118 protein-coding genes, 1 tRNA gene and 3 pseudogenes are annotated in these 115,343 nt (G+C 36.0%); 84 read left to right on the top strand and 38 right to left on the bottom strand.

All coding sequences use genetic code 11. The annotated features are described in order from the left end of the window. Positions 1–111 precede the first annotated feature (111 nt). The 5 genes from ACTWQB_RS06135 to ACTWQB_RS06115 all read left to right on the top strand — a co-directional run bounded on the left by ACTWQB_RS06135 (position 112) and on the right by ACTWQB_RS06115 (position 3,003). Entirely contained in the window at positions 112–276 is a 165-nt protein-coding gene (locus ACTWQB_RS06135) for a hypothetical protein (protein WP_443138305.1), read from the top strand. Between the two features lie 4 nt (positions 277–280). Further along, positions 281–547 (top strand): cory-CC-star protein, encoded by a 267-nt coding sequence (locus ACTWQB_RS06130; RefSeq protein ID WP_443138304.1) that lies wholly within the window; start codon positions 281–283, stop codon positions 545–547. A gap of 15 nt (positions 548–562) precedes the next feature. Next, positions 563–1,516 carry an ArsA family ATPase gene (locus ACTWQB_RS06125; protein WP_443138303.1) on the top strand — a complete coding sequence of 318 codons (954 nt, stop codon included), beginning with the start codon at positions 563–565 and terminating at the stop codon, positions 1,514–1,516. Further along, the gene (locus ACTWQB_RS06120) at positions 1,513–2,505 is read left to right on the top strand and encodes a zinc-binding dehydrogenase (protein WP_443138302.1); all 993 of its coding nucleotides are present in this window, start codon (positions 1,513–1,515) and stop codon (positions 2,503–2,505) included. The genes ACTWQB_RS06125 and ACTWQB_RS06120 overlap by 4 nt, the downstream gene beginning before the upstream one ends. Before the next feature lie 246 nt (positions 2,506–2,751). After that, positions 2,752–3,003 (top strand): phage holin family protein, encoded by a 252-nt coding sequence (locus tag ACTWQB_RS06115; protein WP_443138301.1) that lies wholly within the window; start codon positions 2,752–2,754, stop codon positions 3,001–3,003. Positions 3,004–3,048: 45 nt separating this feature from the next. Here ACTWQB_RS06115 and ACTWQB_RS06110 read toward each other — a convergent pair whose 3' ends face one another. Genes ACTWQB_RS06110 through ligD form a run of 4 tightly spaced genes read right to left on the bottom strand, consistent with a single transcriptional unit; the run spans position 3,049 to position 8,582 of the window. Continuing rightward, positions 3,049–4,098 carry a Ger(x)C family spore germination protein gene (locus ACTWQB_RS06110; RefSeq protein WP_443138300.1) on the bottom strand — a complete coding sequence of 350 codons (1,050 nt, stop codon included), beginning with the start codon at positions 4,096–4,098 and terminating at the stop codon, positions 3,049–3,051. 17 nt (positions 4,099–4,115) lie between these two features. Beyond that, a complete protein-coding gene (locus tag ACTWQB_RS06105) occupies positions 4,116–5,216 on the bottom strand; it encodes a GerAB/ArcD/ProY family transporter (protein WP_443138299.1) in 1,101 nt (366 codons plus the stop codon). A gap of 8 nt (positions 5,217–5,224) precedes the next feature. Next, complete coding sequence (locus tag ACTWQB_RS06100; protein ID WP_443138298.1) at positions 5,225–6,745, bottom strand: spore germination protein; 1,521 nt, start codon at positions 6,743–6,745, stop codon at positions 5,225–5,227. 55 nt (positions 6,746–6,800) lie between these two features. Continuing rightward, positions 6,801–8,582 (bottom strand): DNA ligase D, encoded by a 1,782-nt coding sequence (gene ligD / locus ACTWQB_RS06095; protein WP_443138297.1) that lies wholly within the window; start codon positions 8,580–8,582, stop codon positions 6,801–6,803. Between the two features lie 90 nt (positions 8,583–8,672). Between ligD and ku the strand changes: the two genes are divergently transcribed. Next, on the top strand, positions 8,673–9,533 hold the full coding sequence (ku, locus tag ACTWQB_RS06090) for a non-homologous end joining protein Ku (protein WP_443138296.1): 861 nt from the start codon (positions 8,673–8,675) through the stop codon (positions 9,531–9,533). Between the two features lie 51 nt (positions 9,534–9,584). On the opposite strand, the gene ACTWQB_RS06085 is transcribed toward ku, so the two are convergent. From ACTWQB_RS06085 to ACTWQB_RS06075, 3 genes are all read right to left on the bottom strand, one after another. Further along, positions 9,585–10,211, bottom strand: a complete 627-nt coding sequence (locus ACTWQB_RS06085) for a hypothetical protein (RefSeq protein WP_443138295.1) — start codon at positions 10,209–10,211, stop codon at positions 9,585–9,587. 316 nt (positions 10,212–10,527) lie between these two features. Then, positions 10,528–10,929, bottom strand: coding sequence for a Mov34/MPN/PAD-1 family protein (locus ACTWQB_RS06080; RefSeq protein WP_443138294.1), 402 nt, complete (start codon positions 10,927–10,929; stop codon positions 10,528–10,530). 202 nt (positions 10,930–11,131) lie between these two features. Further along, positions 11,132–11,659, bottom strand: a complete 528-nt coding sequence (locus ACTWQB_RS06075; RefSeq protein WP_443138293.1) for a hypothetical protein — start codon at positions 11,657–11,659, stop codon at positions 11,132–11,134. Positions 11,660–11,747: 88 nt separating this feature from the next. Here ACTWQB_RS06075 and ACTWQB_RS06070 point away from each other — a divergent pair, with 88 nt between their 5' ends. The 3 genes from ACTWQB_RS06070 to ACTWQB_RS06060 all read left to right on the top strand — a co-directional run bounded on the left by ACTWQB_RS06070 (position 11,748) and on the right by ACTWQB_RS06060 (position 13,420). After that, on the top strand, positions 11,748–12,272 hold the full coding sequence (locus tag ACTWQB_RS06070) for a hypothetical protein (protein ID WP_443138292.1): 525 nt from the start codon (positions 11,748–11,750) through the stop codon (positions 12,270–12,272). Positions 12,273–12,289: 17 nt separating this feature from the next. After that, positions 12,290–12,571: a hypothetical protein gene (locus ACTWQB_RS06065; protein WP_443138291.1), complete on the top strand. Its 282-nt coding sequence runs from the start codon at positions 12,290–12,292 to the stop codon at positions 12,569–12,571. A gap of 72 nt (positions 12,572–12,643) precedes the next feature. Then, the gene (locus tag ACTWQB_RS06060) at positions 12,644–13,420 is read left to right on the top strand and encodes a hypothetical protein (RefSeq protein WP_443138290.1); all 777 of its coding nucleotides are present in this window, start codon (positions 12,644–12,646) and stop codon (positions 13,418–13,420) included. Between the two features lie 53 nt (positions 13,421–13,473). On the opposite strand, the gene ACTWQB_RS06055 is transcribed toward ACTWQB_RS06060, so the two are convergent. Together ACTWQB_RS06055 and ACTWQB_RS06050 are read right to left on the bottom strand one after the other, a co-directional pair. After that, positions 13,474–14,739 carry an amidohydrolase family protein gene (locus tag ACTWQB_RS06055; RefSeq protein ID WP_443138289.1) on the bottom strand — a complete coding sequence of 422 codons (1,266 nt, stop codon included), beginning with the start codon at positions 14,737–14,739 and terminating at the stop codon, positions 13,474–13,476. 15 nt (positions 14,740–14,754) lie between these two features. Next, positions 14,755–15,930 (bottom strand): hypothetical protein, encoded by a 1,176-nt coding sequence (locus ACTWQB_RS06050; RefSeq protein ID WP_443138288.1) that lies wholly within the window; start codon positions 15,928–15,930, stop codon positions 14,755–14,757. A 279-nt stretch (positions 15,931–16,209) separates the two neighbouring features. On the opposite strand from ACTWQB_RS06050, the gene ACTWQB_RS06045 reads away from it, so the two are divergent. The 7 genes from ACTWQB_RS06045 (at position 16,210) to ACTWQB_RS06015 (ending at position 21,299) form a co-directional block, all read left to right on the top strand. Beyond that, positions 16,210–16,515 carry a rhodanese-like domain-containing protein gene (locus ACTWQB_RS06045; RefSeq protein ID WP_443138287.1) on the top strand — a complete coding sequence of 102 codons (306 nt, stop codon included), beginning with the start codon at positions 16,210–16,212 and terminating at the stop codon, positions 16,513–16,515. 14 nt (positions 16,516–16,529) lie between these two features. Beyond that, positions 16,530–17,654 carry an MBL fold metallo-hydrolase gene (locus tag ACTWQB_RS06040; protein ID WP_443138286.1) on the top strand — a complete coding sequence of 375 codons (1,125 nt, stop codon included), beginning with the start codon at positions 16,530–16,532 and terminating at the stop codon, positions 17,652–17,654. 267 nt (positions 17,655–17,921) lie between these two features. Continuing rightward, on the top strand, positions 17,922–18,869 hold the full coding sequence (locus ACTWQB_RS06035) for an alpha/beta hydrolase (RefSeq protein WP_443138285.1): 948 nt from the start codon (positions 17,922–17,924) through the stop codon (positions 18,867–18,869). A 108-nt stretch (positions 18,870–18,977) separates the two neighbouring features. Next, entirely contained in the window at positions 18,978–19,199 is a 222-nt protein-coding gene (locus ACTWQB_RS06030) for a hypothetical protein (protein WP_443138284.1), read from the top strand. Positions 19,200–19,239: 40 nt separating this feature from the next. Then, entirely contained in the window at positions 19,240–20,193 is a 954-nt protein-coding gene (locus ACTWQB_RS06025; protein ID WP_443138283.1) for a P1 family peptidase, read from the top strand. Between the two features lie 67 nt (positions 20,194–20,260). Next, positions 20,261–20,506 (top strand): YkuS family protein, encoded by a 246-nt coding sequence (locus ACTWQB_RS06020; protein ID WP_443138282.1) that lies wholly within the window; start codon positions 20,261–20,263, stop codon positions 20,504–20,506. A gap of 112 nt (positions 20,507–20,618) precedes the next feature. Beyond that, positions 20,619–21,299: an RluA family pseudouridine synthase gene (locus ACTWQB_RS06015; RefSeq protein ID WP_443138281.1), complete on the top strand. Its 681-nt coding sequence runs from the start codon at positions 20,619–20,621 to the stop codon at positions 21,297–21,299. Here ACTWQB_RS06015 and ACTWQB_RS06010 read toward each other — a convergent pair. After that, positions 21,296–21,817 carry a metal-dependent hydrolase gene (locus tag ACTWQB_RS06010; RefSeq protein ID WP_443138280.1) on the bottom strand — a complete coding sequence of 174 codons (522 nt, stop codon included), beginning with the start codon at positions 21,815–21,817 and terminating at the stop codon, positions 21,296–21,298. The genes ACTWQB_RS06015 and ACTWQB_RS06010 overlap by 4 nt on opposite strands. 186 nt (positions 21,818–22,003) lie before the next feature. Between ACTWQB_RS06010 and ACTWQB_RS06005 the strand changes: the two genes are divergently transcribed. The 14 genes from ACTWQB_RS06005 (at position 22,004) to ACTWQB_RS05940 (ending at position 38,110) form a co-directional block, all read left to right on the top strand. Beyond that, positions 22,004–23,206 (top strand): iron-containing alcohol dehydrogenase family protein, encoded by a 1,203-nt coding sequence (locus ACTWQB_RS06005; RefSeq protein ID WP_443138279.1) that lies wholly within the window; start codon positions 22,004–22,006, stop codon positions 23,204–23,206. Positions 23,207–23,296: 90 nt separating this feature from the next. Next, positions 23,297–24,058: a beta-ketoacyl-ACP reductase gene (locus tag ACTWQB_RS06000; RefSeq protein WP_443138278.1), complete on the top strand. Its 762-nt coding sequence runs from the start codon at positions 23,297–23,299 to the stop codon at positions 24,056–24,058. A 15-nt stretch (positions 24,059–24,073) separates the two neighbouring features. Beyond that, positions 24,074–24,523, top strand: coding sequence for an FAS1-like dehydratase domain-containing protein (locus ACTWQB_RS05995; RefSeq protein WP_443138277.1), 450 nt, complete (start codon positions 24,074–24,076; stop codon positions 24,521–24,523). Next, positions 24,520–24,924, top strand: coding sequence for a MaoC/PaaZ C-terminal domain-containing protein (locus ACTWQB_RS05990; RefSeq protein ID WP_443138276.1), 405 nt, complete (start codon positions 24,520–24,522; stop codon positions 24,922–24,924). The genes ACTWQB_RS05995 and ACTWQB_RS05990 overlap by 4 nt, the downstream gene beginning before the upstream one ends. Before the next feature lie 59 nt (positions 24,925–24,983). Beyond that, positions 24,984–26,147 (top strand): acyl-CoA dehydrogenase family protein, encoded by a 1,164-nt coding sequence (locus ACTWQB_RS05985; RefSeq protein WP_443138275.1) that lies wholly within the window; start codon positions 24,984–24,986, stop codon positions 26,145–26,147. 68 nt (positions 26,148–26,215) lie between these two features. Next, a complete protein-coding gene (locus ACTWQB_RS05980; RefSeq protein WP_443138274.1) occupies positions 26,216–26,779 on the top strand; it encodes a TetR/AcrR family transcriptional regulator in 564 nt (187 codons plus the stop codon). Positions 26,780–26,836: 57 nt separating this feature from the next. Further along, positions 26,837–27,811, top strand: coding sequence for a quinone oxidoreductase family protein (locus ACTWQB_RS05975; RefSeq protein WP_443138273.1), 975 nt, complete (start codon positions 26,837–26,839; stop codon positions 27,809–27,811). A 213-nt stretch (positions 27,812–28,024) separates the two neighbouring features. Further along, positions 28,025–29,254, top strand: coding sequence for an acyl-CoA dehydrogenase (locus ACTWQB_RS05970; RefSeq protein ID WP_443138272.1), 1,230 nt, complete (start codon positions 28,025–28,027; stop codon positions 29,252–29,254). Then, entirely contained in the window at positions 29,244–30,017 is a 774-nt protein-coding gene (locus ACTWQB_RS05965) for an SDR family oxidoreductase (protein ID WP_443138271.1), read from the top strand. The genes ACTWQB_RS05970 and ACTWQB_RS05965 overlap by 11 nt, the downstream gene beginning before the upstream one ends. Positions 30,018–30,035: 18 nt before the next feature. Then, complete coding sequence (locus tag ACTWQB_RS05960; protein ID WP_443138270.1) at positions 30,036–31,205, top strand: thiolase family protein; 1,170 nt, start codon at positions 30,036–30,038, stop codon at positions 31,203–31,205. A gap of 18 nt (positions 31,206–31,223) precedes the next feature. After that, positions 31,224–32,291: a phosphotransferase family protein gene (locus ACTWQB_RS05955; RefSeq protein ID WP_443138269.1), complete on the top strand. Its 1,068-nt coding sequence runs from the start codon at positions 31,224–31,226 to the stop codon at positions 32,289–32,291. Positions 32,292–32,562: 271 nt separating this feature from the next. Further along, a complete protein-coding gene (locus ACTWQB_RS05950; protein WP_443138268.1) occupies positions 32,563–33,666 on the top strand; it encodes an ABC transporter substrate-binding protein in 1,104 nt (367 codons plus the stop codon). Positions 33,667–33,914: 248 nt separating this feature from the next. Further along, positions 33,915–36,899, top strand: a complete 2,985-nt coding sequence (locus ACTWQB_RS05945; protein ID WP_443138267.1) for a S8 family serine peptidase — start codon at positions 33,915–33,917, stop codon at positions 36,897–36,899. Between the two features lie 146 nt (positions 36,900–37,045). Then, complete coding sequence (locus ACTWQB_RS05940) at positions 37,046–38,110, top strand: NAD(P)/FAD-dependent oxidoreductase (protein ID WP_443138266.1); 1,065 nt, start codon at positions 37,046–37,048, stop codon at positions 38,108–38,110. Here ACTWQB_RS05940 and ACTWQB_RS05935 read toward each other — a convergent pair. Then, a complete protein-coding gene (locus tag ACTWQB_RS05935) occupies positions 38,107–38,901 on the bottom strand; it encodes an STAS domain-containing protein (protein ID WP_443138265.1) in 795 nt (264 codons plus the stop codon). The genes ACTWQB_RS05940 and ACTWQB_RS05935 overlap by 4 nt on opposite strands. A gap of 111 nt (positions 38,902–39,012) precedes the next feature. Here ACTWQB_RS05935 and ACTWQB_RS05930 point away from each other — a divergent pair, with 111 nt between their 5' ends. The 3 genes from ACTWQB_RS05930 to ACTWQB_RS05920 all read left to right on the top strand — a co-directional run bounded on the left by ACTWQB_RS05930 (position 39,013) and on the right by ACTWQB_RS05920 (position 42,815). Beyond that, positions 39,013–39,333, top strand: coding sequence for a winged helix-turn-helix transcriptional regulator (locus ACTWQB_RS05930; protein ID WP_443138264.1), 321 nt, complete (start codon positions 39,013–39,015; stop codon positions 39,331–39,333). 144 nt (positions 39,334–39,477) lie between these two features. Next, positions 39,478–41,061 (top strand): peptide chain release factor 3, encoded by a 1,584-nt coding sequence (locus ACTWQB_RS05925; protein WP_443138263.1) that lies wholly within the window; start codon positions 39,478–39,480, stop codon positions 41,059–41,061. 224 nt (positions 41,062–41,285) lie between these two features. Beyond that, positions 41,286–42,815, top strand: a complete 1,530-nt coding sequence (locus tag ACTWQB_RS05920) for an AbgT family transporter (RefSeq protein WP_443138262.1) — start codon at positions 41,286–41,288, stop codon at positions 42,813–42,815. A gap of 135 nt (positions 42,816–42,950) precedes the next feature. Here the strand turns inward: ACTWQB_RS05920 and ACTWQB_RS05915 are convergent, their stop codons facing one another. Next, entirely contained in the window at positions 42,951–43,562 is a 612-nt protein-coding gene (locus ACTWQB_RS05915; protein WP_443138261.1) for a hypothetical protein, read from the bottom strand. 205 nt (positions 43,563–43,767) lie between these two features. Between ACTWQB_RS05915 and ACTWQB_RS05910 the strand changes: the two genes are divergently transcribed. Continuing rightward, entirely contained in the window at positions 43,768–45,321 is a 1,554-nt protein-coding gene (locus ACTWQB_RS05910; protein ID WP_443138260.1) for a BCCT family transporter, read from the top strand. A gap of 59 nt (positions 45,322–45,380) precedes the next feature. Here the strand turns inward: ACTWQB_RS05910 and ACTWQB_RS05905 are convergent, their stop codons facing one another. Further along, positions 45,381–47,198 carry a YhgE/Pip domain-containing protein gene (locus ACTWQB_RS05905; RefSeq protein ID WP_443138259.1) on the bottom strand — a complete coding sequence of 606 codons (1,818 nt, stop codon included), beginning with the start codon at positions 47,196–47,198 and terminating at the stop codon, positions 45,381–45,383. Further along, entirely contained in the window at positions 47,198–49,198 is a 2,001-nt protein-coding gene (locus tag ACTWQB_RS05900) for an efflux RND transporter permease subunit (protein ID WP_443138258.1), read from the bottom strand. The genes ACTWQB_RS05905 and ACTWQB_RS05900 overlap by 1 nt, the downstream gene beginning before the upstream one ends. A gap of 217 nt (positions 49,199–49,415) precedes the next feature. Between ACTWQB_RS05900 and ACTWQB_RS05895 the strand changes: the two genes are divergently transcribed. The 6 genes from ACTWQB_RS05895 to ACTWQB_RS05870 all read left to right on the top strand — a co-directional run bounded on the left by ACTWQB_RS05895 (position 49,416) and on the right by ACTWQB_RS05870 (position 57,000). Further along, entirely contained in the window at positions 49,416–49,988 is a 573-nt protein-coding gene (locus tag ACTWQB_RS05895) for a TetR/AcrR family transcriptional regulator (RefSeq protein WP_443138257.1), read from the top strand. A gap of 221 nt (positions 49,989–50,209) precedes the next feature. Then, positions 50,210–50,731, top strand: coding sequence for a DUF421 domain-containing protein (locus tag ACTWQB_RS05890; protein ID WP_443138256.1), 522 nt, complete (start codon positions 50,210–50,212; stop codon positions 50,729–50,731). Positions 50,732–50,865: 134 nt separating this feature from the next. Then, positions 50,866–52,155, top strand: coding sequence for a protoglobin domain-containing protein (locus ACTWQB_RS05885; RefSeq protein WP_443138255.1), 1,290 nt, complete (start codon positions 50,866–50,868; stop codon positions 52,153–52,155). A 325-nt stretch (positions 52,156–52,480) separates the two neighbouring features. Beyond that, entirely contained in the window at positions 52,481–54,379 is a 1,899-nt protein-coding gene (locus ACTWQB_RS05880; RefSeq protein ID WP_443138254.1) for a PrkA family serine protein kinase, read from the top strand. 29 nt (positions 54,380–54,408) lie between these two features. Beyond that, on the top strand, positions 54,409–55,569 hold the full coding sequence (gene yhbH, locus ACTWQB_RS05875) for a sporulation protein YhbH (RefSeq protein ID WP_443138253.1): 1,161 nt from the start codon (positions 54,409–54,411) through the stop codon (positions 55,567–55,569). Positions 55,570–55,581: 12 nt separating this feature from the next. Continuing rightward, entirely contained in the window at positions 55,582–57,000 is a 1,419-nt protein-coding gene (locus tag ACTWQB_RS05870; protein WP_443138252.1) for a SpoVR family protein, read from the top strand. Positions 57,001–57,378: 378 nt separating this feature from the next. On the opposite strand, the gene ACTWQB_RS05865 is transcribed toward ACTWQB_RS05870, so the two are convergent. Together ACTWQB_RS05865 and ACTWQB_RS05860 are read right to left on the bottom strand one after the other, a co-directional pair. Continuing rightward, positions 57,379–57,867 (bottom strand): small multi-drug export protein, encoded by a 489-nt coding sequence (locus ACTWQB_RS05865; protein ID WP_443138251.1) that lies wholly within the window; start codon positions 57,865–57,867, stop codon positions 57,379–57,381. Positions 57,868–57,949: 82 nt separating this feature from the next. After that, positions 57,950–59,170 carry a hemolysin family protein gene (locus ACTWQB_RS05860; RefSeq protein WP_443138250.1) on the bottom strand — a complete coding sequence of 407 codons (1,221 nt, stop codon included), beginning with the start codon at positions 59,168–59,170 and terminating at the stop codon, positions 57,950–57,952. 141 nt (positions 59,171–59,311) lie between these two features. Between ACTWQB_RS05860 and rbsK the strand changes: the two are divergent. Continuing rightward, a pseudogene (gene rbsK / locus ACTWQB_RS05855) lies at positions 59,312–60,181 on the top strand (ribokinase). A 203-nt stretch (positions 60,182–60,384) separates the two neighbouring features. Here rbsK and ACTWQB_RS05850 read toward each other — a convergent pair. Next, complete coding sequence (locus ACTWQB_RS05850) at positions 60,385–60,690, bottom strand: nucleotide pyrophosphohydrolase (protein WP_443138249.1); 306 nt, start codon at positions 60,688–60,690, stop codon at positions 60,385–60,387. A 133-nt stretch (positions 60,691–60,823) separates the two neighbouring features. Here ACTWQB_RS05850 and ACTWQB_RS05845 point away from each other — a divergent pair, with 133 nt between their 5' ends. From ACTWQB_RS05845 to ACTWQB_RS05810, 8 genes and pseudogenes are all read left to right on the top strand, one after another. Continuing rightward, complete coding sequence (locus ACTWQB_RS05845) at positions 60,824–60,976, top strand: DUF6508 domain-containing protein (protein WP_443138248.1); 153 nt, start codon at positions 60,824–60,826, stop codon at positions 60,974–60,976. Positions 60,977–61,013: 37 nt separating this feature from the next. After that, positions 61,014–61,214, top strand: coding sequence for a DUF6508 domain-containing protein (locus tag ACTWQB_RS05840; RefSeq protein ID WP_443138247.1), 201 nt, complete (start codon positions 61,014–61,016; stop codon positions 61,212–61,214). Continuing rightward, positions 61,215–61,746 (top strand): annotated as a pseudogene (locus ACTWQB_RS05835) (GNAT family N-acetyltransferase). It begins immediately after the preceding gene. 125 nt (positions 61,747–61,871) lie between these two features. Beyond that, a complete protein-coding gene (locus ACTWQB_RS05830) occupies positions 61,872–62,894 on the top strand; it encodes an acyltransferase family protein (RefSeq protein WP_443138246.1) in 1,023 nt (340 codons plus the stop codon). 113 nt (positions 62,895–63,007) lie between these two features. Next, positions 63,008–63,610: a hypothetical protein gene (locus ACTWQB_RS05825; RefSeq protein ID WP_443138245.1), complete on the top strand. Its 603-nt coding sequence runs from the start codon at positions 63,008–63,010 to the stop codon at positions 63,608–63,610. A 23-nt stretch (positions 63,611–63,633) separates the two neighbouring features. Continuing rightward, complete coding sequence (locus tag ACTWQB_RS05820) at positions 63,634–64,254, top strand: FMN-binding negative transcriptional regulator (RefSeq protein ID WP_443138244.1); 621 nt, start codon at positions 63,634–63,636, stop codon at positions 64,252–64,254. A 13-nt stretch (positions 64,255–64,267) separates the two neighbouring features. Beyond that, positions 64,268–64,669 (top strand): NUDIX hydrolase, encoded by a 402-nt coding sequence (locus ACTWQB_RS05815; protein ID WP_443138243.1) that lies wholly within the window; start codon positions 64,268–64,270, stop codon positions 64,667–64,669. 21 nt (positions 64,670–64,690) lie between these two features. Next, positions 64,691–65,239 (top strand): lysozyme inhibitor LprI family protein, encoded by a 549-nt coding sequence (locus ACTWQB_RS05810; protein WP_443138242.1) that lies wholly within the window; start codon positions 64,691–64,693, stop codon positions 65,237–65,239. 46 nt (positions 65,240–65,285) lie between these two features. On the opposite strand, the gene ACTWQB_RS05805 is transcribed toward ACTWQB_RS05810, so the two are convergent. Then, positions 65,286–65,714: a DinB family protein gene (locus tag ACTWQB_RS05805; RefSeq protein ID WP_443138241.1), complete on the bottom strand. Its 429-nt coding sequence runs from the start codon at positions 65,712–65,714 to the stop codon at positions 65,286–65,288. A 441-nt stretch (positions 65,715–66,155) separates the two neighbouring features. Between ACTWQB_RS05805 and ACTWQB_RS05800 the strand changes: the two genes are divergently transcribed. Then, a complete protein-coding gene (locus ACTWQB_RS05800; RefSeq protein ID WP_443138240.1) occupies positions 66,156–66,584 on the top strand; it encodes a hypothetical protein in 429 nt (142 codons plus the stop codon). A 511-nt stretch (positions 66,585–67,095) separates the two neighbouring features. On the opposite strand, the gene ACTWQB_RS05795 is transcribed toward ACTWQB_RS05800, so the two are convergent. Further along, positions 67,096–67,168: transfer RNA gene (locus tag ACTWQB_RS05795), tRNA-Val, on the bottom strand. Between the two features lie 100 nt (positions 67,169–67,268). On the opposite strand from ACTWQB_RS05795, the gene ACTWQB_RS05790 reads away from it, so the two are divergent. Then, positions 67,269–67,460 (top strand): hypothetical protein, encoded by a 192-nt coding sequence (locus ACTWQB_RS05790; protein WP_443138239.1) that lies wholly within the window; start codon positions 67,269–67,271, stop codon positions 67,458–67,460. Between the two features lie 39 nt (positions 67,461–67,499). Here ACTWQB_RS05790 and ACTWQB_RS05785 read toward each other — a convergent pair whose 3' ends face one another. Next, positions 67,500–67,850, bottom strand: a complete 351-nt coding sequence (locus tag ACTWQB_RS05785; protein WP_443138238.1) for a DUF2200 domain-containing protein — start codon at positions 67,848–67,850, stop codon at positions 67,500–67,502. Between the two features lie 154 nt (positions 67,851–68,004). Between ACTWQB_RS05785 and ACTWQB_RS05780 the strand changes: the two genes are divergently transcribed. From ACTWQB_RS05780 to ACTWQB_RS05755, 6 genes are all read left to right on the top strand, one after another. Further along, positions 68,005–68,457 (top strand): GNAT family N-acetyltransferase, encoded by a 453-nt coding sequence (locus tag ACTWQB_RS05780; protein WP_443138237.1) that lies wholly within the window; start codon positions 68,005–68,007, stop codon positions 68,455–68,457. A 13-nt stretch (positions 68,458–68,470) separates the two neighbouring features. Beyond that, entirely contained in the window at positions 68,471–69,040 is a 570-nt protein-coding gene (locus ACTWQB_RS05775; RefSeq protein ID WP_443138236.1) for a hypothetical protein, read from the top strand. A gap of 22 nt (positions 69,041–69,062) precedes the next feature. Further along, positions 69,063–70,238: a substrate-binding domain-containing protein gene (locus ACTWQB_RS05770; RefSeq protein ID WP_443138235.1), complete on the top strand. Its 1,176-nt coding sequence runs from the start codon at positions 69,063–69,065 to the stop codon at positions 70,236–70,238. Positions 70,239–70,248: 10 nt separating this feature from the next. Further along, positions 70,249–70,860 carry a hypothetical protein gene (locus ACTWQB_RS05765; protein ID WP_443138234.1) on the top strand — a complete coding sequence of 204 codons (612 nt, stop codon included), beginning with the start codon at positions 70,249–70,251 and terminating at the stop codon, positions 70,858–70,860. Positions 70,861–70,963: 103 nt separating this feature from the next. Further along, positions 70,964–71,128: a hypothetical protein gene (locus ACTWQB_RS05760; RefSeq protein WP_443138233.1), complete on the top strand. Its 165-nt coding sequence runs from the start codon at positions 70,964–70,966 to the stop codon at positions 71,126–71,128. A gap of 111 nt (positions 71,129–71,239) precedes the next feature. After that, entirely contained in the window at positions 71,240–71,725 is a 486-nt protein-coding gene (locus ACTWQB_RS05755; RefSeq protein WP_443138232.1) for a hypothetical protein, read from the top strand. Positions 71,726–71,766: 41 nt separating this feature from the next. Here ACTWQB_RS05755 and ACTWQB_RS05750 read toward each other — a convergent pair whose 3' ends face one another. From ACTWQB_RS05750 to ACTWQB_RS05705, 10 genes are all read right to left on the bottom strand, one after another. Beyond that, positions 71,767–72,309 (bottom strand): hypothetical protein, encoded by a 543-nt coding sequence (locus tag ACTWQB_RS05750; RefSeq protein WP_443138231.1) that lies wholly within the window; start codon positions 72,307–72,309, stop codon positions 71,767–71,769. A 21-nt stretch (positions 72,310–72,330) separates the two neighbouring features. Continuing rightward, positions 72,331–72,756: a hypothetical protein gene (locus ACTWQB_RS05745; protein WP_443138230.1), complete on the bottom strand. Its 426-nt coding sequence runs from the start codon at positions 72,754–72,756 to the stop codon at positions 72,331–72,333. Positions 72,757–72,766: 10 nt separating this feature from the next. Next, entirely contained in the window at positions 72,767–73,426 is a 660-nt protein-coding gene (locus tag ACTWQB_RS05740) for a hypothetical protein (RefSeq protein ID WP_443138229.1), read from the bottom strand. Next, entirely contained in the window at positions 73,423–74,592 is a 1,170-nt protein-coding gene (locus ACTWQB_RS05735; RefSeq protein WP_443138228.1) for a hypothetical protein, read from the bottom strand. Before ACTWQB_RS05735 ends, ACTWQB_RS05740 begins: the two co-directional genes overlap by 4 nt. A gap of 17 nt (positions 74,593–74,609) precedes the next feature. Continuing rightward, positions 74,610–75,785 carry a hypothetical protein gene (locus ACTWQB_RS05730; RefSeq protein ID WP_443138227.1) on the bottom strand — a complete coding sequence of 392 codons (1,176 nt, stop codon included), beginning with the start codon at positions 75,783–75,785 and terminating at the stop codon, positions 74,610–74,612. A 72-nt stretch (positions 75,786–75,857) separates the two neighbouring features. Then, positions 75,858–76,202 carry a DUF6176 family protein gene (locus ACTWQB_RS05725; protein ID WP_443138226.1) on the bottom strand — a complete coding sequence of 115 codons (345 nt, stop codon included), beginning with the start codon at positions 76,200–76,202 and terminating at the stop codon, positions 75,858–75,860. 23 nt (positions 76,203–76,225) lie between these two features. Continuing rightward, positions 76,226–76,903 (bottom strand): hypothetical protein, encoded by a 678-nt coding sequence (locus ACTWQB_RS05720; RefSeq protein WP_443138225.1) that lies wholly within the window; start codon positions 76,901–76,903, stop codon positions 76,226–76,228. 5 nt (positions 76,904–76,908) lie between these two features. Then, the gene (locus tag ACTWQB_RS05715; protein ID WP_443138224.1) at positions 76,909–77,823 is read right to left on the bottom strand and encodes an ATP-binding cassette domain-containing protein; all 915 of its coding nucleotides are present in this window, start codon (positions 77,821–77,823) and stop codon (positions 76,909–76,911) included. Positions 77,824–77,835: 12 nt separating this feature from the next. Further along, a complete protein-coding gene (locus tag ACTWQB_RS05710; protein WP_443138223.1) occupies positions 77,836–78,996 on the bottom strand; it encodes a hypothetical protein in 1,161 nt (386 codons plus the stop codon). Between the two features lie 22 nt (positions 78,997–79,018). Next, the gene (locus ACTWQB_RS05705) at positions 79,019–80,224 is read right to left on the bottom strand and encodes a hypothetical protein (protein ID WP_443138222.1); all 1,206 of its coding nucleotides are present in this window, start codon (positions 80,222–80,224) and stop codon (positions 79,019–79,021) included. A 499-nt stretch (positions 80,225–80,723) separates the two neighbouring features. On the opposite strand from ACTWQB_RS05705, the gene ACTWQB_RS05700 reads away from it, so the two are divergent. The 7 genes from ACTWQB_RS05700 to ACTWQB_RS05670 all read left to right on the top strand — a co-directional run bounded on the left by ACTWQB_RS05700 (position 80,724) and on the right by ACTWQB_RS05670 (position 86,622). Further along, positions 80,724–82,067 carry a cytochrome ubiquinol oxidase subunit I gene (locus ACTWQB_RS05700; RefSeq protein ID WP_443138221.1) on the top strand — a complete coding sequence of 448 codons (1,344 nt, stop codon included), beginning with the start codon at positions 80,724–80,726 and terminating at the stop codon, positions 82,065–82,067. Then, positions 82,067–83,092 (top strand): cytochrome d ubiquinol oxidase subunit II, encoded by a 1,026-nt coding sequence (locus ACTWQB_RS05695; protein WP_443138220.1) that lies wholly within the window; start codon positions 82,067–82,069, stop codon positions 83,090–83,092. The genes ACTWQB_RS05700 and ACTWQB_RS05695 overlap by 1 nt, the downstream gene beginning before the upstream one ends. 2 nt (positions 83,093–83,094) lie before the next feature. After that, on the top strand, positions 83,095–83,193 hold the full coding sequence (gene cydS / locus ACTWQB_RS05690) for a cytochrome bd oxidase small subunit CydS (RefSeq protein ID WP_377330150.1): 99 nt from the start codon (positions 83,095–83,097) through the stop codon (positions 83,191–83,193). A 256-nt stretch (positions 83,194–83,449) separates the two neighbouring features. Next, positions 83,450–83,995, top strand: coding sequence for a CPBP family intramembrane glutamic endopeptidase (locus ACTWQB_RS05685; protein ID WP_443138219.1), 546 nt, complete (start codon positions 83,450–83,452; stop codon positions 83,993–83,995). A gap of 15 nt (positions 83,996–84,010) precedes the next feature. After that, complete coding sequence (locus tag ACTWQB_RS05680; RefSeq protein ID WP_443138218.1) at positions 84,011–84,856, top strand: gamma-glutamylcyclotransferase; 846 nt, start codon at positions 84,011–84,013, stop codon at positions 84,854–84,856. A 15-nt stretch (positions 84,857–84,871) separates the two neighbouring features. Then, positions 84,872–85,117: a GIY-YIG nuclease family protein gene (locus tag ACTWQB_RS05675; protein ID WP_443138327.1), complete on the top strand. Its 246-nt coding sequence runs from the start codon at positions 84,872–84,874 to the stop codon at positions 85,115–85,117. Positions 85,118–85,209: 92 nt separating this feature from the next. Then, the gene (locus ACTWQB_RS05670) at positions 85,210–86,622 is read left to right on the top strand and encodes an alanine/glycine:cation symporter family protein (RefSeq protein WP_443138217.1); all 1,413 of its coding nucleotides are present in this window, start codon (positions 85,210–85,212) and stop codon (positions 86,620–86,622) included. 547 nt (positions 86,623–87,169) lie between these two features. Here the strand turns inward: ACTWQB_RS05670 and ACTWQB_RS05665 are convergent. After that, positions 87,170–87,499, bottom strand: a complete 330-nt coding sequence (locus ACTWQB_RS05665) for a winged helix-turn-helix transcriptional regulator (RefSeq protein ID WP_443138216.1) — start codon at positions 87,497–87,499, stop codon at positions 87,170–87,172. A 134-nt stretch (positions 87,500–87,633) separates the two neighbouring features. Here ACTWQB_RS05665 and ACTWQB_RS05660 point away from each other — a divergent pair, with 134 nt between their 5' ends. Further along, entirely contained in the window at positions 87,634–88,164 is a 531-nt protein-coding gene (locus tag ACTWQB_RS05660) for a YceI family protein (protein WP_443138215.1), read from the top strand. A gap of 60 nt (positions 88,165–88,224) precedes the next feature. On the opposite strand, the gene ACTWQB_RS05655 is transcribed toward ACTWQB_RS05660, so the two are convergent. Next, positions 88,225–89,142 carry a glycerophosphodiester phosphodiesterase gene (locus ACTWQB_RS05655; RefSeq protein ID WP_443138214.1) on the bottom strand — a complete coding sequence of 306 codons (918 nt, stop codon included), beginning with the start codon at positions 89,140–89,142 and terminating at the stop codon, positions 88,225–88,227. Positions 89,143–89,323: 181 nt separating this feature from the next. On the opposite strand from ACTWQB_RS05655, the gene ACTWQB_RS05650 reads away from it, so the two are divergent. The 3 genes from ACTWQB_RS05650 (at position 89,324) to ACTWQB_RS05640 (ending at position 91,843) form a co-directional block, all read left to right on the top strand. Then, positions 89,324–90,697, top strand: a complete 1,374-nt coding sequence (locus ACTWQB_RS05650; protein ID WP_443138213.1) for a dipeptidase — start codon at positions 89,324–89,326, stop codon at positions 90,695–90,697. 74 nt (positions 90,698–90,771) lie between these two features. Next, on the top strand, positions 90,772–91,458 hold the full coding sequence (locus ACTWQB_RS05645; protein WP_443138212.1) for a hypothetical protein: 687 nt from the start codon (positions 90,772–90,774) through the stop codon (positions 91,456–91,458). A gap of 22 nt (positions 91,459–91,480) precedes the next feature. After that, positions 91,481–91,843 carry a DUF805 domain-containing protein gene (locus ACTWQB_RS05640; protein WP_443138211.1) on the top strand — a complete coding sequence of 121 codons (363 nt, stop codon included), beginning with the start codon at positions 91,481–91,483 and terminating at the stop codon, positions 91,841–91,843. A 48-nt stretch (positions 91,844–91,891) separates the two neighbouring features. Here the strand turns inward: ACTWQB_RS05640 and ACTWQB_RS05635 are convergent, their stop codons facing one another. Next, on the bottom strand, positions 91,892–92,503 hold the full coding sequence (locus ACTWQB_RS05635) for a hypothetical protein (protein WP_443138210.1): 612 nt from the start codon (positions 92,501–92,503) through the stop codon (positions 91,892–91,894). Between the two features lie 413 nt (positions 92,504–92,916). Here ACTWQB_RS05635 and ACTWQB_RS05630 point away from each other — a divergent pair, with 413 nt between their 5' ends. The 9 genes and pseudogenes from ACTWQB_RS05630 (at position 92,917) to ACTWQB_RS05590 (ending at position 102,823) form a co-directional block, all read left to right on the top strand. Then, entirely contained in the window at positions 92,917–94,590 is a 1,674-nt protein-coding gene (locus ACTWQB_RS05630) for a PucR family transcriptional regulator (RefSeq protein WP_443138209.1), read from the top strand. A gap of 194 nt (positions 94,591–94,784) precedes the next feature. Continuing rightward, positions 94,785–95,999, top strand: coding sequence for a M24 family metallopeptidase (locus ACTWQB_RS05625; RefSeq protein ID WP_443138208.1), 1,215 nt, complete (start codon positions 94,785–94,787; stop codon positions 95,997–95,999). Positions 96,000–96,014: 15 nt separating this feature from the next. Further along, positions 96,015–97,211: a cystathionine gamma-synthase family protein gene (locus ACTWQB_RS05620; protein WP_443138326.1), complete on the top strand. Its 1,197-nt coding sequence runs from the start codon at positions 96,015–96,017 to the stop codon at positions 97,209–97,211. Positions 97,212–97,223: 12 nt separating this feature from the next. Beyond that, positions 97,224–98,273: a homoserine dehydrogenase gene (locus tag ACTWQB_RS05615; protein ID WP_443138207.1), complete on the top strand. Its 1,050-nt coding sequence runs from the start codon at positions 97,224–97,226 to the stop codon at positions 98,271–98,273. 4 nt (positions 98,274–98,277) lie between these two features. Continuing rightward, positions 98,278–99,714, top strand: coding sequence for an aldehyde dehydrogenase family protein (locus tag ACTWQB_RS05610; protein ID WP_443138206.1), 1,437 nt, complete (start codon positions 98,278–98,280; stop codon positions 99,712–99,714). Between the two features lie 107 nt (positions 99,715–99,821). Beyond that, positions 99,822–100,112, top strand: coding sequence for a Gfo/Idh/MocA family protein (locus ACTWQB_RS05605; protein WP_443138205.1), 291 nt, complete (start codon positions 99,822–99,824; stop codon positions 100,110–100,112). Between the two features lie 33 nt (positions 100,113–100,145). Continuing rightward, the gene (locus ACTWQB_RS05600) at positions 100,146–100,772 is read left to right on the top strand and encodes a Gfo/Idh/MocA family protein (RefSeq protein ID WP_443138204.1); all 627 of its coding nucleotides are present in this window, start codon (positions 100,146–100,148) and stop codon (positions 100,770–100,772) included. A 201-nt stretch (positions 100,773–100,973) separates the two neighbouring features. Then, positions 100,974–101,729, top strand: a pseudogene (locus ACTWQB_RS05595) (IS110 family transposase); the annotation flags it as partial. A 311-nt stretch (positions 101,730–102,040) separates the two neighbouring features. Then, positions 102,041–102,823, top strand: a complete 783-nt coding sequence (locus ACTWQB_RS05590; RefSeq protein ID WP_443138203.1) for a CAP domain-containing protein — start codon at positions 102,041–102,043, stop codon at positions 102,821–102,823. A gap of 38 nt (positions 102,824–102,861) precedes the next feature. Here ACTWQB_RS05590 and ACTWQB_RS05585 read toward each other — a convergent pair whose 3' ends face one another. Both ACTWQB_RS05585 and ACTWQB_RS05580 read right to left on the bottom strand, forming a co-directional pair. Beyond that, entirely contained in the window at positions 102,862–103,263 is a 402-nt protein-coding gene (locus ACTWQB_RS05585) for a thiol-disulfide oxidoreductase DCC family protein (RefSeq protein WP_443138202.1), read from the bottom strand. Then, positions 103,257–103,556 carry a TIGR04104 family putative zinc finger protein gene (locus tag ACTWQB_RS05580; protein WP_443138201.1) on the bottom strand — a complete coding sequence of 100 codons (300 nt, stop codon included), beginning with the start codon at positions 103,554–103,556 and terminating at the stop codon, positions 103,257–103,259. Before ACTWQB_RS05580 ends, ACTWQB_RS05585 begins: the two co-directional genes overlap by 7 nt. Positions 103,557–103,634: 78 nt before the next feature. Here ACTWQB_RS05580 and ACTWQB_RS05575 point away from each other — a divergent pair, with 78 nt between their 5' ends. The 4 genes from ACTWQB_RS05575 to ACTWQB_RS05560 all read left to right on the top strand — a co-directional run bounded on the left by ACTWQB_RS05575 (position 103,635) and on the right by ACTWQB_RS05560 (position 107,399). Beyond that, positions 103,635–104,342: a response regulator transcription factor gene (locus tag ACTWQB_RS05575; RefSeq protein WP_443138200.1), complete on the top strand. Its 708-nt coding sequence runs from the start codon at positions 103,635–103,637 to the stop codon at positions 104,340–104,342. Continuing rightward, positions 104,326–105,681 (top strand): ATP-binding protein, encoded by a 1,356-nt coding sequence (locus ACTWQB_RS05570; RefSeq protein ID WP_443138199.1) that lies wholly within the window; start codon positions 104,326–104,328, stop codon positions 105,679–105,681. The genes ACTWQB_RS05575 and ACTWQB_RS05570 overlap by 17 nt, the downstream gene beginning before the upstream one ends. A 57-nt stretch (positions 105,682–105,738) precedes the next feature. Continuing rightward, on the top strand, positions 105,739–106,548 hold the full coding sequence (locus ACTWQB_RS05565) for a PepSY domain-containing protein (RefSeq protein ID WP_443138198.1): 810 nt from the start codon (positions 105,739–105,741) through the stop codon (positions 106,546–106,548). A 224-nt stretch (positions 106,549–106,772) separates the two neighbouring features. Further along, positions 106,773–107,399 carry a PepSY domain-containing protein gene (locus ACTWQB_RS05560; RefSeq protein WP_443138197.1) on the top strand — a complete coding sequence of 209 codons (627 nt, stop codon included), beginning with the start codon at positions 106,773–106,775 and terminating at the stop codon, positions 107,397–107,399. Between the two features lie 137 nt (positions 107,400–107,536). Here ACTWQB_RS05560 and ACTWQB_RS05555 read toward each other — a convergent pair whose 3' ends face one another. Beyond that, complete coding sequence (locus tag ACTWQB_RS05555; RefSeq protein ID WP_443138196.1) at positions 107,537–107,680, bottom strand: hypothetical protein; 144 nt, start codon at positions 107,678–107,680, stop codon at positions 107,537–107,539. A gap of 255 nt (positions 107,681–107,935) precedes the next feature. Here ACTWQB_RS05555 and ACTWQB_RS05550 point away from each other — a divergent pair, with 255 nt between their 5' ends. Beyond that, complete coding sequence (locus ACTWQB_RS05550; RefSeq protein ID WP_443138195.1) at positions 107,936–108,409, top strand: glutathione peroxidase; 474 nt, start codon at positions 107,936–107,938, stop codon at positions 108,407–108,409. A 137-nt stretch (positions 108,410–108,546) separates the two neighbouring features. On the opposite strand, the gene ACTWQB_RS05545 is transcribed toward ACTWQB_RS05550, so the two are convergent. Further along, positions 108,547–109,200, bottom strand: coding sequence for a hypothetical protein (locus ACTWQB_RS05545; protein WP_443138194.1), 654 nt, complete (start codon positions 109,198–109,200; stop codon positions 108,547–108,549). Positions 109,201–109,372: 172 nt separating this feature from the next. On the opposite strand from ACTWQB_RS05545, the gene ACTWQB_RS05540 reads away from it, so the two are divergent. Together ACTWQB_RS05540 and ACTWQB_RS05535 are read left to right on the top strand one after the other, a co-directional pair. Beyond that, positions 109,373–111,781 (top strand): penicillin acylase family protein, encoded by a 2,409-nt coding sequence (locus tag ACTWQB_RS05540; protein WP_443138193.1) that lies wholly within the window; start codon positions 109,373–109,375, stop codon positions 111,779–111,781. 113 nt (positions 111,782–111,894) lie between these two features. Further along, positions 111,895–113,535, top strand: coding sequence for a BCCT family transporter (locus ACTWQB_RS05535; RefSeq protein WP_443138192.1), 1,641 nt, complete (start codon positions 111,895–111,897; stop codon positions 113,533–113,535). Between the two features lie 119 nt (positions 113,536–113,654). Here the strand turns inward: ACTWQB_RS05535 and ACTWQB_RS05530 are convergent, their stop codons facing one another. After that, a complete protein-coding gene (locus ACTWQB_RS05530) occupies positions 113,655–115,124 on the bottom strand; it encodes a methyl-accepting chemotaxis protein (protein ID WP_443138191.1) in 1,470 nt (489 codons plus the stop codon). Between the last annotated feature and the right edge of the window lie 219 nt (positions 115,125–115,343).

Raw genomic sequence — 115,343 nt, 5'->3', positions numbered from 1 at the left:
GGAGATAGAAATAAGTTTGGTGAATGTTATAGAGATTGGAAAGATTATTATGGATTAGAAATCGAAATCAATTTTGTTGACCCTAAAAATACAGGAAGCATCTTTACCTATTTGTTAAAGCAATACAGGAATGGTTATATCTCATTAATAGTTGTGTTAAAGCATTTCTTTACTAAAATTAAGCTAAATACAATCTTTGTGAATGGTTATTATTTAGAAGATACTGAGGATTTTGATAAAATAGTAAAACAAGTACGAACAGAATTGGGTGTTTAACTTGATGGATATGAAGAAACTGTCTTTTAAAAGGTTTATAGAACTGTATGAAGAAATGTTAAGTGTTCCACATCGTACAGAGATTGCTAGGGAGTTAAGAGATGAGGATGATTTGTTTTTACTTTTAGTTTATTCAGATCTCTTAGGAATCCCTAACCCTGCATTTTATTATACGTTGGAACTATATCCGCATATTATAGAGAAATTCCATGATTGGCACTTAAGAATGGGGATGGAAAAGTCACCACTAGATGGAATTCGTTGCTGCTAAAAAGGACGTGTTATCATGAATGAATTAGTAAACCAAAAAGTTATTTTTGTCGGAGGTAAGGGTGGAGTTGGAAAATCTACTTCTTCAGCGGCACTAGCTCTAGCTTGTGCTAAAGAAGGGTTGAAGACATTAGTTGTCTCAACAGACCCTGCTCATAATTTAGGAGATATTTTTCACAAACCTTTAACACATGAAAAAACACAATTAGATGATCATTTGTGGGGGATTGAGATTAATTCAACTAAAGAAACGGAACGATATATGGATCAAGTGAAAAGTAATTTACAGGGTCTAGTTAAAACGAAATTGGTTGATGAAGTCAATCGTCAAATTGACTTGGCTGCAGCATCGCCTGGAGCAGAAGAAGCCGCATTATTTGATCGATTAATTTCAATTATTTTAGAAGAACAAGATAGTTTTGATAAAATTATTTTTGATACAGCTCCAACAGGTCATACGATTAGATTATTATCATTACCTGAGTTAATGAGTGTATGGATAGACGGTATGTTACAGAAACGGCAAAAAATCAATGAAAACTACACTCAATTACTAAATGATGGGGAACCAGTAGATGATCCAATTTATGAAATTTTACAAAAGAGAAAGGAAAAGTTCTCTGCTGTACGAGATGTGATCCTTGATGAAGGTAAGACGGGCTTTATTTTTGTGTTAATTCCTGAACGTTTGCCAATTCTTGAAACAAAACAGGCTATTAAACAATTACATCAGTACCATTTACATGTTAGAACATTAATTGTTAATAAAGTATTACCTGAAACTGCTGATGGGGCCTTCTTAGAGAAACGAAGACAAATTGAAAAACAATATTTAATACAAATGGATAAAGAGTTTAAAAACCAAGAAATAGTCAAGATTCCATTGTATGAAGAAGATATATCAGACTTAGATAAGTTAGACATATTCTCAAAACATTTGCAGAGTAAAGTAAAGGAGGAAGTTAAATGAAAGCAGTTGTACATCAAAAGATTGAAGGATTAGAAGGACTATCATACTCGGATATAGAAGATCCAAAATTATCTGAAGGACAAGTTAAAGTCAAATTAAAGTCTGCAGGCATGAATAGACGAGACATTGCGGTGACTTATAGACATGGAACTAGCGAAAATCCTTTAGTACTAGGTTCAGATGGTGCCGGAGTCATTGAAGAAGTAGGCTCAAGTGTAGAAAATTGGAAAGTGGGAGATGAAGTTGTTATAAATCCTGGATTAGGTTGGAAACACTTGAGTGAGGCACCACCAGAAGGGTTTGAAATTCTAGGCTTGCCTGATGATGGTACATTTGCTGAATATATTGTGATGGATCAAGATCATATTGAAGCAAAGCCTCAGAATCTCTCCTGGGATGAAGCAGGAGTATTACCATTAGCAGCCTTAACAGCTTATCGCGTGCTATTTACAAGAGGTAAGGTGAAAAAAGGTGATACAGTCATGCTTCCTGGTATTGGAAGTGGTGTTCTAACCTATGCACTAAAATTTGCAAAAGCAATTGGGGCTCGTGTGATTGTAACGTCTAGAAGTCAGGAAAAGCTGGACAAAGCCAAATCTCTAGGTGCAGATGTAGCGATTGACACAAACTCTGATTGGAATGAAGAATTGAAAGGTGAGAAAGTTGATTTATTAGTTGAAAGTGTAGGGCGAGCGACGTTTAATAAGTCACTTAAAATTATCCGTAAGGGTGGTACGATTGTTACTTTCGGTGCAACAACTGAAGATACTGTCGAAGTAGATATAAGGCATTTCTTTTATGGTCAATTTAATCTACTTGGCTCTACAATGGGTAGTGCTGAGGAATTCAAATCAATGCTAGCGTTTGTAGAACAACATGACATAAAGCCAGAAGTAGATCGTGTATTTAAACTTGAGCAATTTGAAGAAGCATTTAACTATCTGAAAGACACGAAAAACTTCGGGAAAATAGGGTTTCAAATCAGTTAATAAGGTCTAGCCTAAATGGGCTAGGTCTTTTTTGATATGTTAAGAAAATCACAAAAAATGATAGAATATTCAGTTTACAAAATTAATAATTAATGATATTAAAAGTAAAACACACTTTTTTCCTTGTTTAATGATATTAAATCTCTCAGTGAAAATAATGGTATAAGTATATGGATTTAATTATATTGTGTAGTATTAGGTGCATTGGTTAATGTTGAGCTTATAATTTGAGGGAGGGGGGACGTGATGGACTTATTCAATTTTATAATGGATGAAGCTTTGATTCTTGTGCCTGTATTAATGGTTTTAGGAAAAATCATCAAACAATCACAGGTGATACCTAGTCGATTTATTCCGTTATCATTATTGGTTATTAGCATAATCTTAACAAGTATTATGTTGGGTTTTTCATTTGAAGCATTTATACAATCCATTTTAATTGCTGGCGCCGCAGTTTTTGGTCATCAATTATTTAAACAAAGTCGAAATGGCCATTAAATAGTTGGGAGCTCCAAGGTTAATTATGGAGCTCCTTTGTTATCCTTACTCAGCTATACCTGTTTCAGAAATAGTAACATTTGGGGTGATGGTAACCTCGATATTTGGATATTGATCATGCCATTTTTCGCTATCCCAATTTCGTGTTTGACTTCGGACTTGAGACCCAATTCCTAGCGGGTCAATTTCTAGTTCTTGAAACTGACGAACCATGTCCTCAGTGTCTTTTTTAAATCTATCCTCAACTTTCTTTCTGATCTCTTCAACTACAGGTGGCAACAATTCGACACCTGAATATTCTCTTACAGTTAAATTAATGTCAACTTCATAATTCAAATTAGGTAAATCATTAATTTTAGATATATTTATAGTTCGTTTTGAATCAATCTTATAAAGAACTGCGGTTTCTCCATTATCTAAAGTTATTTGAACTTGGTCGCCTCGTGTTTTTCGATGGTTCAATGTTTTAAATGCAAATAAGTAACTTCTTCCTAATTTTTCAATCATCTTATCATCTTTTAACAGTGCTAGTCCGGATATTGAAATTCTATTATCCTTTATTGTGATTAAGGGTAGGTATGGGTCTCTACCTTTATCGTAAAAGTGATTAAAAAATAAATGTAGGTTTGTTTTAGGTAATGGACCAGCCTCCATATTTTGAGTTAGCATATCAGAAATAAACATACCATTGTCTTGACTACTATACTGACCTTGGAGAATTGTTTTGGCGGGCATTTCAGATATAGCAAAAAATACCCTTGAACCAACAGAAGGGTCTCGCAAAAATCCATCTGATAAATTGATAATTCCATTCTTAGCTAAATCTTGACTGGCAAGAATTACTTCGATTTTACCACTTACAAATGGCTTCGAGTCACTCATATTTAATTGAAGGTGAGCATCACGTGATATGTCAGCCAAAGTGGTATATGCTTCGCTAGAAGTTGACTTATCTGGATTGAATCTAGGTACAACCGCTGTTATTTCATAATTATCCCCATCAGCTGTATCAAATCCAATAGCTGTTACGATTCTGATGTTGTCTAATATATTTTTATTAATGCAACCAGATAAGAACAACATAATGGTTAGCAATATTATAAACTTTAGCTTCATCCCTTTTTTCTCCTTCCAAGCTTGAAGAACACTATTATTAATAAAAGGGGTAAATATCCTACCAATAAGTAAAAGCTGAAGTAAGAGTAATAAGTTGTTAAAATCTCTACTTGCTTTTGCGTTTTCAATAAATAGCTAGCTCCAAGCGTTATGAGGAGGATAGCTATTAAAGCATAACGCTGACTCATTCTAATGAGTTGTCTTACAGCCCGGCTTGCTGCCCAAAATGCTAAACAAACGTTAGGTAGTATAATTAACCCCCACGATGAAATACCTACATATTCGAAACGTTCAACAAAAGGCATCTCAACATTTTTCCACATCGTAAGTGTTGGCCAATATAGCTTAATTAAATGATCAGTCGTGAAATAAGCTATTGATACGATGATAAGAAGTAAGTATAACAGAAGTGTTAGTATATTCCCGCCATGGCTCCAAACTTTTGACTTTTTTGCATCTTTGATATAAGGATAGAAAATTAAAAGAGTTGCGAACCCGATATAACTAAACGTCATCTCTCTAGTAGCCAATATCATTTCCTTGAGCGAGTGATCCCATATAGGTAACAAGTTTCTAAAGTCACTATACTCAAACATATAAAATATCGTAAAGATTAAATATGCAGGTACGACCATACCTAAAAAACAAATACCTGCAACCACCCTAAATCCTCCCGATACTATGTAGTAAATTAAGATACAATATACAATACTTATGGTAAGAACACTTATGTCAGGGAACATCCAAACTTGTACCACTTGAACAAAAGATCTTAATACAATGATGCCTATTCCAATAAAATAAAAGATCCAAATGAGGCTAAGAAAACCGCCTATCCATTTACCAAAAACATCGTAATGAATCGTAATTAAATCGCCATCTCCATATTGCAAGATCTTATAAATTACCCAAATTAATATGTTAATGATTAGACCTGCAAGAATAACGGGAATCCATGAGTCATTTTTGACAATTTTGACTATATAAGATTGAAAACCTAATACACCCACACCAATCTGGATAGAGCTAATTAGAAAAAAGGCTAAAAACGGTGAAACCTTATAATTGTCATCCACTTGTCGTTGTAAATGTCTCATGGTCATCCCTACTCATCTAATTCTGTTTTCTTTCTCTTAGCCTTCATTTTGTTAAATCTCATGGTGTCCTGTGTTTGTGATACCACAGGTCGTTTCGATTGTAATGACCAAGGTAATCTCACAAATGCATCTGTAAAGTCCTTAATTCTCGGAGGATAAATAGGCTCCAAAAAAGGTCGTCCAAGCGATGTTAATCGAAGTAAATGTCCTAAAACGAAACAGAAACAAATCGAAATACCTAATAACCCCCACAAGTGTGCCAGAAATAAGAATGGAAAACGTAATAAACGAATTGTATTACCAATTTGGTAAACTGGGGTTGTAAATGACGCTAAAGCAGCTAACGCAACGAATATTAATAAAACATTACTTGTTAAACCTGCTTCAACTGAAGCTGTTCCAATTACGATTCCACCCACGATACCGATTGTCTGGCCGACTTTTGTTGGTAGACGTGCTCCAGCCTCTCTTAATAGTTCAATTGCAAGTTCTAAAAAAATAGCTTCCAATATAGGTGGTAGAGGAATTTCACGTCTAGATGTCACTAAGATCCCTAGTAAATCTTTTGGGATTAGTTCATAGTGATAAGTTAATACCGCAACATAAATCGGTGTTACTAAAATTGAGAACATAACAGCAAATAAGCGAATTAAACGAAAGAATGAAGCCGTTAACCAATTTAAAAAATAGTCTTCAAAAGCGGAAAAGAATTCCACTAATGTTGTTGGCCCAATTATGCCATGAGGTGCTCCATCGACCATAAAAACTACTTTACCTTCCGCTAAAACAGCAGCAATGCGGTCCGGTCTTTCTGTATCAATCAATTGCGGAAAAGGGGAATGTTGATTGTCAGAGATTAATTGAACAATAAATGAACTATCAATAATCGAGTCAATCTCAATATCTTCAATTCTTTGTTTCACGGTTTTTAAGTTTTCCTCATTCGTTATTCCTTCAATGCTTAGAATAGCGACTTTTGTCTTAGTAAGTTTCCCTACCGTTAATTCTTCTACTCTTAGCTCCGGAATAGGTAAGCGTCTTCTGATTAGGTTTAAATTGACTTCAAGTGATTCAACGAAAGCTTCTTTTGGACCAACGACACTGAATTCAACTTCTGGAATATTAACATCACGGTTATTGGTCAATACAGCTCTTAGCAATACCACAGTACTTTCATTACCGATTTGGACCATGCATGAACCTGACAAAACCTGATGTTGTATTGTAGCGACATCTTTTGTGATCTCAATATTTTCAATGGGAACAGACTGTCTAATATCATCTACCGATTGAATCATTTCATCTTGTAAATAAGGAAGTATATCTCGCTGTACCATTTCTTTATCTACTAATGAACGAAAGTAATAAAACTTTATCGGCTTCAAACCACGTTTAACGGTAACTTCTTTAAAGTCATCTGATTGAGTGAATTGTTTTAATAGATCATCAATGGTATCATCGATTTCTTTAGAGTTTCGATTAGTCTTTAAACCGTTTTTTTGTTTAAAAAAGAGGTTTTTAAATTTCATATTTTTCACCTAGTCTAAGTCATCGTGCTTCATAATTTTTCCACGAAACATAATTCTATGCATTGAGGTTAGGCATTTGTAAGAATGGACAACCTAGGTCTTTTAGTCTGTTAGGTATGTTGTGTATGGTGAACGATGTAGGGTCCAATTGTTCTGAAACTTCATGCCAGTATAATGGTGTTGCAACGGTTGCTTGTTCAGTTGCCCGTGGTGAATAAGGGGCAACGATGGTTTTACCAGGTGCGTGCTGAATATAATCTATATACATACGTTTTCCTCTATTCTTTTTCAATCGTTCAATGGTATAGTCGTTAGGGTATTTTTGAACAAGAACTTTAGCAACAGCCTCCATAAATTCCCTTGTCTCATCAAAAGACATACTTTCAGGCTTTAAAGGGATATGAATTTGAAGACCTGTCTTACCAGATGTCTTTACAAATGGTTGGAAATCTTTATGCTCACACATGTCTTTAATTAATTGAGCAGCGGTGATGGCTAATGGAAACTCCTTTAAAGTCGGAGGATCTAAATCAAATACCATTTCATCAGGATACTCAGAATGAATCGTGTGAAATGGGACATGAAATTCTAAAGCTGCGTGGTTACTGAACCAAAGTAATGTTTTTAAATCTTGACAAAGGATATCTTCTTCATCATCATCCCCAGGCACTGTTTGAATATAATCTGGGGCATAATCAGGCAAATGTTTTTGATAAAAAGAGTGCTCATGAATGCCATCAGGGTACCGAATCATGGTTAACCGTTTATTGTACAAACGAGGTAATAAAATAGGTGCAACTTGGCGCATATACAACACATAATCTCGCTTAGTGACGGTGGGAAACAAGTGTTTGTCTGGTTTTGATATTTCGATTTCTTTTGGAAGCTGTGCTAACCCCTCATCAATAGTTGCTTTGGTGATATTATCTGGCTCAAGATCAAAACGAAACTGGTGGAAGAACGGTTCTCTTAGATCGCTTTTTTTAACATCTAAACATTTAATGTCAATACATGCACTAGGAGTTACCTTCCATGAAGAAGAGTTCACTTGCTCACCATTTTCTTGAATAAAAGTTGTTAATGTTTTACGATCTTTTGGAGTGAATCCGTTTTTGACCTTTCCCAACTCATCAAATTCGTTGTCATTTTTATAAGAAACTTCAAAGTAGTCATTATTAGCGTTCCAACCAGTAATTGACCCTTGAATATATCTGTAATTCTTAATTTTTAACCAATCATCAGTACGCTTTCCAGCTAAATATGTAGAAGATAAGTTTTTGGCAACAATACCTTCTCCTTGATGGACGAAAATGAGGTCCGATAATTTATCATAGGAATCGTATTGCTTAACTAAATTAAAAGGCCGGTTAAAATGAAATGTTAACGTATTTAAAAGTCTAAAAATATGCTCTAGAGCCTTTCTTCTCTCTTTTAATTTTTTATTTGTAAGGTCTTGATCATTGTTTTTTATGAGATCAAAAGCCATAAAACTTGCTGGTCGTCTTGCTCTAGCTTGTTGGATTTTATCTTTTGCTTTTAAACGACCTCTTTTTTGCAATAGCTCAAATGCAGCTTGATATTCTGTACGAAGAATCACAATTTCACCATCGATTATTAGAGGAAGAGAATCTTCAACTAAAAATTGATGTTCTTTACACCATTCAATAATTTCTGGAAAATTTTTTGTTAATTCTATTTGATTTCGACTATAAAGTTTAACCTCATCTTTTGACCAAAATAACCCACAACGAAACCCATCATACTTAGGTTCATAAACCCAGCTTTTCTTTAATGGTGGTTCGTCAACTAATGTTGGTAACATCGGTTTCCACATCATCTCAACCTCCAATTCAACATCATTATTTTTCTACAATTGTTGAATTATTATTAGGCAACAACAGACACTAACAGAAAAAGAGGTGATTCGATGCATACAATGTGGAAAGGAACTATTAGTTTTGGACTTGTGAATATTCCAGTTAAGCTACACTCAGCTACTGAAAATAAAGATATAAAGTTAAGAAATTTACACAAAGAGTGTCAATCTCCAGTGAAGTATGAAAAAGTCTGTCCTGTATGTGAAACTGAAGTGACGAATGATGATATTGTAAAGGGGTTTGAATATACGAAGAATAAATTCGTCATCTTAGAAGAAGAAGATTTAAAATCAATTAAAGATGTCGCAGAAGATAAATCAGTAGAAATCATGGACTTTGTGAAATTAGAAGAAATTGATCCGATCTATTTCGACCGCAGTTATTTTCTGTCACCGAATGATGGTGGGGGAAAGGCCTATGCTTTACTCAGACAGGCTCTGAAGGACACAGGAAAAATTGGCTTAGCTAAAATTACTATAAGGTCTAAGGAACATTTAGCAGTCGTTAGAATTTACGAAAACACATTGGTAATGGAAACCATTCATTATCCTGACGAAGTAAGGGATTTTCAAGAAGTGCCTAATGTACCTGAAGAGACTGAGGTTGGAGAAAAAGAACTTAAAACAGCTAAAATGTTAATCGATCAACTAACAGCTGAGTTTGAACCAGAAAAGTATACTGACGAATATCGAACAGCTCTAATGGAACTGATTGAGAAGAAGAAAGCAGGAGAAGAAATCACGACAGCAAAAGAACCAAAAGCACCTGAGAACATAGATGACTTAATGGCAGCGTTAGAAAAATCGTTAAATGAATCACAAAAGAAAAAAGGTACAACGAAAAAATCTAAGACCACCAATTCTAAGAAGAAAAAATCTACGACTAAGAAAAAGGAAAAGACTTCAACGTAGTGAATATGTAAAAAGGGATCTGACTCAATGTCAGATCCTTTATAAAATAGTTTAACCATTCTCACCATTTGCAGGAAATAATTCTGGGCACTGTGGCGGAACTGTTGGTAATGGGCAAGGTCCAGTTGGAAGAATGACTTCTTCACGAGGCTGACAGAAATCTGCAACTAATTCTAAAGTCACATCATAAACTGACTGAATGCTTTGACACAAACGAACAGAGATTGTTGCGTCAAAGGTTAATGCATCAGGATCACAATCTATAGACACAATTGTACATTCTTCTTCAGTGAACTCAATATCAATTTCTGTACCTTCTGGAGCACATAATACAACTTGCTCAGTACGGGTGAAAGCTCTCGTAAATACCTCAACACCATCTAATACTGGGAATTCAAGTTCCACTGTAAACCCTTTACTAATTGTAACAACCTGTAGAGTAATGTCTACTCCATCAATAGTAAACTCTTGATCTTCACGATCTACAATTTCAACTCCAGTCGGAATGACATTACATGTTACATCAATATCATTAACGACATCACATAATACACCTTCTGGCAATGTAATACTAGCTAGGTTAATGTCAAAGTTTGCGTCGTTGATAATCCAGTCATATACTTTTTCTGTATTGATACATAATAATTCTTGCCCACCATTTAGATTACTTGGTTTCATATTAATAACACCTCTCTATATTTTTTGTAAGAAATAATCTATAAAACTTCTTACACTGATAGAGTATGTTTTAAAACTATTAGGATGTAGTGTGAAAGCATATTTATGAGTGTTTTAATTAATATGTTTCTTTGTCCACTATCATTGAATTAAAGAAAAAGCGCTAAATCGTTAAATACGATTATAGCGCTATTCGTCTATTGAGAACTGCTATTTGCCACAGCCACAACCTTTTTTCTTCTTTGTTGACGGTTTTCTTTTATTAGCGTCACTAGCTTTAAACTTTTTAGATCGTCTCATCTCAATCACTCCCTCTTTAGACAACTATTAATTTACATTCTAAATAGTCTCGATTATTAATGGAATAGCATTTGACAACTGGATGACCTTGTTTAAGTGATACAATAATCATCTTAATAGAATCATCAGGATGGTTTAATAAATCAAGAGATGATGGAACAGCACGTTGCAATGGGTGAGAATGGTAAATGGCAATCAACTCTTGATTGGTAAAGTTGATTTGTTGTAACAATCTATTTAACTGTTCGTAAGAGACTTTATATTGGTAATGATTATTTGATTCATTAACTAATGGTAGGAAAGTGTGTATGTGATTACTATTTCCCACAAGTAGACCACAACCTTCAAATGGTTTTGCATTGTAAGCGTGTAAAATAACCTCATCTATCACATCTTTTTTAATAAATAAAGTGTTCATAGCTAGTTATTCCCTTTTCCGAAAGAAAGGTGAGTTCATCATCTGATCTATAAAAGAAGGTTTATCGTTTTTGTGCTTTGCTTTTTTATTAGTATTATAGTTCTCTTTAATACTAGAAGTGGGTTGGTTTGTTTGGATAACTTTTTTAGCTCGGGTTGTTTTAGGAATAGGTGTTCTGACGGGTTTTGCCCTTAATTTAATTTTATTTGCTGTTTTTTTTTTTTTTAGTAGGTTGACTCCGTTTTACTGACTTTGCAAATTGTTGTAATTGATTATAACTTGGTGTTCGTTGTCTAGAAGGTTGGTGTGTGTTCGTTTTAGGTTGAGAATTGCTCGATTCGTTACTTTTATTCTCGTTCTGTTGTATTAGTAATTGTTTTATATCACTTAAATCTTGTTGCATAGCTAGGAAAATAGTTTTAAGGTCTTTTAGTTCTTGTTGAAGGTTTTCTACAAGATCTGTGTTTTCAACATTTAAGTTTTGTTCTTCACTCAATTTATTTACAGCTCCTTCTATAAAAATTTCTTTTTGTCCAAATTTCATTTGGTCAGTTTGAGTACATGTATTTTGTTCTTTTAATAAACTTAAAATTTCGTAAGATTCATTTAACTTTGCTTTCAACCGTTCCAATTCTTTTTCATAACTCATAGACTCACCTCTTAACATTATTATATTATTTAAGAACTGATAGATTGGTGATGGCATAATAGATAAATGTATAGATGTCATAGATTAATAGCCCCTTTTCATAAAACATGACCTACTGCATAAATATTAAGTAATTCTTTAAACAATTTATGACGGAAGGAGTCATATCATGAGTCATCCAACGATAGAGCGACTTAGTAACCATTTGAAATCAATTGAACACCAAAAGGATCAACTAAAAAGTTTACTTAAAGCTAATAGCAATCCTTCAATAATTAGTTACTTCGCTTACTCCATTAATTACTCCCATCAAGGTTCAAATAACTTAATCATTGGTCATTTCATCATTCATAATCTCGGAACAAAAGAGCTAAAAAATCCATATCTTTGTTTGCAACTACCTGAGAGTGGTGTGTTTCAACTAACAGGTAAAATTGTAAGTACTAAACAAAAGCAAAAAGTTCAAGTTGGGGCATGGGAGCGTTTTACAGAAGAGGGGCCATCAACAACTTACTGGTTAAGACCAGTCAATCAGAATAAACTTGCACCTGGTGATAAGGTGACTTTTTCGAACTTCCAAATTAAATGGCAATCGGCTGAACCATATAAAGGGGCTATACTAGCTTATGTATATACAGATGATATGCCAGATGGCCTGCCAGCTCTAAACTCGATTAGTGTTAGTGGAAATTAATATTGGGAGGGATAAGTATGGGTCATGAACGAGACTTGATAATAAAAAAACTCCTTCACCAAACTTTAAATGAACAAGTTGAGAAATTAAAGGATTCCGATGAGGCAGATCACAGTTTTATCTATCTTGAAGGTGAAAGCATTCACTTATTGTTAATGTATATATTATTGGGGCTAGATCAGCAAGGAAAAATTAATCATAATGGTATAGAAGAATATAAAACCGAGCTCGAATCATTATGTGATCAAGCAGAAGAAGTTAGTAAAGAATTAGACCAACTAATTAAACAGTTTTCCTGATTAGTAATAAGAACTCCTCCTTTTCATAGGGCATATACATAACTAACCTATTGTGTGAAGGGGAGGACCTCATTGGCTAGATATACTAAAGATCCCGTTCAGTTGCAGCAAAAACTTATACATGTTCAGTCAGAATTAAAGAAAGAACAAGAACGGATTGATCAGTTTAAAAGAACTTACAATTATCAATACATCGAGCAGCTCAAGGAAGATAATCACTTGTTAGAAATAGATAAGGAAGAACTTGAGAGACATTTATATGATTTAGAAAAAAAACTTGAAAAATATAAACGTCAAATGGATGTCGCGAATTTGAAAGTAAAAATGTATCAAGACGCCTGGGAAAAAATTGACCAAGAATATCAGCAATTAAAAGAAGACTATCAAGAGCTAAAAGAAAACCATCAAGATTTACAAGGTCGATTGTTCAAATTAAATTCTGAACAACAACAAAATGAAGTTATTCTTATAGAAAAAAATCAAAACATTGAAAAACTGGAAAACAAACATACTTCTCAGAACCAACACATTGAGGAATTAGTAAGAACACAATTCTTTCAAAATAAAAAAATTGAACAACTTGAATTAAAGTCCCAAGCACTATCGAATGAAGCTCATCATTACCGACAACAAACAAAATCGACTCAAAACGCATATGGTCAATTAGAAAGAGTATTTCATCAGTTTCTAATTAGCCATTTAATTAATCAACTTAAAGGGATTAGTCAACAAATGATTTATAATCAAAAGAATGATTCTAGTAAAACACAGCTCATCTTAGCTTTAGAAGAACGGCTAGCAGAAATTTCTGATGAAATTATCGAGCTAGAATCTCAGTCAGAAAAATAAAAAAGGAATGCCCTCTTAGCCTTAAGGGCATTCCTTTTAAAGATTACATTTAATTATGAGTTAATTTCTTGCTTTGTCGGTAAAAGATCTTTTTCAACTTGACCATCTTTTAAGACATATTGAATTAGATTGTTGTCTGCTAAAGAATAAATATCATCAAGTGGATTTCCATTTACAATAATAAGATCAGCTAATTTTCCTTCTTCAACTGTTCCGATGCGATCTTCCCAGCCAAGACATTCAGAAGCGGTTTTAGTTGTGGCGACAATGGCATCCATTGGTGTCATGCCAGCATCAACCATTAAACCAAGTTCTCTTAGATTTGTTCCATGCTTCATTACACCTGCATCGGTTCCCATTGCGATTTTTACTCCAGCGTTATATGCCTTTGTAAAACTAGCACGGTGTTGTTCAATTACTTCTTTAGATTTATCGACGGCTGATTGCGGCATGCCTTTTTCATCAGCAGTTTCTAAGACGGATACAGGAGCTAATAGTGTTGGAACGAGATATGTGCCATTTTCAAGCATTAACTCAATAGCTTCATCATCAATGAAGATTCCATGTTCAATCGAGTGAATACCTGCACGCACAGCGTTCTTAATTCCTTCAGCGCCTTGTGCGTGTGCCATCACTTTAACACCTTTTCTGAATTTCCCTTCCTCAACAATTGCCTTTAATTCATCTAAAGAGAATTGAGTGAACTCAGGGTGATCAGTTGGACTTAGTACCCCACCAGTTGCGTGTACTTTAATAACTTCTGCCCCGGCACGCAACATTTCGCGTGTTTTCTTTCTCACTTCTGCAACTCCATCACAACGACCATCAGGCATACCGCGATGTCCAGAAGGTAGAATATCTAAAACGTCCCCATTAAGTTGTGTACCATCACCATGACCACCAGTGATTGTTAAAGCATTGATACTTAGCTGCATTCTGGGCCCTTTTATTAACCCGTCTTCTACAGCTTTTTTTACACCAAGGTCAGTACCTAGGGCGTCTCTCACCGTTGTAATACCGGCGTTTAATGTGTTTTCGAGATACTTTTGTGCTTCAAAATACATGTAAGAAAAAGGCTTTGTTAGGCGTTCTGCTAATGGAGAGTATTCCAACATCATATGAACATGGGTATCAATGAGCCCAGGTAGGATGGTGCCACCTTGAGCATCGACAACATTCTCATCTCCTGCAGAGGTGTAACTTGATTCTGGCCCAACATACTTAATCTTTTTACCTTCAACAACTACAACTTGCCCTGAATGAGGTTCACCACCATTTCCATCAATCAGCAAACCGTTTTTAATTAATGTTCTCGTCATAATTTAAAACCTCCTCTATAGTGTTTGGATTAAAATACCCGTAATGACAACAGATGCAACTGTAACTGTTGTGAATCCGCCAATTAACATAGGGGTTAATAACTCATCAAAAATCATTTTCTCTTCTTTCTCATTACGAGCTGTACTTCTACTTACTTCTTCACAAAGGATGTAATCTCCTGGAAAGCCAAATAAAGCTGTTAAGGCAACTGGCATCCCTTTGTATGGGTCCCATTTAACTAATTTGGATCCGATATAACCGCCCAATGCGATACCTAATGTTCCCAGTAGCAAGATAGATAAAATAGCTGGTAGGTGATCTAACACTTGATGAGGTGTCACACCAGCCATCGTTCCAATAACGACGAATATAATTCCAATCATTGTTAAGGTAAAAGAATTAGCTCGATTTAGAGATTCATTTTCAAGTAACCCGACTTTTACAGATAGAATTCCAAGACCTAGACACCATAAGCTGTAATGAATACCAGTTAGTTCACCGAGCACAACACCAACTGCACCGACAACAAAAACTAAGAATAATTTAATCGTTGTACTTGATTTAAGTGGGCCTTGTTTTTTATGCCCAGCGATTGATTCAGCTATTGAAGCACTTTTCATCGGCGTAAACGTCCCATTATCAATCCCATTTATAATTTTCTTGGCATATCGTCGCATGAAATTTAGTGCAAGTGGCATTCCTAGAACACCTTGGAAAGCTACGATGAGTGCAGGAATGACAACGATTGTAGATAAACCAATTTCGGTTAATTTTTCTTGCGTGATTAATAATGCTACAACCCCACCACTAATAGGGCCAATCCCTGCAATTGCTGTTTCATAACTAAATACGAAAGTAATAATAGATAAGACCAATATTCCGGAAATAGTAATCCCGCTTAGTGCAATAATTACGGCTTTGTATTGACTCTTAAGAATGGATAACGGAATTAATGTTCCCATATGAACGATGGCAGGACCAATTAATATTGAACCTAATACAGCAAACTGTGAGCGATCCATGATGTCTTCCGGAAAGATACCGGTCCATGACAGGATTAGGAAGCACACCATTGCTGTTAATAACATTGGAACTCTTGCTTTTGTTACAATCGATACCCATTCACCAAACGCAATTAAGGCAAAAATGAGTACCGTTGCAATTAATGGATTGTTTAGTAATTCTGTCATTCCTAATCCCTCCCAAGAATATTTAATAAAAACTATAGCACCGGGTTAGAGCAATGTAAATACCTAATTTCTGACTATTTATTCAAGTCAAAATAATCATAAAAGATGTTTGTAATCGCTTTATTTGATGTCTTATTCACAAAGGAAACGATTACACAATTAGATGAATAAAACGCTTTCAAACTCTGTAAAATTTTTTTGACAATGATACCTAACATCGTATAAACAAACGCAACTGTGACATATTAAAGGTGATTAATATATAAAGGAGCTTGGGCTATGTCACATCAAGAGATAAAACCTCTAGAAGTCAAAGAAAAGTTAGAAAATAATGAAGAGCTAAGCATTATTGATGTGAGGGAAGACGATGAAGTTGCACAAGGCAAAATCCCAGGAGCAAAACATATTCCTTTAGGCGAAATACCAGATCGTTTAGATGAAATAGACGAAAACAAAGAACATATCATGGTTTGTCGCTCTGGAGGTAGAAGTGGAAAGGCGACGGATTTCTTAGAAAGCAAAGGGTATAAGGTGAAGAATATGCCTGGGGGTATGCTTGAGTGGGAAGGGAAAGTTGAACGCTAGAAGGTGGTGATAGAATGTCAAAAGTTCAACATATATCAGTAAAAACATTGACACGAAAGATATTAAATGGTGATCAACTATTTATACTGGATGTACGGAAGACTGGAGATTTTGATGATTGGAAAGTAGAAGGTGAGAATGTTGAAGTTTATAATAAACCATTTTCTGATTTAGATGATAATGTTGAATCGATTAAAGATAAGCTCCCCAAAAACCAAGCAATATACGTGATTTGTGCTAAAGGAAACTCATCCCGAATGGTAGCAGAACAAATTGCTGAATCCGGATATGACAATGTTTATTCTATTGAGGGTGGAATGACGTCATATAGTGAGCACCTTGAACCGATAAAAATTGGTAAAGTGTCGGGTGGAACGATTTATCAATTTCTGCGTATTGGTAAAGGCTGCATATCTTATTTGATTGCATCGAATGGTGAAGCAGCGGTTATTGATACTAATCGTATGATCAATCAGTATGATGATTTTCTAAAGGAACATAGTTTATCTATCAAATCTGTTTTAGACACCCATTTACATGCCGACCATATTTCAGGTGGTAGAGACTTAGCAAATGAGCATGGAGCAACTTATTATTTGCCACCGAAAGATGCAACTGACGTCCAATTTGAGTATCAGCCGATAGAAGATGGAGATGAAGTTAAAGTTGGTGATACGACCATTAAAGCCTTCTACTCTCCAGGTCACACAATTGGAAGTACGTCTTTTATCATAGATAATCAGTACCTATTAACAGGTGATATTTTATTTATCGATTCAATTGGGCGTCCTGACTTAGCCGGCAAAGCTGAAGATTGGGTTGGTGACTTAAGAGAGACGTTATATGAACGGTATAAAAAGTTATCTGAGGATTTAATAGTCCTACCAGCTCACTATATGAGTATTAAAGAAATGAATGATGATGGTAGTGTGTCTGAAACGTTAGGTAAGCTGTATAAAGAAAATCATGGTTTAAATATCGAAAGCGAAGAAGAATTTCGTACTGCGGTAACAGATAATTTACCACCACAACCAAACTCGTACAACGATATCCGCCAGACTAATATGGGTCAAAAGAATCCAGAAGATGAAGAGCAACGTGAAATGGAAATCGGTCCAAACAGATGCGCGATAAGGTAGTATAAAGTATGACCAGTCATTTTGATGGCTGGTCATAACTTTTTTATGGATTTCCCCATAAATCAGAAAAATTCCCTATAAAATTAATTTTTTCCCCATAAAACAAAATTTTTCCCCATATATTTAAATTTTTCCCCATAAATTAAAAAAATTCCCCATAAATAAATCAGCCACAATCTGAACAATAGGCAATAAGTCTAGAATTTAACTTCTAAACAAAGTGAGATACCAATATAATAAAACAAAATTGGTAAAAGGATGGTGTCTATGGCTAACCTAAATGAACAAGCCAAAGTTTATTTAGAAATGTTTCAAGATATGCCTGATCTATCAACAATGGAGCCAAGCGAGGTCAGATCTCTTTTTAAACAAATGCCAGTTGTAGGGCAAGGCTTTGAAGAAGTAAGTGAAATAGAAAACAGAACAATTTCCGCAAAAGATGAATATGAGATTCCGGTAAGAATTTATAAACCAGAAGGTCAAGGCCCTTTTCCTGTATTTATTTATTACCATGGTGGTGGCTGGGTATTAGGTGACTTAGAATTAGTTGATGCAACATGTCGGATTCTTACAAATGAGACAAAACGCATTGTTGTTTCAGTAGATTACCGTTTAGCACCTGAGTACCGTTATCCAACTCCGTTAGAAGATTGTTATAAAGTACTTGAATGGGTATATGCTAACCCAATTGAGATTGATGGAGATGTCACGAATATTACAGTAGGCGGGGATAGTGCTGGAGGGAACTTAGCAACTGCTGTATCAATGCTGGCTAAGGATCGCGAAGGCCCACCTGTTAAAGCGCAAGTCTTAGTCTATCCAGTTACAAACTTAAGTTATGACACATCCTCATATGAAGAGTTTGCAGAAGGTTATGGGCTTGACCGAGGTTTTATGCAATGGTTTGGAAAACATTATGTTCGTGACGAGGATGATTATTATAATCCTTATATTGCACCACTTACGTGTGAAGACTTAAGTGGGTTACCATCCTCGATAGTTATTGTAGCTGAGAATGATGTTCTTCGTGATGAAGGATTGGCTTATGCTAGAAGGCTAAAAGAAGCGGGAGTTAGAATGGATGCCAAGCTCGAATTAGGTATGGTTCATGGGTATTTTACGAATGTCGTTTTCTTTGAGGATCGTATAAGGCAAACGGTTAAGAAAATTAATCAATTTTTAACTGAAGTCAATGATCAAGTTGTTGAACAATAAGGATAGTGCCTGGCAACGATTGCTAGGCACTTTTTTTCACATTTAGGTCTAATTCTTATAAAATGTGGTATAATACGAACAAACGTTCTTATTAATGGAGGGATTATGATGGACTCCATCCTTCAAAGGGCCATGAATCAAAAACAACGTCTTGAAATGATCTATTTAGACCGTCAAGGCGATTATAGCCAACGTGTTGTTCGGATTGTGAAAATCGATGATGAATCTTTTTTAGCATATTGTTACACAAAGCAAGCAGTTAGGCGTTTTAAGAAAATAAACGTGTTATCAATCCTACCTTATAAAAAGGGAAAAACAGATCGGGCATAGAAAAGCATTACCAAGGTGCAAATACCATGGAGGTGCTTGAATGAGCTTTGATAATATTACAGATGTTTCAGGTATCAAGGTTGGCCATATTGAAGACCAGAAGGCATTAACAGGGTGTACGGTTATTTTGACAGAGGAAGGGGCAGTTGCTGGTGTGGATGTTCGAGGAGCAGCACCAGGCACACGTGAAACAGACTTGCTTAACCCAGTAAATATGGTAAATGAAGTGCATGCCATTTGTTTGTCGGGTGGAAGTGCATTTGGGTTAGATACTTCAAGTGGTGTGATGAAATTTTTAGAAGAAAAAGGAATTGGACTGGATGTTGGTGTTGCGAAAGTTCCGATTGTACCTTCAGCCATCTTGTTTGATTTAGCTGTGGGAGACCCAAATGTTCGGCCTAATGCAGAAATGGGTTATGAAGCCGCACAAAAAGCAGCAAGAGGGATATTTAGACAAGGAAATGTTGGAGCAGGTTGTGGAGCAACAGTAGGAAAAATTATGGGGTTCGAACATTGCATGAAAGGTGGCTTGGGGAGTTCTGCCATTACACTAGAAAATGGATTAACAGTTGGAGCGGTTGTGGCAGTTAATTCATTAGGGGAGATTCGAGAGCCGAAGACTGGAAATGTTATAGCAAGCGCTATTCATCCGGAGACGGGTGAGCTAGTTGACAGCGAAGAGTTTATGATGACCCAAGTGGAATCGTTTGGGCGAGTAGGTCAAAATACGACGATTGGAGTAATTGCCGTTAACGCTAAACTTTCAAAATCAGAAGCTACTAAAGTTTCTCAAATGGCGCATAATGCTATTGGGAGAACAATCTTTCCAGCTCATACAATGTTTGATGGTGATACAATTTTCACTCTAGCAAATGGTGATCGTCAATACTCTTTAGATCTCATTGGATCACTTGCAACACAAGCATTAGAAAAAGCAATTATAAGAGCTGTCAAACGGGCTGAAACCACACAAGGGATTAAAGCTTTTGAATAATATCACTCACTTGCATAATTTTCCCAAGACTGTACAGAATAAGTCTTGGAAAATGGAGGTGAAGTGAATGGCGAGAGTTGCAGTAGAAGATACATTAACTGATGTAAAAGAATTACTACAGCAAAATGGACATGATGTTGTCACACTTGAAGGTGATAATGCAGCTGGTTGCGATTGTTGCTGTATTTCTGGGCAAGATCAAAATGTTATGGGTATGAGTGAAGCAACATCAGATGCATCCATTATTAACTGTGATGGAATGACAGCACAGGAAGTTCTTGATGAAGTAAATGAACGAGTTCAACGTAAGTAACTCACATATTCCCCTTACTAACTGTGAGGGGATTTTGTTTTATAGAAATGAAAAAGATGTCATGAGAAATATATGTTATTCTATGACCAAACCGTTAAAAGGAGTTACAAGTGTGAAAATCAATATTCTATACGAAGATAATCATCTACTATTTGTCGAAAAACCAGTCAATGTTCCAGTACAAGCTGACCAATCACAAGACCGTGATCTATTAACCATACTTAAAGAGTTTATAAAAGAAAGAGATAACAAACCGGGCAATGTATATTTAGGGTTAGTTCATCGATTAGATCGACCAGTTGGGGGTGTTATGGTATTTGCCAAAACATCAAAAGCAGCTTCTAGACTATCTGATCAAATCAGACGAAATGTGTTTGACAAGCAGTATTTAACCGTTGTCCGAGGCGGACCAAACGATTCACAAGGTCAACTAAAGGACTTTCTATTAAAAGACAAAAAAGAAAATAAAGTGCATGTCACATCACATAAGAATAAACAGGCTAAAAAAGCAATTTTAGACTATGAATTAATTGGGGCGAAAAAAGGGTTAACCTTGCTTAAAATTGATTTACATACTGGAAGGCCACATCAAATTCGAGTTCAACTGTCATCACGTGGTTGGCCGATTTATGGAGATCAAAAATATGGGGCAAAAGTGAATAAACCAGGTCAACAAATTGCCCTGTGGTCGCATGTGCTCACTATTGAACACCCAACCAAAAAAAAGGAAGTCCGTGTCGTTTCAAATCCACCAATGGACTTCCCGTGGCATTTATGGGGTGACAAATATTAAAGTGAATGTGTTAGTTGCTTGAACGATTGTAGCAATTCACTTGTCATATCACCATTCAATATAACAACTAGAAAAACAATAACCGAAACAATCAATATAAGTCTTTCAGAAGTTCCGCCGGTTTTATAAGTTAATATTGAGCTAGGATTAAAAGGTTTCTTTATAATAGGATAGAAGATCGGAACACCTCTATTTGAAAAGAAATCTCCTAATATATGCCCAATGTACCCAATGGATAGACCGTATGTAAATGGTGAAGGATAGTTTAAACATAGAATGGTAATGAGAATCCAACAGAATACTGAATGAGTAAATCCGCGATGGCCAAAGAGCATTTGGATTAAATGTGAGACTCCTAAAGATCGTTGACCGATGAAGGAGTCTTTTTTATCGATGTCTGGTAGTACACTCCCAATCAACACACCTGCAAAGTAACCAGCAGAAAAAGGGACCTCTAAGTATGTTGATACACCTGCTGCAACTGTTAGTGAAGTAATCATATGTGTTTTTGCTTCCAAGTTGATTCACCTAAAATCTTGTTGTTTTTAAAAGGACTGTAAGCAATATTTTACCATAAATATGAAAGAGTAAAATGAACAATTATTAACTAAAAATTCTGAATTCATATTGACAGATCTACAGGTTAGACTTAACATATTTTTAAGTAATTGAGTTATTTGATTTTCAAGAAAGGAGGTAAACTATTGATTTCATTCAATTTTTCTAACTCAACTAGAATTCTGTATGGAGAGCATAAGCTTGACCCGTTTTTATTAAAAGAACTTAAACGTCAAAACAAAAGAAGTGCGTTTTTGGCAACTGACCCAGGCCTTGTCCAAACAGGAATAATCGAACGAATAGAACAATTACTACATGACCAAGGTATCTCTGTTCATATTTTTTCAGATGTATCACCAAACCCTAAAGCGAGTTCAGTCAGGAAAGGAGCGCTTGAATATCAAGAGGCAAATTGTGACTTTATACTGGCTATAGGGGGAGGCAGTCCTATGGATTTTGCCAAAGCTGTAGGAGTGGTCGTGAGTCACGGTGGTGATGTACTAGACTATGTTGTTGACCAGAAACCTATTAAACATTCATTGCCATTTTTAGTTTGTGTGCCGACTACAGCTGGAACAGGATCTGAAGTGACTTCCGTTGCAGTCGTAACAGATGAACAACAAGAACGAAAGTTGGTATTAGCTTCTCCGCTAATTGGCCCTGATGTAGCCATTATTGACCCAATATTAACGGCTACTTTACCCCGTCATATAGTTGCCACAACCGGCATGGATGCATTCGTGCACGCAATTGAAGCCTATACTTCAATTAATGCTACCCCTTTTACAGATAGTCTTGCTTTACAATCTATGAAAATGTTAAAGGAACATCTTCCAGCTAGCTATGCTCACGCCTTTAATAGTGATTCCCGAGCACAAGTTCAAATTGCAAGTACCATGGCAGGTGTAGCTTTTAATGCAGCTGGGTTAGGTTTGGTCCATGCCTGTTCACATCCAATCTCTGCATTATTTCAGGTACCTCATGGTTTAGCAAATGCTATCATTCTACCAAAAGTCACAGAATACAATGTAATCTCTAATGTGAAGAAATACGCTGACATAGCACGAATATTAAATTCTAATCTTATAAACTTAGATGATGAAACTGCAGCATTTACGATTGTCGATTCAATCGAAAAATTTAATAATCAATTAGATCTTCCAAAAGATTTTAGTTATTTAAAAGAAGTGACGCTAGATCAACTTGAAAAGCTAGTTAATGATGCGATGCAAGATCAGTTAACGATTCCTTTAAATCCAAGGAAGGTTGAAAAGGAAGATGTTGAACAAATTTATAAAAAACTTTTACCTCAGTTAAAAAGCCATGCTGTCGCACATTCTAGTAGATAAACACATCTTAAATATATTTTGAAAAGTTGTAAATTTCAGATTAATTATCATATAATGAATTTGTAAAAACAGACTAGGAGGGATATGAGGATGGGCAGATTTGAGAGTAAGGTAGCCCTAGTTACAGGTGGTAGTAGAGGCATCGGGAAAGGAATAGCAAAAAAATTTTTAGAAGAAGGGGCTAAAGTTGGAATTATTGATGTGAACGAAGAAGCCCTAGCTGAAGCACAAAAAGATTTCACAAGTAAAGGTTATGAAGTGTTCACGAAAGTAGCGAGTGTGACTGAGTACGATCAAGTTGAACAAGCAGTTGAAGGACTTGTGAACCAATTTGGAAGCGTTGACATTTTAGTAAACAATGCAGGTGTCATTCGTGATAACTTGTTATTTAAGATGAGTAGTGATGACTGGAGTATGGTTATGGATGTCCATTTAAAAGGAGCATTCAACTGTTCACGTGCCGTGCAGAAATATATGGTTGAACAAAAGTATGGCCGCATCATTAATATTTCATCCACTTCTGCACTAGGTAATAGAGGACAGGCCAATTATTCAACTGCCAAAGCAGGGCTACAAGGGTTTACTAAAACATTAGCCATTGAGCTGGGTAAATACGGTATTACAACCAATGCAGTAGCTCCTGGGTTTATTGAGACGGACATGACAAAAGCGACAGCTGAGAGAATCGGAATTACTTTTGAACAATTAGTTGAGCATAGTGTAAGCCAAATTCCAGTAGGGCGTAGTGGTAAACCAGAGGATATTGCAAATGCTGTTGCATTCTATGCTGATGAAGCTTCATCTTTTGTTAATGGTCAGGTCATCTACGTTGCTGGTGGTCCAAAAGATTAATAGAGGGGGATGAATGTGTTACACAATTTTATTGGTGAAAAATCAAATAAAGTAATAAATGTGATCGAGAAAGGTGCAGCGATTAAGTTTGCAAAGGCAATTGGTGAAACGCACCCAATGTATGTGGATGAGGATTACGCTAAGAATTCAAAGTTTGGAAAATTATTCGTTCCGGCGACTTATCCCGTAACATTAAATTACGGAGAGATTGACGGAATGAAATTACCAAGTGCAGGGCTAATCCATGGAGAACAAAGCTTTCACTATTATCGTCCATTAACAGTCGGAGATGTTGTGCACTGTTATCGAGTAGTGACGAATTATACTGAAAAAGAAGCAAAAAGCGGCACGCTAGGAATGTTAACATTTACGGATTACGGTGAAGACGAGCATGGTGAGACTATTTTTGAGTGTGTACGCGTCGTAATCTTGACGGAAACGGTCAGAAAGGAGTTAAGCTATTGAGTACATTAAATTTATTAAGAATCAGTGATGAACTAGAATCAATAGAACTTGAACCTGTTAATCGTTTAGAGCTTATTAAATATGCAGGCGCTTCTGATGACTACAATCCAATCCATACGATTGATACTGAGGCAGAAAGGGCTGGGCTTCCTGGTATAATTGCCCATGGAATGTGGACAATGGGTAACTTATCACGTTTGTTTTCACATTATATAGAAGAAGGATACATTGAAGATTATCGTGTTCGGTTTACTGGAATGGTATTTTTAAACGATGTAATATCTTTAAATGGTAAGCTGGTTGATCGTGATGGAACGCAATTGATCTTTGATGTGAACGCTTCTAAGCAGAATGGTCAAAAGGTGATTCAAGGCCAGATAAGTTTTAGGTTATGGGACTAAACTATTTTTTTGGAATGAACATACTAACCGGTCAGTAAAATATATTGAGGAGTGATAAAATGCATTTACGACTAACTGAAGAACAAAAAATGGTTCAACAAACGATACGGAAATTTGTGGAAAAAGAGCTTATTCCTTTAGAGAATGACGTGTTGAAAAATGAGCGCGAAGGTCGACCGAGTATTTCGAACGAAAAATTAAAAGAGCTTCAACTAAAAGCTAAAGAAGCAGGGTTCTGGGGAATTAATACTCCAGAAGAATATGGTGGTGTAGATCTAGGTCAAATGATGATGGCCATTGTATTTATGGAAATCTCTAAAACATTCGTACCGTTCTTTTTCGGTGGCTCTGCTGATAATATTTTGTACTACGGAAACGAAGAACAAAAAGAAAAATACCTTATCCCAACAATCAATGGTGACAAAAAATCTTGCTTTGCAATGACAGAGCCAGGAGCAGGGTCTGATACACGTAATATTAAAATGACAGCTGTGAAGGATGGCAATGAGTGGGTGTTAAACGGTGAGAAGACGTTTATCACTGGTGGAAATGAAGCAGACTTTGTCATGGTTATTGCGGTTACTGATAAAGATAAAGGTCCTGAGGGTGTAACGTGTTTCATCGTAGATCGTGACATGGGTTGGGAGTCAGAGTACATTCATACAATGGGTGAATGGGGGCCAGCTTCGTTATTCTTTGATAACGTAAGGGTTCCTGAAGAAAATATACTAGGTGAAGTTAATGGTGGTTATAAATTAGGACTCGAGTGGATTGGATTTGCGAGGTGGGTTGTAGGTGCTAGAGCAGTAGGAGCTGCAGAACGTTTATTACAGATGGCTATCGATTATTCTAAGGAACGTGAAACTTTTGGAAAACCAATAGCTGACCGACAAGCTATTCAATGGCAAATCGCAGATTCGGCGGTCGAAATTGAAGCAGCTAAATGGTTAGTACTCAATGCTGCTTATACATTAGATGCAGGAGAAGATAACCGTCACTTAGCTTCTATGGCTAAGCTTTATGGTTCAAATATGGGGAATAACGTGGTTGACCGTGTATTACAAATTCATGGTGGGATGGGTTATACACGTGAATTACCTATTGAACGTTGGTACCGTGAGGCGAGGCTTTGGAGAATTTATGATGGAACAGATGAGATTCAACGTTTGATTATCTCTCGTAATCTTTTAAAAGGACACGTAAAAGTCGGACAATTTATTTAAAGACCCCAATAAAATGGTTAGAAATGTTATAATCATACTAAAATCGCAATGTTATGGGGGCTTTAGTATTGAAAGAAAAGATTATGCAAACAAGTATTCAATTATTTGGTAAAAAAGGTTTTACAGAAACCTCTGTACAAGATATTGTGAATGAAATTGGAGTAACAAAAGGGACTTTCTATTATTACTTTACTAGTAAAGAAGAGGTTCTAGCAATGATTCATTATGAATTCATTAGTAATATCTTAAATAAACAAGAAGAAGTACTTAATGATGAAAAATTAGACTACAAAGAAAAACTCGATCGAATTATTAAAGTACTCACTTATGAGATTAAAAATAGCGGACAAAGTGCGAGAATCTTCTTCCGCGAAATGCGCCATATTAGTGAAAAGCAACTAGAAAGAATATCACCAAAACGTCATCAATTTCGAAAAAACCTTGAAAGTTTAATCAAAGAAGGAATTGAACACGGTCAATTTCAAGGCCATGTAAGACCAGACATACTTTCATATGCTATTTTAGGAATTACAAATTGGAGCTATTTCTGGTATGATCCGTCAGGCCCAATTAAAGAAGATGAATTAGCAGATGGTTATGTGGAGTTTGTCTTAAAAGGTCTACTTAATTAAGGTGAGTAGACGTTTAACTGAAACATACTAACTAGTTAGAATCTAGGAGGGTAAATCATGAAAGCTGTTCAGTTTAAAGAGTTTGGTGGTCCAGAAGTTCTCGAATATGTTGATTTAGAAAAACCCGAACCATCAGGGCGGGAAGTAGTCATTGAGGTTAAAGCAGTTGGTGTAAACTACGCTGATACCGCACGTCGTGAAGGTGAGTATGTCGTGGAGACAACATTACCATTCATACCTGGTGCTGAGGTTGCTGGTATCGTATCAGATGTTGGTCATCAGGTGGAGAACTTTAATAAAGGTGATCGAGTTGTAACGTTAATTGAATCTAAAGGATATGCTGAGTATGCGTTAACGCATGAGAAAACATTGATTCCTATACCTGAGGGTGTTGATTTTGAAACCGCTGTCGCTTTACCTTTACAAGGTTTAAGTGCCTATCATATTTTAAAAACGATGGGGCGATTAGAAGAAGGTGAGACTGTTCTCATTCACGCAGCAGCAGGCGGAGTGGGAACGATTGCAGTTCAGTTAGCTAAAATATTTGGAGCGAGTAAGATTATAGCAACTGCTAGTACAGAAGAAAAATTACAACACGCGAAAAGCATGGGGGCAACTCATCTTGTAAATTATAGCGAAGAAGGCTGGGAACAAAAAGTTCTTGAGCATACAGATGGTGAAGGTGTCGATGTTGCCTTAGAAATGGTCGGCGGTGACGTCTTTAAAAAGACTCTTAAGTGCTTAGCGCCATTTGGTCGTCTCGTCATCTACGGTGTAGCGAGTCGCGTTCAACCAAAGCTTTATCCATCCTATTTAATGGGGAAAAATCAATCAGTCGTTGGCTTTTTCTTACCACAGATTATGCGTAAACAAAAGCTCTTCCAACAAAGTTTAAAAGAACTATTAACATACTTACAAACGGGGCAGGTTAAGTTATCCATTGGTGGAGTTTACAATTTATCAGAGGCACAAAAAGTACATGAATTGTTAGAGGGACGTCAAACAAAAGGCAAGCTAGTTTTAAAACCTTAAATTCTCTTAATAACATGCTAAGCTTTCCGCAGGCAAGGATTTAAGGATATGAATAGTTTTATTTCCTAACGTCTGCGATTGCTTTAAACACATACTAACTATGAAAAAGTCAAACATGTTAAAAATACGCCTTGAATAGACTGAATGTTTTTATTATTATAAAATTAATATACTAACCGGTCGGTTAATAAAATTTATAAAGGAGTCTTAGCGATGAATTTTGATTACACAGATCAGGTCAAAGAATTACAAGCTAAGCTTGAAAGATTTATGGATGAGCATATTTATCCTAATGAAAAAGTTTTCGCTGAACAATTAGCTTCTCAAGAATCAAGGTGGGAGAACCCTCCCATTTTAGAGGAACTGAAGGAAAAAGCCAAACAAGAAGGATTATGGAATTTATTTTTACCGGATAGTGAATATGGAGCGGGATTGTCTAACCTTGAATATGCGCCATTATGTGAAATTATGGGACGGTCTAGTATTGCCCCTGAGGTCTTTAACTGTTCTGCCCCAGATACCGGGAATATGGAAATCTTAGAACGTTATGGCACCGAAGAACAAAAGAAAAAGTGGTTGGAACCATTGTTAAACGGTCAAATAAGATCATGCTTTTCTATGACTGAACCTGATATCGCCTCATCTGATGCTACAAACATTAGAGGTAGTATTGTACGTGATGGTGATGAGGTTGTGATTAATGGACGTAAATGGTGGTCTTCTGGTGCTGGAGATCCAAGATGTAAGTTTGCCATCTTTATGGGTAAATCTGATCCAGATGCTCAGAAATATGAGCAACAATCAATGATTATAGTGCCTCTTGATACACCCGGGGTAGAAATTAAACGAATGTTACCAGTGTTTGGGTATGACCACGCCCCGCATGGCCATGCAGAAATAGAGTTTAATAATGTGATAGTACCAGCATCAAATATTTTGTGGGAAGAAGGAAAAGGTTTCGCGATTGCACAGGGACGACTAGGCCCGGGTAGAATTCATCACTGTATGAGAACCATTGGAGCGGCAGAACGAGCACTAAACATTTTTTGTAAGCGCATCCATGAACGTGAGACATTTGGCAAACCATTAAAAGACCAAGGCGTTATTCAAGAGTGGATTGCAGATTCAAGAATTGAAATAGAGCAAGCAAGATTATTAACGTTAAAAGCGGCTTATATGATGGATACGGTTGGAAATAAGGAAGCGAAAACTGAGATTGCCATGATTAAAGTGGTTGCTCCAAATATGGCACTCAAAGTGATTGATAAAGCAATTCAAGTGTTAGGGGCTGCTGGGGTGAGCGAAGATTTCCCACTAGCATCTAGCTACGCTTCGATTAGAACGCTACGTATTGCAGATGGGCCAGATGAAGTTCATCGTCGTACTATTGCGAGACAAGAGCTTAAGAAGTATCAAGAAAGGAGTCTAACTCATGCACGTTAAAGATTTATTTGATTTAACAGATAAAGTTGCAATCGTAACAGGTGGTGGAAGAGGTTTAGGACAACAGATTGCAGAAGGCTTTGCAGAAGCGGGAGCCAATGTCGTTGTCTGTTCTAGAAAACTCGAAGCTTGTAAAGAAGTAAGCCAACAATTACTTGATAAAGGTGTGCGTTCAATTGCAGTTCAATGCGATGTGACAAAACCAGAAGATATACAAAATGTAGTCGATCGCACTCTCGATGTTTTTGGCAAAATAGATATTCTAGTCAATAACAGTGGAGCAACTTGGGGAGCGCCAGTAGTTGACATGCCACTTGAAGCTTGGAATAAAGTGTTCAATGTTAATGCAACTGGCACATTTCTAATGTCTCAAGCTGTTGGTAAAGTCATGCTGAAACAAAAACAAGGAAAAATAATTAATATATCTTCAATAGCTGGTTTAAAAGGGTCTAACCCTGAGCTCATGGATACAATCGGCTATAACTCTAGTAAAGGTGCGGTCATTTCTTTTACTAGGGACTTAGCTGTAAAATGGGGGCCTCATGGTATTCATGTTAATGCGATTGCTCCTGGATTTTTCCCGACAAAAATGTCGAAGATCTTATTAGAACAAGGGGGAGATGAATTCTTAAAAGGTACCCCACTTAGAAAGTTTGGGTCGGATAGTGATTTAAAAGGTGTTGCATTGTTTCTGGCATCTGATGCCTCAAACTTTGTAACTGGCGATGTAATTGAAGTTGATGGTGGAAGCCACGCTATGTAATTAATAGGAGGTTTAGTTATGGCCAGAGAAGTGGTAATTGTCTCTGCTGTTCGGTCTGCAATCGGACGTGCAGGAGGTACTCTAGCACCATTGCCTGCCCACAAGTTTGGAGCCGGAGTGTTCAAAGAGGCTATTAACCGAATTAATCTCGATGTCAATTTAATAGACGATGTGATTATGGGCAACGTGCTTAGTGGTGGAGGAAATATTGCTAGATTAACAGCTCTTGAGACAGGTTTATCTGTAGAATTACCTGGACTTACGGTTGATCGTCAATGTGGGTCAGGTGTTAATGCTATCAATCTAGCAGCGCAAGCCATTAAAGCTGGAACAGGTGAGGTTTATATTGCGGGTGGAGTCGAAAGTATGAGTCGCGCTCCATATTTAATGGATCGACCGACAAAAGCGTTTAGTCCAGTCCCTCCACAGTTTCGAAAGTCACAATTGTCACCGACTGAGATTGGTGATCCGCCAATGGGCATCACAGCAGAGAATCTTGTTAAACAGTATAAGATCAGTCGTGAAGAACAAGATCAATTTGCATTAGAAAGTCAAAAAAGAATGGCACAAGCGATGGAAGAAGGTCGATTTGATGAACAAATTGTACCGATTGAAGTTCCGGTAAAAAGAAGTGAACCAATTATTTTTGACCAAGATGAACATCCTAGGCCTCAGACGACAATGGAAGCACTAAGTAAATTACCACCGGCTTTTCTAATGGCTGGTTCTGTTACAGCCGGCAATAGTTCAGGATTGAATGACGCTGCAGCAGCTCTAGTGTTGATGTCTAGAGAAAAAGCTGATGAATTAGGATTAGAGCCTCTTGCAGTAGTCAGAGAGAGTGCTGTAGCAGGGGTAGATCCCAATATAATGGGAATTGGTCCAGTGCCAGCAACCAAGAAGGTATTAGAAAAGACGAGTATGTCACTAAACGATCTAGACTTGATTGAAATAAATGAAGCTTTTGCTTCACAAGTGCTAGCTTGTAATCGTGAATTGGAGATGGATTTAAATAAAGTAAATGTTAATGGAGGAGCAATTGCGCACGGACATCCACTAGGAGCAACAGGAGCTATATTGGCTATTAAAGCAATCTATGAATTACGTCGCACTGGAAAATCAACAGCACTAATTACAGCGTGTATCGGTGGTGGCCAAGGAATCGCAACCATTATAGAAGTGGTTTAAAGTATTGGAGGGTTTTGAATGAGTCCGAAAGATACAATTCCAGTCAGACAAGGAGAAGAATTAGATCTTGAATTTATCGAAAACTTAATACGCCAACATGTTAGTGGACTAAGTGATGACCCACTAGAAATTGAACAGTTCTTTTTAGGAAGTTCTAACTTAACCTATCAATTAAGAATTGGAGATTGGGAAGCGGTTCTAAGGAGACCTCCACATGGTCCAGTTGCACCAAAAGCCCATGATATGGAACGAGAGTATAAGATTTTAAAAGAGATTAATCCGCATTTTCCTGCAGCTCCTAAACCTTACTTTTTTTATCAGAATGAGAAAGAAGGTAAACCATTCTTTGTCATGGAACGAAAAAGAGGAGTTGTGCTAGATTCAAACATGCCTGAAGAGATCGTGTTATCTGAAGAAAAGAATCGAGAAATATCTGAAGCAATGGTAGATACACTGGTACAACTACACGATATCGATTATACCAAAACAAAATTAAAGAACATGACTAAACCTGAAGGATTTATGGAACGCCAAGTACACGGGTGGATTAACCGTTATGAGCGCTCTAAAACAGATGATATCACTGGGATCAATGAGCTTACAAGGTGGATGGCGAATAATATACCTAATACGAAGGAATCCACAGTGATTCATTATGATTTTAAGTTAAATAATGCAATGTTTGCGAAAAATGATTTAACTAAATTGGTGGGATTGTTTGACTGGGAAATGACAACAGTTGGAGATCCATTGGCAGACCTTGGTGTGGCCATGAGTTATTGGCAAGAGTCAACTGATTCAGAGTTATTAAAGAAAGGCTTAGGTAATGAACCAATCACAACACGTCCAGGGTTTATGTCACGTGATGAGTTTATTGAGGCTTATGCAAAGAAGAGTGGCCGGGATGTAACTAATATGAATTTCTATCAAACGTTTGCTTATTTTAAACTAGCTGTGATTTGCCAACAAATTTATTACCGATGGAAGAAAGGTCAAACACAAGACACGAGGTTTTCTAAACTTAACCATTTTGTCGAGAACTTAATCGAATACGCCTTATATTCTCTTGATAGAAAATCGTATTAAAGTTCGTTGTTAATTATGGCTCGCTTTCGGTGAACGCTTTCCGCGGACACGGTTTCAGCTTCTCCGAACTCGTGAGACTCGTTCGGTAAGATTAGGATGTTCGGCTAAGTTCCACGTCGTGCGCTTGCGATTACTCGGCGCAAATCTAAACAATGACGTCATGCAAGTAGCATTTGTTGCGACGCCGAACTAACCCACAGCCTGTGGCTCTTCAGCTCGTGCTGTTCCCGCAACGAACTGGACGTTCTAGTGTCGGCGTTGGGCACAGGATATGACTGCTATTAGCCGACCAGGAGTCGTCACCTTCGCTTACCATATTAAAACAACTCCTCTAAGTGGCCCTGCTGCCTATTACGGTGAGGCAACGTATAGTGGCCTAGAGATGGCTGTTGATGAGATTAATGAAGCTGGTGGTTTTGATGTAGACGGCCAAAACTATACTATTAATTTAGTGTCTCTTGATGATCAATACTTACCAAACGAAGCAGCTTCCAATGCTCAACGCTTAGTGGAAGAAAATGATGTATCAGTTGTTTTTACACCCCATAGCGGTGGAATTATGGCTCAACAAGTTCTTAATGAGCAAGAAGAGTTTTTAATCATGGCATATTCAAGTGAACCAGCCATAACTCAACAAGGTAATAGTTTAACTGTAGCAATTCCTCCTAGATATGATGGTTATATTGAACCATTCACAGAATACGCTATGGAGACACATGGGACAAAAATAGCTCTATTACCAACGTCCTCACAATATGGTAAAGACTGGACTGAGCATTTAGAACCTCATTGGACTGAACAAGGTGGCGAGGTTGTGTTCAATTCAACCATTGACTTCGCAAAAGATACGGACTTTTTCACGATACTAACTAATGCTCTTGAAAATGATCCAGATGTTATCTTTATTGGTGGTCCATCACAGCCAACAGTAAAAGTTGCGCAACAAGCACGTGAACTTGGTTTTGAAGGTGGGTTCATCATTATGGATCAGGCAAAGCTGGATGAAATGAAAGAAGTCACTGGAACATACGAGACGTTTGAAGGTAGTGTCGGCGTAACGCCACTACAACACTCTGATTACCCAGGGACAGATGAGTTTGTACAAAATTATCAAGAACTCTATGACAAGGTCCCAGGATCTGAGGCTGGTTTCCATTATATTTCTGCTTATATCTTAGTTGAAGCAATGAAAGCAGCTGGAACAGTAGATGCCGCACATGCTATTCGTGAGAGTATGCAACAAGGTATTGAAGCTCTTCCAGAAGATAAAATGGTTTATGATATTCCTGGGATTTTGGAGGAAGGTAACTTTGATGTATTACAAAGTATGTCCGTTGTAGAAAATGGAGAGATTGTACCAGTTGAAATTGATTAATAATCTTTACTTTACAGGTAGCTATTAAAAGTTACCTGTATTATTTTGTAAAAAAACGAGAGTCATATATACAAAGATTTTGTCGGAAGTTTAATTCTATAGAACTATTAAACTAAGAACAATAGTTATATAGAACTGAGTCACAGTATCTATTTTGAGTTTTCTGAAAAATATTCAAAGGAAATGTATTGCTACTCGTTGAAAATTTAAATTGAAAGTATTTAGTTAATTTTATGGGAGGTTACGAGATGAAAAAGGGTAGAGTATTAACAAGAAAGGTTGGATTGGTTTGTTTATCTGCCATTATGTTATTAGCCACTTCTTCACCAAGCCATGCACAACCTGAATCATTTGAAAGAGTACCAGAGTCTTTCGCAGAGAAAATTTCTAGTGATTTATTACCAAAAGGGGCAAAAATGGATGAGACAATTGAAGTAATCATTCAGTTTGAAGGGGAACCAGTACTAAAGAAATATACAGAATCTAATGCAAAAGGTATAAAGATGAGTAAACAGTCTCAGAGGAATCATGCAAAAGGACTTAAAAATAATAAACAAAATGCCAAATCATTAATTGCTAAAAAGAATGGTAAAGTAATAGATAGTTTCGAAAAAGTATATAATGGTCTTTATGTACAAATTGAAAGAGGCGATCTAAAAGAATTATCAAATTTGCCTGAGGTAACAGCAATTCATTCAGTAAAACCTGTTGAACTACACAATGACACTTCTGTACCTTTTATTGGTGCACCAGAAGTATGGGAGAAGGTTGTTGATGGCGTAAATGTAACAGGTGATGGTATCTCTGTTGCCGTTATTGATACTGGAATAGATTATACTCACGCTTCATTCGGTGGAGAAGGAACTGTAGAGGCTTATCAGTCAAATGACCCCGATGTTGTTGAAGAGGGGACATTCCCTACAGCTAAAGTTGTAGGTGGCTGGGACTTTGTTGGGACAGATTATGATGCTAGTTCTGATGACCCTGAAAAACGTATCCCAAAACCGGATGCCGACCCATTGGATGAACATGGTCACGGTACACATGTAGGGGCGACTGTTGCTGGTTTAGAGGTAGATGGCAAAGTGGGACAAGGTGTAGCACCAGGCGCAGAACTTTATGCTTATAAAGTATTTGGAGCAGGTGGCTCTACAGCCGTTACAGCGCAAGCGTTAGAAATGGCTATGGACCCGAATGGTGATGGTGATTTATCTGACCATGTTGATGTTGTCAACATGTCATTAGGTTCACCGTATGGGCATCCGAATGATCCTTCAGCACAAGCAGCAAACTTAGCAGTGGAAGCAGGTATTATTGTAGTAGCTTCTGCAGGTAACTCTGGAGATGTTCCATATATCACTGGTTCTCCTGCGGTTGCAGAAAGAGCGATTAGTGTAGCAGCTTCTATTGATGATGGAATCGTTGTTGGCGGGCTAGAGGTTAACGCACCAGAAGGAGTTTCTGGACTGTATGAAGCTGTAGAAGGAGCTATAACAATTCCACTAGCTGAAGCAGGTGACATCACAAATGATGTTGTTTATGTTGGTAGAGGGTGTGAAATTGACGAATATCTTGATGATCCTAGTGGAAAAATTGCTATGATGGACCGAGGAGAATGTAACTTTACAGAGAAATTACAAAAAGCACTAGATAACGGCGCAATAGCAGGTATAGTTGTAAATAACGGTCCTGGTGACCCAATCGTTATGGGTGGTGACCCTGTAGAACTTCCAGGTGTCATGATTCATCAAACAACTGGAACTAGCATAAAAGAAGCTTTAGAAAATGGTGAAAGCGTTAATGTAACTTTATCTGATGAAGTTAAAGTTGCAAAACCTGAGCTAGCTGATACCATTGCTGACTTTAGTTCAAAGGGTCCAGGAAGAGGAAGTATTGGATTTAAACCAGAGATTTCAGCTCCAGGCTATTCAATTAGTTCAGCAGCAGTAGGTTCTGGAGACGGGGCCACCCAAATGAGTGGTACTTCAATGGCGGCACCACACGTCGCTGGAGTTGCTGCGCTGTTAAAGCAACTTCGTCCTGGTTGGAACGCTGAGGAAATCAAATCGCTTATGATGAATACGTCAACAACAATTGTAGATATTGAAGGTGATATTTACCCACTATCTCGTCAAGGTGCAGGACGTGTACAAGTAACTGAAGCAGCTGAAACAACTAGTGTTGTATACCCTCAAGCAATTTCTCTTGGGTACCTATCTTTGGAAGATGAATCGACTCGTCATAAGAATGAACGAATTACAATAACGAACAAAGGTGACAAAACTAAAAACTATACTGTAACGTGGGAGAATCGTTTTGGCACTCAGTCTGGTGCTCTGAACGTTAATTTAGAAGATAATTTAACAGTTAGACCAGGAAAGAGCACGAAGTTAAAAGTTGATTTTACAATTGATGCTAGTCAGGTTGGTGATGATGATCTACAAGAACTCGATGGTTACGTGGTTTTAACAGAATCAAACGGTGAAACTCTACGTGTACCATATCAAGCAGTTGTAGAAAAGATGAGCAACATTCATGCTAACTCAAATAATAAAGAAATAAAACTTAGAAACCAAGGCGGGTTAGATACACAAGTTAATTTCTTTATGTTTGGTGAGGAAGACGCTACAGAAACGGGTACTCATTATGATGTTAGGGCTGTTGGTGCTCGTTCTCAAGGCGGAGTTACAGAATTTCTAGTCTCTAGTGAAAGTAATTGGGAATCTCCAAATATGATCGAATATGATATTTATATTGACAATGATATGGATGGTGTAGAAGATAGTATATTGTTTAATATAGATTTAGGAACGTTATCAGGTGTCGATCCTACTGGAGATCAAGTATCTGTGCTATACGATTTAGAAACAGGTGCTTTAACACCATTATTCTATATCAATTTAGGTGGCTCCTATAACGATAACTACATGAGCTTACCTGTTGTAAATGAAATGGCTGGAATTGATGGTGATTTCCAGTATCAAGTAGTAAGCTTTGATGTTCTCACAGATAATCTAGATTTTAATGATGGTGGATGGATTAATTATAACTCTAATCAAGAACCAGTCGAATTAGAAACCAACACGGTAGAACTACCAGCACGTAGTAAACTAGATGTAGCTTTCACAGCCCATGAACAAGGCAAGGTATTAATGTTAAGTAACGCTGAACAACCGTACAAGATCTTAGATATTAAAGGGAAAGGTAACGATAAAGGTAAAGGGAGACCATAATAACAATATCCGTCAATTCGGTACTGCACCCCAAATGTTAGAGTGAAATTATAACGTTTGTGGTATTTTTATTATTATAATATCGTTTGGGGTGGAAATAGAAATTTTGTTAAACTAGATTTACTCAAACATAAAGGAGCAACTGCATGAAACCATATATAGTAATCGGTGCAGGGATTCTTGGAGCTTCTACTGCTTATCACTTAGCCAAGCATGGTGCCCCTGTTCTGTTAGTCAATAAATTTGATCAAGGTGAGGCGACCCGTTCTGGAGCAGGTATTATTAGTCCGTGGTTATCACAAAAGAAAAATGAAGAGCTGTATCAGATAATCAACAACGGTGCACATTACTACCCGCAAATTATACAAGAACTTGCGAACGATGGAATTACCAAAACCAGTTACAATCAAGTAGGTTCACTACATTTACATAAAAGCGATGATAAATTAGATAAAATGGTGGCGGATGTTCAAGAAAGACGTCAACAAGCACCGAGAGTTGGTGAAGTGATGAAATTGTCTCCAAATGAAGTTGAATCGTCGGTTTCAATCATGTCTAATAGAATGGGAGCAGTAAATATAAGTGGTGGTGCAAGAGTTAACGGTGACTTGATGAAAAAGGCATTAATTGAAGGAGCAATTAAACATGGAGCTAGCGTTATTCAAGGTGAGGCGGAATTAAATGATGAAACTACTGTAAAAGTTAACCAACATAAATATCAGGCAGAAAAAATTATCGTAACCAATGGAGCATGGTCATCACAATTACTTAAGCATGCTGGCATTGACTTTACTGTATATTCACAAAAGACTCAGGTATTACATTTAGAAGTAAGAGACGATGATCCATCAGAGTGGCCGGCCATAATGCTTCCGAATAATAAATATATAGTGGGCTTTGACAATCATAGTGTGTTCATTGGTTCAGCACATGAAGACAATACAGATTTTGATTCTTCCAGTTCAGCAAGTGGAGTATTTGAAATTTTAAAAACAGCCTTTAAATTTGCACCAGGATTAGAAAAAGCAAAATTCATTGAATCAAGAGTGGGATTTCGCCCAATGTTGCCTAATAAAACACCTTATATTGGCTCGCTTCCTGGTCATCCTAAAATCATGATTGCAAACGGCCTTGGCGCATCTGGTATTACGAGTGGACCGTATCTTGGAAAGGAATTAGCTAAACTTGTACTTAAAGAAAGTGATTCTTAAGTAGATTTATTAATTGATTTCAAAGCATCTGCTACAGTTTGATAAATTTTCTTGTCGCCTAAATTAATATTCAATGATATAGCTGTCATAGCAAGTTGCTTATGAATTCCTGTAAAAATAATGTTAGTCCCAATTAATTCCATAGAATTTACAATATCAAATAAATATTTGGCGACTAACTCATTGACATGACCCATTCCAGTTAAATCTAAAATTAAATAATCAATATGTTCTTCTGAAACGTTATTTAAAGTCTTACTCATTAATACAGATGCTCGATCAGAATCAATATCACCTATTAACGGACAGACACCAATATTGTTGTCGACTTTAATAATCGGTACGGAAAGTTCATTAAGTTTTTGATTGAAATTATTATTTTCATTATCAACTTTAGAAGCGTAACCATTTGTGTAACCTGCATTATAATGAAGTATAGTTAGTTCTACTTCTTTATTTAAACGTAGACGTTCGTCCATGGTTAACACGTAATCATCATTTATGTTGGAAATATAGTTCCAAATTCCTTCACTAATGTAAGGGAAAAGCTCTACTAATTCTTGAAAACAAGCAGAATCGTGTTTGCCTTTTTCATAACCAGCATTTTTAACGCCTTGATAGGTTAGTGAACGATCTCCATTAAACACTCTACCTTCAATAATATGAAGAAGGTGATCTAACCCTCTTTTTGTATCTTCATTGTCTAAGGAAGCAGCAACTGTATTTAAAATCTCAGGGTAGTGTTCATATATAAGGCTCCCCGCTTGGTTTAAATGTTCATTTTTTTCCATAATTAGACTCCTTCCTAGAGATAATAAAAAATATCTCCTTATATTAATTTTAAAGGATTAAAAGTTTTATAAAAGAGGTATTTTTTAATGTACTAGGAGGAGGTTCCAGTTATGGATCGTGATTTAGAAAATATTAAAGTAACGTTAGATGTCGTGTGTGGAAAGTGGAAAGCAGTTATTTTATTAAAATTATATGAAGGTAATTTAAGGTTTGGAGAAATTAAAAGAAGTATACCGTTAATAAAGCATCAAACCTTAATTAAACAACTTAAAGAATTAGAACAAGATGGTTTGATATCAAAAACAACATACCCAGAAGTACCGCCGAAAGTTGAATATGCTTTAACAGAATACGGTAGACCTTTAAAACCATTATTAGAAATGATGGTTGAATGGGGAGAATTACACAGTGAACAGAAAACAACCTCATAATATTCAGGGGTGAATCATCGTTAATTTTGATGTATAGTAGTAGGGTGAAAAATCAGTTAAAAGTCAAAGGAGAATTATACTAATGTAAGTTAAAATCCCAAATCAAAAGACAAATTATATATTTATAAAGAAGGGATTTTGTGAATGTCAATTACAGAAGAAATGAAAAAACGTCGTACCTTTGCGATTATTTCTCACCCTGATGCTGGTAAGACAACATTAACAGAAACATTATTAGTATTTGGAAATTTAATTCGCTCAGCTGGTACTGTAAAAGGGAAAAAGTCAGGAAAATTTGCGACATCAGACTGGATGGAAATTGAGAAACAACGTGGAATATCTGTTACATCTAGTGTGATGAACTTCCCATATAAGGACTTACAAATCAACATTCTAGACACGCCGGGTCACGAAGATTTTAGTGAAGATACGTACCGTACGTTAACTGCTGTCGATAGTGTTGTCATGATTATTGATGCCACAAAAGGGATCGAAGCACAAACTAAGAAATTGTTTAAAGTTTGTCGTATGCGAGGTATTCCGATTTTTACATTCATAAATAAGCTGGACCGTGAAGGGCGAGAGCCTTTCGAATTGCTAGAAGAAATAGAAGAAGTATTAGACATTGAGACTTATCCAATGAACTGGCCTGTTGGGATGGGCAAGCGATTCTTAGGAATCTTCGACCGACAAGGTAAACAATTCGTTCAATATCAAAACAATGAAGCAGAGTTAATTATTCCTTATGAAAATTTAGAGAACCTCGAATACGATGAATTAAAACGTCAAGATGAATATCAAACGGCAGAAGAGGAGCTAGAGTTGTTAGATGAAGCCGGGGATCAGTTCTCAATGGAATCTGTCTTAAAAGGTGAACAAACACCAGTCTTTTTCGGAAGTGCATTAGCACCGTTTGGGGTTAAAACGTTTTTTGATACGTTTATCAATATGGCACCGCCACCAGCTCCAAGAAAAACGACGGATGGAGTTATTCAACCAGATAATCCGGATTTCTCGGGTTTCATTTTTAAAATCCAAGCGAACATGAATCCACAACACCGTGATCGTGTGGCGTTCTTGAGGGTTTGTTCTGGAAAATTTGAACGTGGATTGGGCGTGAAGTTGGCTAGAACTGGTAAAACGATTAATTTAGCGCAATCCCAACAATTCGTGGCATCCTCAAGAGATAATATCGAAGAAGCTTATGCAGGGGATATAATTGGTATTTATGACCCTAACGTTTACCGAATTGGTGATACTCTTCTTGAAGGGAAAGAACGCTTTGAGTATGATGAATTACCACAATTCCCTCCCGAAATTTATAAACGAGTTACAGCTAAAAACGTTATGAAATCCAAACAGTTTAGAAAAGGGATTGAGCAGCTGGTTCAAGAAGGTGCAATACAATTGTTTACGAAAAATAAAGGTGAGTCGTTTATAGTGGGTGCAGTTGGAGAGTTGCAATTTGACGTTTTTAAATACCGTATGAAGAATGAATATAATTCCGAAATACTATTAGAGTCTATCGGTGAACGTGTACCTAGATGGTTACCAGATGAAAAGTTTAGTAAGAATTTATTCGATGAACGAAACATGCTCGTACAAGATCGTGAAGGAAACTATGTTGTGTTATTCAAAAATGACTTTGCGTTAAATTGGTTTAAAGACCAACATCCTGAAGTTGAGTTAATTGATCTGTATGAAGTAAACAAATATGACCAAACTTAATATAGGGTTGATTAAAGGCTGGATCTATTGAGGATCCAGTTTTCTTTTGATTTTAAAATCGTTTAGGAATCCGAAATATTGACAATTGTATGAATTATTTTCCTAGTTAGAGTTTTGGAAAGGGTGTTTAATTTAAAGCGAATTGCCCTTATAATGTTTCACGTTACTAAAACTAATGAAATCTAATTTTTCAGAAGATTTAAATTGGAAGGAGATTAATCAACATGGGAAAACAACGTAGAGGTTTATTTCAACGTTTCCTCGATGGCATTGAAAATGTTGGTAACAAACTACCACACCCCATAACATTATTCGCAATCTTAGCTATATTAGTGGTTGTTATATCAGCAGTTGTATCAATGTTTGGTGTTAGTGTTGAGCACCCTGGGGAAGACTCAACTGTTGAAGTAAAAAGTCTTCTAAGCTCAGAAGGTATTCGTTATATATTTGAAAGCATGGTGGACAACTTTATTGGATTCGCACCTTTAGGTGTTGTATTAGCAACTATGCTAGGTATTGGTATTGCAGAGCGTACTGGTCTTATTAGTGCAGCATTACGTGGATTTGTTCTATCAGTACCAAAAGTATTAATTACAGCTGGACTAGTATTTGCAGGTATTATGTCAAGTGTTGCCTCGGATGCTGGTTACGTCGTATTACCACCATTAGGTGCCGTGATCTTCGCAGGTCTTGGACGTCACCCACTAGCTGGTTTAGCAGCTGCATTCGCAGGTGTATCAGCTGGTTTCAGTGCAAACATATTCTTATCAGCTACCGATGCGATGTTAGGTGAGTTAACGATTGAAGCAGCAGCGATGTTAAATCCTGAATATGCAGAAACGATTAACATTGCTATGAACTGGTACTTTATTATTGCATCTGTGTTCATTCTAACTTTAGTTGGTGCATGGGTAACTGAAAAGATTGTTGAACCACGTCTAGGTGAGTATAAAGGCGACTACCGTGAAGACCTAAACGGATTAGAGCCAATTGAGAAAAAAGGTTTAATCTGGGCAGTTGTATCATTTGTAGTCTCAGTAGTAATTTTATCACTTCTAATCGTACCAGGAGATGCGCCGTTACGCGGTGAAGATGGTGCCGTTATTCAATCACCATTCATGCAATCTCTAGTACCTGTTATTACGATCTTATTCTTCGTACCAGGTCTTGTTTATGGTATGGTTACGAAAAATATTAAAGACGATAAAGACGTTGCGAATCAGTTATCAGACACAATGGCGTCAATGGGTATGTTCATTGTGTTAGCATTTACAGCTGGTCAGTTCGTAGCTTACTTCGCTGAAACAAATATGGGAATTGTACTCGGTGTGTTAGGTGCAAACTTCCTAGAGTTCTTGAATTTAAGTAGTATGCCGTTCTTACTATTAATTTTATTTATTCTAGTAGTAGGGGTAATCAACTTATTCATTGGAAGTGCGTCAGCTAAGTGGGCGATGTTAGCACCAATCTTCGTTCCGATGATGATGCAATTAGGTTTATCACCAGAGCTAACACAAATGGCTTATCGTATTGCAGACTCATCAACGAATATCATTACACCATTAATGACTTATTTCGCGATCATCATTGCATTTGCACAGAAGTATGATAAGAAAATGGGTATTGGTACGATGATTTCAGTTATGTTCCCATACTCAATTGCGTTTTTAATATTCTGGACAATCTTATTGTTCGTATGGATGTTATTAGGTATCGACTTGGGTCCAGGTTCATCATTCTTCTATAATGGATAAAAAGTATGAAAATCTCAGCCCGCGTGGCTGAGATTTTTCTTATATTTACAACAAACGTGAAAAGGATTCGTGTGTCACTAAAATAATTATAGTAATAGAAGAAGCCTTGATCCTAATTGGATCAAGGCTTGTCTATTATTCAGCGTCTTCTTCTTCAGTTTGATCGTCTGGATGCTCACCATCTAAGTAACCAAAGTTTAATTCATCAACTAACCACTCGCCGTCTTCTTTTAGAAGTTCGTAAGTGTAGTCACCACGGTTCTCTTCAGCATCTCCAGCAATTCTAAAATTGTAGAATTTCTGGCTGTCTCCCATTGAATAGATGTTAAATTCTTCTGCATCAACTGTTACTGTGTAATCACGATCTAACCAAGTTAGTTCGCCGTCGTTTTCTTCAACAACTCTTTCAGCTATGTCTGTAGCAAAAGCTTCTGTTACTTGAGCGTTCTCTAAGAAATAGTCAGCTACTTCTTCAACTGAAGTGAATTCTTCTACTGATGTACCATCAACATAATCAGCTTGGAATTGTTCCATAGCTTCATTGTAAGAATTCATTGCTTCTTCAACTAGTTCATCATCGCTAGCCTCAGCAGTTTCTTCAGAGTCTCCTTCTTCTTCTGTGTTTTCAGTTTCTTCGTTATTTTGTTCAGAACCAGTATTTGATTCCTCGGTTTCTGCGTTGTCATTACTTCCACATGCTGCCAAAATTAGCATTAGAGATGCTAATAAAATTACTAAATAACGCATGAAACTCCCTCCCTTTATGTGTGTATATTTTTGACTCCGAGAAAAATTATATCGTGTGTCGAAATAAAAATCAATAAAAAACACTCTGAAATTCGAAAAAGTTTTACAATTTTCGACAATATTCCCTTAAAGTTTAATCTCATAAAAATGTGGTATGTGAATTTTACAACGTTATTCAAATGAACTATTTAGAGGAGGTAATGAGATGAAAAGGGGAAAGTTATTTAAAAGTTGGAGGTTAGTAGATTATAAAATTTTCTTACCTTCATTTCTATTGATTGTTCTTATAAGTATTCCATTCTCTGTTTATGAATCGGAATCATTAGAATTACTTAACAACATTTTTGATCAAATAGTTAATGGGTTTAGTTGGGGGTACATATGGTATGCCCTTATTTTGTTAGGAGCAGGCTTGTATTTTTCATTTTCAAAGTACGGAAATGTTGTGTTCGGTGATCCGAATGAAAAGCCTAGATTCACAATGTTTCAATATGCATCTATCTTAATTGCGATGGGTGTTGGGTCCACAATCATGAGAACGGGGGTGGTGCAGTGGACGCAAGTAGCCATTGATCCACCATTTGGATTGGAACCTGGTTCACAAGAAGCATTATTATGGGGAAATGCCTATAGTATGTTTCTGTGGAGCTTCCAGGTATTTGCGATTTTTGTAATGGCAGCGCCTGCTATGGCTTATGTCATTCACGTAAAGAAGAGACCTCTAATGAGAATATCAGAAGCTTGTCGTGTCATTTTTGGTGATCGTTTTACGGATGGTGTAGGTGGTAAGGTTATAGATATTCTATTCTTAGTTAGTATTTTATCTGGAGCAGCTGTCACATTAGGTCTTGGGACTCCTATCATTACATCGAATTTATCAGCGTTGCTAAATATAGAGGTTACATTTGGATTAACCATGATTGTAACTATTATTTGGGTATTCTTATTTTCGGTTAGTGCTTATTTAGGTATTGAAAAGGGGATTAAGCGTCTCAGTACGTTTAATATTTATCTTGCAGGCGGTTTAGCTGTTTTTATTTTAATTGCAGGGCCTGGTGTATTCATTTTAGATTATTTTACAGATACAGTAGGTCACCTATTGAATAATTATTTAAGCTTATCGTTTTATACGGAATCCGTTGCTATAGATCAAACTTCTCATATACAAAGCCATATGATTTTTTGGTTTGCTTATAGTGCAACTTGGGCTATGCTGCACAGTGTTTTTGCAGCAAAAATTTCTAAAGGTCGTACAGTAAAAGAGATGATTCTAACTTACTTATTAGCACCTACAGCTTTATCATGGGTTGCAACAGGTATTCTAGGTGGTTTAGGCGTTCATTCTTATTTAAATGGAGACATCGATGTGTTAAATCGTGTTGAGGATACAGAGCCCGTAAATGTTATTCCTCATATTCTTTCGGCTTTACCTTTATCAAGTATTATTATGGTCATCTTTATTATAGTTGCTATGATCTTTTTAACCACTACGCTAGACTCAACAACGTATACCATTGCAGCTTATTCAGGCAAAAGAGATATGAGTAAGTATGAACCCTCTAAAAATTTAAGAATATTTACGGCTGCTATCATTACAGTGCTAGCGTTAATATTAATGCAAATCGGTGGTTTAGCACCATTAGAAGTTATCTCGGGCTTGATGGGATTACCAATCATTATTATTCAGTTCTTAACCATTTACGCAGCTAAGAAAATGATGGATGAGGACAAAGCGTGGATTCACAATGTAAGGAAATAAAATCTTAGAATAGAAAAGACCTCAATAGACAAAGACAAGTCTATTGAGGTCTTAATTTTTTATCTAAATAAATCTAAAAGCTTCTCCCAAAAGCCTTTTTCCTGTTCTTTTTCTGCTTCTTCAACTTCTTCTTCATCTTGTTTGATGCTATCTGTTTTAATAACAAATTGCACGGTTTCTACTTTTTCATTTTTAGGTGAAACGAATGAAACAGGTTCGAAATCTGATTTGTCATATTCGTTAATCATATTATCTATTTCATCCTGCATTTGTTCAGGTAAATCAGCTGTCGAATCAGCTAATTCAGACGTACCATTGTGCAAATCTTGTGCACCATCTTCAAGTTCATGAGTTCCATTTAAAAGTTCAGTCATTCCACTGTGTATATCACCATACGAATTAGAAAGTTGTGACACGCCATCAGTGTATTCGACCAAACCTGAATGGAAAGTTTTATAATTTGAAGATAAAGTATTCAAGCCTTCTTGGAGCTCCTGCATGGACTGAGCAACATCCATATTCTCTAAACTTTGACCCAATTCATCTGCCATCGTAGTTAAATTCGCCCTCATTTCACTAAGAGACTTAGTGACAGTGTCTAAAGTTGATGGAACAGCCGCAAATGCTTGTTGCACCTCTTGATAAATGCCTTTAGCTGTACGAGCTGCCTTATAAGTTTCCGCTAATTGGTTAACGACTTCTGGGTCTGCTCCACTTTGAATGAGTTCTTGTATTTGATCTTCATTAATATTGTACTCTGGGATTTGCTCCATTGAACCATTTAAGGCTTGATAAGCTTGTTGATAGTTATCATTTAATTCTTCTAAACCTTGTTCGGTTTCCTTAAGGCCATCCGCAATTTGGTATAGTCCTTGTTGTAGTTGTTCTAGTTCACCAACGTTCATGTTTCCAGAATCACTATTTAATGAACTGCTAATTTCTTCTAGAGCATGGTCAATAGACTGAGAACCTTCAATTAATTCTGATGATTCTTGAGCCAATTGATTTATACCATCCTGGTAATCTTTAGAACCACTTTGTAATTGCTGGACGCCATCGTTTAACTCAGCAATCCCGTTCTTCAATTCCTCAACACCATGATTAACTTCTTCAGTGGCTTCTGATAATGAACTCATCTCAGCTTTCATATCATTAGCATCCGGTGAATCAATTGACATTGAAGAAGGCATAGCATTCAATTCAATACCTTCCATTTCAAAGTCTTCAGCCTGAGCCTCAACAGTGAAGTCACCATTCTTTTCTGGCATGACAGTAAAAGTCACTTGTTTGTTTTTGCCAGCTGTTGCGATGTTACCATCAGGTGCATTTATATTACTAAAACGTTCTGAATCTAAAGTTAATGAGATTTGTAATAAGTAATTTTCATAATAAATTTCATCTGCTTGGTTGTTAGCTTCAGTAGTGATGTGAATAGCCACTTGACCATCTTGACCAACTAACTCTTCAGGTGTTACCTCGCGACCATTAAGAGTGTAAGTTATATCAAAACTCCATGGTAAAGTTTTGTCATCTAGCGTTCCTTGGTAATAAAATTGATCACCATCTGCTATAAACTCAACCTCTTGATCCTGCATGTTGATTCCATGTAGGTTAGATAAATTCTCCACTTTCGTATATGGGCCATAATCTTTAATTTTTCCAGGCTCTGTTATATTAAAATTATTTACGATATACATATTTTTCTGTTCACCAAAGGCATTAAGAGTGGTATATACAACTTCATGCTTCTCGGAGAAATTTCCCTTACCTTCAGGAACTTCTGGATCTGTTGAATTTTGAGTTGTTGCCGAGACTAAAAATGTTGGTAATATCAAAAAAACTGTTGTGATGATCGCGATTATTCGTTTCAAACTCATCACCCTTTCTCTTTATAAAAATTAGATTTTAGCGTTGTTTTTTCAACAATTTTATCAAACACTAGTAACATCGCAGGGAGGAAGAAGACAACTAAAACAAATGCCAGTAGAGCACCTCTTCCTAACAACATACCAATTGATGAAACTATTGGATTAGTTGAAGTGAACCCTAATATGAACCCAACACTTGATAAGATTGATGCAGATATAAAGATCGCAAATGTCTTATCATCAATTGTTTTCTTCATTGCTTGATAAGCAGGCATTTTTTGACGTACTTTCATAAAGTATTCAGTAAATAAGATTCCATAATCGACTGTCGCAGCTAATTGGACCGTGCTGATAATTAAGTAGCCAACATAAACTAACGGTGACCCGTTAAAGTATGGTACTGAAAGGTTGATCCAAACAGCTGATTGAATCGTTAACAATAAAACGACAGGTATGGAAATGGACTTAAATGTTATGAGTAACACAATTGCAATGGTCGCTACCGTTAAAATGTTAACGAGTTTGTTATCTTGTTCAACAACCTCTTTCATATCATATAATGTCGCACTATTACCTAATAAATGTGCTTCATCATAATATGAACCTGTAGTTTCTCTCACACTCTCAACAAGTGAGAATGCAGCTTCACCTTCTGCATCTGTTTTTGTGTAGACGGTGATACGACTATAATTGTCTGAATAAAACTGCTCAATCATAGAGTCTTCTAAGTAATTAATTGGAATAGCTGAGCTAACTGTATTCACATAAGAAAAAATGCTTGATACATATGGTAAACTTTCTAAATCTTGAACCAATTCCTCTTCCTTAGCTACATCACCTTTAGGCACTAGTATAACCATAGGTGTATTCTTGCCGAACTCTTCTTCAATGGCACGTTGGTCCTCACCTGCACGAGTTGATTCAGGATGTTCACCAAATCCATAAATAAAAGAAGTTTGGCTCTGCGCTAGAAATGCGGGAACCATGATAATTAATACTAATAACAAGGGAGGTATTCTTACCTTTAGCACGCGTTTCCCGACGTTTTTAAAATCAGGAATAAACTGACGGTGTTTAGTTCGATCAATCCACTTATAAAACGTTAATGTTAGAGCAGGTAGAAAGATCATAACACTTAAGAAGCTTAATAATATCCCCTTAACTAAGTTGATACCTAAGTCTGCTCCAATGCCAAATTCCATGAACGCTAAAGCCATGAAGCCAAAGAAAGTCGTACTAGCACTTGCTATAATCGCAGGGAATGACTGCTTCATTGCCAGTCGCATTGCTTCTTTTGGATCTTCTACTTGTTTACGATAATCTGAAAAACTATGCAGTAAGAAAATAGCATAATCCAATGACACAGCTAGCTGCAATATTGGTGCAACAGATTGAGTAATAAATGATACTTCGCCTAAGAAGATATTCGTTCCCATATTGATTAGGACTGACACACCAATCGCTGTTAAAAAGAAAACAGGTTCCATCCACGAAGTTGTAGAGATAATCAATATGATAATGATGATTGGTACTAAAAGGGCAGCCGCATTAAGTGTCTCTGAAGTCGCCATTTTTTGTGAAGTAGCAGTATCTAGAGCATCACCAGTGATGGCACCACTATCTCCAATTAATTCGTATATCTTATCAATCGCTTCGACCTCGTCGCCTTCACGAATGCTTATTGAGAATAAGGCATGATCATCTTGGTAGTACGACTCAACTGTGTCTTTATTAGCAAGCTCTAACGGTGTTTTTAAGTCTATGACATCATCTAACCAAGTAACATTAGTAATGCCATTGATCTCTTCTAATTGAGCTTTATATGTTAATGCCTCTGTTATGGAAACATCTTCAACCATAACGCGAGCATTTTCAATCGGTTCGTCGAATTCTTCCTCCATTAAGTCAGTGGCTTGCATGGAGGGAGTGTTGTCTGGTAAATAGTCCACCATATTATGATTAACTGACACCCCAAATTGTGCTACTGCACTAACAAGAGTAATAATCATAAATGTAATAACAACAAGTTTTCTATGTTTAATTATCTTTTCTGACAGGTCAATAAGTCCTCATCCTCTCTTGCAACACTTTAGAATACACTTTATTATTATATGGACACCGTGTTGGATAATCAACAAACAGTCTAGTATACAATGTTAGTTTTCCGACATATTAATAAAAAATGTTGAGTTTTAACAGAAATGTCATAAAGGAGAGAGGCATTTTATGTCTGAAAAATTAGACCGAAGAAAGAAGTATACTCGTAAAGTGCTGAAAGAAAGTCTCATCTCATTGTTAAATGATAAACCTATATCATCAGTAACAGTTAAAGAGATTTGTGAATTAGCAGACATCAATCGTTCAACCTTCTACACGCATTATTCAGATCAATACGATTTACTTGCAAAAATGGAAGAAGAAGTAGCGGAGGACCTAGTTCAATATTTAAATAGCTACAGTTTAAAAACTGAAGAAGAATCACTAAAGATGACTCAGAAATTAATCGAATACATCGCTGACAATAAATATATGTTTGAAATCTTACTGCATGATAACGCTGACCCAATGTTTGAAAAGAAGATGATAAATATTGCCAAACGTTTTATTATGTTTAATTGGATGGAGGAGCATAATGTTGATTCGGTCTATTCACGATATTTAAGCACCTTCGTGGTTAGTGGTGCAATAAATGTGATTAAAGATTGGATTGACAATGAAATGGACAAAACCCCAAGAGAAATGGCTGAAATGATCAGTCAATTTACGAATGAAGGGTTAAGTTTTTTAAATAAATTCTGATTAAGAGTGATTTAAATATTAACGTGTAAGGAAATAAGTCAAGAAGCTAGTGCCGCCTGTAATGTATAAAGAGTATTTTTGATAATTAATGCACAAACTATTGATAACATTAGTTATTAGGTGGGACATTAATGGACTGGAATTTTATTTGGAAAGCAATCTAAATTGTCATTGTAGGTACAGCTCTATTGCGTATTGGAGGCAGAAAAACAATATCGCAAATGACATTAGCTCAAACAGTGATTATGATTGCAATTGGTTCACTCCTAATACAACAAGTTTCAGGAAGGAATTTAGGCGTTACCTTTCTTATCGGTGGGGTATTAGTTGGAACATTAATTATCATGGAGATTCTTCAATTAAAATCTGATTGGTTAGAAAAGATTATAACTGGTAAATCAAAAGTAGTAATTGAAAACGGAACAATTAATGAAAGAAACCTGGCTAAGGTTAGGATGACAGTTGATCAATTAGAAATGAATATAAGGCAAAAAAACGTTACGAAGTTAAGTGATGTCAGCTACGTTACAATTGAACCCAACGGTCAAATTGGATACATGTTGAAAGAAGAAGCACAGCCAGTGACGAAGAGAGAGTTTCAACAATTAATTAAACTAATTAGTTCGAATCAACAACTCATACAACAAATTAATCAGCAAAATAGCCAAAATAACGAAGAAAATATTTTTAAGGAAGTAAGTAAGCATGGCCACAAGAAGGAACCACCTCAGCACCTACAATAAAAAACAAATTTTAATTGATGTTAAAAAAAATTCAATAATCTCTATGTAATCTTTGTAATGTTATAGTAATATGTAAGGTAAGAATATGAATCGTTAGTAAATATTACATAACTTAGATTACTGGGGTGAACAATTTGTTCGGACGTACAAAAGAAAACAATTTATTTTTCAAAAACAACCTACCAAATGATGTAAGGATCGATTTATCCAATCATCCTAAGCTTGAAAAACAATTACATATGATAGGTTTAAATTTAGAGGATCTAAAAAGAATTAAATTGTTAAAACCAATTGTAGATGATAATATCGATTTCATTGTTACGAGGTTTTATGACAATATTACAGCACAACCGAATTTACTAGATATTATTGAAAAGCATAGCAGTGTTGAGAGGTTGAAGAAGACATTAACACGCCATGTTAAAGAAATGTTTGAAGGTGTACTTGATGAGGATTATTATGAAAAACGTTTAAGAATCGCCCACGTTCACGTACGTGTTGGGTTGAAGACGGAATGGTATATGTCTGCCTTCCAAGATCTATTAAATTCTCTTGTTAATGTTGTTAAACAACATATAGAGGATTCTAAAGAATTAGTTGAGGCAATACAAGCCATTAGTAGATTACTAAACTTTGAACAACAAATCGTACTTGAAGCTTATGAAAAGGAACACCAACGAATTCGAGACCAATATGAACAACAGAAAAAGGATACTGTAGAAAATATCAGCGATACGTCAGAAAGTCTGGCTGCATTTACTCAAGAAACTAGTGCGGCAATTCAAGAGTTAAATGATCAAACGGCAAGAATATTAAATACAGCCAAAGAAGGTACTAAACTAGCAGAACACTCTGAACAAATTTCCATTGAAGGAAAAAGTCAACTAGAAACACAGGTTCGCAATTTGAAAAGTATTGAAGAAGGTATGGAAGATATATCAAAAGGTTCTGTTGAGCTTAACGAAATTGCAGATCAAATTAATGAAGTAATCGATATGGTTAATAGTATTGCAGACCAAACCAACTTATTGGCTCTCAATGCTTCTATAGAAGCGGCAAGAGCAGGGGAGTATGGGAAAGGGTTTGCAGTTGTAGCCGAAGAAATTAGAAAGTTATCAGATGAAACAAAGCAGTCAACAACTGATGTGTCAGAACTGATTAAAAAAACGAATGGACACATTAATAGCGTTAATAATTTAGTTCAACAAATTAATTCATTAGTTGTAGAAGGAAGCACGAACATGAAACATACTGAGTTATCCTTTGATCAAATTTTAAAGACGATGAAGGATACTAAGGTTCAAAACCAAGAGACAGAGAAGGAACTACTTCAATTACAAAGTGGTATTAAAGAAATCGATAAAGCGTCTCAAGAAGTGGCAGCTTCAGCAGAAAAACTAAATGAGACAATTGATGTAATGTAATAAAGGTTGAGACAAAGTTTTATAAAGCCGAACGTTAGGTATAATCTATACTTAATGTTCGGCTTCTTTTGATTATGCTAATAAGCATTTCTGCATTTAATGATTCCTTCTGTCGCCCTTTCATTCCCAAGTATTCCTTAAAATGCCACATAAAAAGTTCAAGTTTTCTAATATTGTACAACCTATTTGGTGTCTTAAATTTTTACAAGCGCATAAACTGTACTAATCATAGTAGACTTCACAAATAGAATGGCTCGGAATATATTTAATTTTAAACCGACCTTTAAATATTCCAAATTCCTAAAGAAACTGAGAGGAGGCCACCATGGATATTTTAAAAAGAATTTCTGAGCAACGTGCTCATGAGGAAAGCTTACGTTGGGAAGGTACTTTTGCAGATTATTTGAAGATTGTTGAAGAGAAGCCACATGTTGCTGGAACGGCTCATTCACGAGTTTATAACATGATTAAAAGTGCTGGTGTAGAAGAAGGTGAGGACGGGACTTCAGAGTATAAATTTTTTAGTCATGAACTATACGGATTAGATCGAGCAATTGAAAGGCTAGTTGAAGATTATTTCCATTCAGCAGCTAAGCGTCTAGATGTCAGAAAAAGAATCCTATTACTGATGGGTCCAGTTAGTGGTGGTAAGTCGACCATTGTGACGATGTTGAAAAAGGGACTAGAGCGTTATTCGCGCACAGAAGAAGGTGCTGTCTATGGAATTAAAGGGTGTCCCATGCATGAAGAACCGTTACATCTGATTCCGGATGAGCTTAGAGCTGATTTTGAGGAAGAATATGGTGTTAAAATTGAAGGAAATTTATGTCCGTCTTGTCAGCTGATGTTGGAGCGGGAGTATGATGGAAAGGTAGAGGATGTCGTTGTGGAACGCGTCTTCTTATCTGAAGATAAACGAGTTGGTATTGGAACCTTCAGTCCTTCTGATCCAAAATCACAAGATATTGCTGATTTAACTGGTAGCATTGACTTTGCAACGATTGCTGAATATGGATCTGAATCAGACCCGAGAGCATATCGTTTTGATGGTGAATTAAATAAAGCAAACCGAGGTTTGATGGAGTTTCAAGAAATGTTGAAGTGTGATGAGAAATTCTTGTGGAATTTACTATCACTGACACAAGAAGGGAACTTCAAGGCAGGCCGCTTTGCGCTCATCTCTGCTGATGAACTAATTGTTGCTCACACGAATGAGTCTGAATATCGTTCATTTATTAGTAATAAAAAGAATGAAGCACTGCAATCAAGAATGATTGTCATGCCAGTACCTTATAACTTATCTGTTTCAAAAGAAGAAAAAATTTATCAAAAACTAATCAAACAAAGTGATATCGGCCACTTGCACATAGCCCCACATGCGTTAAGAAGCGCAGCAATCTTCTCTATACTCACGCGTTTAAAAGAATCCAAGAAACAAGGTGTTGATCTACTCAAGAAGCTTAAACTATATGACGGTAAAACAGTCGAAGGGTTTAAACTGGCAGATGTTGAGGAACTTCATAATGAATTTTCTGATGAAGGAATGTCAGGAATTGACCCTCGTTATGTGATTAACCGAATATCAAGTGCACTTATCAATACGGACCGTAATTATATTAATGCTTTAGATGTTTTAAGGTCGATTAAAGATGGATTGGATTCCCATCCATCTATTACAAATGAAATCAAAGAGAAGTATCTTAATTTCATTTCAGTTGCTCGTAAGGAGTACGATGAATTGGCGAAGAAAGAAGTCCAAAAGGCATTTGTGTACTCTTATGATGAGTCTGCTAAAGCATTGCTAGATAACTATCTTGATAATGTTGAAGCTTATTGTAATAAGCAAAAGTTAAAAGACCCACTTACGGGTGATGAAATTGAGCCTGATGAGAAGTTAATGCGATCAATTGAAGAACAAATAGGTGTATCAGAAAATGCGAAAAAGGCATTCCGTGAAGAAATTTTAATTAGAATTTCAGCTTATGCAAGAAAAGGTAAGCGGTTTGACTATAATTCACACGAACGTTTGCGTGAAGCGATCCAGAAGAAATTATTTGCTGATTTAAAAGATGTCGTTAAAATCACGACGTCAACTAAAACTCCAGACGAAAATCAGTTGAAGAAGATTAATGAAGTGATCAATCGATTAGTTGAAGAGCACGGTTATACAGCAGCATCTGCCAATGATTTACTACGATATGTTGGTAGTTTGTTAAATCGTTAGATCAATAGACTTGAATAGGAGGGATTTCAATGAAGCATAAGCCAAGTTTCTCTTTATCTCACGAAGACTGGTCCCTCCATCGCAAAGGGTATGAAGATCAAACAAGACATCAAGAAAAAGTGAAAGAAGCCATTAAAGATAACTTGCCTGATTTAGTTACAGAAGAAAGTGTCATACTTTCAAATGGGCGTGAAGTTATAAAAATACCAATACGTTCATTGGATGAGTATAAATTTAAGTTTAATAATGAAAAGAAACAACATGCCGGGCAAGGGGATGGTGACAGTGAAGTAGGAGATGTAGTTGCCCGCGATGGCAGACCACAAAAAGGGCAAGGGAAGGGCCCGGGTGCAGGTGATCAACCTGGTGAGGATTATTATGAAGCGGAAGTTGAGTTCGAACAGCTTGAGAAAATGTTGTTCTCGGAATTAGAATTACCTCATTTAAAACAAAAAGAACGGGATCAAATAATCGTAAAAGATATACGTTTCAATGATATACGGAAAAAAGGTCTAATGGGAAATGTCGATAAGAAGCGGACCTTACTTGAGGCGATTAAACGTAATGCATTAGAAAACAGAGGCAAAAATTATAATATTTCAATAGATGACTTACGTTTTAAAACTTGGGAAGAAGTGGTGCAGCCTAACTCTAATGCTGTTGTCATAGCTATGTTAGATACGTCAGCCTCTATGGGATACTTTGAAAAATATATCGCAAGAAGCTTCTTCTTTTGGATGGTGAGGTTTTTGCGAACTAAATATGAGAACGTTGAAATTGTGTTTGTCGCGCACCATACAAGGGCAAAAGAAGTAACGGAAGAAGAATTTTTCACGAAAGGTGAAAGTGGAGGGACGATTTGTTCATCCGCGTATCTTAAAGCATTGGAAATTATCGATGATCGATACTCACCAGATCGATATAATATTTATCCGTTTCATTTTTCCGATGGCGATAACACTTCTTCTGATAATAAGAAAAGCTTAAAACTGGTAAAAGAGCTAATGGATGTATCGAATATGTTTGGGTATTGTGAGGTTAATCAATATAGAAACAGTGCATCCACCTTAATGTCCGTTTATAGAACCATTGACGACCAAAGATTTCGGTACGCAACAATTAGAGAGAAAAATGAAGTTTACGATGCCTTAAAAACGTTCTTTACAAAAGAAAATGAAGCCGTGAGCTAGGGGGAGAAGAAGATGACCGGAGTCGATCACAAAGAGCTTGAAAGAGCGATTGATGAAATTACAGAGATTGCTGAAGGATTTGGTCTCGACTTTTACCCTATGAGATATGAGATTTGTCCATCAGATATTATTTATACATTTGGAGCTTACGGAATGCCTACCCGATTCTCTCACTGGAGTTTCGGGAAGGCATTTCATCGTATGAAGCTTGAGTACGACTTAGGGTTAAGTAAAATTTATGAATTAGTCATCAATTCAAATCCTTGTTATGCCTTTTTGTTAGACAGTAATAGCTTAATACAAAATAAATTAATCGTTGCTCACGTATTAGCACATTGTGATTTTTTTAAAAACAATGTTCGTTTCTCAAACACGTCACGCGATATGGTTGAAAGCATGTCCGCAAGTGCCGAGAGGATTCGTTCTTATGAGATTAAGTACGGAAAGCAAGAAGTTGAAGACCTTTTAGACGCTGCACTTGCCATCCAAGAACATATCGACCCATCACTATTAAGAGCAAAGATGAATGATAGTAATAATGATGAATCTGAGCTAACTAAGAATAAAGGACCTTACGATGACTTGTGGGACTTGGATGACCCTGAAAGTTTATCCCCTGAACAAAAAAGGGGAAAAAAGCGAAAACGATTTCCACCTCAACCGGAAAAAGACATTTTATTTTTTATCCAAGAGTATAGTCAAGATCTAGAAGAATGGCAGCGAGATGTCTTAACGATTATGCGTGATGAAATGTTGTATTTCTGGCCACAGCTGGAAACGAAAATTATGAACGAAGGTTGGGCTAGTTACTGGCACGTTCGAATTTTAAGGGAAATGGATTTAACAGAGGAAGAATCTATTGAATTTGCAAAATTAAACGCTTCTGTTGTGCAACCTTCAACCACCAGCATTAACCCATATTATCTAGGGTATAAAATGTTTGAAGATATCGAGAAGCGTTGGAATAATCCAACAGAAGAAGAGATGGAGCGTTTTGGAAGAGTTCCAGGTCAAGGGCGAGAGAAAATGTTCGAAGTACGTGAAATTGAAGGGGACATCTCGTTTTTGAGAAATTACCTTACAAAGAATTTGGTTGAAGAGTTAGATTTGTATCTATTTCAGAAACAAGGCGATGATTATAAAATTGTCGATAAGCAATGGGAAAGCGTAAGAGACCAATTGATTCAATCACGCGTCAACGGAGGCTTCCCGTTTATCATGGTTGAGGATGGAGATTATTTAAGGTCTGGTGAACTCTTATTAAAGCATTATTATGAAGGAATGGAATTAGATATTAAATATATAGAGAGAACGTTACCATATGTTTACCATTTATGGGGAAGACCAGTGCACTTACAAACAGTTGTTGAAGGTGATGACGTGTTATTTAGTTATAGTGGCAAAAGAGTACATCGAAAAATACTGACTTAATCGGATGAAGGATGGAACCTAATCTTCATTTGAAATGGAGGCTGGGTTCTTTTTTTGCCTAAAAATGAGGCAGAATGACGATTGGATTGGCTCAAATGTTGATTGGGATGGATTGAATGTCGATAAGGCGGGCTGAATTGTCGATTTGGAAAGCCTGAATGTCGATAGGCGAAGCTCAAATGTCGATTTGGAAAGTCTAAATGTCGATTGGGCGGCTGAATTGTAGATAGAGAGAGCTTAACTGTCGATAGAGAGGCGGGACTGTCGATAGGGCAAGCTTGAATGTTAATAAAGAGGTTCAGACTTTCGATAGGACGAACAGAATGAACGCATAAGGAAAGCCTGATTGTAGATAAGAAGTGTCCAAGCATTCAACTTTTATGTTTCAAAAATATCTATTAATCTGTCAACAAAGGGATTATTTTCATGAATATCAGAGAATCCGAAATAGACTAAAACACAGAATATCAAACTCCAACCCGTAATACTAATTGACATCCAGAACGCTACTTTCTTTTTGTTCCCTCCAAGAACCAAACTTGAGAATGCTGTAACATGACTCCCAACAAAAAATGGGCCGATTAATGCCAAACCTGGTAAACCATATTTATCCCATAAATTTTTAGCCCTCGATTCACGTTTACTTTGCTTTTCTTTCTTTTTTGCACGCCACTCTTTAACTCTATCTATAAAAATAATTAATAAATAAACAGTTATCACATTCCCTATAACTGCAAGAATGAATACGGGCCAAAACGATAGACCAGCTAAAACAGCTACTGGTGCAATGATAGGTCCTTCTAAGAAAGGAACCGCAGCTAGTATAAATACCATACTATAAACAAATAGCAGTTTTGAAAAATTCATTTTTATCTCTCTCCAGAATATATACAATCAAATTTTTAGTTTATAACAATATAAACATTAATTGGCTTCTTCCGATTAAAAACTATTTAACAATTTGCACTTTTTTAATCGTACGATCATTCACCTCAAGTATTTTATAAGTTAAATTCTCTTGTTCGATCACTTCATTCTCATTTGGAAAATCGTTCAATATGCTAAGTAAGTATCCAGATAAAACATCTTCTTCTTCAGGAATTTCAGTATTAAAAATACTATTTAAACGCCTTAATGGAATTTTTCCATCACAAATGATCTCAGTTTCGGTTAATTTCTCAACCATTGAATCATTCTCTGCATCTATTTCATCTTCAATTTCAAGACCAATCATGGCTTCAATGATGTCTTCATGGGTCACAATGCCTTCTGTACCTCCATATTCATCGAGCACAATCGCAATATGTTTCTTATGTTTGGTCATCTCACGAAAGACATGTTCTATCGATTGAAATTCATAAATGACTAGAGGGTCCATGTCGCTAAATGCTTTTAATGGTTGGTCAGGCTGAGTGGACCATTGAATTAAGTATTTAGAGTGGAAAACACCAATGATATGGTCAATATCTTCATTAATAATTGGATATCTCGTGTAAGTATTGTTAATAACAATATCTCTAGCTTCCTCGAATGTAGCTTCTGCTTTTAGCGATACGATTTCTACTCTTGGTGTTTGAAGGACATCTTTCACATTTAAATTTTGAAAATCTAAAACACCCTTAATTCGAGAGGACTCTTCATTATGAAAGGTTCCTTCTGAATCCGCAATGTCCACCATCGCTTTAAATTCTTCTTTTGAAAAAGAAGATTCCTGTTGTTGCCCTTTAGAAAGCCACTTTGTAATCGAGTTCGTCATCCAATTTAAAACTAATGTAACGGGTTTTAATATAAATACGACAGCTCTAATAATTGGATAAACCAAATAAGAAATACGATCAGGAAAGGCGGCTGCAACTGACTTGGGAATGACTTCAGCCACAATTATGATGGTAATGGTCAAAATCCCTGTCGCTATGGCCACATCAAATCCGTACTCAATTGCCATTGTTGTAACTAAAGTTGGCAATATGATATTGGAAATGTTGTTGCCGATTAAAATTGAAGTTATGAATTCATTTGGTTTAGAGACAAGGTTTAAAAGTTTCTCTGACTTTTTATCACCATTTTTAGCTTTGGACCGTAGCCTAACTTGGTTTGTTGCTGTTAATGCGGTTTCACTCCCGGAGAAGAAAAATGAAACAAATATGAGTGCGATAATGGCAAAGATCAAAACAGTTCCTCCTTATGTCATTCGTAACAGTATCTCCATTCCCTAATAAGCATGAAAATTAACTATATTATATCAATAAAAAGTAAGTAATGTTATTTATGTGAAAATAAAACGATATCTTCGAGGAGTTTCATGTTTACGTTGAAACGACCAAAAATCACGGTTGTTGGCAGTATAAACATGGACCTTGTCACTATGACTGACCAATTTCCAGTTCAAGGTGAAACGGTAAGAGGGTCTCAGTTTCAAACGGTTCCAGGTGGAAAAGGTGCTAACCAAGCGGTTGCAGCTTCAAGACTTGGAGCAGATGTAACAATGATTGGTTGTTTAGGAGATGATGAGTTTGGGGATCAGCTCTTAAGTAACTTAAAACAAGAAGGCATCAACCCCGTTAACGTTAGGCACATTCAAGACACATCATCGGGGCTTGCCAATATCATTTTAAGTGAACAAGATAACCGGATTATTATCATCGGCGGAGCGAATGAACATGTTTCAACGGATTATTTAGATCAAACTAAAGAAGCCATTATAAACAATGATTATGTGTCCTGCTTCAGTTTGAAATCCCAAAAGAGGCGATTTTGTATTGCCTAGATCTATGCCATCAACACGATGTTCCGATCATTGTGAACCCAGCACCAGCGATGGATTTACCTTCAGGATGGTGGGAAAAAGTTTCTTATATCACGCCTAATGAAACGGAGCATGCCCAATTATTTAATGGAAAACAAATCGAGTCATTAATTGTGACGAAAGGGAAAGATGGAGCTGAATTTATGTTAGATGGAAAAAGAAAAATGTACCTGCTTATAATGTTAAGGTCGTTGATACAACTGGAGCCAGCGATACGTTTAATGGTGCGCTCGCGGTCAGCCTTGGAGAAGGAAAAAACTGCCTGAAGCGGTACAATTCGCGAATGCTGCAGCAGCACTGTCTGTTCAAAAAATGGGTGCACAAGCTGGCATGCCAACTAAAGAACAAGTGAATCGATTGATACTAGAAATCTAGATTTCATTGAAAATAAAAGACTTAGAGATTTCCAAAGAGGGAGATTTCTAAGTCTTTTTTTCTGTAAAGGTTAGATAAATTGATTTTAGGGGTGGATAAATTGATGTTTTTTACTTCGTCGACAAATTTCGCGGTAGATATATTTCAAAATGGGGGTTGATAAATCCGAAAATGGAGTAGATATTTTCACCCAAAACCCAGTTTTAACTGGAAACAGGGTACTTTAACTCATTCTTTTTCATTTTATTTTTAACAATCTCCTTAACATCCAACTCGAGGTCAGAGCACAACATCAGGGTATATATTAAAACATCTGCAATTTCCTCTTCCACATGTTCCTTGTGATCTTCTAGGGCTTGTTCAGCACTCGTCCATTGAAAATCCTCCAATAATTCAGCGGCTTCTATGGATATTGAGATCGCTAAATCCTTTGCGTTATGGAATTGTCTCCAATCGCGTTCATCCCGAAACCGATTAATTAACTCAACTAATTCTTTAATATCACTCACAGAATTCCCCTCCTAAAATGTATATATGGTCTCTATTTTATATAAAAATGGCAGGGTTTTCTAATAGGATAGTCAAGTTTATAATGAGTTCAAAGAAAATTTTTACATTCTGAAAAGGGAGGAGTTGCTCAACATGACTAATTATGAAAATCTATTTAAATACATCAATTATTTTAAGAAACCCGATCAAAACTTTATGAAGTGGGAAAAACAGGATTCGGGCCAAGATGGTGTATACATCATGCCTTTTCCCGAGTACGAACAAGAATTAAGGGACTTTAATTAGAGAAGTCGAAAAAACAGATCTGATGCACAAAGACTATATGAGTGTTTTAGAGGAAAGCGATTTTGACGTTGGCAATATCAATGGATTACTTGATTCAGCGGACTTTGAATTAACAAGAGCCATCTTGACGTTTCTAATCCGTCAAGAACGGTTCGGTGAAGGGACATGGGGAGAGGCGGCTAAAGAAGGGCATTTTCTTAAAGTGCTTGAAAGGCTAAAAGAGCTAACTAGGAGGTAAATGATGTTCACGTCTGAGCGATTAAGACTTCGAAAAGTAGAAAAGGAAGACGCTGATTTGTATCACACTTGGCGAAACGATATGGAAGTCATGTACACCACCCTCATTAGATTTATATTCTCTTGAAGATACGAGAACCTTCGTCGAAAATGTTCTCATGAGTTCGAGCTCTTCTAAAAGTTATATCATTATACATAGAGAAGACCATAAACCTATTGGAATTACATCACTGATCAATATAGATTATAAAAACAGAAACGCTGAGTGTATTATTGATCTTGGAGAAAAAGAGTATTGGGGCCAAGGATACGGGGGAGAAGCATTAACGATATTACTTAATTACGCCTTTCTTGAACTTAACTTACATAGAGTTTCGTTAAAAGTGTTCGCATTTAATCACAAAGCGATCAATCTTTATAAGAAATTAGGTTTCACAGAAGAAGGCATTAGCCGTGAAAGCTTGTCTCGAAATGGGAAGTGGGAAGATATCGTACATATGGGTATCTTATTTAACGATTATGTAACAAACTAACTAAATCTTGCACCTCGCTTTACACACTCATAACAATCCTATAACAATGCTATGAAAACCGTTTCAACATATAAATATATGGGGTAGTTTAGTAGTAAAAGTGTGTATCTTAGGGGTAGGTTAGTATGCAACGAGAAGCAATTTTCGATAATGCGAAGCTCCTTTTCATTTTCTTTGTGGTGTTTGGTCACCTAATTCAACCGATGAAAGGCAGCTTTGAGTTAGCCGATGGTTTATATCAATGGATCTATATGTTTCATATACCAGCATTTGTACTGATTAGTGGATTCTTTGCAAGTGGTGCTAGTAGTCCAAATTATCTTAAGAAGCTAACTAAAAAACTATTACTACCATATTTAATATTTCAATTCTTATATAATCTAGTATTTGTCATCACGTCAAGTGGTTCATATCAAAGTCTATACGATCCACATTGGTCGCTATGGTTTCTACTAAGCTTATTTAGCTGGCATGTGTTACTTGGTGTCTTTAAAAAGATGCCAGCCATTGCAGGAATTACGATAGCATTCTTAATAGGGTTACTAATAGGTTTTGTGCCGTTATTCGGACATGAATTCAGTATATCTAGGACCTTTGTTTTCTTCCCTTTCTTCCTAATGGGATACTGGATGAGTAAAAATAACATTTACGAGTTCAAGGGGTTAAGATATAAACTACCAGCTATTAGTATTCTAGCAGCCTTACTAGTTATAAGTTATTTAGAACCTATCATTCCAGATGAGTTAATGTTTGGGTCGTATTCTTACAGTGCACTTGGTTTAGTAACAACAGGATTTTTAGGACGATTAACTCTATATAGTTTATCGATTCTAATGGTATTTTCATTATTGGTATTAATCCCTAGAAAACGGTTCAGTTTTACCAATTTAGGTCAATACACCCTTTACGTTTATCTGTTACATGGAGTATTTATACAGTTGATCCGAAAAGAAAACCTATTACAATTGAACCAAAACCTAGATATTATTCCGCTTGCGATTATTGCAGCTGCCATGGTATGGTTCCTATCAAATAAATGGGTCATCACGATAACACAACCATTAATTGAAGGAAAAGCTTATTTAATAAAAGAAGAGTTGTACAATCGAGAAAACAAGTTTCCTTATCGTAAAGAAGAGTTTAAGTAAGTATTCCATAAGCTCAATTAAGTCATATTTTCTGGCTTGATTGAGCTTTTTTATTTAGTGGAAGTAAAACCAACATATGGTAAAATGAGTCTTAAGTAAAGGTGGGGGAAACTATGTTAGGTTCTACAATCATCCTAGGCTGGATTGGTGTCATCATTTATTTGATGATTATGTTTACATATCAAAAACTAGCTAAACATAATGAGTATGGCTTTATACATATGTTGATGGCTCTTATGTATACTTTGTGGTTACCAATTCCCATAGTCTTGTACAAATTAATAGATTTAGAGTTATTACTAGTCGGTACGATATTCGGAACCGTTAGCTTGATTATGATGCTGATGACCATGACATTTCAAACGGGCCATATTGTCTTTTTAACAAAGCAAACCGAGCAGAAAATACCGGATTCTACTGGCAACTATATGATGGCGACACTCTCAAACCCTTTTGAAGTGTTAGCGAATGTCTTGAGAATGGTCTGGGCTATCTTTTTAGCTCTCTCTTTCTGGTCAATAAATCAAATAGCAATGGCAATGATCATGAGTACGTTTAGTCTGTTGTCCATCTATTATTTACTGATGATGATCGACACTAGCTTGGTCAAACGGGTAACGTTTCTAGAAAAATTTAAGCCGAATATGATACTAGTAAATTCAGAAACGTTAAGTTTCTTTAGTATTCTAGTTATATATCTTACGGTAACCTATTAAAAATATTAAATGAGGTGAAACAGATGTATACCCCTAAACATTATAGAGTGGAAGATTTTAAAGAAATCCAGGAGTTTATACAAGAAAACTCATTTGGCATTATTGTGTCGACAGACCAAGGGAGGCCAATCGCGACCCATGTCCCATTGGAATTACATAAACAAGGAACAGATTACTATATTACAGGTCACTTGGCTTATGCAAACCCACAGTGGAAGTCGTTTGAAGACCAAGATCAAGTGTTAGTTATCTTTCAAGGTCCGCATGCCTATGTTTCATCATTGTGGTATGAAAATGAAGACGTCTCAACGTGGAATTATCAAGCTGTTCATCTGTATGGGAAAGTCAGATTGATGACGGAGGATGAATTAAGAGAAGACTTAATTAAATTACTAGATAAGTATGAGCGCAATCGAGAGAATTCGAAAGTATGGGATAACCTCAGTTCGCAAACCAAAAAGCAAATTAAAGGCATCGTCGGTTTTAAGGTGAAAGTAGATGAAGTTGATGCTTCTTATAAGTTAAGTCAAAACCGTAGTAATGTAGATTATGAGAATATCGTAAATCAATTAGAACAAGAAGACGATATGAATTCTAAACGGTTGGCAGAAGTGATGAAAAAGCATGCAAGTAAACGAGATTAGTGGGAGGGGCTATATGCGAAAATCATTCTCTCGCGTCTTTATAAAGGATAATAACAACAATTTTCTGGTGATTCGAGACAGAGAACACCTTTGGAATTTACCAGGTGGCAAACAAGAGCCAGGAGAAACGCCAATGGAATGTGCTAAAAGAGAGGTACAAGAAGAGGTTGGGCTAGTCGTAAGTGATTTAAAGGAAGTGTACAAAGGGGACTTCGTTTTTGGTGGCATTCAGTGGCGTGGTTATTTCTATCTTGCAAAACAAATTGAAGGAACACCAACGATAAATGAACTGGATAAAATTAAAGATATTCAGTTTATTAAGGATGATCAAGAAGTAACATTCTCGTCTGAAATAACAAAGGTCATACAGTCAACTTTTGACCGATATCAACTTGAGTTGGTCAAGTGGAAGTAAAAACCAAAGCGGAGTACATAAATGAATACATACATAAAAATGATTATAGTACTATTTTTAACAATACTAATACTAACAGCCTGTCAAAGCTCATCGACTAGTGCTAAACCAGATCCTAAATCAGTCAACTCAGAAGAGAATGAAGCTGAGGAGAACTCATATGAACCTAGCGAAACTAAGAATGAAAGTAATACTAACATAGAAGAACAAACAACTGACAAAAAAGATCAATACTTAGAAAAACTGCAAAGTGCTAAAGATGAAGTAAATCAACTCGAACCAAAAGATTCTTCTACATACGCACTGAAAGATGTTGAAAATAAGCGATACAAGATTTGGGATGATCTATTAAATGAAATTTACGGAGCCATAGAAGATCAACTTCCAAAAGACGAGATGGAATTGGTACGAAAAGAACAAAGATTTTGGATTTCGTATAGAGATGATACAGCGCTTGAAGCATCTTCAAAATATAAGGGTGGTACTCAGGAACATTTAGAATATGTAGCTGTGTTAGCAAATCTGACTAAAGAAAGATGTTATGAACTAGTTGAAGATTATTTGACATAAAAATAGACAGAGTTTCAACTGTCGGTCTATTTTTAATTAAGTCGTGTTATATAACTTTTTTCATGCTCGTCATTACACCTAAATGATAGCACTCGTGACTAATCAAGAAAAATAGTAATTCTTCTACCGTTTTTTCAAATTCAAGTGGTTTAACTAACGGTTCATTTAATTGATTCTGCCAGTTTTTCTGGAAATCCATAACCTGCTGATCCAACAGATTAGTAACTTCAGTTATGGTAGGCAAATCATCATGGTTCCAGTCATTGGGACTTGTCCCAGTAGAAAAATAGGAATAAAATTTATCATCTAGTTGTTTATTAGTACCATTAAAGTTATGAAAAGCCTCATCGTAAGTGACTAAAACATGCCCTGCATTCCATAGGATATTGTTATTGAATCCTTGAGGTGTCTTATAACAATCATCGTTTGGAATTTCATTTAATAATCCAACAATTAACGATCGCCAAAATGACATTTGATTAAAATAAATTGGTTGAGTCCATATTTACCTCCAAAAATGTTTTGAGTTATAACTTCTATAAACTTTCGGCACTCTCCTTCTAAAAAGTATTCATTCGACGTCACAAATGCTCTCTATATTGTTATATAAGTAATATAAATGATTCGTATCTTTTTTTTTGGAGGAATTTAACAATTTATGTCGAATTTTATTACTTAGGTATATTTGCGAATTTGGAGGTATTTATATGAACAACGCAACTAAAGTGAATTATCTATCGTCTACTAACCTTTCCAAAGAAATGAATATAAGTACTAAAGAAATGTTTGAACGATACTAAGAAGTAACTGGATTGATAGAGTTGATAATCAGTGGGTTCTCACTGACAAAGGTAAAGAAAAGGGTGGTCAAGTAAAATCAAGAGGTGACCGACAATGGATTGCATGGCCTACTTTTGTGATGGATGATTCAGAACTTAAAGAGAACAACATTAATGATAAGTATTTATCTACAACTAAATTGGCTGAAGAATTTGAGGTATCGAGATTTAGAATCAATCCTATACTTTCAGAACTAGGTTGGATTGAGAAAGACAGAAAAGGCTGGGTTACAACGAAGCTAGGTAATAGCCTTGGAGGTAAGCAGCTTGAACATAATAAAACAGGTGTACCTTATGTTAAATGGCCTGAAACTATTCTAGAAAATAAACGTCTTGTGGAAACAATTAAAGAGATAAAAGAAGGTAGCTCAGAACCCAAAATAGAGTCCAATGAGGAAACCGGTTTTAGAGAGAAGTTTATTGCAAAACATAGAGCTGCTGATGGCCATTTTGTAAGATCTAAAGCAGCTGAAATGCTTATTGATAATTGGCTGTATATGTCATAGATTGCTCATGCTTATGAAAGAAGACTGACAATTGAAGAAGAAGTCTATTCTGATTTCTATTTACCTGTAGGAAAAGTTTACATTGAATACTGGGGCTATGAGAACGATCCGAAATACATAAAACGTAAGGAGACTAAGTTAGACATTTACAAAAAATACGAGTTTAATTTAATAGAACCAAATGATTCAGATATACAGAATTTGGATGATATTCTACCGAAGAAATTATTGAAGTTTGGGATACAGAGTTATTAATTATCTAGTATTCTTAATTTATAGTAAAATCATCAATTTGAGTCCGTATTTTATAGAAATTTCAGTGGAGGTATAGTTAGGATTAAACATATTCCTATAATTGTTATTATGTGTATTTGTAAAACTTAAGAAAGTTTTTGGTAACATAATGTGAACATCAGTAGTATTTATGTAAATTTGACTTAAGACTTATAAACATTGAAAAGACCTCCCGGGCCCAGTGGGCGAGGGGGGTCTAGTTAGGTTTGGCACCCTATGACTCCGAGTGGGCTCGAACCACCGACCTCCACCCTGTCAAGGTGGCGCTCTCCCAGCTGAGCTACGGAGTCGTATTATTGAAAATTATTCAATGAAAATCAATCGACAAATATAAATATAATCGTTTATACTTAACTTGTCAATACTTTTTTGAGACGGAGGATTCTCAATATGATCGCAAGAATTCTAACGTATTTATTAATTGGCGGGCTGTTAATCGCGGCTGTCGCGGTATCGGCTCCACAGTACTTAACTCATTTATTTATCGCTTTTGGAGCGGTATTTGTGATTGGTACGGGTTATCTAGCGTTTGTATACGCAAGACGTGTTTTTGATTTATGGAAACGATTAAAAGAAGAATAAACATTGGTATGAGCATCAAAACATACATTGATGCTCTTTTTATTGTCTTAAAATCTTCTCCATCGCTTTTCCTTTTGCTAATTCATCGATCAACTTATCCAAATAACGAATTTCCTGCATTAATGGCTCCTCAATGTCTTCCACTCGAACACCACAAATAACACCTTTAATCATGGTACGCGACGGATTCATTTTAGGAGCTTCTGCAAAGAAAGTCTCAAAATCTTTTTGCTCCTCAAGTACAGTTTCTAATTCTTCTTGTGAATACCCTGTCAACCATCTGATAATCTCATCAACTTCTTCTTTAGTTCGGCCTTTTCTCTCAGCCTTCCTAACATAATGAGGGTATACACTTGCGAAACTCATTGTGTAAATTTTATGGTTTGCCATCTTTTCATCTCCCTAAATTAGCTCTTGTTTCAATATTAACATAAGGCTAAAGATTGCTCTAAAATCAACCTTCCAAGTTTAACAAGTTATGGTAAAATGGTTGTAACATTTAGTTTTATGAATAATCTGTTAATAAAAAATCAGGAGATCTAACATGAACATCAGAAAATTAACTAAACATGAAGTGCCACCTATGGATTTACTTTTATTAGCTGACCCGTCTATAAGTCTGATCAATGACTATCTTGAGAAAGGTGAATGCTATGTTGCTGAAATTGAAGAGAGAATTGTCGGTGTATATGTATTATTGCCAACTAAACATGAGACAGTTGAACTAATTAATATTGCTGTGGCAGAAGAATATCATGGGAAGGGAATAGGTAAAAAGCTTGTTCTTGATGCAATTCAGCAAGCCAAGCGTGGTGGATACCAAACGATTGAGATTGGAACAGGTAACTCTAGTATACACCAGCTTGCATTATACCAAAAGTGTGGGTTCCGAATCATGACTATTGACCATGACTTTTTCATAAAGAATTATGATGAAGAAATCTATGAAAATGGGATTCAATGTCGTGATATGATTCGGCTGGCTCAAGATTTATAGCGGGGGGATCTTTTTGAAGAAAATAGTTTTTTCATTATTACTAGTTTTATTAATTGGTTGTGGGACGTCTGGAGGTTCTGAACCATTAAGTGACAAAATTAATGAACAAATCGGAGTAAAACCTTATCTGCCAGAAACGGAATATCCTATTAATCTGGCTATTATTGAATACAGAACAGTCTTAGAAGATGGAGAACAAGTTAAAGGCGATCCATTAAAAGCTAGGGTAGAGTATGGCGTTTCTCAAGAAGAAAAGGTTGATCAAGAGTTCTTGGAAAGTTGGAAGGAACAGCATCCAGATTTAGAAATTATTCATGGTAATCTGTACATGGATCAGACGGCAATTGGACTTTCCATTTCTCCAGGTGGAGTGGGCGAGATGACCAATGCTGAGGTCATAGAAATTGAAGGGCATGAGGTTGACTATCAGTTTATTGAACGAGAAGAAACACAACCCGTCATTATCAGTATTAATTTCGAAGATGTCGGTTATATGATTGAATATCAAGCTGAAGAAGATGACATAGAAGAAGAGGCAAAAGCATTTGCGGCGGATATTATCAATCATTACAACAGTAAATGATCAATTGAACAGGGAGATACATATGGATAACTATATTTCTAATGCTATTAAAATATTAGGCACGATTATACTGGTTCTTGGAGTCGTTTTTGCTGGGTTGATGTCTGTGATTTATATATCATTCACAGTTTCAGTTGGTAGAACGTTATTAATCTCTCTTGTTGTACTTTTAGCACTTGGGATTATCATCTTTTGGATAATAGGTGTTTTTAATCTAATAAGTAAGAAAAAACTCGTTATTTCAATGGGAATTTACTTTGGTGTCTGTTTACTAGGGTTTGCAGGACAGCAAGGGTATGTGTATTATCTAAATTCACTAGAGGTTGTGAGTAGTCAGGATGTTGATTTGAGCGAGTATAAGCCGTTTGCAAGTGGTACGAAGGCTGTTGAATTAAAGGAGGATTCCACGCTCACTTTAGAAAGCGACTTACCTGTCATGGATGGAGCAACAGCACTTTATCCGATTTATTCGAGTTTTGCTAGAATGGTGTACCCTGAAGGTGACTACGATTTACATAATAGCGAAGTCATGGCTAATCAGACGACTGGAGCTTATAAGAATTTACGTGATGGTAAAGCTGATCTTATTTTTGCAGCTGGGCCGTCTACCAATCAAGAGGTTATGTTTAAGAATAAAGATTTGTCACTAGATTTAACGCCAATAGGTAGAGAAGCGTTTGTGTTTTTTGTTCATGCAGATAATCCTGTTGAATCATTAACCGTTGAGGAAATTCAAGGGATTTATTCTGGTGACATTAGGAACTGGCAAGAAGTCGGTGGCGACGATGAAGAGATTAGGGCTTTTCAACGTCCAGAAAATAGCGGAAGTCAAACAACGTTACAGAAGATTATGGACGATGTTCCAATCATGGATCCCCCAACAGATGATGTTGTCTCAGGTATGGGAGGCATTATAGAAGAGACATCTAACTATCGAAACCACAAGAATGCGATTGGTTTTTCATTTAGATTTTTCGCTAGTGAGATGGTCGATAATGGTGAGATTAAGTTCATAAAAGTGAATGGAGTCGCACCAACTACAGAATCAATCCGGGATGATTCTTATCCATTTGCATCTGAGTTTTACGCGATTACAGCTGGAACAGAGCATCAGGACGTTGAACCTCTTATCGAGTGGATTTTGTCTGAACAAGGTCAGGCAATCATCGAGAAGGTAGGCTATGTGCCGGTGAATTAGGGGGAATATGATGAAAAAACATTTGAGTTTCAAAACGGTAACAGCAAGTATTATTGTTCTGACACTTGGAAGTTTATTTTTATTATGGGCATTTGGATATTTCAGCTTGTGGTTAAACGGGATTAAGCACTTGGCACATGATCCTGAAAATACGTATCATACAACCGTGCCTCATGAAGAAGAGTATACAGTTGAGATTGACTTAACTGATTTAGAAAGTAATAAAGGAAAACTTTTGTTTAAAGGGGAAGAGGGACGACATGTCTATGTGTCTAGCGTACTAGAACATGAAGAAGCGGGCTACGAAGTGATCTTTAGAGCTAAAGGAAACTATGAACTAGATAGAGCAATTCTAGTTTCAGGTATTGAATATGATATTGAACCAGGTAGCTTTGGTAGGGAACTTAGGGCAAAAGCTCATATTAAATATCAAGATGAGGCATATGCGTTACAATCATCTTTGCATACTAATCTCATTCATAAAGATGGAGATGAATTCGGGTTTTATCTAAACCCGTTGACTGAAGAATTGGATGGCCAAGAAATCCATAAAGTCGAAGTGACGGTTTCCAATTTAGTGGCGAATATCTGGCTCGATAAAGATTTATTTAAACCTTATTGATTGGGATATCATTTGAACAAGGAGATTGTCTTATAGAGAGGAACTCAAGATGAAAAATTTTATTGGTATATTTTTGTTTTGCATATTTTTAAGTTCGGTTTTCATGTTTTTATTTTTAGGTCTTATTTTAGAGTATATGTGGGCTTTAATTATGTTCCCTGCATTCTTTTTAGCCGTGTTAATTTCAGTTTTCAAAGAACAACATTCTAGAATAGAAGGATTAGAAAAGAAAGTTGACGAATTATCAATTGATCAGGAAACCATCTAATAAACTTAAGTTTTGAATACATTAGATAGGGACATAAGTAGAACAAGGTTAATTGAGAAATGACTGGGTGGCTTGAGTAAAAGAATAGCTGTTATATTACGGGGGGATTGTTTGAAAAATAGAGTAAAGATAACTTTTGTTTTAATGAGTTTATGTTTTCTTTTGTTGGGTGCTTGTAACAATCAAAATACTAAAGGGGAAGTTGACTCTATTCATTATAATTTTAAAGAACCCATAAGTTTTCCATTTGAAGTCAACGAGATATCATCTGAGATCGATATACAGCGAGTGGACTATCTACACCAATTTATTTTTACATACTATAATAGTAAATCAACACAGCAAATCAATTATATATTGAGCAAAGTATTAGACGAAACAGAGGATGTTGATACTGAAGGTAAAATTGAAGTTAATCTTGATAATGGAAAAGTGGCTTATTATGAAGAAAGTTCGACATCTCAAAAATTGTGGTGGAAACGTGAAGATGGATTTATAGCTCGCTTTATTTATTTTATAGACAAAAACACTAGTCCATTAGGTGAATTTAAGTTGGAAAAAGATGAACCAATAAAATTAGCAAACCAAGTTCAGTGAATTCACACAAAGGGACTCAGTATCAAATCTAAGTCCCTTTTTCAGTCAATATAAATTTCTATTTTATCTTCATACTTTTCCATCAATTCATTCACAATTTCTTGATAATCCTCATTCATTGCTTCATGCTCTTCAAGATTTTCAGGCGGTTCATCTAAATGTTCTCTTAAAAATGCATTTCGATAAGCACTTCTTTCTGCACTTTTACTTACAAACTCTTCATAATATTCCTCGGGTTCCATATCAAATTTCTTCGCTTGTGCTTCAGAGAACTCTCTAATCTTATTAGCACTTTCTGTATTAACATCTTCAGGAGGGTAGCCTTCAATATAATCTTCATTTTCATTAGATACATCGAGTCCCATATCTTTTGCTTCGTGAATCATTAATCTTTCTTCTACGAAATACTCTACTGCTTGAGGTAGATCTTTATCTTCAATTTCACCAAAAAAGCGAATGTCTCCAACGGTGATTTCTTCTCCGAGAACAACGGCAGCTGGATCGTCGAAATCATATTTTGATGATTCTGTGCAGCCAGTTATAAATATTAAAGTTAATAAAAGTATTATGCAAAATCTGTACATTCTGTCACCTCAAGTTCATCTTTACTGTCTAATGTCTTCTATGTATTCTTCTAATAACTTTAATCGGTTAATACCTTCTTCAAAATAAATACCTTCATCACTGCCGTAATGAACGGTCACAACTAGTCCTTGAAATATATTCCTTGTTTTATTGACTTCATTAAAAATGTAATCGTAATCAGAATGATCTTGGTTGATCCATTCTTCTTCAACTACTTGTATGACATGTTCTAAGTAGTTATTAGTCATTTCAAGTGCTTCGTCTGTTGCAATGGCATTTATTTGTTTTAACCCATTAACGTGTTGCTCGATGACATTGATATTAGAGTAACTATTATCTGATTCACTAAAAATTGACTTTGGACTATATAAATATATAAGGAAAATTATTGTAAGAACAACCAGAATAACTAATAAAATTAATAGACTATTTTTAAATGAAGACATTTAAACCTCCTCAATGTTGCTTAAATGTTATGAGTGGTATTTCAGTTATCTTAATGGTTTGTCCTTCTTTTAACTCAACAGTAGGGAAGGCTTCAGCATTTTCTCCACCAATAACTTCATAAACTTTTGATTTTTCTTGGGAATCGTAAACGATGAGATATCCCATTCCTTCGTAAGCAGTTGCTTGATAAGTCCCAGGTTCAATATCGACACCCACTTTCCATATACCAGCTGTTAAGTTAGGATTGTCTATATTAGTTTCAACGGGTTGTATTTCCACATAACTGAAACCATCAACTCTAATAACATGATCTTCAGTTAAGCTAACGTTAATAAAATTAACATCAAGACCTATTATTTCGTGTAGAACTAAATGATCGTTCTGGTCATAGACATAAACATTTCCTGCTTCATGACCGGATATTTCATAACGACCTTCTGGTACCTTCAGTTCATCATGACCATCAGAGATGTTCGAGCCAGATGGTTCTGCTTGTTGATTTTGCCTGTCAACGTTATCAAACACAGTCTTACTAATCTCTGAAACTTGTTCTTTTTCATCACCAACGATTTCAAAATTATCTTGATAGGCTTTGGCTTCATCGGATAATTGATTACAACTACTGAGTGTTAATCCAATTATAGTTAATATAATTATTGTCGCTTTCATTGTCCATAACTCCTGTTAAATGTTTTTAATAAAATTTCCTTAAGATAGTAAGAGTTTTGTTTTATATAAATCAATATAAAACTGATGACTGTCAAGCTGGCAATCCAAGCATATGAAGCTGTATAAGTAAGGTTTGAGTTAGTTAAGTTATTAGCATGCTCGCCTAGTAAAGTCCCTGAGTAATCAACGAATATTAAAAAGTGTAACCAATTCCAATTCTGCAAATATGAAGCAAAGAGTAGCGGGAAGATGAAAACAATAATTCCAATGCCTATATTCGCAAAAGCATTATTAAATAGTAAGTTTAATAGAATTGATATGGTTAAAATCATTAGAGTAATTAAGATTATACTTATTCCTACTTGCACCATAAATTGTGTGGTCTGAATCACTTCGAATTGGCCATCACTGAAAATAACTATAGGGTTTTGGAAGTTTCCAACACCACTATGAAAATAGGCTATAGCATTACCAGCAAATAATCCCATACTAATTGCAATGAAACTTATAAAGGAATAGACACATATTTTGATAAATATTTTCTTTGAAAATGAAATTGGGAGTGCCTTAAGAATTGAATCGTGTCGTTTTTCAAACGTAAGTAAATCACTGCCTATAATGATTAATAATAGTACAAAAAGCACGCTAAAATTACTCATAGCTGTTGCAGAAAAACTACTCATTGTTGTGGGTTCGGGTTCTAAAGGTAGTTGATGTTCCTGTAGATACTGTAACTTTTGTTGTTCAATCAAAATGTCTTCTTTAGGTATGATATATTCAGGAGGAATACCGGCATTATCTAATTCATGGTTTTTTAAGCGTTGTTCATTTAATTTAATTCCTTCGTCAATAAATTCCATTTCATCTAATGAAAGAGCATTAGAAATATAATACTTCTGATAACCTAAGGAGCTTAGCTGTTGTAGACTATTGTCAAGAACTTGTTGTTCTTCAGGTGTTGGATTAGGAATGTTCTCTAAATAATAAACAGCGTTTGTAGCCATTGTCAATTCGTGATCTTTAAGGTCCTTTAAGCTTACTGAATCATCTTGTAATTGTTGAACAAATACGATTGGGAAAAATAATATGATAATCAGAGCAAGCATCAAGTTCTTCTTGCTGGTAAATGCGATTTTTGATTCTAGTTTTAAGTAATTCCAAAACAAAATAGTCATCCCCAATCCTAAGCGTTAAAGAAACGCCTTTTTGTTACGAGTATTGTTGTCATGAACAGTGATATTTCTATTAAAATAAATGTACAAACTAGAACAATAATCCCTTGTGTATACGTAATTGTTTCTGTGTTTAATAAAAAGTTTTTCTCATTGGTTACGATCTTCCCAATGTCAAAGTAGGTTTGTGGTAAATAGCTTAAATCTATATTAAACAATTCTCGGGTTCGTCTAGAGTAATAGAAAAACTCTGAGATAAGAAATGCTGTACTAATCGATAATACAACTGCTGCATGTTTAAATATAAGGCTTAGCATCACATTTAATCTAATAAACATGAAAATAAGTAATATTAATAGAGGTCCTATTTTAAGTAATAATTCATTGGTGTACATCATGTCGTAATTAGCAGTCACTAAACCTAATTTTAGATGACCGAATCCAAATATTAATCCTATTAATGTTATGGCAAATATGCCTAAAATCATTATAGTTAGTAGTGTATAAACCAATGAAACGAAACTTTTTATACTCATGGTGTGGTACCAGTTCATCGGAATCCCTCGAAGTAAAGACTGATGTGTTCTGTCTTTCGTTAATATGTTACTACTAAAGTAGATGGCTGAGAATATGACAATATATATGAGTGTACTAAGGATAAATTGATGTAATTGTTGTAAGGCTGTTTTTTCTTCAATCATTGAATATGTAATAGGGTGGTCTAATTCTAAATAATGTTCAAACCTTGTTAATGTCTTTTTAAACAAATGATCAGCATCTTTATTAGGGATAGGGGCTGATTGGGCTTGTTCTGAATTCACGTAATCCTCATTGTTTGTAAGTAAGTAGTTGACTCTAAGGTGGATAAAACGTCTAAAATCTTCATTCTGATATGCATTTAGCATTTTGTTATAGATTCTGACGTAATATTCTTCAGAACCGTAGATAAAGCCAGTCATAACACCATATCCAGTATGTCCTTCTTCTCTTCGTTGATCTTGCAAGACTTCTTTAACACCCACTTGTTCTTTCACTTCATCGGTGTTGAAAGTTTCAATATGTGCTTTTTCAGGTAGGATAATGGTTACATATAAAAATAAAATACTTGCCAATAAAACAATGAATATTATATTTTTCTTGCTAAAAAACATTAATTTAAATTCATGTTCAAATAGTCTTCGATACATGTTAGTACTCCTTGATATTAGGATTGACTTGATATAGTTCTCTATTTTTATAAATCCTATAGGCATAGGGTTTTATCTTAGGTTTTCTCTAATTCGTGTAGGAATCATGGTAACTTCTAAAGATAGGTCAACTGGTGAGTAGTTTTGGTCTATACATTCATCCCAAAACTCAAGATGTTTTTGATCCACCCAATGGTTTGAGTCCTCAACATTCTGACCACCTTCTGCTTCGATGGAATACCAATATAGATACTCAAAACCGTTTATTGTTTCACGAAATATGTTCTCTACATACATTTTTTCATTATCTAACGTTAAAAGAACCTCTTCCATATGCTCGTTAAGAAAGGTCATCCATTGATCAACTTGATTGGATTTCCCTTGTTTCACGCGGAATCTAGTTAATTCTATGTTCATAGTGTCATCTCCTTGTTGTTTAACTAATCTTTGATTTTAGATAAGATTGCTCTATTAACACCTGTCACTCGAACTTTCTGCCCCTCTGTTAAAGTGATTTGAGATTTAGTAGGGGAGAACTCATTACCGATTAGTTCATAGACTTGATGATCTTGTTCAGGGTCAAAAATCGTTAAATAACCTAGGCCTCGATTAGTTGTTAATTCGTACTCTCCTGCAGGTACATCTAAACCAATCTCCCAAACACCGGAAGTTAGTTCGGTTTGCATTTGAGTTTCCACAGGCTCTATAAATACTTGTACAAACCCATCAGCCATTACGGTGAAATCTTCTTTAAGATCAACCGTTAAAGTAGGGGCAAACCCATGACCAACGTAATCTTTTATTAAGAGGTTATCGTTTGAATCGTAAACCTCCACATTGCCCCCGCCTTCACCATATATAGAATATCTTCCTTCAGGCAATTGAAGGTATTCTTGTCGGTCTATGTATGCTGAAATGATTTCTGCATTATCGTTGTTCCGGTCGCTTGTAAAAAAGATTTCATCACTTGCGGATAATACTTCTGCTTTTTCATTTTTATCAACAATTTCATGGTTGTCTATATACGCTGAGGCTGCTTCTGTTTTTTCGGATGTTTGACAGCCAGTGAAAATAGCCAAGCATCCAAATAAACCAGCTAATAACAATACGTTCTTCATTATCATTAACTCCTACTTGTCGCCTTTAGTTGATTTAGTTCTTGATAGTATTTTTCATAGTATTCGAGTGTGCCTAGTGGACCAATCGCAAGCTCTTCATCGTATTCTAATAACGTTTCGATCATATTGATTTGGTCATTAAATGAAAGGTGGCTAAATGGTATGCATAATAATTGTGAGATATATTCATGGTCATTCCCTAGATTATATTTTTCTTTAATCACCTTGTAATCGTCTTCATTAACATTGATCTTGAGGTAAGCATTCTCATGACGGTTTGGTTTATGCTCATGAATGAATTTGCCACCTTTTAAAAACAATACTCTGTCTGCATATAAGTCCAAGTTCTCTAGTAAATGCGAAGCGATAAAAATTAGTTTATCTTCGTGTTTCATCTCAATCAGCTTATTTGAAATTAACGCCACATTTGATACATCGAGTCCATTCATGACTTCATCCATCAGCATAATCGGTGAATCAGCTGCGACCATCATGGCAAAACAAAGTCTTTGTCGCATCCCTAATGAATAAGTTTTAACTTTGTTTCTAACGTAATGATCCATATTGAGTCCATTTATAATCGTTTGAATATCTTTTTTTCCTTGCCACATGTTTTTGTATAATTTCATATGGTCCAAGCCAGAAAGTTCTTCAAACAGGTCGCTTTGATTTGGGAATGTCGCTAACTGTTTATGGATTTTAATTTGATCTTTTTCAGTTTTGTATGTGTACTTTCCGTTAAATTTAACTTGTCCTGAATCCGGTTTTGTATAGTTAGCCATGACATTAAATAGAGTGGTTTTCCCAGTTCCATTCGGTGCTGCAAGTCCAATAATTTCACCTAATTCTGCCGTTAGGGACACTTGATCTAATACGATGTTATCACCATAAGCAATAGATAAATCTTTGATTTCAATCATTTGTAAGCCTCCTTAAGACTTAATTCTTCGTAATTGGTTTAAGTGAAAATTCATATTATAGAAATTCAGTTTTCTGATTAAATAAATGATGATTAATAATCCGACCGACAAGCCAACAAACCACGTCATCGCATTCCAGTAATCTAATGATGATTTACTAAGCTCTTCGGCCCAGTGGCCTGTCAAAATTTCATCTAAGTGAATATACATAAGCGGTTGAAGAACTGGTAATTCACTAAGTTTGGATGCAAACAATTTTGGCAGTAGTAGAATTCCTGTACCTACCAATATATTGGCAAACGCATGTTTGAATAGTAGATTTAGCACAACAGAGAGTACTAGCAATAGCAGAGTGATAGCCCCCAATCCTAAGAAAATCATGAATATAAATTGGTAAATCGGGATTGCATCATAACTACCGTTGTTGTAATAGATTATTGGATAGTTGAAGTAACCCAATCCATTTTTAAAATATGCTGTTAAGCCACCCAATAATATGCCGACGGTTAATGCTCCCATAATATATGAAAAATGGATTGATATTTTTACAAGAATTTTTATAAAAAAATCAATAGGTAGCCCACTCATTACAGTTGAGTGCTCCTTTTCATAAGTAAGAATTTCATTTCCACTAATAAACACAGCCAAACAGAATAGGAGCCCTGTTAAGGTACTTAAAGCGGTCACTAGAAAATCACTGGATGTATGATCATTCTGTTCTATTGGTAGTCCATTTTGGTCAATGTATTCGATGTGTTTTAAGTCTTTCGTAATTTCGCTTTCTGGAATGATAAAGTGTTCTGGTATACCTTCATTATTGTGTTCATGTACAAATTGTTTCTCTTCGATGAGTATGTATTCTTCTTCTATATAAGCTTCACGATCACGGTTGATATGCCAAACTTGCATTCCAATTGACTGTAATTGTCTTAGGATACTTTCATGAACTTGTACCCCTGTTTCGGTGTTTTCCTCCATATCTGGTAGCTGGTTCACAATCGAATCATAATCAGCTCTTACCTCATACTTTTCATCCTTTAGTGTCTCTGTGTAGGTTGTGCTTTGTTGAAAGAACAATATCGGGAAAAATAACACGAGAATTAAGGCAATAAATAAGTGTTTTTTATTTGTCATTAATACTTTTAGCTCAAATAGCATATATTTCCAAAGCATATGTTATAGTCCTTCCTTGTCACTAAGATTGGAAAAAGCTTCGTTGGTTTATGAATCTAGTTGTGACCCAGAGTAGTATTTCAATGATTAGAATAGTAATGATTAAAACAATTAAACCTTGTGTGAAGGTTATAGTATCTGTATTAATTAGATAGTTTTTCTCAAGTGTCACTACTTTCCCTATATCAAAAAACGTTTGAGGAAAGTAACTTAAATCAATCCCAAATAGATCTCTTGTTGATCGGTCAAAATAAAGTCGCTCAGAAAACAGAAGTGCTGTTCCGATAAATAGCACGGCCCAAGTGTTTTTGATTAATAGGCTAACGAGCAAATTAAATCTAATAAATAAATAGACTACGATTGGAATTAAAGCTAGTGATTTTAACAAAAATTCTTTCATAGACATATAATCATAAGCTTCAAAGTAGAATAGTCGAAAGTCTGTTTTAAATGGAATTTTCATATCTAAATAGCCAAATCCATGTGTTAGGGTTAATAGAACTACTCCAACTCCCAATACACCTATTAACATAAGTAAAGTGTAAGCGAATGCAGCAAGGCTTTTAATATTTAATAACGAATACCAAGGCGTAGGGAAACCTTGTAGTAACGTTTGGTGTGAACGGTCTCTAATAAGAATGTCACTACTGAAGTAGATCGCTGCAAAAATCATTAAATAGATGAAGTTACTAGATAGGAATTGTTGTATCTTTTGGAGTGCTGTTCGTTCTTGGATCATGGAGTAAGTAATTGGTTCTTCATCATTTAAATAACTATGAAAGCGCAAAATATTTTTGTGATAAAGGTGTTGCTGGTCTTTGCCCGGTAATGGTTCTTGATAGAATAAGTTGCTTTCTCGGTAGTCTTTAAATCCTCCGTTAAGAAGGTAGTTCGTTCGAATATGTAAGTATCGTTCGTAGTTTTCATTTTCATATGCTGTGATCATCTTTTGGTATTGGTCTAAGTAGTTTTGCTGAGAAGCGAAATAAGCACCAGTCATTGGATAGATTCCTGTATACCCCATTTCTCGGCGCCATTCTTGAGTGGACTTAAGGTCCTGTACGGTATGTGAAACCTCTTCTTTCTGAAAGGACTCAATATTATATTCATTTGGTAGAATCATAAAAATATAACTTAATAGAAGGACAAGTAAAAAGACTATAAATAATATGTTCTTTTTACTGAAAAAGGTAAGTTTAAATTCATGCTTAAACAGTGAGCGCTTCATGACTAGACTCCTTATTATGTAGAGTATAAAATTTAATATTTGTAATAAAAACAGATTGATAGAGAGTGAACAATGGTGAATCGTGTAATGTATATACGAAATTAGTCGCAAAAATAACCAAATATACCTATTAGCTTAAAGCAATTACTAATAATTGTAAAGTTGAGAATTTTAGCAATTTTGATAAGATAATGGTTAACAATTGTACTAGTTGTTGGTATTAAAGCTTATTATTTAGTGGGACGGTGTGGGTTTGTGAATTAGTTCACAAAATTATCAATGGTTCGTAACAAACCTTTAACTGATTTCAGATTAGTAAATAGTCTGTATGGGGTATCATAAGAGTGAAGGGGAGATGCACATGTATAAGAAGCATGAAAAATGGTTGATTATCCTCAGTTTTACGATTGCAATTATTATGTTGATCTCGATATTAGGTCGACTTTTTTAATAGAACTAAATGTATAGGACAAGTTTTTTAAATTAGGGGGTTGTTCTGATGATGGAGTACGATCCGGTCTTTTTCAGTCGTACTTTAACGGGGTTAACGCTAGCGTTCCATATCCTGTACGCCACAATTGGTGTAGGGGTTCCGTTAATGATTGCGATTGCCCAGTGGATAGGGATTAAAAAGAATGATGAACATTACATCTTATTAGCTCGCCGTTGGACAAGAGGTTTTATCATTACGGTCGCTGTAGGTGTTGTAACAGGTACAGCGATAGGGCTTCAATTGTCACTCTTATGGCCTAACTTTATGGAGTTAGCTGGACACGTGATAAGTTTACCGCTATTCCTGGAGACATTTGCATTTTTCTTTGAAGCGATTTTCTTAGGTATTTATTTATATACTTGGGATCGATTTGAGAATCAGAAGAAGCATATGCTCTTGTTAATACCAGTTGCCATTGGGGCTTCGTTCTCAGCATTTTTTATCACAATGGTGAATGCGTTTATGAACACGCCTCAAGGTTTTGATATCGTTAATGGTGCTCTAGTCAATGTTGATCCTATTGCAGCGATGTTTAACCCAGCAACACCGACTAAAGTGGCGCACGTTTTAACAACGGCTTATATGACGTCAGCTTTTGTGTTAGCATCCATTGCTGCTTTTCATTTATTTAAAGGTCGAGACCATATTTATCATAAAAAAGCCTTGTATTTAACTATGAAGATTGGTTTAATCTTTTCGATTGCGACTGTTATAGTTGGGGACTTCTCTGGTAAGTTCTTAGCTGAATATCAGCCAGAAAAATTAGCTGCAGCTGAGTGGCATTTTGAGACTGAAGAGGGTGCCCCACTTATGATGTTTGGTTGGCTAGGTGAAGATGGTGAAGTGAGAGGAGCTCTTAAAATTCCTTATGCCCTCAGTATTTTAGCACATAGTGACCCAACAGCTGAGGTGATAGGTTTAAATGAGTTTCCAGAAGAGGACCATCCACCTTACATTGTCCATTATTTCTTTGATTTAATGGTCACCATCGGAATGTGGCTGACGTTTATTTCGGCTTTTTATTGGATTGCAGTGAGACGGAAATGGAAAGTAATTAAAAACAAAGTCTTTAATTTTATACTCGTCTTATCTGGACCACTATCATTAATAGCCATCGAAATGGGCTGGTTCTATGCTGAGTTTGGTAGACAGCCTTGGATTTTAAGAGGCTATATGAGAACGCCAGATGGAGCCACGTCAGCGGCTTATGTTGATACGATGCTGTGGCTATTTGCGGGCTTGTATTTAGTCTTAGGTACAGCAAGTATCATCGTGTTACTTCGCATGTTTAAGAAGAACCCAGTAGAAAGGGAATTAGAGGATCATGCTTATGAAAGAGGTGAGGGGTAATGGATTTAGCGATTATCGGAGTATCCGTACTTTGGCTATTTTTATTTGGCTATATCATCATTGCCTCCATCGATTTCGGGGCCGGGTTTTTCAGCGCGTATAGCGAACTGGCGAATACTAAGCATGTGTTACACCATATTATACAGCGTTATTTATCGCCTGTTTGGGAAGTCACAAATGTCTTTTTAGTCTTTTTCTTTGTGGGCATTGTGGGATTCTTCCCAAGTACTGCTTATTACTATGGAACGGTACTATTAGTGCCAATAAGTATTTCTATCATACTTCTTGCAATTCGTGGGTCTTATTATGCTTTCCAGACCTACGGAGCAAAGGATAGTAAAGTTTATATATTTTTGTATGGCTTAGCCGGTCTTTTGATTCCTGCATCACTTTCCATTGTTCTAACCATCTCAGAAGGTGGTTTCGTAGAGATAGTAGATGGGAATCCGGTTCTCCTTTATAGCGAATTGTTTTTTAGTCCACTGACGTGGAGCATTGTTATCTTAAGTGTCGTGAGTGTGCTATATATTTCAGCGACGTTCTTAACGGCCTATGCAGATGTCGCTGAAGATTTCGCAGCAAGAGAAATATTAAGGAAGTACGCACTCGCTTGGAGTTGGCCGACTATTTTATCTGCTGGATTGATCATTTGGCAGTTAAGACAGCACAATGAAGCCCATTACGCAAACATCATGGATATTTGGTGGGTGTTTGGCTTATCTGGAGTATTTTTTGCGGTAACAGTATTTCTATTGTGGAAACGTAAATTTTATAGCTTGGCGTTTTGGAGTTTAATTATTCAATTCGGTCTTGCATTTTTCGGATATGGCGTTTCACATTACCCTTACTTGTTATATCCGTATTTAACGATCTATGACGGATTTACTAACGATGCGATGGCACAGGCGTTAATTATCGCATTTATCGCAGGCTTTGCACTGTTAGTTCCATCTATCTTATTACTCGCAAGATTATTCCTGTTTAACCGAACTTACGTCAAAGGTGAAGACCAAAGGAGGTATTAATGATGGATCATTTCTTAATCACATACGCACCATTTATTGTGGTGATTATCTCAATTGTTTTAGCTTTCTGGTCAGGCTTAAAAGACGATGCAGTGAAATAAAGAAAACGTGGATTCGGATTTCGAATCCACGTTTTTTATTAGGGTTGAATTCCTTAAAATTTTTACTTAAGAAAATAACATCTCTGTTATAATAAATAAAAAAATGGTGATGCGAATGAAATTGAATCGTATGGTTGTTCATATAGTTATTCTGACATCATTGAGTTGTATTTTTTTATACATAATAGAACAAGTTATTGGGGTTCATTATGCTATTAAAACTTTGAGTAAAGTACTTGTATTTTTAATTCTTCCTTTGTTATACATAAAATTCATTCTAAAAGATTCAATAATTAATTTCTTACGTTTTGATCAAATTGACCGTCGAAGGCTAAAGCTAGGGTTTGGTTTAGGCTTATTATCGATGGTGATTTTAATATTGGCTTTTATTCTACTTGAAGAGTACATTGATGGTGAGGCTATAATACTGGACTTAAAAAATAGACTCGACATCTCATTCAAAGAATATATTTGGATTGCGGTATATATTACATTTGTAAATTCTCTTTTAGAAGAGTTTTATTTCAGAGGGTTTATATTTTTAAAACTATATCAATCGGATTTTCCAGTGTTAGGATATTTGTATTCCTCCGCGTTATTTGCGGTGTACCATGTTGCGATCTTCGCCACATGGTTTAGTTGGGAATTAATGTTGTTAGCGCTGGCTGGATTATTTGTAGTTGGGTTGATTTTTAATTGGTTAAATACGAAATCAAATAACTTCTTAAACTCATGGATTCTGCATATTTGTGCCGATATTGCGATCGTGTTAATTGGTTTTTATTTATTCTGGACGATTTAATAAGAAGGTGAAAAGATGGGGCAGTTAGTATTTGTATACGGAACATTGCGACAAGGTGAACGAAATCATTATTTAATAGATTCAGCCAAGTTAGTCACTAGACAAGCTTGGCTGAAAGGTAAGTTGATTGATACGGTTCAAGATTATCCAGCATTATTGCTTGGGTCTAACGATAGAGTATACGGTGAAATTTATGAAGTGAATGACGAACTATTGAAAACGCTGGATAAGCTGGAGGGATTTACTGGACAGGGTAAAAAGAACCACTATGAACGTTGTGAACAGGTTATTTCTAGTGATCTTGGTGAATTTAAGGCATTAGTATATTTTTATCCAAAAGAGGTTTCTGACTCGCCTGTTGTTCCATTTGGCGACTGGCGTTTGAAAAAGTTATTGGATCAAGGGACACCTTTATATTTTGCTTATGGCTCTTGTATGGATTATGAGAGGATTGAGCTTGCAGGCAAAATAGCTGAGTTTAAGACATTAGGGCTTGGTTCTTTGCACGATTATGAGCTTCAATTTACAGTGCGAGCAGACGATGGAGGCAGAGCGGACATTGTTGAAACACCTGGTCAACATGTTCAAGGAATTGTCTATGATATTACAGAAAAGGCTTTAGAGTATTTGTATGAGCGTGAAGGTGTTTATTTAGGAAAGTACCGTCCAGCAGTTGTCGATGTGGAGTATAACAATCGTGTTTTACCTATGTTGACGTTTATTGTGATTGATAAACTTGATGAAGTCGCACCACCTGATCATTATTTAAATGAGATATTGCGTGGAGGGAAGCCACATTTGTCCGAAACGTATTTAAAAAATATCGAGTTGCGTGTAAATAGATTAAAGGTGGGGAATTAAGTGCATTATACATATATGTTAAGGTGTAGTGACCAGTCATTATATACAGGCTATACGAATGATTTAGAAAAAAGACTTTCTAAACATTTGGCAGGGAAGGCTTCTAAATACACTAGAGCTAGACTCCCGGTTGAAATGGTTTATTATGAAATCTTTGAGACAAAGTCAGAGGCCATGAGTCGTGAGGCAAAAATTAAACAGTTCTCAAAAAATGAAAAAGAGGATTTAGTTGTAAGTTTTAAGACTTCTAAAATAGTCTAATAGTCATTATTTATTAAAAATATTAATTTTTATGGCTATTTCTTGATAAAATTTGGGTAAAGAATATTAGAGTTGAAGGGAGATGAAGTATTATGGACTTTTTGAGTACCGTCATTGATTACGGGAATACGTTTTTTTGGGATTATATTTTAATTTATTTATTAATTGGTGCAGGCCTATACTTTACGTTCTTTAGTAAATTTGCACAGTTTCGTTTGTTCCCAGAGATGTTTAAGGTTATTGGTGAGGAAGCAGTTGAACAAAGTGGTAAGCGTGGGACAAACGCCTTTCAAGCATTCAGTATAAGTATTGCATCACGTGTTGGTACCGGTAACTTAGCAGGTGTGGCGCTTGCGGTTGCGATTGGTGGACCGGGTGCAGTATTTTGGATGTGGATGATCGCCCTAATTGGTATGGCGACAGCGTTTATTGAAAGTACATTAGCGCAAGTATATAAAGTGCCTGATAAAGATGGATTCCGTGGTGGCCCCGCTTACTACATAGAAAAAGCGCTCGGTCAACGATGGATGGCTGTCTTATTCTCAGTTTTAATTACCATTACATTTGGTTTAGTATTCAACGCTGTTCAGGCTAATACGATCTCTGAAGCGGTTGAGAAAGCATTTGGCATTGAGCATTATGTGACTGGAATTATTTTAGTTTTACTAGCTGGTATCATTATTTTCGGTGGTATTAAGCGTATTGCAGTAGTTTCGGGTACGATTGTACCGATTATGGCTTTCATTTATATTGTTGTAGCCTTTATTGTTGTAATTATGAACTTTAGTGAAATTCCACGTATATTTGGAATGATTTTCTCTCATGCCTTTGGACTTGAACAGTTTGTCGGCGGTGGTGTCGGTGCTGCTCTAATGCAAGGTATTAGACGTGGTCTATTCTCGAACGAAGCTGGTATGGGTAGTGCACCGAACGCAGCCGCAACTGCTGGTGTTAACCATCCAGCAAAGCAGGGTCTTGTTCAGTCGTTAGCTGTATTCTTTGATACCATTGTGGTGTGTAGCTTCACAGCATTTATCATTTTACTTTACAATGATTTCGCAAGCCACACAGAAGATGGTATTCAATTGACACAAACAGCCTTAAGTGCACAAATTGGTGATTGGGCAACGATTTTCTTAGCGGTAACTATTTTCTTATTCGCTTTTAGTTCAGTAATTGGTAACTATTACTACGGCGAATCAAATATTGATTTCTTAAAGAATAATAATACTTGGAGAAATATTTATCGATTTGTTGTATTAGGTATGGTTATGTTTGGTTCAATGGCATCTATTGATATCGTATGGAACATGGCTGACTTATTTATGGCGATGATGGCCATAGTCAACTTAGTTGCAATTCTGTTACTAAGCAGAATCGCACTCGCCATTCTCAAGGATTATACAGATCAGCGTAAAGATGGAAAAGACCCATCCTTCCACGTAAATAACGTTCCAGGACTTAAGAACGTTGAGTGGTGGGGCGCTCAAGACCGAGATAAATAAAAAACATAAGAAGTCCAGTTCAGAACTATTGAACTGGGCTTTTTTTGTTGTCAATAAGAACTGTGTAAACGTCAATAAGAGGCGCATTTGTCGATAAGGCTAGTGCGATTGTTGATAGAGAAGGCTGAAATGTCGATAGGGGACATGTTTTTGTCGATAGGAGTGACGTGAATGTCGATAGGGAAAGTTCTTTTGTTGATAGGAACAGTCTAATTGTAGATAGAGAACGCACTTTTGTCGATAGGAGTGGCGTGAGTGTCGATAGAGAGCATACTTTTGTTGATTGGGGCGGCTGAAATGTTGATAGAGAGCATACTTTTGTCGATAGGGCCTGCGTGAGTGTCGATAGAGAGCATACTTTTGTTGATTGGGGCGGCTGAAATGTTGATAGAGAGCATACTTTTGTCGATAGGGCCTGCGTGAATGTCGATAGAGTACATACTTTATTCGATAGGGGCAGCATAAATGTCGATTGGGGGCAATCAACATGTTTGAAAATTTTAAAAACGGGAAACCGAATAAAAAAGAGCCCCGTTAATGAGGACTCTTAATTTACAACTTCTTGATCTGATTCTTCCCATTTGTCAGCCCAGTTTTGAATTTCGTTTAAAACGGGTTCGAGTGCTAACCCTTTTTCAGTTAAAGAGTACTCGATTCTGACAGGTGTTTCATCATAAACTGTACGCTTAACGATTTCTTCTTTTTCAAGATCTTTTAATCGTTCTGATAAAACACGACCACTAATACCAATTTCAGACTCAATATTACAGAAACGCTGAGAACCATTTAATAGTTGAAAAACAATTAAGCCGGTCCAACGTTTATTTAAGATTGATAATGCTTTTTCGAATTTTGGGCAAATGTTTGTATCGGCCATTTTATTCACCTCTTTGTACCTATTATAACTCAAAAATGTATTTTTTAAAATGGTTAATTGTTACTTGACGTAAACAATTATTAATTATATACTTACTTACATAAAGTAAGTTATTTAAGAGGAGGAATTTTATAATGGCAACAGTTCAGTTAGACAAAGTACACAGTGCAGTGTATTTCACAGTAAAGCACATGATGGTTTCAAAGGCTAAAGGAGAATTCCAAAACGTAGACATCGAATTTAATGGTGATGTTGATAATTTAGAAAACGCTAGTGTAAAAGCTATTGTGGATGCTTCATCTATTGAAACTAATAATGAGGATCGTAACGGACACTTAAAATCAGGTGACTTCTTTGACGTTGAAAATCATCCGAACATTGTATTTGAAAGCAAATCTGTTAAAAAAGTAAGCGATTCTGTATACGAAGTAACAGGAGATCTTACTATTAGAGGTACAACAAACGAAGAAACGTTTACAGTTGTTCATAATGGTGTTGCGAAAGACCCAATGGGCGGTAACATGGTTGCTGGATTTGATGTTGAAGGAAAAATTAATCGTGAGGACTATGGTTTAACTTGGAACGCAGCATTAGAAACAGGTGGCGTTCTAATCGGTAAAGAAGTTAATTTAACTGCAGCATTTGAATTTGTAATTGAAGAGTAAGTAATAGTAAAAGCCAGGTTTCCGCAACCTGGCTTTTATTTTATAAAAATTTAAATATGTTTACCTTAATCCTTTTTCTTCTAATATCTCAATTAATAAATCTGGTCGATCAGTAATAATTCCATCGGCACCTGCATCGATTAACTCACGCATGGTTTCTTCATCATTAATGGTCCAATAATGTACATCCATTCCTAAACGATGGGCGCCTTCAATGACTTCCTCGGTAAAAAAGTCAAAGTACTTATTCTTGACAGGTAGTTGAATGGCATGTCCGTTAGGCTTAAAAAGGTTTCGCGCCCAAAGTTTATTCGTAATTATAAAATTGAACGCTGACTGTTCACCTGTACCTAAGGCAACCTCGCCTTGAGCATATTCGTTAAATTCATCAATTATCTCCTGGTCAAAAGATGAGACCAATACTTTGTCTTCCATTTCATATTCTTGAATTAGCTCCCACAGTTTAAAGGCAATGTCACCATAAAGCTGAGGCGGGTTGGTGTGTTTAATTTCAAGCATGTAATGCATGTCTGGATACTCTTGAAAGACTTCCTCCAATGTTGGCTTATACACGCCAAGTCCTCTAAAGGAATATTCACCATTCAAGTCCATAAAATGAAACCCTGCATCAAGCATCTGGAATTCTTCTAAAGTTAATTCAGCAACTAAACCTGATCCATCTGTTGTACGGTCCACAGAAGGATCATGCATGAGAACAAGGTGTCCATCTTTAGTGATATGAATATCTAGCTCAATTAAATCAACGCCGAGTTCAGCTGACTTTTCAATCGCTGTCATAGAGTTTCCGGGCGCTATTAAATCACCTGCTCTATGAGCGATTACCAGTGGTCCACCTTTTTCGGTTTCCAATACAGAAGGTTGTTTAACAGTGGGTTGTGGTTGTTTATATAAAATGTAAAAGGCCAACGAGTAGACCAATATAATGGATAGTAGTATTAGAATAAGTCTTTTAAACATTTAATTCACTCCAGCGAAGTTCACAATCTGTCCAGCTTTTACTATATGTATGATAGTTATATACCTTTTTTCTAAGTGATTATAACATTTTTAAAGGAATTTTCGTGTTTAAATAATGAATTGATGTAAAGTAAGTGATAAGATTATTTTAATACAGTAAATTATGAAGGGAGCAATTAACATGCAAGAACAAGTAATTCAGTATTTAAAAGACAATCGAGAACATCATCTTAATCAATTAAAAGATTTTTTAGCAATTCCTAGTATTAGCGCATTGTCTGAACATCATGACGATGTTGTGAAAGCAGCTGAATGGGTTAAAGACGATTTGTTAAATAGTGGTTTTGATCGTGCTGAAGTTATGCCTTCAGACGGAAAGCCGGTGGTATATGGTGAAGTCATTAAAAACCCAGATGCTCCGACTGTTTTAGTATACGGACATTACGATGTGCAGCCTGTAGACCCAGTTGAATTATGGGATTCTGAACCGTTTGACGCAACTATTCGAGATAATAAATTATATGCGCGTGGTGCAACTGATGACAAGGGCCAAGTTTTCATGCATATGAAAGTTATGGAAGCAGTTCTTAAAAACGTTGATACACCTCCAGTAAACTTTAAAGTTTTAATAGAAGGTGAAGAAGAAATCGGAAGTCCAACATTACCTAAGTTTTGTGAAGAGCACCAAGATATGTTGGAAGCTGATTTAATAGTTGTATCTGATTCTGCGTTAATTGAAAAAGGCAAACCAACGATTACATATGGATTACGCGGATTAGCAGGTATTCAAATTGATGTAAAAGGTGCAAAAGGAGACTTACACTCAGGAGAGTATGGTGGAGGTGTAATGAATCCAGTCCATGCACTTGTGAAAATTTTAGATTCTTTCCGTGATGAAAACAATAAAGTGTTAGTTGAAGGATTTTATGACAAAATTCCTGAGCTATCTGATGATGAACGTAAGGCTCTTGCAGCAGTTCCATTTGATGAAGAGAAATTACGTCAAGATTTAGAAGTACCTGAGTTAACGGGTGAAAAGGGTTACTCATATGTGGAACGTACGTCAGTTAGACCGACACTTGAAATCAATGGTATCTATGGTGGATTTCAAGGTGAAGGGATTAAAACTGTACTACCTTCAGAAGCAGCTGCCAAAATCACTTGTCGTTTAGTTCCAGATCAAGACCCAGAGGAAATTGTAGATCTTTTAACTAACCATGTTGAGAAGAATGCACCTAAAGGGGTTAACGTAACAGTAACACCATTCGATAAAGGAAAGCCATATGTAACACCGTTTGATCACCCAGTAATTCAAACAGCTGCGAAAGCTTATGAAAAAGTATATAACGAAGAAACAGCATATATTCGTGGAGGCGGCTCAATCCCAATCGTTGCAGAACTTGATCGTATTTTAGAGGTGCCGGTTGTGCTTATGGGCTTCGGTCTACCAGATGAGAACTTACACGCACCGAACGAGCATTTCCATTTAGAAAACTTTGATAAAGGTATGGAAACATTAGCTCATTACTGGTTTATGCTTGAGGATGTAAAATAGAAATTTACGGAAAAACACTCGTTGATTCTTCGAGTGTTTTTCTTATAAAACATGATAAAATAGGTGATTGGATGTTGTACATTAGATTATTAATTGTATTACTATTCTTATTGACAGGTTGTTCAAATCAAGATGTTAACGGTGTGGAAGGTAAAATAAGTACAATCGATCAAGATAGTAACCAAATTATTATTTATTTAGGTGATTCTCTAACCAAAGAGGAAAAAACATCTATGAACTTTGATGAGCATGAAGAGAAGATTGAAGCATTTGCTGTTAACTTCAATCAGGATACAACGATAAATGGTGAAGTTAGTCAAATTGATGAGTTAACTCAAGGTCAAAAAGTTGAAGTTTCACTTAAAGGAGAATATAAGACAGAATTAGTATCATATGATACATTTACCCATGAACAAGATCAGCTCCCGTCTTATGATGTTGAGCAAATTAAGGTACTACCTTATACTATGGTAGATCTCGAAGATACGATGACAGTAGATAAGGGATATTATGGAATTTATATTTACAATTCTAACATCAACAATGATCCAGTCTACGAATCTATGAATGAACCCCCTTTTGAGTCTAAAATACAATCTGTCAATATAATTATGGAGCCTAGAGAAGGGTACATAAATGAAAGTGAACTCTTAGGTCTTGAACAGAATGAGACAACTTACATCCTAACAGACCATAACGGAATTGTTTTAAAAACAAATTCTGTAGAGGAAGTAGAAAAGTTTTTTGTTGAAGTTGATTAAATGAAAATTTAGGAGGAATAGTTTGTTACAGTGGTATTTGTTACCTTATCAAAAATATGCCGACTTCAGTGGGCGTTCTAGAAGAAAAGAATATTGGATTTTTACATTAGTCAATGCTTTGTTAACGTCTATATTAGAAGCATTCGCAAATGCGACAGATTTATTTACAATCATATATGTATTATTTGTCTTATTTTTAATAATACCAAGCATCGCTGTTGCTGTTAGACGATTGCATGATACAGGAAGAAGTGGTTGGTGGTACTTAATAATTTTGGTGCCAATAATTGGATGGATTATCTTACTAGTTTTCTTATTATTAGATAGTAATGATGAAACAAATGAGTATGGCGCGAATCCTAAATATCAAAACGTTGTATATTAATAAATGAATGAAAAGAAGAGCATCGACTTTGTTCGATGCTCTTCTAATTTAATTAATTGTTAAGGATTGCTCAACCCACTCTATATCTATTGGCCCATTTAAGACCTCATAACGATCAAAGTTTACCCATATGTTATCCTCACTAATCAACACCATAACAACAGCAGGGCCATTTAAGCCCTTGTCGTTATCCCACACTAATTCATGTCCCCCAAGTGCTCGTTCACCTTTGTCATTCTTAACTTTTTGAACATTATATTGTGATAAAAAATTCATCAGATCGTCTATGGTTGACTTGTTCGTAATCGGATCAGTGCCCTCATATGGATTAATCATGATTTGGTCGGGATAGCTGTAATGCGCTAGGACTTCTGAAAAAGGTTTTTCCTTATATTCATTCCAATATTGTACGGCAACGAGTGACAAGCCAACGATTACTATTGAGAAGAATAGGAGGTTTCGTCTCTTAGGTGGTAAGTAGCCTTCCTCTTGACGTTCTAACCACTCATATAAAAACTTACTTATAATAAGGGAAATGACGACAATTAATAACCATGCAAGAAGCCATCCTAAATTAAGGAAAGGGAATACCCAAGAAACAATGGTATGTAATGTAAAAAATAGAGTAAAAAATGTAGTTGTGCTTATAACTTCTTTCATTATTCACCTCAAGGGATAAGTTATTTACCATTCAATATATTATCACAAAATTCAAAATTATATAAGGTAATGATCTTACTTACGGTAATGCATGACCCAGATTAGTTGGTGTCAAACTAACTTCAAACTATGTGAAGAAGTGATTAGGTTGATAAAAAAATTATATTTGAAGTTCAAAGAGAGTGTCTGGGTTATTCCTGTTATGTGTTGTTTACTCGCATTGTTATTTACTGTGGGAATTAAGCTAATTTTAGCATATCTGAACTAAAACCTTTCGATCGAATATTTTTTGAAGAAAAAGAACGAAGACTTCTTCAATTATAGACAATAAATCTAAATTTTCTGAATTGACTGGAATCCTATCTCGTCATTATAATATTATTAAGGGATGTCAAATTGTATAGGTGATGAGAATGGGCATTGTCATGGAAGATATTGTGGACCTTAAGGTAATGGAAGAGGCAAAGGTTATAACTGGAAATCAGCATTTAAAAGATACAACTGTAGAATGGGTATCTGTCATTGAAGTTCCTGTTGAGAATTTTGTGCGTAAGCATGAGTTTGTACTAACGACAGGAATTGGATGTGCTGATGATCCAATATTATTTGAGAAATTTGTTCAAGATGTTATTCAATCAGGGGCTTCAGCCTTAACGATTGCTACTGGTCGTCATATTACTAATGTACCTGAGAGAATCGTTGAAGTGGCAGAGGCATCTGATTTTATTTTAATTGAAATACCTTGGAAGGTTCGTTTTTCAGATGTTATTCAAGATGTGATTGATGCGATCAGTCGTGAGAATGAGTGGGAACGGGAAAAAGCTGAACAGTTAAGACAACAGTTAACAGATTGCGTGTTAAGTGGTGGTTCTTTAAAAGATATTCTAGAACTTTTACATAGAAATATAAAAATCCCTGTTGCCATTAGTGATCAAAGACAGATTGTTAGAGCTAATTATGAGTTTGATACTGATGTGATTGATGTCTTAAATGGTCATGCCGAAGGAGACATTAAGAAACTAGAACAACCGGAAGTACCATTGGAAGAGCACCCTTTATATCATCATCTTGATCAATATTACGTAAATGATAAAACATGTTATGAGCTTAGTATATTTTCTAATGACAAAAAACAAGGTTATCTATTATTTAAACCTAAAAAGCCTGAGGATTTAACTTGGCTAACGATGAACGTATTAGAACATGGTCTAACAGCTTGTGCTTTATACTTCTTAACCGAAAATGCGATCGAAACAACTGAGATTAGATTGAAAGATAATTTTATTTTGGACTTAGCAAAAGAAAAGCAAGAGCTAACAACGAAGATTTTATCTAAAGGTGAATTACTAGGTTATGATTTAACCAAATCATACGCGTGTATCGTTGGTGACTTTCAAACAGTAGATCTTGAAGAACATGAAAATGATCGTTCTATGCAATCGTCGTTACACAGCTTAAATTATTATGTTCAAAAAGAAATTACACACGCTAGTCAACAACTTGGCCGAAAGACGATGTCAACATTTGATGATGGAGAGGTCATTATCTACTTAGAAACCGATGATTTTGCCTATCAAGAGAATGTCAATCATTTTCTTGATATGGTAGAAAGACGTTTGCACGACCAATTGACGAATCTTGACTTTGCGTGGGGTGTTGGTTTTCACCGCGGTGATGGCAATGTGTTTTATGAAAGTTATCATCAAGCAAGAACAGCTCTAGATATTCATACTAGGCAATATGGCTTTGGTGAGAGAACCTTTTTTGAAGAAACGAAAGTAAATCACTTATTATTAATGCTCACACATGATCGTGAAGTGGTGAGACATGTACAAGAAATTTTACAACCTTTAGTGGATTATGATCATAAACGTAAAACCGACTTAATCCAGACATTTATGACATATCAAAAGTACAAAGGTAATGTCAGCCAAACTGCGAGAGCATTAAATCTGCATAGACAGTCCTTGTTATATCGCTTAAGAAATATCGAGAAACTAACAAAACTTTCCTTAGTAGATGCTGATGATTCATTCTTATTAGAGTTTAGCGTAAGGTTATGGATGCTAAATCAATTTAGGGATTAAGAAACAAAGGCGAACTATGGGTGTAAAAACCTAAAGTTCGTCTTTTTTTGTATGCGTAAGTCTATATTTATCCAAATTGTATAAATCCTTATTTAAAAAGTTCATACACTTTGAACATTACATTTATCGCATTGTCTTCGTATAATATAATTAAGAAAACTAAAAATTCTGTCATTTAATGAAGGGAGGATGTTATGGTGTTGGATTTTGATATTGTGGAGTATCAAAGTCGGTTAGAAAAAACGAAGCGGAGCATGGAAGAAAAGGGCGTTGAGGTACTTTTAATCACAGATCCAGCCAATATGAACTATTTATCTGGCTACGACGCTTGGTCATTCTACGTTCATCAAATGCTGATTGTCATTATTGACGAACCACAACCGATTTGGATTGGGCGTTATATGGATGCACCTGGAGCTAAGGCCAAAACTTGGATGTACGATGAAAACATCATGGCTTACCCAGATTATTATGTGCAATCCATGGAATATCACCCAATGGAGTTTATCGCGGAAATTTTAGAACAGATTGGTCAGGGCAATCGAACCATTGGAGTTGAAAAAGAGCAATATTATTTTACGGCAAAGTCTTTTGAAGTGTTAACAGAAAAATTGCCAAATGTCACATTCACTGATGTGACTAGCTTGGTGAACTGGGTAAGAATTATTAAATCACCACAGGAAATCGATTATATTCGGCGTGCAGCGAAAATTGCAGAGCAAGCCATGACAGCTGGGCTAAAGAGTATCCACACTGGTTCACGCGAATGTGATGCTGCAGCGAGTATCTTTTTCGAATTAGTGAGAGGTACTGAAGACTACGGGGGTGATTATCCTTCGATTGTTCCAATGCTTCCAACAGGCGAAAACACATCGACACCACATCTGACCTGGAGCGATCAGTACTTTAAAGAAGATAATTCCGTCATTGTTGAACTTGCGGGTTGCTATAAACGTTATCATTGCCCATTAGCGCGTACAGCTCATGTTGGTCAGCCTTCAGAAAAGTTAGAACGTTTGGCGCAAATAGTGGCTGAAGGTATTGAAGATGTGATGTCCATTGTGAAACCGGGAGTTATGTTAGAGGAATTGGAAGAAGCATGGCGTAAATCAACTAGACGTTATGGAATTGAAAAGGAATCTCGATTAGGCTACTCCATGGGTTTAAATTACCCGCCAGACTGGGGAGAGCATACAGCGAGTATTCGTAAAGGTGATCGAACTGAGTTACAACCAAATATGACCTTTCATTTTATCCCAGGAATTTGGCTCGATCATTATGGTTTAGAAATGAGTGAATCTTTCCGTGTAACCGATAACGGCGTTGAAATGTTTACGAATTATCCAAGAAAATTACTCATTCAAAGTCCATTTCAAATGCCAGACGGAAGCGATGGAATAATTAGTTAGGAGGAGATTGAGATGATGAATGAAAAGAAAATGGGAACAAAAGCACTTTGGGCAGGGGAAAAAGCACAGCTAGTTCATGGTGCTACACAAGTTCCGGTCGTTCATAGTGTTTCGTTTGGTTATGACGACATGGATGAATGGTTAGACGTAGCAACAGGACAAAAAGAAGGACACATCTACGGTCGTAATACAAACCCTACAGTTCAAGCGTTTGAAGATAAAGTGAAAATTTTAGAAGGTGCAGAAGCTGCAACGAGCTTTTCAACAGGAATGGCAGCTATTAGCAATACGTTAGCTACTTTCTTATATCCGGGTGACCGTATTGTATCGATTAAAGATACTTACGGTGGAACGAATAAGATTTTCACAGAGTTCTTGCCTAAACAGCAAATAGAAGTAGAGTTATGTGAAACAGGAAATCATGAAGCGATCGAAGAAGAGGTTGCCAAAGGATGTAAGGTGCTTTATCTAGAAACTCCTACAAATCCTACAGTCAAAATCACAGATATTGAAAGAATGGTTCAAGCAGGCCATGATGTTGGTGCATTAGTGATTATTGATAATACGTTTGCAACCCCAATTAATCAAAATCCTATTGAATTAGGAGTAGACCTAGTGATTCATAGTGCTACCAAATTCCTTGGCGGTCATGCAGACGCTTTAGGTGGAGTTGTTTGTGGACGTGAAGATTTAGTTGAACAAATTTATCATTATCGTGAAATAAATGGTGCAACACTTGATCCGATGGCTGCCTATTTATTGTTACGTGGCATGAAAACGCTTCACTTAAGAATTGAACGTCAAAACGACAATGCGCAGAAAGTGGCTGAGTATTTAAAAACTGTTGATGTAGTTGATGATGTGTTTTATCCAGGGTTAGAAGATCATCCAGGTCATGATATAGCGAAACGTCAGATGCGTGGTTTTGGAGGAATGTTAAGTTTTTCTGTAAAAGGTGGAATGGAGACTGTTCGCCATTTATTGCCTAAACTTCAATATGCTAATCGTGCGGCGAATTTAGGTGCAGTTGAGACGATTGTAGGCCCGGCAAGAACAACGAGTCACGTTGAATGTACTCCAGAGGAACGAGCGGCCATGGGAATTCCTGAAGGGTTGATTCGATACTCAGCAGGTGTTGAAGATTTAGATGATCTCATAGCAGACTTAGAGCAAGCTTTTGCTGCACTGCCTGAAAACGTCTTAGCTAAGTAAAGGAGGGTTTTGATGAAAGTAGCATTTGTAGGTTTTGGAGGTGTTGGTCAGGCACTTGCAGAAATCCTTCACGAAAAGAAAGAGATTCTTATAAAACAATATGGTTTAGACACGAAAGTAGTAGCTGTTTCTGACTTAATGAAAGGTGCTGTCTATGATCCTGACGGTTTAGACATCCCAAGTTTATTAAATGTCGTGCGTAATGAGGGGCGAGTAGATGCCTATCCCAACGCAAAAGAATATGGATTCAGTAGTCTTGAAACTATTGAAAAAACCAATGCCGACTTAATCGTTGAAGTAACATTTACGGATGTGCAGACTGGCCAACCTGCAATCGATCATTGTGAAGCTGCGTTTAAAAATGGTAAAAGCGTTGTCACAACGAATAAAGGCCCAGTGGCACTTAAACTGGATGAACTTCAATCTTTGGCGGATTCCCATAACTGCTTCTTTGGCTTTGAAGGTACAGTCATGAGTGGAACACCGGCCTTAAGGTTACCGAAAACAACATTAATGGGTAATGACATTTACGAAGTGGTTGGCATTTTAAATGGGACGACGAATTATATTTTAACTGAAATGGAGCTGGGGTTATCGTTTGATCAGGCGTTGGAGCAAGCTCAAGAATTTGGGTATGCGGAAGCCAATCCAACAAGTGATATTGAAGGGTATGATGTTCGATATAAAACCGCGATTCTATCCCATTATGTTATGGGTGAAAAGATTAGTGCACTAGATATTCCGTGTGAGGGCATTGCGAACCTCAATGGAGACATGATTCAGAGTGCGTTAGAAGAAGATAAAAGTTGGAAATTACTTGCAAGAATTAGAAAGACGGATGATGGTATTGATGCTCGTGTGGCGCCAGAGAAAATTGACGCAAATCATCCACTCGCAGGTGTGAAAGGTGCAACAAATGCCATTCTATATGAGTGCGATTTATCAGGCCCCATTATGTTAACGGGTGCTGGAGCAGGACTTAAGGAGACGGGTTTCTCCTTATTAATTGATATGATTCACGCTCACCAGGTGTATCAAAAAAATTCGAGTATAGTGAGGTGATGTTATGAAACAGCTTCATGTTAGAGCTGAAAAAATGTTGTTGGCAGGAAAATGGGTCGATGCGGCTCAAACTTTTGGTGTGTATGATCCTCAAGATAACAGATTAGTTGCGCATGTTCCACTATCAACAAAAGAAGATATGAAGAAGGCTATTGAGGAAGCAGAAGCAGCTTTTAAACGTCATCAAAATTGGCCAACTCATGACAGGATCAAAGTATTAAAAGCAGCGGTAGAATACATGAATGAAAATAAAGAATTATATGCTCAGACGATTGCAACTGAAGGCAGTAAAACAATTACTGAGGCGCGTGGCGAAGTTAAGAGAGCTATGCAAACATTAGAAATTAGTGCCGAAGAAGCGAGACGACTTAAAGGCGAAACGATTAATTTCGATCAAAATGAAGGAAGTGAAAATCGTTTTGGGTATTATTATCGTTTTCCAGTAGGTGTTGTAGGTGCAATTACACCGTTTAATGATCCACTTAACTTGGTTGCTCATAAAGTAGGGCCTGCGATTGCAGCTGGTAATGCCATCGTGGTTAAGCCAGCTTCAGTCACGCCATTAAGTGCTCTATTGCTAGCTGACGCATTTGAAGCGGCGGGATTACCTAAAGGCATGTTAAGTGTAATTACTGGATCAGGGAAAGATCTTGGTGAGACACTAGTTAAACATCCAGCTGTTAAAATGGTGTCGTTCACAGGAGGATTAGATGCAGGGCGTAAGGTTGCTGAACAATCAGGAATTAAACATGTTGGTATGGAATTAGGCTCTAATTCTCCTACTATTGTGCTTAGTGATTGTGATTTAGATGATGCAGTGGCATCTTGTGTATCAGGATCGTTTGGAGCAGTAGGTCAAAATTGTATAGGCGTGCAACGCATTTATGTTGAACGTGATGTATATGATGAATTTGTTCAAAAATTAGCTTTTCAAACTAAATCGCTAAAGGTTGGTGATAAGTTAAGAGATGATACCGATGTGGGCCCGCTAATTACAGAAAAAGAAGCTATGCGAGTTGAAGAGTGGGTAAATGAAGCGATTGCAAAAGGTGGTAGAGTAGTAGCTGGTGGTAAACGTGAAGGTGCATTTTATATGCCAACTGTATTAGCTGATGTGCCAGAGGATGCTAAAATTGTTAAAGAAGAAATTTTTGGTCCCGTTGTTAATGTGTTCCCTGTGGACTCATTAGAAGAAGCAGTTGAGAAATCAAATGATGTTGACTATGGTCTTCAGGCTGGAATTTTTACGAAAAATTTAGATTGCGCTTTTTATGTCATTCAACACCTTAATTGTGGCGGCGTGATGGTTAATGATACAAGTGATTATCGAATTGACGAAATGCCGTTTGGTGGCGTTAAGAATTCTGGACTTGGTCGAGAAGGTGTTCGATTTTCAATTGAGAATATGACAGAGCCAAAAGTTGTTTCTATAAAATTATAAACTGAAACAAAAGAACCTGACATCTAGTCGGGTTCTCTTTTTTTGAAAAAAGTTATAAACTATGTGAATAATAAAATATGACTAATAAAAGAACAAGGAGAATACGAATGAAAAACGTATATCAAGTAGGCATTATAGGTTTAGGTGTAGTAGGAGAACGTATATTAAAACAATTAATTGAGCATCCTCGATTCAAAGTGTCAGGTTACTGTGAACCTAACAAGGACCGCTTAGAACAAATTCAAAAGAAATATGGTGAAGTACAATCTTATCCTTCTCATAGTGATCTGTTAAAAAACGATGAAATTGACCTTGTTTATTTAGCAGTTCCACCGAAATTTCATCATGAAATTGCTCTTAATATTATTTCTCACGGTAAGCACATCTTATGTGAATAACCATTAGCCAATAGTACTGAAGAAGCTCGTGAAATGTATGAAGCAGCTAATAGGAAAAACGTAGTGAATGCGATGAATTTCCCTTTGCCATATCATCAAGAATTTTTAAAAATGAAGAAGTTAATAAATGACAATGTTTTGGGAGAAATCAAACGAGTTGAGTTTCACATGTATTTCCCTGAATGGCCAAGAGCCTGGCAACAAAATAATTGGATTGCCACGCGTGAACAGGGTGGCTTTATAAGAGAAATTGGGCCTCATTATTTACATTTAACATCAAGATTAATTGGTATACCTAATCTGGTACAGTCATTTGTAGATTATCCACTTGACACTACAAAGTGCGAAACAGGATTCATGGCTAAGCTTACTATTGGAGGAATTCCAGTTCTATTCAATGGATTAAGTGGGATTGGCCAGAAGGAACATTTATCCTTTAAACTATTTGGTTCAAAAGCAGTTTTAGAATTGAGAAATTGGAGAGATTTATTCATTCGGACTAAGGAAAAGGATACAGAAAAAGTGAACACACTTGAGGAAAATAAAATCACGTTATTAGATGAGCTCGTAAAAGGATTAGAAGGGAAAGACGCTGAGTTAATCACTTTTGAAGAAGGTTATCAAGTTCAAAAAGTACTTGAGGATTTGTTAAATAACTGATTTACCAATGCTCCCTATTATTGGGAGCATATTTTTTTGCTTCCGTTTCAAACTAATGTTTATGACAATCAAAAAGGAGCATTCCTGTAATAAAGAAATTTGACTCAAAATCGAAGATTTCGTGATTATACAAAAAAAGACCTCCTTGGTAGTATAGAGAGTGTCTGCAAGGACCTCGAAAATACCGAAGGAGGACTCAAATTGGATTTTACACAAAATCAACGATTAAAGCAAATTACAGAAAACACATTGATTATCGGAGTAGACATCGCAAAACAAAAGCATGTTGCGCGTGCTATTGATGATCGTGGGCTTGATCTCGCTAAACGACTCATGTTCCACAACTCATTTGAAGGTTTCACCAATCTACTTGATTGGATTGAATCTCTATCTAATAAACTCAATCGAACTCATGTCATCATTGGCATGGAACCAACGGGCCACTACTGGTTAAACCTTGCTTACTATTTAAAAGATCGAGGCCTGCAGACAGTCGTGGTGAATCCGATGAAGGTTAAACGTTCGAAAGAACTGGATGATGATTCTCCAACTAAAAACGACACGAAGGACGCTAAAGTGATTGCACAAGTTGTCCGCGATGGTCGGTTTCATGAACCGACACTACCTGAAGATGTGTACGCTGAACCTCGCGAAGGCATGAAGCTTTATGACATCATTCAAGAGGATTTATCATCGATTAAAGCTCAAATGCATAACTTGCTTGACCGCTATTTCCCGGAGTTCCAGCAAGTGTTCAAAAGCTGGACTGGAAAAGCTGCGATTCAACTACTAAAACAGGGCTATTTCCCCCGTGACATTATTCAGTCAACTGAGGAAGAGCTTTTAAACGAAATAAACAAAGCAGCGAAAAGAGCCGTAGGCCTAAAGCGGGTTCAAGAGCTTAAACAAGCCGCTGAACAATCTGTTGGCTTACAGGTTGGATTGAACATGACTAAAGGAGCATATTCGGCATCCACGCATGGTTAGGTTGAACGAAGGAATTTTTGCGCATCGACGCTGTGAGATATGGGAGGGTGTACCACCATGTTTGATGTGGAGATCCAAAGGTGCGATTATATTAATTTATCCTAAAAAAAGGAAAAAATCCTTTGAAGCTTATTTAGGTATAATAATTGATTCCAAATTCAACCTAATTTTTCATTAATTGATGGCCACCAATTAATGAAACTTCAATAGTTCATTAGGAAATCAAAGAAGAACGAAGATATTTTAAGAAATTATTAATTTAATGAGGGAGGTAAGTAATAATGAAACGTCACATAAAATGGCTATTCGTCTTAATATTATTTGGTGGGATCCTGACAGGTTGTAATACAGAAGAAGGAATGAATCCAGATACAACAAATAATGATTTGCAGAATGTCGGGTTTGGACCTGGGCAAAACAATCAAGGTGATCAAAATGCACAAAATGATACACCAAACCGAGATCGTAATGACTTTCCTTTCTTCGATGGGAATAATGATGGAAATGTAAATTTCCCTTACGAATCAGACCGTGGATTCAATATTAATCATCGTTTTAACGAAACAGAAGATGATAACAGAGGTCAAACAACAGAGGATCGTCAAGGTCAAGGGCAACAAGCTCAGCAAGGGCAACAAGCTCAAGATGGTGAAGCTCAAGCTAATCAACCAAGTGATGTCCGACAAATGGTTCAACAAGTAGTTAATTTAACTAATGCTGAACGTGAAAAACAAGGTCTAGACCCTCTTGAGATTTACCAAGAAGTCAATGAGGCAGCTCAAGCGAAATCAGTAGACATGGCTGATAATGGTTATTTTAGTCATACGTCTCCTACGTATGGCTCACCATTTGATATGTTAGATCAATTTGGAATTGATTATACAGCAGCAAGTGAGAACATTGCGGCAGGTCAACATTCAGCAGAAGAAGTCGTAAGACAATGGATGAATAGCGAAGGACACCGTAAAAATATTTTAAATGATTCATTTACGCATATTGGTATTGGTTATGAACCAAGTGGAAACATGTCACCATATTGGACTCAATTATTTATTTCGAAGTAAACAAAACGGAGGCCCTTTCTTTCAATTGGCCTCCGTTTTCATTCTAAAAATTTATGTTTAAATTCACGTCTTGGTAACATGCATTCATCTTTTTTACCAAACCACTTATAACGGTTACGAGCAATCCAATTATAAATAGGGTCTCTTAAGAACTTTGGTATGATGATGAAGATAAATAAGATTTTCCATATTCCACCTAATCCTTTTAAGACATATAATGCAGCTGAGGATTTGGTGTAAGCCTTGTTTTTATAGACATATACAAACGTATCTAAACCTTGGTTTAATTGATAATTTTCTAAAACCTGAATTCCCGCATCACTTTGTAGCGAAGCGAATTGAAAGTGATCGCGTTTGTCACGTTTTAATACGAATTGAACTATTCCATTACATAAATTGCATACTCCATCAAATAGTATAGTTCCTCGCTCTTTTACCATAAGGGTTCTTCCTCCTTGGTTGGCTTAACAGCTAAAGGTAAAGAGAAGATTAAAGCAATGACCACAACGAGAAAGATGATGTACATAATTTGAAAAGGAATATTAAATAACTCTTTTAACATAACTAAAGTCGGGAAGATAAATAAGATTAATGTTGCCTTCTTTTTCATACTTGCTGAGTTATAGGATGTATTTTGGCAATTTGTACAAAGAATTCCTACACGAGGCTTCCAGGCAAATGGAAGTAGTTGTTTATAAGTAAAAGGTTCCTGACAATGAGGACAGGTTGGCATTGTAACACTCCTCTCTACTAATATGGTATCATAAAATTAAATGAAAATTTAGACGCATAGGTCAAAAGAGGTGTTTGTATGGCAGACACAGAAATTCTTGTGATAGAAGATGAAGAAAAAATTGCTCGAGTGCTTGAATTGGAATTAACTTATGAAGGCTATGGGGTTAGTAAAGCACATTCGGGTTATGATGCTTTGGAGTTATATCGCTCCCAACAATGGGACTTAATTATTTTAGATATTATGTTGCCAGAGATGAGTGGAATTGAGTTATTAAGACGAATTAGGAAAAATGACCAACACACTCCAATTTTATTATTAACAGCCAAAGACTCTACTGAGGATAAAGTGACAGGGTTGGATCTTGGTGCAAATGATTATATAACTAAACCATTTGAAATAGAAGAGTTGCTAGCTCGAATTCGAGCGGCATTAAGGCAGATTAAAAATAATGAAGGGCAAGAAGATGATGGTTGGTTAAGCTTTGAAGATTTAAAACTAAATCAAAGTACAAGAGAAGTTTATCGAGGAGAGCGTTTTATCGAACTAACGCCGAGGGAGTTCGATTTACTTGTTTATTTTCTAAATCATAAGAGACAAGTCTTAACTCGTGACCAAATAATGGATGCTGTTTGGGGATTTGATTATGTAGGAGATACGAATGTGGTAGATGTTTATGTTCGTTATTTAAGGAAAAAAATCGACTCCAAGGATGACGATGAAATCATTCATACAGTACGCGGAGTTGGCTACGTATTGAAGGATCCTTATGAAACTAAAAAATAAAATATTTTTTTATTCAACATTCTTATTTGTCATTTTAATCGTACTATTGTCAGTCACAATCTACTACACCTTTATCCAAATCACGTATGATCGTGAATTAGAACGTGTTGAATCAAATGCCCAAAGTATCCATTCAGGCTTGCGCAATGAGACGGATCAGTTTTCTGCTATTGACTTAATGAGTTTTTATGTCCCAAATGATGGTATGTTAAGAGTTGTAAATCAAGATGGTCAGTTGATGACTACAGCTGTTATTTCAGGAGATGTGCCTACTTCTCTGAGGAATTTCCAAATTGATTTCGAGCGTGGTAGGCAATCATTTATTGTGAGTCACTCAGATATTTCTTATGGATATGTTCAGTTTCCAACTATTTGGATGGATGGAGAAGTTGTCTACTTACAAGTGTTTGAGAGTCTAAAATCAGTCGATGATAATTTAAACACCCTTAAACTTGTATTAATTTTAGTTACAGTAATTGCGTTAATTCCAGTGTTTATTTCGGGGAAGCTATTGTCTGATTTGATCATTCAACCTATTCAGTCACTGATTAAAACAATGAATGATATTAAACGCAGTCAAACTTTTAAACATATACCATTAAATAAACAGTCTAATGATGAATTATTTACAATGGGTCAAACGTTTAATGAATTAATGGATCTACTTAAAGAAAACTACGAAAAACAAGAAGCATTTGTCTCAAATGCATCTCATGAACTAAGAACACCTTTAACGGTTATTGAGAGTTATGCGAATTTAGTCAAACGCAGAGGGATGGAGCGTCCAGAGGTTATAAAAGAATCAATTGAGGCAATTCATACTGAAGCTGTTCGTATGAAAGAGTTAACTGAACAACTCTTATTACTGGCTAGGCGTGATAAAGATTGGAAGATAGACGCATCAGAGGTTCAGGTAGATGAAGTTTTATTAAATGTGGCGAAGAATATGGAACGTGCTTATCAGCGTCCTGTACATGTGAAGCTAGAAAAACCTGTTCTTATTACGACTGATGAACAGAAATTAAAGCAATTAATATATATATTTGTTGATAATGCATGTAAATATAGTGATGATCCTGTTCAAATATCATTGAAGGAAGGGCCGGTTGTTACTATAGCGGATCAAGGGATTGGTATTCCTGAAGAGTCAATGGAAAAAGTATTCGATCGGTTTTATCGTGTAGATGAAGCTAGAAATCGTGACAATGGAGGAACGGGGTTAGGACTGGCTTTAGCAAAGGAATTAGCTGAATCACTAAATATTTCCATTAGTTTAGATAGTAAGAAACATCAAGGGACAACAGTGATTTTAAGGATAAATTCATTGAGTTCTCATTAAATTTTAATGTCAGATGTATATGATTAGTATATATAATGATTTTAAGGGTGAAATAAAATGAAACAACGAATCATCTGGATGTTGGGAGGAGCGATACTAACCGTTGTGGTATTTGTGTTGGCACAACAGTTCATTTTCGGAACAACATCGGCAGAACAAATATCACAAGAAGAAGCAGAGCAAATCGTCTTAAATGCTTATTCAGGTGATATTCAAGAAGTTGAGGAAGACTCCAGTCACTATTCAGTCAGAGTCAGCTTACCTTCAGGCTCATATACAGTTTTTGTTAATAAACAAAGTGGTGAATTAGAAGATTTGAGGTTTGATTCATCAAATGAATCTGAGAGCGGACCTAATTTAGAAAAGGAAGAGGACGAACCAGAGAGTCGAGCTGAAGATGAAGAAGATAATCAGGAAGAGTTTGAGCAAGAACAAGAGCCAGAAGAAGATAAATTGTTAACGAAGGACGATATTCTAGGTAAGCTCGAAGATGATTATTCAGGTAATGTGGTATCTGTAAATTTTTCTGATGGAGAAGAGCCTTATTACGGCGTTGAAATTGAAGAAGATAATGAGGTTGTCTTTATAGTTATGGATGCTGAAACAGGTGAAATAATTGACGAACAAACTGAATTAAAAACACAAACACCAATTTCAGAAGATAAGGCCGTTAATCTTGCTCTAAATAAATTCAATGGTGAAATCGACGATATTGACTATAAAGAAATTAATGGTACCTTATATTATTTAATAGAAGTTGAAACAGATGATCAAGATGTGATTGTAAGAATAAATGCCTTAAATGGAGAAGCAGTTATTATATGGGATGAAAATACTGACGAAGATGATGACGATGGTGACAATTAACAAATATTGATAAGCTACTGCTACTATGTTTGAAAACATAGTGGCTTTTTTTATGGTAAGAAAATTCTTGATTAAAAATATTTGAAGAGCAAAACATATTTTAGCTTTTTTTCAATTCAAGCAGGTTTTTTAATAAATTCTAATCGTTTTCTAATTTTATCTTCTAAGTTTTCTCATGTTGACAAGATATATTGGAAATAGAAAAACTTTAGGAGGTATTTTCTATGAGGCGTAAAGTGATCGCAGGAGCATTAGCAAGCACAATTGCAGTTGGTGGAACAGTAGGTGCTGTTACGTATAGTGATTCTCTTTCAAAATCTTCAGATCAAGAATTGGATGTGAATGGCGAAATGGAGTCCCAAGCTACCTTAAATGCGAATAAGTTAATTGGCGTTGAAGAATTAGAGGATATTGTACTTAACAAAGTGAACGGCACGATTGAAGAGGTTGAACTTGAGAGTAAAGGTAAGGATCAGGCTTATTTCGAAGTTGAGGTTAAAGACGGTGAAAAGGAGTATGAACTTATCATTGATGCTTATACAGGTAAAATTTTGAAATTAGAAGAAGATGCTGATCGTAAATCTGACAAAACAGTCAGTAATGAAAAACAGGTTAAGGTAGATGTAAACAAAGAAGAGAATCAAAAACAGTCAGATGCTAAAGAACCTATTGGTAAGGAAAAAGCAATAATATTAGCATTAGAAGCTGTTTCAGGTAAAGTATCTGAAATCGAATTGGAAGAAGATGATGGCTATTATGTATATGAAGTTGAAGTAAAGGGTCAACAAGAAGCAGGTGTAACAATTGATGCATATACAGGAGCAATTCTTGAAGTTGATTATGAAGACTAATATAACACGCACATGCGTGATGATATATAAATGGAGTGGCCATTAATATAGCCGCTCCTCTATATTTATTTGAATACCCCCATAGGAAAGTAGAACCCATTTCGTAAATAACGAAATGGGTTCTTTCTGTAATCTATTTATTTAAATAATTTCTTTAATGCTTTTCCTGTTGCCTTACCAGCAGCACGTCTACCGATACGTTTTCCGACGCGCCCCTTTCTTACTGCATCAACATCGTTCCAAATTCTTAAGAATTTATAAATGCTAGATTTTAAGCTCATGAACTGGGCCTCCTTTAGTAAGAGGGTGTTTGATTTATTATATCATAATAGGTGTATGAATATAAAGGTTTGTAATATTTTGCTACAATATAATAAAAGGGAATGTAGGTGATTAAGATGGTGGAATTGGTTGGGCATTGCGATCGCTGTAACAAACCTGTTTATTGTGAAAATGGTTTTTTAAATGGAAGTCATATTCAAGGAAAGTTGTATTGTAACTCTTGTGATTTAAAAAATAATGAAAAGAGGGATTAGATGGGACTGTATGATTTTAAAGTAGAGAAGAGTGATGGTGAATTAGAATCTTTAAAAGAACATCAAGGAGACGTCCTGTTGATTGTGAATACAGCAAGTAAGTGCGGGTTCACTCCACAATTTGAAGGTCTACAAAAATTATATGAATCTTATAATGGTAAAGGTTTCAAAGTGTTAGGTTTTCCATCAGATCAGTTCATGAATCAAGAGTTCGATAATCAAGAAGAAATATTAAACTATTGTCAAACCAATTATGGTGTAACATTCCCAGTTTACAAAAAGGTAAATGTTAAAGGAGAAGACAAAGTACCACTATTTAAGTTCTTAACAGAAGAGAAGAAAGGCATGTTAGGTGGAGAAATCAAATGGAACTTCACTAAGTTTCTAATAGATCGGGATGGAAATGTAGTTGAGCGTTATTCACCACAAACCAAGCCAGAGAAGATCGAAGAAGACATTAAGAAGCTATTATAATAAGAAAAGCGGTAAGCTACTACAAAAGTAGCTTACCGTTTTTTAATTTATATGTTGTATAAGATTGGCGAAACAAACTCTTACTTTGGCGAAACACTACTACAAATGAATAATGGAGGAAACTAATCCTCCAGTTATTATAGGTCTTTTCGAATATCTTTATCTTTGAAGATCAGTGCAGAGTCGTTGAAGCTTAATGTAATATGACCACCACTTATGTCTAGTTCATCCTTAATTTCATTGATGATTTGATTTAATTTCTTTTCATCTTGTTCTTCTTCACCACGATCAAGTGTGACCCTAATAACTGGCTTCAAGTCAAACTCTTTAACAGATGGAATATCTTGATGGTTAAGATTTAATTGTTGTCCAGCATCTTTTGGATAAGTTAGCCATAATTCATCGATTTGTTCCTCACCATAAGCCTCATTTAACTTTGTGCGTAAAATATTTTCTAATTCGTACTCAAACGTTTCAGCGACATAGCTGTCAGTTAACTCGTTAGTCTCATTGTGTTCAAATACTAAAAAGCGAAAGCGGTCATCAGTCTCTGATTCAACGATGGCAGCATAACTAAATGTATCATAAACATCTACATTGTCATAAAATGTGTCTACTACTTCATAATCATTCGAAAAGTGCTCATTTACATAATCTTGTGCTCTTTCTTCTATGTCGTTAACGCGATCTTCATCAGGTGTTAACCCAAGATAGCTTAAATATACAATGACAGAACCTAAAACGACCATACCTATAATACTAGCGATTAATACTTTTTGCTTATTCGTCAATATTGTTCACCTCAAATAATCCGTTAAAAATCAAACTCTACCCTTTACCATTTTAAACGAGATTCAGAGGATAAGGAAATAAAAAAGGAAACGTTCATAAATTGTTAAAATGTCAAAATTTTTGTAAAATTATATAATAGAGTTGGGTTTGAATAGAGGGGGAGAACAGATTATGGAAACAGTAAGACAAGAACAGATTGAAGAAAGTGTACATAAAAGAAAAAGAAAACCTTGGGTAAAATGGCTGCTCATCTTTTTAGCCGCAGTGATAGTGGTAGTGATTACATTACTCATTTATGTAAACGCTTACGTCAATCGTTCAATACCAGAAATAGAAGGTGAACGAGTTTTGGCTGGATTGCAAGCGGATGTCACGGTCATAAGAGATGATGCCGGAGTGCCACATATTTCAGCTGAAACCAATGAAGATTTATTTTATGCTCAAGGATACGTAACAGCACAAGATCGATTGTTTCAAATGGAAATGTCAAGAAGACAAGCTTCTGGACGGCTTAGTGAAGTCGCAGGAGAAGCAGCTTTAACTCAAGATAAGTACTTTAGAACACTAGGGTTAAGAAGAGCTGCTGAAGCTTCTCTTGAGTTTTATAATGATGAAGCAATTGCTGCATTAGAAGCTTATGCTGAAGGTGTCAATGCTTATATTAATGAAGTTCATGACGAAAATAAATGGCCAGTAGAGTTCAAATTAATGGGCCTCGATTCAATGGAAGACTGGTCAATTGTTGATTCCTTAACGATTGGAAAATATATGGCATATGACTTAGGTGGGAATTGGGAGAGGCAAGCTTTCAACTACTATTTATTAAACCATTTTGGTGAAGATGAAGCCTTTGAGTTATTCCCATCGTACCCTGAGGGTGCTATGATGAATATTTCTGATGAGGAGTATGTCGACTTAACAAAAAGTTTAGTTCATGCTCCAAAGACGCATGAGTTTAATGGTAGTAATAATTGGGTCGTAAGTGGAGAGAAAACAGAGTCTGGTAAACCTCTACTTGCTAATGATCCACACTTAGGGCTTGCTACACCTTCTATTTGGTATCAAGTTCGTCTCGAATCAACTGACTATAATGTATCTGGTGTCATTTTTGCTGGGGTACCTGGGATTATTCTTGGTCATAATGAACAAATTGCTTGGGGTGTGACGAACGTAAATCCAGACGTACAACAATTGTTTATTGAAAAACGCCACGAAAATAATCCTTACCAGTTTTTATATGATGATGAGTGGGTGGACGCAGAAGTTATACAAGAAACAATCCATGTTAAAGATGGTGAAAGTGTTGATTTTGAAATAGTTGAGACGATTCATGGACCAATAATATCTGAATTTACAAATGAAATTGATACGGATAAACCGGATACAGCTTTTTCTGTTGATTGGACTGCTTTAGATCCGACAACTGAACTTTCAGCTATTTTAAGAATTAATCGAGCGTCTAACTGGGAAGAGTTTGAAGAAGCTTTAGAATATTTTCACGCACCAGCCCAAAACTTTGTGTTTGCCAGTCAGGATGGCACGATTGCTTATAAAGCAAATGGAAAAATACCAAAATATCAACACTCTGACGATGCATTACTACCTTTGCCAGGTTGGGATTCTTCCAATGATTTGAACGAATATATTCCTTTTGATGAATTGCCTACTTTAATTAATCCTGAAAAAGGCTTTGTGGCTACTGCTAACAATAAAGTTATAACAGATGAATATCCATATCATATTAGTCATGTGTGGGCACAACCTTATCGATACACTCGAATTCATGACGTATTGGACGAGGCAAATCAACTATCCACTGAAGATATGATGGATTTACAAATGGATCAAATGAATTTACAGGCTGAATGGTTAGTGCCAATTATCGCAGAAGTTTTGGAAGGACAAGAGTTATCCGATGATGAGGAAGTCGCACTTAATCTTTTAAATGAATGGGACTATATCGATCATGTAGATTCTCCTCAACCATTAATCTTTCATGAGTTTTTTGATGAAATGGAAGAACAGCTATTCCCAGAATATATTCCTGAAGAAATTTATCGTATGTTTAAAGGTAGAGGTCAAACGGTCGATCAATTAGTTCGTTCTGCTTATAATGAAGAAGGTTCGATATGGTTTGATAAAAATGGTGGGTTAGAAGCAGTATTTAAAAATGCCTTTGAGGAGTCGGTTAGAGAACTTAAAAACCTTTATGGATCAGACATAGAAGGATGGGCTTGGGGTGATTACCATCAAGTTTATTTTGAACACCCACTGTCTAACATCTTTTTCCTAGATAAGTTCTTCAATTCGAAAGAACCAGTGTCTGTAGGAGGTAGTCAGGTAACAGTTATGGCGGCATCATTTAAAGATGATGGAACAGTTAATCATGGGGCTTCATGGAGGTTCGCTATCGATCTTGAAGAAATTGAAAAATCGTATCAAATTGTAGGACCTGGTCAAGCCGGACATTACCGAAGTGAATGGTATGATAATCAAGTTCTTGATTGGGTTAATGGGGATTACCATCTCACGAACATGGAAGAATCTAATGGGAAAAAATTAATATTAAAAGCGGAATAACTTTTGTAGCTTTGGGGTAAATAATCATTACCTCAAAGCTTTTTTCTTCTTCGTAATAAAAACAACTAATTTGCCACAAAGTAATAAATATAGATTTCAAAGGAGAGAACGTTATGAATCGAAAATTAATTGATTGGCCAACGTTTATTGCATCATTTGTCCTTTTGTTATGCGTTGTTATACCTCTTGTTATATATCCTGAAGCTGGCGAAGCCTTTGTTAATAAACTTAATGAATTTGTTTCAGGTAATTTTGGTTTTTTATATTTATTAATGGGTTTAGGCATTTTCTTTTTTTTAGTATTTGTAGCATTTAGTCAAAACGGTCACGTAAAGCTTGGAGAAAAAGATGAGAAGCCAGAGTTTGGAACTTTTTCATGGGCAGGAATGTTATTTAGTGCCGGGATTGGTTCGAGTATTTTATATTGGGCGACTATTGAATGGGCCTATTATTATCAGGGGCCACCATTTGGTCTAGATCCAACTGAGCAACAGATTGAAACGATTCAATGGGCTTCCACTTATGGAATTTTCCACTGGGGACCGATTGCTTGGGCAATTTATACATTACCCGCTATACCAATGGCTTATTTCTTTTATGTTAGAAAAACACCTGTTATTAAAATTAGTGAGACATTAAGACCGTTACTAGGTAATACATCTGATTCATTTATTGGTCGTTTTATTGATGTACTGTTCATATTTGGTTTACTTGGTGGTGCAGGAACAACATTAGCTTTAGGTACACCGTTAATTACAGCGGGTGTATCTGATATTACCGGACTTGAAGATACGATGTTGTTAAGAACAATTATATTATTAGGTGTTACTCTAATATTTGGAATTAGCTCATATCTTGGTTTGAAAGAAGGCATTAAAAAGCTAAGCGATTTTAACTTAACCCTTGCTGTGTTCTTACTTATTTTTGTGTTTATTACAGGTCCAACATTATTTATTTCTGAGGCGACGACGAACAGTATTGGTCTAATACTAGATAATTTCTTCCACATGAGCACATGGACAGAGCCTCTAGCAAATGTGGGTGACTTTAATGAAACTGGATTTCCAGAGGCATGGACTGTTTTTTACTGGGCGTGGTGGTTGGTTTATGCACCATTTGTTGGATTATTTATCGCAAGAATTTCAAGAGGTCGTACAATTAGACAAGTAATTGTCGGAACAATTGTATATGGGTCACTTGGATGTTTATTGTTCTTTGGAGTTATGGGTAACTTCGGTTTGTATTTACAATTAACAGGATCTTATGATGTGATATCAGTATTAAATGATCAAGGTGCACCGGTTGCGATTATATCGATTATTAACCAATTACCATTAGCTAAGTTTATGGTTATTGTATTTGTCATTTTATCCGTCGTCTTCCTAGCAACAACTTTTGATTCAAGCTCTTATATTTTAGCTTCTGTTACGCAAAAAGAGGTTGAGGATGGGGAACCAGAGAGATGGAACCGTTTATTCTGGGCCTTTACTTTATGTATACTTCCTTTAACATTAATGTTCTTAGGAGGACTTAGTACGTTACAAACAGCAAGTATTATAGGTGGATTCCCGCTTATTTTTATCATGTTTATGTTAGCGTGGTCCTTTATGAGAGCATCTACTGGAGACTTGAAAGCTGATGATAAGTTTAGACCTAAAACGGTCGTTTTAGATTATAAACGAATTAGGGAACGTATACGATTAAGAAGAAAGAAGCAAAGAGAGAAAGAGAACAATAATCAGAATGAAGAATAATGCCTGTATATAAAACATATTGAAGAATCAAAAGATAAAAGCCGAATTTTAGGTAAATCAATACCTAGAATTCGGCCTTAATAATATTACAGTTTAGCTTTAACTCAATTATATCTTAATTATGAAGAACGTTCTGTAAGTTTCTGTAACGCATCGTTAGAGTTCTCAATCTCTTTATGAAGTAGATGATTATGTTCTGCCTGTTCTTGAATCGATGCACTGATTTCTTCAATTGAAGCGGAAGATTGTTCGATTGAATAAGTAAATTGATCAATGGTCTCTTCAATTGCTTGGGTGTTTTCATTAGCGAGCTGTGCTTTATTGACGAATTGATCTAATTGTTCTAGTAAATTTTGTGAAGATGTTTGGAACTGTTCAAAAATAGAGTGATTTTGATTTACTGTTTGAACGTTTACTTCCAATTTATCTGTCATTGTATTAAGTTTATGTTCAGTTTCTTGGTTCGTTTCTTTCATGCTCAGTAAATTTGTCGAAATGGTCTTAGCTGTTTGTTCTGTGTGTTCAGCGAGCTTACGTATTTCATCTGCTACTACCGCAAAACCCTTTCCATGTTCGCCAGCCCTTGCAGCTTCGATAGACGCATTTAAAGCTAGTAAACTAGTCTGATCAGTAATGTCTTGAATATCTTTTAAAGACTTTACTGATGAATCAACTTTACCGCTTAATTCATTAAACGTACTAATCATTGAAGTTAAGCTGATTTTTAATTCCTCAATTTGGTTTGTCAGTTTATTAGAACTTTCAAGACCATTTGTGGCATGTTGTTCATTATCAACGGTTGACTGATGTAATGTTTTTAATTCCTCAGTCATTTCGTTAATAATCTTATATGTATCCTTAACTAACTGATGAATGGTTCTTATAGAGTTTGAATGCGTTTCAGTACCACTAGCAACTTCTTGGATCGCATGGTTCATTTCATCTAATGATTGTCTATGGTCACGAGACCTTTTAGAAATTTGGGACATACTTTCCTGAATACGTTGAGCTTGATTTTCAATTCTATTTTTTTGCTCAACTTCTTGCATGTAATTTTCCTTATTTTTCTCATGAAGCTCTTCTAATTTATTATTCATTTGTTCCGCAACTAATTGTTGACAGTATAAAACAATTCCACCAAATACGAGAATAAGGACTGAAATACCATAATCAAAGTTAAATTCCTGCCCGTATTTCATAATAAATGAAACTAGTAAGATTAAACTTAAGCTAAAGCCATAAATAAGAATGCTCTTCGTTAAATAAAGGGCAGTACTGATTAATAAAAAGTAAATTAATGCGACGTTTTGACCAGAAGTGGAAACGGTTAGGATTATTGCTCCTATAATCGTACCTAGCCCTAGTATGCTTATATATGGATAAGCACGCATTCCTTTATTAAGCTTTAACAATCCTCCAAGTAATAATATTAATACAAATGATCCGACTCCAATGATTGCGATGACGATTGGCTGCTGACCTATAATAGTGTTGACGATCAAACTAAGAGTCGTAATGATTAATAAGAATGAAAGCATTAATTTGTTCTTTTTTACTAGTGATTCATGTGCAAGATCTACCTGTCCCATATATATCCCCCTAAATTTTCAAAAAATTCACTAAGTCTATTTTAACATAAATTTGTCTAAATTTAGCAAAAGCGAACCATTTTTTAAAGAGCGTAAGTGTAAAATAGTTCTCGAGGTTAAATTACCAAAAATTAACTAGTAAAAAAAGAGAAGGCACTCTATCATATATGTATGCTTCGACGGCAAATACATATAGAAAGAGGCCTTCTCATGAAACAA

The organism is Piscibacillus sp. B03 (genome assembly GCF_052246295.1).
GTDB lineage: Bacteria > Bacillota > Bacilli > Bacillales > Alkalibacillaceae > Piscibacillus.
The sequence above is the reverse complement of the archived record's forward strand: the minus strand, read 5'-3'. Positions and strand labels throughout refer to the sequence as shown.

Coding starts and splice junctions, on each gene's coding strand:
- ACTWQB_RS06130 (WP_443138304.1), top strand. CDS start 281: ATGGATATGAAGAAACTGTCTTTTAAAAGGTTTATAGAACTGTATGAA.
- ACTWQB_RS06125 (WP_443138303.1), top strand. CDS start 563: ATGAATGAATTAGTAAACCAAAAAGTTATTTTTGTCGGAGGTAAGGGT.
- ACTWQB_RS06120 (WP_443138302.1), top strand. CDS start 1,513: ATGAAAGCAGTTGTACATCAAAAGATTGAAGGATTAGAAGGACTATCA.
- ACTWQB_RS06115 (WP_443138301.1), top strand. CDS start 2,752: ATGGACTTATTCAATTTTATAATGGATGAAGCTTTGATTCTTGTGCCT.
- ACTWQB_RS06105 (WP_443138299.1), bottom strand. CDS start 5,216: ATGAGACATTTACAACGACAAGTGGATGACAATTATAAGGTTTCACCG.
- ACTWQB_RS06100 (WP_443138298.1), bottom strand. CDS start 6,745: ATGAAATTTAAAAACCTCTTTTTTAAACAAAAAAACGGTTTAAAGACT.
- ligD (WP_443138297.1), bottom strand. CDS start 8,582: ATGATGTGGAAACCGATGTTACCAACATTAGTTGACGAACCACCATTA.
- ku (WP_443138296.1), top strand. CDS start 8,673: ATGCATACAATGTGGAAAGGAACTATTAGTTTTGGACTTGTGAATATT.
- ACTWQB_RS06085 (WP_443138295.1), bottom strand. CDS start 10,211: ATGAAACCAAGTAATCTAAATGGTGGGCAAGAATTATTATGTATCAAT.
- ACTWQB_RS06080 (WP_443138294.1), bottom strand. CDS start 10,929: ATGAACACTTTATTTATTAAAAAAGATGTGATAGATGAGGTTATTTTA.
- ACTWQB_RS06075 (WP_443138293.1), bottom strand. CDS start 11,659: ATGACATCTATACATTTATCTATTATGCCATCACCAATCTATCAGTTC.
- ACTWQB_RS06070 (WP_443138292.1), top strand. CDS start 11,748: ATGAGTCATCCAACGATAGAGCGACTTAGTAACCATTTGAAATCAATT.
- ACTWQB_RS06065 (WP_443138291.1), top strand. CDS start 12,290: ATGGGTCATGAACGAGACTTGATAATAAAAAAACTCCTTCACCAAACT.
- ACTWQB_RS06055 (WP_443138289.1), bottom strand. CDS start 14,739: ATGACGAGAACATTAATTAAAAACGGTTTGCTGATTGATGGAAATGGT.
- ACTWQB_RS06050 (WP_443138288.1), bottom strand. CDS start 15,930: ATGACAGAATTACTAAACAATCCATTAATTGCAACGGTACTCATTTTT.
- ACTWQB_RS06045 (WP_443138287.1), top strand. CDS start 16,210: ATGTCACATCAAGAGATAAAACCTCTAGAAGTCAAAGAAAAGTTAGAA.
- ACTWQB_RS06040 (WP_443138286.1), top strand. CDS start 16,530: ATGTCAAAAGTTCAACATATATCAGTAAAAACATTGACACGAAAGATA.
- ACTWQB_RS06035 (WP_443138285.1), top strand. CDS start 17,922: ATGGCTAACCTAAATGAACAAGCCAAAGTTTATTTAGAAATGTTTCAA.
- ACTWQB_RS06030 (WP_443138284.1), top strand. CDS start 18,978: ATGGACTCCATCCTTCAAAGGGCCATGAATCAAAAACAACGTCTTGAA.
- ACTWQB_RS06025 (WP_443138283.1), top strand. CDS start 19,240: ATGAGCTTTGATAATATTACAGATGTTTCAGGTATCAAGGTTGGCCAT.
- ACTWQB_RS06020 (WP_443138282.1), top strand. CDS start 20,261: ATGGCGAGAGTTGCAGTAGAAGATACATTAACTGATGTAAAAGAATTA.
- ACTWQB_RS06000 (WP_443138278.1), top strand. CDS start 23,297: ATGGGCAGATTTGAGAGTAAGGTAGCCCTAGTTACAGGTGGTAGTAGA.
- ACTWQB_RS05985 (WP_443138275.1), top strand. CDS start 24,984: ATGCATTTACGACTAACTGAAGAACAAAAAATGGTTCAACAAACGATA.
- ACTWQB_RS05975 (WP_443138273.1), top strand. CDS start 26,837: ATGAAAGCTGTTCAGTTTAAAGAGTTTGGTGGTCCAGAAGTTCTCGAA.
- ACTWQB_RS05970 (WP_443138272.1), top strand. CDS start 28,025: ATGAATTTTGATTACACAGATCAGGTCAAAGAATTACAAGCTAAGCTT.
- ACTWQB_RS05965 (WP_443138271.1), top strand. CDS start 29,244: ATGCACGTTAAAGATTTATTTGATTTAACAGATAAAGTTGCAATCGTA.
- ACTWQB_RS05960 (WP_443138270.1), top strand. CDS start 30,036: ATGGCCAGAGAAGTGGTAATTGTCTCTGCTGTTCGGTCTGCAATCGGA.
- ACTWQB_RS05955 (WP_443138269.1), top strand. CDS start 31,224: ATGAGTCCGAAAGATACAATTCCAGTCAGACAAGGAGAAGAATTAGAT.
- ACTWQB_RS05950 (WP_443138268.1), top strand. CDS start 32,563: ATGACTGCTATTAGCCGACCAGGAGTCGTCACCTTCGCTTACCATATT.
- ACTWQB_RS05945 (WP_443138267.1), top strand. CDS start 33,915: ATGAAAAAGGGTAGAGTATTAACAAGAAAGGTTGGATTGGTTTGTTTA.
- ACTWQB_RS05940 (WP_443138266.1), top strand. CDS start 37,046: ATGAAACCATATATAGTAATCGGTGCAGGGATTCTTGGAGCTTCTACT.
- ACTWQB_RS05935 (WP_443138265.1), bottom strand. CDS start 38,901: ATGGAAAAAAATGAACATTTAAACCAAGCGGGGAGCCTTATATATGAA.
- ACTWQB_RS05930 (WP_443138264.1), top strand. CDS start 39,013: ATGGATCGTGATTTAGAAAATATTAAAGTAACGTTAGATGTCGTGTGT.
- ACTWQB_RS05925 (WP_443138263.1), top strand. CDS start 39,478: ATGTCAATTACAGAAGAAATGAAAAAACGTCGTACCTTTGCGATTATT.
- ACTWQB_RS05920 (WP_443138262.1), top strand. CDS start 41,286: ATGGGAAAACAACGTAGAGGTTTATTTCAACGTTTCCTCGATGGCATT.
- ACTWQB_RS05915 (WP_443138261.1), bottom strand. CDS start 43,562: ATGCGTTATTTAGTAATTTTATTAGCATCTCTAATGCTAATTTTGGCA.
- ACTWQB_RS05910 (WP_443138260.1), top strand. CDS start 43,768: ATGAAAAGGGGAAAGTTATTTAAAAGTTGGAGGTTAGTAGATTATAAA.
- ACTWQB_RS05905 (WP_443138259.1), bottom strand. CDS start 47,198: ATGAGTTTGAAACGAATAATCGCGATCATCACAACAGTTTTTTTGATA.
- ACTWQB_RS05900 (WP_443138258.1), bottom strand. CDS start 49,198: ATGATTATTACTCTTGTTAGTGCAGTAGCACAATTTGGGGTGTCAGTT.
- ACTWQB_RS05895 (WP_443138257.1), top strand. CDS start 49,416: ATGTCTGAAAAATTAGACCGAAGAAAGAAGTATACTCGTAAAGTGCTG.
- ACTWQB_RS05890 (WP_443138256.1), top strand. CDS start 50,210: ATGACATTAGCTCAAACAGTGATTATGATTGCAATTGGTTCACTCCTA.
- ACTWQB_RS05880 (WP_443138254.1), top strand. CDS start 52,481: ATGGATATTTTAAAAAGAATTTCTGAGCAACGTGCTCATGAGGAAAGC.
- yhbH (WP_443138253.1), top strand. CDS start 54,409: ATGAAGCATAAGCCAAGTTTCTCTTTATCTCACGAAGACTGGTCCCTC.
- ACTWQB_RS05870 (WP_443138252.1), top strand. CDS start 55,582: ATGACCGGAGTCGATCACAAAGAGCTTGAAAGAGCGATTGATGAAATT.
- ACTWQB_RS05865 (WP_443138251.1), bottom strand. CDS start 57,867: ATGAATTTTTCAAAACTGCTATTTGTTTATAGTATGGTATTTATACTA.
- ACTWQB_RS05845 (WP_443138248.1), top strand. CDS start 60,824: ATGACTAATTATGAAAATCTATTTAAATACATCAATTATTTTAAGAAA.
- ACTWQB_RS05840 (WP_443138247.1), top strand. CDS start 61,014: ATGAGTGTTTTAGAGGAAAGCGATTTTGACGTTGGCAATATCAATGGA.
- ACTWQB_RS05830 (WP_443138246.1), top strand. CDS start 61,872: ATGCAACGAGAAGCAATTTTCGATAATGCGAAGCTCCTTTTCATTTTC.
- ACTWQB_RS05825 (WP_443138245.1), top strand. CDS start 63,008: ATGTTAGGTTCTACAATCATCCTAGGCTGGATTGGTGTCATCATTTAT.
- ACTWQB_RS05820 (WP_443138244.1), top strand. CDS start 63,634: ATGTATACCCCTAAACATTATAGAGTGGAAGATTTTAAAGAAATCCAG.
- ACTWQB_RS05815 (WP_443138243.1), top strand. CDS start 64,268: ATGCGAAAATCATTCTCTCGCGTCTTTATAAAGGATAATAACAACAAT.
- ACTWQB_RS05810 (WP_443138242.1), top strand. CDS start 64,691: ATGAATACATACATAAAAATGATTATAGTACTATTTTTAACAATACTA.
- ACTWQB_RS05805 (WP_443138241.1), bottom strand. CDS start 65,714: ATGTCATTTTGGCGATCGTTAATTGTTGGATTATTAAATGAAATTCCA.
- ACTWQB_RS05790 (WP_443138239.1), top strand. CDS start 67,269: ATGATCGCAAGAATTCTAACGTATTTATTAATTGGCGGGCTGTTAATC.
- ACTWQB_RS05785 (WP_443138238.1), bottom strand. CDS start 67,850: ATGGCAAACCATAAAATTTACACAATGAGTTTCGCAAGTGTATACCCT.
- ACTWQB_RS05780 (WP_443138237.1), top strand. CDS start 68,005: ATGAACATCAGAAAATTAACTAAACATGAAGTGCCACCTATGGATTTA.
- ACTWQB_RS05770 (WP_443138235.1), top strand. CDS start 69,063: ATGGATAACTATATTTCTAATGCTATTAAAATATTAGGCACGATTATA.
- ACTWQB_RS05765 (WP_443138234.1), top strand. CDS start 70,249: ATGAAAAAACATTTGAGTTTCAAAACGGTAACAGCAAGTATTATTGTT.
- ACTWQB_RS05760 (WP_443138233.1), top strand. CDS start 70,964: ATGTTTTTATTTTTAGGTCTTATTTTAGAGTATATGTGGGCTTTAATT.
- ACTWQB_RS05750 (WP_443138231.1), bottom strand. CDS start 72,309: ATGTACAGATTTTGCATAATACTTTTATTAACTTTAATATTTATAACT.
- ACTWQB_RS05745 (WP_443138230.1), bottom strand. CDS start 72,756: ATGTCTTCATTTAAAAATAGTCTATTAATTTTATTAGTTATTCTGGTT.
- ACTWQB_RS05740 (WP_443138229.1), bottom strand. CDS start 73,426: ATGAAAGCGACAATAATTATATTAACTATAATTGGATTAACACTCAGT.
- ACTWQB_RS05730 (WP_443138227.1), bottom strand. CDS start 75,785: ATGTATCGAAGACTATTTGAACATGAATTTAAATTAATGTTTTTTAGC.
- ACTWQB_RS05725 (WP_443138226.1), bottom strand. CDS start 76,202: ATGAACATAGAATTAACTAGATTCCGCGTGAAACAAGGGAAATCCAAT.
- ACTWQB_RS05720 (WP_443138225.1), bottom strand. CDS start 76,903: ATGAAGAACGTATTGTTATTAGCTGGTTTATTTGGATGCTTGGCTATT.
- ACTWQB_RS05715 (WP_443138224.1), bottom strand. CDS start 77,823: ATGATTGAAATCAAAGATTTATCTATTGCTTATGGTGATAACATCGTA.
- ACTWQB_RS05710 (WP_443138223.1), bottom strand. CDS start 78,996: ATGCTTTGGAAATATATGCTATTTGAGCTAAAAGTATTAATGACAAAT.
- ACTWQB_RS05705 (WP_443138222.1), bottom strand. CDS start 80,224: ATGAAGCGCTCACTGTTTAAGCATGAATTTAAACTTACCTTTTTCAGT.
- ACTWQB_RS05700 (WP_443138221.1), top strand. CDS start 80,724: ATGATGGAGTACGATCCGGTCTTTTTCAGTCGTACTTTAACGGGGTTA.
- ACTWQB_RS05695 (WP_443138220.1), top strand. CDS start 82,067: ATGGATTTAGCGATTATCGGAGTATCCGTACTTTGGCTATTTTTATTT.
- cydS (WP_377330150.1), top strand. CDS start 83,095: ATGGATCATTTCTTAATCACATACGCACCATTTATTGTGGTGATTATC.
- ACTWQB_RS05680 (WP_443138218.1), top strand. CDS start 84,011: ATGGGGCAGTTAGTATTTGTATACGGAACATTGCGACAAGGTGAACGA.
- ACTWQB_RS05675 (WP_443138327.1), top strand. CDS start 84,872: ATGTTAAGGTGTAGTGACCAGTCATTATATACAGGCTATACGAATGAT.
- ACTWQB_RS05670 (WP_443138217.1), top strand. CDS start 85,210: ATGGACTTTTTGAGTACCGTCATTGATTACGGGAATACGTTTTTTTGG.
- ACTWQB_RS05665 (WP_443138216.1), bottom strand. CDS start 87,499: ATGGCCGATACAAACATTTGCCCAAAATTCGAAAAAGCATTATCAATC.
- ACTWQB_RS05660 (WP_443138215.1), top strand. CDS start 87,634: ATGGCAACAGTTCAGTTAGACAAAGTACACAGTGCAGTGTATTTCACA.
- ACTWQB_RS05655 (WP_443138214.1), bottom strand. CDS start 89,142: ATGTTTAAAAGACTTATTCTAATACTACTATCCATTATATTGGTCTAC.
- ACTWQB_RS05650 (WP_443138213.1), top strand. CDS start 89,324: ATGCAAGAACAAGTAATTCAGTATTTAAAAGACAATCGAGAACATCAT.
- ACTWQB_RS05635 (WP_443138210.1), bottom strand. CDS start 92,503: ATGAAAGAAGTTATAAGCACAACTACATTTTTTACTCTATTTTTTACA.
- ACTWQB_RS05630 (WP_443138209.1), top strand. CDS start 92,917: ATGGGCATTGTCATGGAAGATATTGTGGACCTTAAGGTAATGGAAGAG.
- ACTWQB_RS05625 (WP_443138208.1), top strand. CDS start 94,785: ATGGTGTTGGATTTTGATATTGTGGAGTATCAAAGTCGGTTAGAAAAA.
- ACTWQB_RS05620 (WP_443138326.1), top strand. CDS start 96,015: ATGAATGAAAAGAAAATGGGAACAAAAGCACTTTGGGCAGGGGAAAAA.
- ACTWQB_RS05615 (WP_443138207.1), top strand. CDS start 97,224: ATGAAAGTAGCATTTGTAGGTTTTGGAGGTGTTGGTCAGGCACTTGCA.
- ACTWQB_RS05610 (WP_443138206.1), top strand. CDS start 98,278: ATGAAACAGCTTCATGTTAGAGCTGAAAAAATGTTGTTGGCAGGAAAA.
- ACTWQB_RS05605 (WP_443138205.1), top strand. CDS start 99,822: ATGAAAAACGTATATCAAGTAGGCATTATAGGTTTAGGTGTAGTAGGA.
- ACTWQB_RS05600 (WP_443138204.1), top strand. CDS start 100,146: ATGTATGAAGCAGCTAATAGGAAAAACGTAGTGAATGCGATGAATTTC.
- ACTWQB_RS05590 (WP_443138203.1), top strand. CDS start 102,041: ATGAAACGTCACATAAAATGGCTATTCGTCTTAATATTATTTGGTGGG.
- ACTWQB_RS05585 (WP_443138202.1), bottom strand. CDS start 103,263: ATGGTAAAAGAGCGAGGAACTATACTATTTGATGGAGTATGCAATTTA.
- ACTWQB_RS05580 (WP_443138201.1), bottom strand. CDS start 103,556: ATGCCAACCTGTCCTCATTGTCAGGAACCTTTTACTTATAAACAACTA.
- ACTWQB_RS05575 (WP_443138200.1), top strand. CDS start 103,635: ATGGCAGACACAGAAATTCTTGTGATAGAAGATGAAGAAAAAATTGCT.
- ACTWQB_RS05570 (WP_443138199.1), top strand. CDS start 104,326: ATGAAACTAAAAAATAAAATATTTTTTTATTCAACATTCTTATTTGTC.
- ACTWQB_RS05565 (WP_443138198.1), top strand. CDS start 105,739: ATGAAACAACGAATCATCTGGATGTTGGGAGGAGCGATACTAACCGTT.
- ACTWQB_RS05560 (WP_443138197.1), top strand. CDS start 106,773: ATGAGGCGTAAAGTGATCGCAGGAGCATTAGCAAGCACAATTGCAGTT.
- ACTWQB_RS05555 (WP_443138196.1), bottom strand. CDS start 107,680: ATGAGCTTAAAATCTAGCATTTATAAATTCTTAAGAATTTGGAACGAT.
- ACTWQB_RS05550 (WP_443138195.1), top strand. CDS start 107,936: ATGGGACTGTATGATTTTAAAGTAGAGAAGAGTGATGGTGAATTAGAA.
- ACTWQB_RS05540 (WP_443138193.1), top strand. CDS start 109,373: ATGGAAACAGTAAGACAAGAACAGATTGAAGAAAGTGTACATAAAAGA.
- ACTWQB_RS05535 (WP_443138192.1), top strand. CDS start 111,895: ATGAATCGAAAATTAATTGATTGGCCAACGTTTATTGCATCATTTGTC.
- ACTWQB_RS05530 (WP_443138191.1), bottom strand. CDS start 115,124: ATGGGACAGGTAGATCTTGCACATGAATCACTAGTAAAAAAGAACAAA.